Annotated in this window: 107 protein-coding genes and 1 pseudogene (2 of these 108 running past the window's edge); 72 read left to right on the top strand and 36 right to left on the bottom strand. The window is 62.5% G+C overall.

All coding sequences use genetic code 11. The annotated features are described in order from the left end of the window. On the top strand, positions 1-853 hold the 3' portion of the coding sequence (locus N008_RS04850) for a M12 family metallopeptidase (protein ID WP_081910615.1). 8 nt of this gene lie to the left of the window's left edge; only the last 853 of its 861 coding nucleotides appear in the window; its start codon lies beyond the left edge, outside the window; the stop codon is at positions 851-853. Positions 854-923: 70 nt separating this feature from the next. On the opposite strand, the gene N008_RS04855 is transcribed toward N008_RS04850, so the two are convergent. Further along, positions 924-1451, bottom strand: coding sequence for a DinB family protein (locus tag N008_RS04855; RefSeq protein WP_044014174.1), 528 nt, complete (start codon positions 1449-1451; stop codon positions 924-926). A gap of 120 nt (positions 1452-1571) precedes the next feature. Here N008_RS04855 and N008_RS04860 point away from each other — a divergent pair, with 120 nt between their 5' ends. The 5 genes from N008_RS04860 to N008_RS04880 all read left to right on the top strand — a co-directional run bounded on the left by N008_RS04860 (position 1572) and on the right by N008_RS04880 (position 6365). Continuing rightward, the gene (locus N008_RS04860) at positions 1572-2279 is read left to right on the top strand and encodes a hypothetical protein (RefSeq protein ID WP_156109021.1); all 708 of its coding nucleotides are present in this window, start codon (positions 1572-1574) and stop codon (positions 2277-2279) included. A gap of 54 nt (positions 2280-2333) precedes the next feature. Then, positions 2334-2879 (top strand): hypothetical protein, encoded by a 546-nt coding sequence (locus N008_RS04865; RefSeq protein WP_044014177.1) that lies wholly within the window; start codon positions 2334-2336, stop codon positions 2877-2879. Between the two features lie 42 nt (positions 2880-2921). Then, entirely contained in the window at positions 2922-4121 is a 1200-nt protein-coding gene (locus tag N008_RS04870) for a pyridoxal phosphate-dependent aminotransferase (RefSeq protein WP_044014179.1), read from the top strand. Between the two features lie 168 nt (positions 4122-4289). Next, the gene (locus N008_RS04875) at positions 4290-4778 is read left to right on the top strand and encodes a hypothetical protein (protein ID WP_044014181.1); all 489 of its coding nucleotides are present in this window, start codon (positions 4290-4292) and stop codon (positions 4776-4778) included. A gap of 48 nt (positions 4779-4826) precedes the next feature. Beyond that, positions 4827-6365 carry a serine hydrolase gene (locus N008_RS04880; RefSeq protein WP_052381201.1) on the top strand — a complete coding sequence of 513 codons (1539 nt, stop codon included), beginning with the start codon at positions 4827-4829 and terminating at the stop codon, positions 6363-6365. 193 nt (positions 6366-6558) lie between these two features. On the opposite strand, the gene N008_RS04885 is transcribed toward N008_RS04880, so the two are convergent. Further along, positions 6559-7599, bottom strand: coding sequence for an NAD(P)-dependent alcohol dehydrogenase (locus N008_RS04885; RefSeq protein WP_044014183.1), 1041 nt, complete (start codon positions 7597-7599; stop codon positions 6559-6561). 204 nt (positions 7600-7803) lie between these two features. Here N008_RS04885 and N008_RS21315 point away from each other — a divergent pair, with 204 nt between their 5' ends. Next, positions 7804-8460, top strand: coding sequence for a cytochrome b/b6 domain-containing protein (locus N008_RS21315; protein ID WP_052381202.1), 657 nt, complete (start codon positions 7804-7806; stop codon positions 8458-8460). A 130-nt stretch (positions 8461-8590) separates the two neighbouring features. On the opposite strand, the gene N008_RS04895 is transcribed toward N008_RS21315, so the two are convergent. Together N008_RS04895 and N008_RS04900 are read right to left on the bottom strand one after the other, a co-directional pair. Beyond that, the gene (locus tag N008_RS04895) at positions 8591-9316 is read right to left on the bottom strand and encodes a DUF1990 domain-containing protein (RefSeq protein WP_044014185.1); all 726 of its coding nucleotides are present in this window, start codon (positions 9314-9316) and stop codon (positions 8591-8593) included. Beyond that, entirely contained in the window at positions 9309-9878 is a 570-nt protein-coding gene (locus tag N008_RS04900) for a hypothetical protein (RefSeq protein WP_044014187.1), read from the bottom strand. Before N008_RS04900 ends, N008_RS04895 begins: the two co-directional genes overlap by 8 nt. Before the next feature lie 403 nt (positions 9879-10281). Here N008_RS04900 and N008_RS04905 point away from each other — a divergent pair, with 403 nt between their 5' ends. Both N008_RS04905 and nfi read left to right on the top strand, forming a co-directional pair. Beyond that, the gene (locus N008_RS04905; RefSeq protein WP_052381203.1) at positions 10282-11448 is read left to right on the top strand and encodes a glycosyltransferase family 87 protein; all 1167 of its coding nucleotides are present in this window, start codon (positions 10282-10284) and stop codon (positions 11446-11448) included. Positions 11449-11625: 177 nt separating this feature from the next. Continuing rightward, positions 11626-12312: a deoxyribonuclease V gene (nfi, locus tag N008_RS04910; RefSeq protein ID WP_044014189.1), complete on the top strand. Its 687-nt coding sequence runs from the start codon at positions 11626-11628 to the stop codon at positions 12310-12312. 122 nt (positions 12313-12434) lie between these two features. Here nfi and N008_RS04915 read toward each other — a convergent pair whose 3' ends face one another. Continuing rightward, positions 12435-13310, bottom strand: a complete 876-nt coding sequence (locus tag N008_RS04915; RefSeq protein WP_044014191.1) for a glutamate--tRNA ligase family protein — start codon at positions 13308-13310, stop codon at positions 12435-12437. A gap of 73 nt (positions 13311-13383) precedes the next feature. Here N008_RS04915 and N008_RS04920 point away from each other — a divergent pair, with 73 nt between their 5' ends. From N008_RS04920 to N008_RS04955, 8 genes are all read left to right on the top strand, one after another. Continuing rightward, positions 13384-13926 carry a hypothetical protein gene (locus tag N008_RS04920; protein ID WP_156109022.1) on the top strand — a complete coding sequence of 181 codons (543 nt, stop codon included), beginning with the start codon at positions 13384-13386 and terminating at the stop codon, positions 13924-13926. A 170-nt stretch (positions 13927-14096) separates the two neighbouring features. Further along, entirely contained in the window at positions 14097-14495 is a 399-nt protein-coding gene (locus tag N008_RS04925) for a hypothetical protein (RefSeq protein WP_044014195.1), read from the top strand. Positions 14496-14561: 66 nt separating this feature from the next. Further along, complete coding sequence (locus N008_RS04930) at positions 14562-15887, top strand: serine hydrolase (protein WP_052381204.1); 1326 nt, start codon at positions 14562-14564, stop codon at positions 15885-15887. Positions 15888-16379: 492 nt separating this feature from the next. Beyond that, positions 16380-17093, top strand: a complete 714-nt coding sequence (locus N008_RS04935) for a pirin family protein (protein WP_044014197.1) — start codon at positions 16380-16382, stop codon at positions 17091-17093. Between the two features lie 114 nt (positions 17094-17207). After that, the gene (locus N008_RS04940; RefSeq protein ID WP_052381205.1) at positions 17208-17786 is read left to right on the top strand and encodes a nitroreductase family protein; all 579 of its coding nucleotides are present in this window, start codon (positions 17208-17210) and stop codon (positions 17784-17786) included. A 4-nt stretch (positions 17787-17790) separates the two neighbouring features. Beyond that, a complete protein-coding gene (locus N008_RS04945) occupies positions 17791-18501 on the top strand; it encodes a pirin family protein (protein WP_044014201.1) in 711 nt (236 codons plus the stop codon). A gap of 284 nt (positions 18502-18785) precedes the next feature. Then, positions 18786-21239, top strand: coding sequence for a prolyl oligopeptidase family serine peptidase (locus N008_RS04950; RefSeq protein ID WP_044014202.1), 2454 nt, complete (start codon positions 18786-18788; stop codon positions 21237-21239). Between the two features lie 176 nt (positions 21240-21415). Further along, positions 21416-21709 (top strand): glycine zipper domain-containing protein, encoded by a 294-nt coding sequence (locus N008_RS04955; protein WP_052381206.1) that lies wholly within the window; start codon positions 21416-21418, stop codon positions 21707-21709. A 146-nt stretch (positions 21710-21855) separates the two neighbouring features. On the opposite strand, the gene N008_RS04960 is transcribed toward N008_RS04955, so the two are convergent. After that, on the bottom strand, positions 21856-22905 hold the full coding sequence (locus tag N008_RS04960) for a methyltransferase domain-containing protein (RefSeq protein WP_044014204.1): 1050 nt from the start codon (positions 22903-22905) through the stop codon (positions 21856-21858). A 158-nt stretch (positions 22906-23063) separates the two neighbouring features. Between N008_RS04960 and N008_RS04965 the strand changes: the two genes are divergently transcribed. Further along, positions 23064-23999 (top strand): NAD(P)-dependent oxidoreductase, encoded by a 936-nt coding sequence (locus N008_RS04965; RefSeq protein ID WP_044014206.1) that lies wholly within the window; start codon positions 23064-23066, stop codon positions 23997-23999. Positions 24000-24143: 144 nt separating this feature from the next. Here N008_RS04965 and N008_RS04970 read toward each other — a convergent pair whose 3' ends face one another. Continuing rightward, entirely contained in the window at positions 24144-25301 is a 1158-nt protein-coding gene (locus N008_RS04970) for a PHB depolymerase family esterase (protein ID WP_081910617.1), read from the bottom strand. 105 nt (positions 25302-25406) lie between these two features. Then, entirely contained in the window at positions 25407-25946 is a 540-nt protein-coding gene (locus N008_RS04975) for a GreA/GreB family elongation factor (protein WP_044014208.1), read from the bottom strand. 446 nt (positions 25947-26392) lie between these two features. Here N008_RS04975 and N008_RS22275 point away from each other — a divergent pair. The 5 genes and pseudogenes from N008_RS22275 to clpB all read left to right on the top strand — a co-directional run. After that, positions 26393-27211, top strand: a pseudogene (locus N008_RS22275) (1-phosphofructokinase family hexose kinase); the annotation flags it as partial. Positions 27212-27374: 163 nt separating this feature from the next. After that, complete coding sequence (locus N008_RS04985; RefSeq protein WP_044014212.1) at positions 27375-27776, top strand: NUDIX hydrolase; 402 nt, start codon at positions 27375-27377, stop codon at positions 27774-27776. Positions 27777-27917: 141 nt separating this feature from the next. After that, the gene (locus N008_RS22995) at positions 27918-28082 is read left to right on the top strand and encodes a hypothetical protein (RefSeq protein ID WP_156109023.1); all 165 of its coding nucleotides are present in this window, start codon (positions 27918-27920) and stop codon (positions 28080-28082) included. 151 nt (positions 28083-28233) lie between these two features. Continuing rightward, a complete protein-coding gene (locus tag N008_RS04990; RefSeq protein WP_156109024.1) occupies positions 28234-28647 on the top strand; it encodes a hypothetical protein in 414 nt (137 codons plus the stop codon). A 135-nt stretch (positions 28648-28782) separates the two neighbouring features. Continuing rightward, positions 28783-31401 (top strand): ATP-dependent chaperone ClpB, encoded by a 2619-nt coding sequence (clpB, locus tag N008_RS04995; protein WP_044014216.1) that lies wholly within the window; start codon positions 28783-28785, stop codon positions 31399-31401. 64 nt (positions 31402-31465) lie between these two features. Here the strand turns inward: clpB and N008_RS23000 are convergent, their stop codons facing one another. The 3 genes from N008_RS23000 to N008_RS05005 all read right to left on the bottom strand — a co-directional run bounded on the left by N008_RS23000 (position 31466) and on the right by N008_RS05005 (position 33064). Further along, positions 31466-31846: a hypothetical protein gene (locus N008_RS23000; protein ID WP_156109025.1), complete on the bottom strand. Its 381-nt coding sequence runs from the start codon at positions 31844-31846 to the stop codon at positions 31466-31468. A 128-nt stretch (positions 31847-31974) separates the two neighbouring features. Further along, positions 31975-32568, bottom strand: coding sequence for a hypothetical protein (locus N008_RS05000; RefSeq protein ID WP_044014218.1), 594 nt, complete (start codon positions 32566-32568; stop codon positions 31975-31977). A 4-nt stretch (positions 32569-32572) separates the two neighbouring features. Then, positions 32573-33064 carry a hypothetical protein gene (locus N008_RS05005; protein WP_156109026.1) on the bottom strand — a complete coding sequence of 164 codons (492 nt, stop codon included), beginning with the start codon at positions 33062-33064 and terminating at the stop codon, positions 32573-32575. A 549-nt stretch (positions 33065-33613) separates the two neighbouring features. Between N008_RS05005 and N008_RS05010 the strand changes: the two genes are divergently transcribed. From N008_RS05010 to N008_RS05045, 8 genes are all read left to right on the top strand, one after another. Next, positions 33614-34216 carry a HupE/UreJ family protein gene (locus N008_RS05010; RefSeq protein ID WP_044014222.1) on the top strand — a complete coding sequence of 201 codons (603 nt, stop codon included), beginning with the start codon at positions 33614-33616 and terminating at the stop codon, positions 34214-34216. A gap of 132 nt (positions 34217-34348) precedes the next feature. Continuing rightward, positions 34349-36745, top strand: coding sequence for an outer membrane beta-barrel protein (locus tag N008_RS05015; protein ID WP_044014224.1), 2397 nt, complete (start codon positions 34349-34351; stop codon positions 36743-36745). A 233-nt stretch (positions 36746-36978) separates the two neighbouring features. Beyond that, positions 36979-38082, top strand: coding sequence for a sensor histidine kinase (locus N008_RS05020; RefSeq protein WP_044014226.1), 1104 nt, complete (start codon positions 36979-36981; stop codon positions 38080-38082). 49 nt (positions 38083-38131) lie between these two features. After that, positions 38132-38881 carry a LytR/AlgR family response regulator transcription factor gene (locus tag N008_RS05025; RefSeq protein ID WP_044014228.1) on the top strand — a complete coding sequence of 250 codons (750 nt, stop codon included), beginning with the start codon at positions 38132-38134 and terminating at the stop codon, positions 38879-38881. Between the two features lie 137 nt (positions 38882-39018). Further along, a complete protein-coding gene (locus N008_RS05030) occupies positions 39019-41373 on the top strand; it encodes a M1 family metallopeptidase (RefSeq protein ID WP_044014229.1) in 2355 nt (784 codons plus the stop codon). A 94-nt stretch (positions 41374-41467) separates the two neighbouring features. Then, entirely contained in the window at positions 41468-42022 is a 555-nt protein-coding gene (locus N008_RS05035; RefSeq protein ID WP_156109027.1) for a hypothetical protein, read from the top strand. Positions 42023-42065: 43 nt separating this feature from the next. Next, positions 42066-42440: a PH domain-containing protein gene (locus N008_RS05040; protein WP_044014233.1), complete on the top strand. Its 375-nt coding sequence runs from the start codon at positions 42066-42068 to the stop codon at positions 42438-42440. Positions 42441-42608: 168 nt separating this feature from the next. After that, positions 42609-43259: a ketohydroxyglutarate aldolase gene (locus N008_RS05045; protein WP_044014235.1), complete on the top strand. Its 651-nt coding sequence runs from the start codon at positions 42609-42611 to the stop codon at positions 43257-43259. A gap of 113 nt (positions 43260-43372) precedes the next feature. Here the strand turns inward: N008_RS05045 and N008_RS05050 are convergent, their stop codons facing one another. Together N008_RS05050 and N008_RS05055 are read right to left on the bottom strand one after the other, a co-directional pair. Further along, positions 43373-44755, bottom strand: coding sequence for an NAD(P)/FAD-dependent oxidoreductase (locus N008_RS05050; protein ID WP_044014237.1), 1383 nt, complete (start codon positions 44753-44755; stop codon positions 43373-43375). 230 nt (positions 44756-44985) lie between these two features. Continuing rightward, a complete protein-coding gene (locus N008_RS05055; RefSeq protein ID WP_081910618.1) occupies positions 44986-45672 on the bottom strand; it encodes a carboxypeptidase-like regulatory domain-containing protein in 687 nt (228 codons plus the stop codon). A 111-nt stretch (positions 45673-45783) separates the two neighbouring features. Between N008_RS05055 and N008_RS05060 the strand changes: the two genes are divergently transcribed. The 8 genes from N008_RS05060 to pruA all read left to right on the top strand — a co-directional run bounded on the left by N008_RS05060 (position 45784) and on the right by pruA (position 51795). Then, positions 45784-46173, top strand: coding sequence for an ArsR/SmtB family transcription factor (locus tag N008_RS05060; protein WP_044014240.1), 390 nt, complete (start codon positions 45784-45786; stop codon positions 46171-46173). Between the two features lie 19 nt (positions 46174-46192). After that, on the top strand, positions 46193-46519 hold the full coding sequence (locus N008_RS05065; RefSeq protein WP_052381208.1) for a (2Fe-2S) ferredoxin domain-containing protein: 327 nt from the start codon (positions 46193-46195) through the stop codon (positions 46517-46519). A 1-nt stretch (position 46520) separates the two neighbouring features. Beyond that, positions 46521-47207: a hypothetical protein gene (locus N008_RS05070; RefSeq protein WP_044014242.1), complete on the top strand. Its 687-nt coding sequence runs from the start codon at positions 46521-46523 to the stop codon at positions 47205-47207. 11 nt (positions 47208-47218) lie between these two features. Next, positions 47219-47914, top strand: coding sequence for a YjjG family noncanonical pyrimidine nucleotidase (locus tag N008_RS05075; protein ID WP_044014244.1), 696 nt, complete (start codon positions 47219-47221; stop codon positions 47912-47914). A gap of 82 nt (positions 47915-47996) precedes the next feature. Then, positions 47997-48896, top strand: a complete 900-nt coding sequence (locus N008_RS05080) for a DUF3592 domain-containing protein (protein WP_156109028.1) — start codon at positions 47997-47999, stop codon at positions 48894-48896. A 119-nt stretch (positions 48897-49015) separates the two neighbouring features. Then, positions 49016-49564, top strand: coding sequence for a hypothetical protein (locus N008_RS21320; protein ID WP_052381209.1), 549 nt, complete (start codon positions 49016-49018; stop codon positions 49562-49564). A gap of 75 nt (positions 49565-49639) precedes the next feature. Further along, on the top strand, positions 49640-50032 hold the full coding sequence (locus tag N008_RS05090) for a DUF3592 domain-containing protein (RefSeq protein WP_410471202.1): 393 nt from the start codon (positions 49640-49642) through the stop codon (positions 50030-50032). A gap of 98 nt (positions 50033-50130) precedes the next feature. Next, positions 50131-51795, top strand: a complete 1665-nt coding sequence (gene pruA / locus N008_RS05095; protein ID WP_044014250.1) for an L-glutamate gamma-semialdehyde dehydrogenase — start codon at positions 50131-50133, stop codon at positions 51793-51795. Between the two features lie 61 nt (positions 51796-51856). On the opposite strand, the gene N008_RS05100 is transcribed toward pruA, so the two are convergent. Together N008_RS05100 and N008_RS22280 are read right to left on the bottom strand one after the other, a co-directional pair. After that, the gene (locus N008_RS05100; RefSeq protein ID WP_044014252.1) at positions 51857-52462 is read right to left on the bottom strand and encodes a Uma2 family endonuclease; all 606 of its coding nucleotides are present in this window, start codon (positions 52460-52462) and stop codon (positions 51857-51859) included. Positions 52463-52475: 13 nt separating this feature from the next. After that, positions 52476-53075, bottom strand: coding sequence for a Uma2 family endonuclease (locus tag N008_RS22280; RefSeq protein ID WP_044014254.1), 600 nt, complete (start codon positions 53073-53075; stop codon positions 52476-52478). 132 nt (positions 53076-53207) lie between these two features. Here N008_RS22280 and N008_RS05110 point away from each other — a divergent pair, with 132 nt between their 5' ends. The 13 genes from N008_RS05110 to N008_RS23005 all read left to right on the top strand — a co-directional run bounded on the left by N008_RS05110 (position 53208) and on the right by N008_RS23005 (position 63034). Further along, positions 53208-53600 (top strand): NADH-quinone oxidoreductase subunit A, encoded by a 393-nt coding sequence (locus tag N008_RS05110; RefSeq protein WP_044014256.1) that lies wholly within the window; start codon positions 53208-53210, stop codon positions 53598-53600. 81 nt (positions 53601-53681) lie between these two features. After that, complete coding sequence (locus tag N008_RS05115) at positions 53682-54236, top strand: NADH-quinone oxidoreductase subunit B (protein ID WP_044000931.1); 555 nt, start codon at positions 53682-53684, stop codon at positions 54234-54236. A gap of 89 nt (positions 54237-54325) precedes the next feature. Further along, entirely contained in the window at positions 54326-54889 is a 564-nt protein-coding gene (locus N008_RS05120; RefSeq protein WP_231569784.1) for an NADH-quinone oxidoreductase subunit C, read from the top strand. A gap of 95 nt (positions 54890-54984) precedes the next feature. Beyond that, complete coding sequence (locus N008_RS05125) at positions 54985-56253, top strand: NADH-quinone oxidoreductase subunit D (protein ID WP_044014258.1); 1269 nt, start codon at positions 54985-54987, stop codon at positions 56251-56253. A gap of 12 nt (positions 56254-56265) precedes the next feature. Next, on the top strand, positions 56266-56583 hold the full coding sequence (locus N008_RS22285) for a nucleotidyltransferase family protein (RefSeq protein ID WP_071884487.1): 318 nt from the start codon (positions 56266-56268) through the stop codon (positions 56581-56583). Then, positions 56549-56899 carry a DUF86 domain-containing protein gene (locus tag N008_RS22290; RefSeq protein WP_071884488.1) on the top strand — a complete coding sequence of 117 codons (351 nt, stop codon included), beginning with the start codon at positions 56549-56551 and terminating at the stop codon, positions 56897-56899. Before N008_RS22285 ends, N008_RS22290 begins: the two co-directional genes overlap by 35 nt. Next, positions 56899-57474 carry a complex I 24 kDa subunit family protein gene (gene nuoE, locus N008_RS05135; RefSeq protein ID WP_044014262.1) on the top strand — a complete coding sequence of 192 codons (576 nt, stop codon included), beginning with the start codon at positions 56899-56901 and terminating at the stop codon, positions 57472-57474. The genes N008_RS22290 and nuoE overlap by 1 nt, the downstream gene beginning before the upstream one ends. Positions 57475-57494: 20 nt before the next feature. After that, a complete protein-coding gene (gene nuoF, locus N008_RS05140; RefSeq protein WP_044000928.1) occupies positions 57495-58835 on the top strand; it encodes an NADH-quinone oxidoreductase subunit NuoF in 1341 nt (446 codons plus the stop codon). A gap of 132 nt (positions 58836-58967) precedes the next feature. Continuing rightward, positions 58968-59969: a 2Fe-2S iron-sulfur cluster-binding protein gene (locus N008_RS05145; protein WP_044014264.1), complete on the top strand. Its 1002-nt coding sequence runs from the start codon at positions 58968-58970 to the stop codon at positions 59967-59969. A 101-nt stretch (positions 59970-60070) separates the two neighbouring features. Beyond that, the gene (gene nuoH / locus N008_RS05150) at positions 60071-61150 is read left to right on the top strand and encodes an NADH-quinone oxidoreductase subunit NuoH (RefSeq protein ID WP_052381211.1); all 1080 of its coding nucleotides are present in this window, start codon (positions 60071-60073) and stop codon (positions 61148-61150) included. 149 nt (positions 61151-61299) lie between these two features. Then, entirely contained in the window at positions 61300-61863 is a 564-nt protein-coding gene (locus N008_RS05155) for a NuoI/complex I 23 kDa subunit family protein (protein ID WP_044014266.1), read from the top strand. Positions 61864-61964: 101 nt separating this feature from the next. After that, positions 61965-62477, top strand: a complete 513-nt coding sequence (locus N008_RS05160; protein ID WP_044000925.1) for an NADH-quinone oxidoreductase subunit J — start codon at positions 61965-61967, stop codon at positions 62475-62477. A 65-nt stretch (positions 62478-62542) separates the two neighbouring features. Next, entirely contained in the window at positions 62543-63034 is a 492-nt protein-coding gene (locus tag N008_RS23005) for a hypothetical protein (protein ID WP_156109029.1), read from the top strand. Positions 63035-63095: 61 nt separating this feature from the next. Here N008_RS23005 and N008_RS05165 read toward each other — a convergent pair whose 3' ends face one another. The 3 genes from N008_RS05165 to N008_RS05175 form a co-directional block, all read right to left on the bottom strand. After that, positions 63096-63461 carry a hypothetical protein gene (locus N008_RS05165; RefSeq protein ID WP_044014270.1) on the bottom strand — a complete coding sequence of 122 codons (366 nt, stop codon included), beginning with the start codon at positions 63459-63461 and terminating at the stop codon, positions 63096-63098. 122 nt (positions 63462-63583) lie between these two features. After that, positions 63584-64189: an RNA polymerase sigma factor gene (locus N008_RS05170; RefSeq protein ID WP_231569785.1), complete on the bottom strand. Its 606-nt coding sequence runs from the start codon at positions 64187-64189 to the stop codon at positions 63584-63586. Between the two features lie 178 nt (positions 64190-64367). Next, positions 64368-64829 carry a MaoC family dehydratase gene (locus tag N008_RS05175; RefSeq protein WP_044014274.1) on the bottom strand — a complete coding sequence of 154 codons (462 nt, stop codon included), beginning with the start codon at positions 64827-64829 and terminating at the stop codon, positions 64368-64370. A 245-nt stretch (positions 64830-65074) separates the two neighbouring features. Between N008_RS05175 and nuoK the strand changes: the two genes are divergently transcribed. From nuoK to N008_RS05200, 5 genes are all read left to right on the top strand, one after another. Continuing rightward, positions 65075-65407, top strand: a complete 333-nt coding sequence (gene nuoK / locus N008_RS05180) for an NADH-quinone oxidoreductase subunit NuoK (RefSeq protein ID WP_044004096.1) — start codon at positions 65075-65077, stop codon at positions 65405-65407. 88 nt (positions 65408-65495) lie between these two features. Further along, positions 65496-67451, top strand: coding sequence for an NADH-quinone oxidoreductase subunit L (gene nuoL / locus N008_RS05185; protein WP_052381212.1), 1956 nt, complete (start codon positions 65496-65498; stop codon positions 67449-67451). Positions 67452-67508: 57 nt separating this feature from the next. Further along, a complete protein-coding gene (locus N008_RS05190) occupies positions 67509-68978 on the top strand; it encodes a NuoM family protein (RefSeq protein WP_044014278.1) in 1470 nt (489 codons plus the stop codon). A 48-nt stretch (positions 68979-69026) separates the two neighbouring features. Next, positions 69027-70439 (top strand): NADH-quinone oxidoreductase subunit N, encoded by a 1413-nt coding sequence (locus N008_RS05195; RefSeq protein WP_044014280.1) that lies wholly within the window; start codon positions 69027-69029, stop codon positions 70437-70439. A 288-nt stretch (positions 70440-70727) separates the two neighbouring features. Continuing rightward, the gene (locus tag N008_RS05200) at positions 70728-71852 is read left to right on the top strand and encodes a S41 family peptidase (protein ID WP_044014282.1); all 1125 of its coding nucleotides are present in this window, start codon (positions 70728-70730) and stop codon (positions 71850-71852) included. A gap of 81 nt (positions 71853-71933) precedes the next feature. On the opposite strand, the gene N008_RS21330 is transcribed toward N008_RS05200, so the two are convergent. The 6 genes from N008_RS21330 to N008_RS21335 form a co-directional block, all read right to left on the bottom strand. Next, positions 71934-73220, bottom strand: a complete 1287-nt coding sequence (locus N008_RS21330; RefSeq protein ID WP_052381213.1) for an OmpA family protein — start codon at positions 73218-73220, stop codon at positions 71934-71936. Between the two features lie 175 nt (positions 73221-73395). Further along, the gene (locus N008_RS05210) at positions 73396-74187 is read right to left on the bottom strand and encodes a 3'-5' exonuclease (RefSeq protein ID WP_156109030.1); all 792 of its coding nucleotides are present in this window, start codon (positions 74185-74187) and stop codon (positions 73396-73398) included. A 430-nt stretch (positions 74188-74617) separates the two neighbouring features. Continuing rightward, a complete protein-coding gene (locus N008_RS05215; protein WP_044014284.1) occupies positions 74618-75268 on the bottom strand; it encodes a response regulator in 651 nt (216 codons plus the stop codon). Between the two features lie 314 nt (positions 75269-75582). After that, positions 75583-78666: a sensor histidine kinase gene (locus tag N008_RS05220; RefSeq protein ID WP_081910620.1), complete on the bottom strand. Its 3084-nt coding sequence runs from the start codon at positions 78664-78666 to the stop codon at positions 75583-75585. A gap of 133 nt (positions 78667-78799) precedes the next feature. Next, positions 78800-79549 (bottom strand): LytR/AlgR family response regulator transcription factor, encoded by a 750-nt coding sequence (locus N008_RS05225; protein WP_044014286.1) that lies wholly within the window; start codon positions 79547-79549, stop codon positions 78800-78802. 201 nt (positions 79550-79750) lie between these two features. Further along, the gene (locus N008_RS21335; protein ID WP_052381215.1) at positions 79751-80767 is read right to left on the bottom strand and encodes a sensor histidine kinase; all 1017 of its coding nucleotides are present in this window, start codon (positions 80765-80767) and stop codon (positions 79751-79753) included. 271 nt (positions 80768-81038) lie between these two features. Between N008_RS21335 and N008_RS05235 the strand changes: the two genes are divergently transcribed. Together N008_RS05235 and N008_RS05240 are read left to right on the top strand one after the other, a co-directional pair. Next, positions 81039-81941, top strand: a complete 903-nt coding sequence (locus tag N008_RS05235; protein ID WP_044014288.1) for an ABC transporter ATP-binding protein — start codon at positions 81039-81041, stop codon at positions 81939-81941. A 104-nt stretch (positions 81942-82045) separates the two neighbouring features. Next, a complete protein-coding gene (locus N008_RS05240; protein WP_044014290.1) occupies positions 82046-85702 on the top strand; it encodes an ABC transporter permease/M1 family aminopeptidase in 3657 nt (1218 codons plus the stop codon). A gap of 86 nt (positions 85703-85788) precedes the next feature. Here the strand turns inward: N008_RS05240 and aspS are convergent, their stop codons facing one another. Continuing rightward, positions 85789-87552 (bottom strand): aspartate--tRNA ligase, encoded by a 1764-nt coding sequence (gene aspS / locus N008_RS05245; protein ID WP_044014292.1) that lies wholly within the window; start codon positions 87550-87552, stop codon positions 85789-85791. Between the two features lie 207 nt (positions 87553-87759). Further along, a complete protein-coding gene (locus N008_RS05250) occupies positions 87760-88650 on the bottom strand; it encodes a DUF5694 domain-containing protein (RefSeq protein WP_052381216.1) in 891 nt (296 codons plus the stop codon). Between the two features lie 180 nt (positions 88651-88830). On the opposite strand from N008_RS05250, the gene N008_RS05255 reads away from it, so the two are divergent. The 6 genes from N008_RS05255 (at position 88831) to N008_RS05280 (ending at position 94231) form a co-directional block, all read left to right on the top strand. Then, positions 88831-89286, top strand: coding sequence for a hypothetical protein (locus tag N008_RS05255; protein ID WP_044014294.1), 456 nt, complete (start codon positions 88831-88833; stop codon positions 89284-89286). A 189-nt stretch (positions 89287-89475) separates the two neighbouring features. Then, positions 89476-90042, top strand: a complete 567-nt coding sequence (locus N008_RS05260) for a hypothetical protein (RefSeq protein ID WP_052381217.1) — start codon at positions 89476-89478, stop codon at positions 90040-90042. Positions 90043-90212: 170 nt separating this feature from the next. Next, positions 90213-90659 carry a nucleoside deaminase gene (locus tag N008_RS05265; RefSeq protein WP_044014296.1) on the top strand — a complete coding sequence of 149 codons (447 nt, stop codon included), beginning with the start codon at positions 90213-90215 and terminating at the stop codon, positions 90657-90659. Between the two features lie 216 nt (positions 90660-90875). Then, positions 90876-91484, top strand: coding sequence for a superoxide dismutase (locus N008_RS05270; protein ID WP_044014298.1), 609 nt, complete (start codon positions 90876-90878; stop codon positions 91482-91484). A 168-nt stretch (positions 91485-91652) separates the two neighbouring features. After that, positions 91653-92738 carry an alkene reductase gene (locus N008_RS05275; protein ID WP_044014300.1) on the top strand — a complete coding sequence of 362 codons (1086 nt, stop codon included), beginning with the start codon at positions 91653-91655 and terminating at the stop codon, positions 92736-92738. Between the two features lie 203 nt (positions 92739-92941). Next, the gene (locus tag N008_RS05280; protein WP_044014302.1) at positions 92942-94231 is read left to right on the top strand and encodes a nucleoside permease; all 1290 of its coding nucleotides are present in this window, start codon (positions 92942-92944) and stop codon (positions 94229-94231) included. 169 nt (positions 94232-94400) lie between these two features. Here N008_RS05280 and N008_RS05285 read toward each other — a convergent pair whose 3' ends face one another. Next, positions 94401-94820 carry a nucleoside-diphosphate kinase gene (locus N008_RS05285; RefSeq protein WP_044014304.1) on the bottom strand — a complete coding sequence of 140 codons (420 nt, stop codon included), beginning with the start codon at positions 94818-94820 and terminating at the stop codon, positions 94401-94403. A gap of 375 nt (positions 94821-95195) precedes the next feature. On the opposite strand from N008_RS05285, the gene N008_RS05290 reads away from it, so the two are divergent. The 5 genes from N008_RS05290 (at position 95196) to N008_RS05310 (ending at position 99454) form a co-directional block, all read left to right on the top strand. Beyond that, positions 95196-96239, top strand: coding sequence for a DHH family phosphoesterase (locus N008_RS05290; protein WP_044014306.1), 1044 nt, complete (start codon positions 95196-95198; stop codon positions 96237-96239). Between the two features lie 37 nt (positions 96240-96276). Then, positions 96277-97263: an FKBP-type peptidyl-prolyl cis-trans isomerase gene (locus N008_RS21340; RefSeq protein ID WP_081910621.1), complete on the top strand. Its 987-nt coding sequence runs from the start codon at positions 96277-96279 to the stop codon at positions 97261-97263. Positions 97264-97324: 61 nt separating this feature from the next. Continuing rightward, positions 97325-97906: an FKBP-type peptidyl-prolyl cis-trans isomerase gene (locus N008_RS21345; RefSeq protein WP_052381219.1), complete on the top strand. Its 582-nt coding sequence runs from the start codon at positions 97325-97327 to the stop codon at positions 97904-97906. 16 nt (positions 97907-97922) lie between these two features. Next, positions 97923-98393: an FKBP-type peptidyl-prolyl cis-trans isomerase gene (locus N008_RS05305; RefSeq protein WP_052381220.1), complete on the top strand. Its 471-nt coding sequence runs from the start codon at positions 97923-97925 to the stop codon at positions 98391-98393. Between the two features lie 101 nt (positions 98394-98494). Next, positions 98495-99454: an FKBP-type peptidyl-prolyl cis-trans isomerase gene (locus tag N008_RS05310; RefSeq protein WP_081910623.1), complete on the top strand. Its 960-nt coding sequence runs from the start codon at positions 98495-98497 to the stop codon at positions 99452-99454. 188 nt (positions 99455-99642) lie between these two features. Here the strand turns inward: N008_RS05310 and recO are convergent, their stop codons facing one another. From recO to N008_RS05330, 4 genes are all read right to left on the bottom strand, one after another. Next, positions 99643-100359: a DNA repair protein RecO gene (gene recO, locus N008_RS05315; protein WP_044014308.1), complete on the bottom strand. Its 717-nt coding sequence runs from the start codon at positions 100357-100359 to the stop codon at positions 99643-99645. A 141-nt stretch (positions 100360-100500) separates the two neighbouring features. Further along, a complete protein-coding gene (locus N008_RS05320; protein WP_197062952.1) occupies positions 100501-102813 on the bottom strand; it encodes a two-component regulator propeller domain-containing protein in 2313 nt (770 codons plus the stop codon). 57 nt (positions 102814-102870) lie between these two features. Continuing rightward, positions 102871-103494 (bottom strand): thymidine kinase, encoded by a 624-nt coding sequence (locus tag N008_RS05325; RefSeq protein ID WP_044014312.1) that lies wholly within the window; start codon positions 103492-103494, stop codon positions 102871-102873. A gap of 178 nt (positions 103495-103672) precedes the next feature. After that, on the bottom strand, positions 103673-104002 hold the full coding sequence (locus N008_RS05330) for a 2Fe-2S iron-sulfur cluster-binding protein (RefSeq protein WP_044014314.1): 330 nt from the start codon (positions 104000-104002) through the stop codon (positions 103673-103675). Between the two features lie 36 nt (positions 104003-104038). Between N008_RS05330 and N008_RS05335 the strand changes: the two genes are divergently transcribed. Next, positions 104039-105256, top strand: a complete 1218-nt coding sequence (locus N008_RS05335) for a hypothetical protein (protein WP_044014316.1) — start codon at positions 104039-104041, stop codon at positions 105254-105256. Positions 105257-105395: 139 nt separating this feature from the next. Then, on the top strand, positions 105396-106451 hold the full coding sequence (locus tag N008_RS05340) for a hypothetical protein (protein WP_156109032.1): 1056 nt from the start codon (positions 105396-105398) through the stop codon (positions 106449-106451). A 62-nt stretch (positions 106452-106513) separates the two neighbouring features. Here the strand turns inward: N008_RS05340 and N008_RS05345 are convergent, their stop codons facing one another. The 5 genes from N008_RS05345 to mreC all read right to left on the bottom strand — a co-directional run. Continuing rightward, positions 106514-108157, bottom strand: coding sequence for a hypothetical protein (locus tag N008_RS05345; protein WP_044014320.1), 1644 nt, complete (start codon positions 108155-108157; stop codon positions 106514-106516). Positions 108158-108460: 303 nt separating this feature from the next. Beyond that, positions 108461-109765, bottom strand: coding sequence for a rod shape-determining protein RodA (gene rodA, locus N008_RS05350; RefSeq protein WP_044014322.1), 1305 nt, complete (start codon positions 109763-109765; stop codon positions 108461-108463). A gap of 161 nt (positions 109766-109926) precedes the next feature. After that, a complete protein-coding gene (gene mrdA, locus N008_RS05355) occupies positions 109927-111765 on the bottom strand; it encodes a penicillin-binding protein 2 (RefSeq protein WP_044014324.1) in 1839 nt (612 codons plus the stop codon). 253 nt (positions 111766-112018) lie between these two features. Next, positions 112019-112546 carry a hypothetical protein gene (locus N008_RS05360; protein ID WP_044014326.1) on the bottom strand — a complete coding sequence of 176 codons (528 nt, stop codon included), beginning with the start codon at positions 112544-112546 and terminating at the stop codon, positions 112019-112021. Then, positions 112543-113449 carry the 3' portion of a rod shape-determining protein MreC gene (mreC, locus tag N008_RS05365; protein ID WP_044014327.1) on the bottom strand. 20 nt of this gene lie beyond the right edge of the window, so only the last 907 of its 927 coding nucleotides appear in the window; the start codon falls outside the window, past its right edge; it ends in the stop codon at positions 112543-112545. The genes N008_RS05360 and mreC overlap by 4 nt, the downstream gene beginning before the upstream one ends.

Genomic DNA, 113449 nt, shown 5'->3' on the forward strand with positions numbered 1-113449 from the left:
ACATTCTTTTTCCGGACTAACCGCCGCAGTAGTACTTAGCACTATTTCGCTAATCGGTTGCAACAAGGACCAAGACAATGCCGCCCAGCCCGCCCAGCTGGAGCAGGCGCAGGATGCCAAAGCTGAAGAAGCCTACCCCGGCCAGACCGGCGCGGCCAAAGCAGGCGAATGGGGCGGCCAGCCCATCAGCTACCAGGAAATAAACGGCGAGAAAGTATACGAGGGCGACATTCTACTCACGCAGGAGCAGGTAGAAGCCAGCCAGAGCCAAGACCCCGGCCGCCCCGGCAGCGCCGGCCGTACCACGGGCCGCTGGCCGTCGGGTGTGGTGTACTACACCATTGATGCCGCCCTTCCCAACCAGGCCCGCGTGACAGACGCCATTGCCCATTGGCAGGCTAACTCGCCAGTGCGCTTCGTGCCTCGCACCACCCAAACCAACTACGTGACGTTTCGGGTGGGCTCGGGCTGCTCCTCCAACATCGGCATGATCGGCCGGCGCCAGTATATCAACCTCGCCTCGGGCTGCTCGACCGGCAACACCATCCACGAAATCGGGCACGCGCTGGGCTTGTTCCACGAGCAGACCCGCACCGACCGGGACAGCTACGTGAACATCCTGACCCAGAACATTCAGGCCGGCTACGAAGGCAACTTCACCAAGTACACGGGCCTGGGCTACGGCGGCACCGACTACGGCGTGCTCGACTTCGGCTCCATCATGATGTATGGCTCGTTCTCGTTCTCCTCAAACGGCCAGCCCACCATCACCCGCAAAGATGGCTCTACCTTCAACATCCAGCGCTCTGGCCTGTCGGCCGGCGACAAAACCGGCATCGACGCCATGTACTAGCACCTGCAGCCGGGCGGCACTGCTGCCGCCCGCACGAAAAAGGGCCCCGCATCGGGGCCTTTTTTTTTATTTATGGCTGGCTGGCGGTGGCCTGCACCACGCGGGCCGTTACCAGCAGCTGGCCGGTGTGGCGCGTGGTATGCTCGGCGGCGTGGGTGAGCAGGCCTATCACGGTGCTGGGCAAAGCCTGCCGCCCCACCGGCCGAAACTCCGGCAGCGTAGCTTCATCAGTGGCACGCAGTGTAGTCAGCATCTGCTCCACGGCTTCCTCAAACTGCTGCACCAGCGCGGCGGTGGTAGCGGCGGCATCGTCCGTGGTTTCGGCGGCGAGGTAGCGGAACTGGGCTTCGCTCAGGGGCTGATGGGCGGCGTAGGCCTGCATGCGGCTGAGCACCCCGGCCAGATGGCGCAGATGAAACCCCACCGAGGCCACGCCGGCCGGTCGCACTCCCAGCAGGTGGTCGGGGAAGTCGCGGAGAGCCGCGGCTACTTCGTCGCGGGCCTGCAGCAGGGCGTGGGCCAGGGGCTGAAGCAGCGGGGAGAAGCCCGACAGCGGGCCGCGTAGCCAATGTTCCGGGAGAGAAGCAGGAGAGTTCATACTGGCTGTAACTGCGGAGCCGGCCCGCAGGTTGGGCCGGCAGCCGGGCCCAAGAGCATATTGCTGAAAATCTATATCTTCCGGTAGCTGCTAGTGGTACTCACCTTCTTCCCTACCCGTATGGCCCTCGATCTACTTTCCGATGCGGTAGTTGATACTGTGTCGTTGCCTATTACCAATGCCCGCATCAGCCGCCAGCCCCGGAGCATCGGCACCTCCAGCACCGTTACGGGCCTGGAAGTACGTTTGTCGCGGGTGTTTATCCAGGATAACCGCACGCCCAAGGTGTGGCCGTTTCCAGGCTTCGCCGACGTGTACCTGCTGTTGGTGGTCTTTGATGACCTCACGCCGGAGCCGCGCACGCTCACGCTGTCGGGGTTTGCCCGTATTGATGATGGCGAGGATTTGCCCGTAGACAAAACCGCGTATTTCTGGAAGCAGGCGCCAGAAAACCCCGGGGCGGCTCCGGCCCAGGTGCATGTGCTGCTGTCCGTGATAAAGAGCAAAAAAGGCCTCCGCGACACGGCCGCCATCTTGGCCCAGGCCCGCGACTCCGCCGACTACCGCACCCTCGTGGGGGAAGTAGTTGGGGCCATTGCCAACGCCCCGGCCCGCACCGCCGAAGTGATTCTGCAACTGGCGGCCGTGGTGGGCGGGTTGCTCCAGAACGTGGAAGACAAGCCGCTGTTTACGCAGGTGGTCAGCTTCACCGACATCAACGGCGACTTCGACAACCTGGGCAAAACGCCCATCGTGAAGGGCAACAACAACGTGCAGACGACTCTCACGCTCATCGTGCGCGACCCGGCCCGCGAGCCGGTGGCGTAGCAGGCTGGCCGACTGGCGGTATTCTCCGTCGGGCGGCACTTCCCCTACTTTCCTATGAGCACCTTCTCGCAAGCGTTGCTGGCCGCTCTGGTCAGCGACGCCGTGGTGGCCCTGTTGCTGGGGCTGCTCCTGAAACGGTATTCCGAACAAGTCAGCAATGACGTGCGGACGCAGTATGAGCAGCTGAGTACCGCGTTTCGGGCGCGCTACAGCTGGAAGGAAAAGGCCCTGGCCGAGCTGCTGGCCCCGCTACACATGCAGTTCAACCGCACCGAGCGGGCCTTCCGCCGCTACGCCGCCGGCAACCTATACCTAGAGGCCCGCATCCTGAAGGAAGGCAACGAAGCCATTCGCAACCTGCTGATCGAGAAAGGCTATCTGATACCGCTTGAACTGCTGCCCGACGCCGATGCGCTGATTGAGCATTACGACATCTGGCTGGAGGAATTCGCCCGTATCCGCGACGCTACTCAGCCCGATCTGCGCACCCCTTTTGTGTTTGTGGGGCCGCAGGGCTACCCGTTTCCGCGACCTTCCGCTGACCGGTTCCAAGAAATATACCGCCGGCTTTGGCGCGAAGTGTACGGCGGCGGTGCCTGATTTTTTAGTTGTTTCTGTTGGCCGTGGCCTATCTTTAAGGCCATGCTCCAGCTTTCTCAGCGCGGCGTGGCTCTGCCCGCTTCTCCGTACCGCAAACTCACGCCCTACGCCGATGCCGCCCGCCAGCGCGGCCTAGTGGTGCACCCCCTCAACATCGGCCAGCCCGACATCGAAACCCCGCCGGCCATGCTGGCGGCGGTGCAGCAGGCCAGCATCGGGGTGCTGGAATACAGCCCCACAGCCGGCTACCTCAGCTACCGCCACAAGCTGGCCGACTACTACCAGCGCCTGGGCTTGCCCGTGGTGGCCGACGACGTACTGGTGACGACCGGCGGCAGCGAGGCCATTTCGTTTGCGCTGCTGGGCTGCCTCAACCCCGGCGACGAGTTCATTGTGCCGGAGCCGTTCTACGGGCCTTACACGGCGTTTGCGGTGGCCACTGGCACCCACGTGGTGGCCGTTACGGCCCTCCTGGAAGACAATTTCGCCCTGCCGCCCATTGCGGAATTCGAGCGCAAGATTACGCCCCGCACCAAGGCCATCCTGATCTGTAGCCCCAACAACCCTACCGGCTACGTGTACAGCCGCGCCGAGATGGAGCAGCTCAAGGACCTCTGTTTGCGCCACAACCTCTATCTGCTCTCCGACGAGGCCTACCGCGAGTTCTGCTACGACGGCGAGTACACTAGCGCGCTGCACCTGCAGGGCGCCGACGACCACATCGTACTGCTCGACACCATCTCGAAACGCTACAGCGCCTGCGGGGCGCGCATTGGGGCCATTGTCACGAAGAACCGCGCCCTGCGCGACGTGTTCTTCAAGCTGGCCCAACTGCGGGTGAGCCCGCCGGGCCTGGGCCAGCTGCTGGCCGAAGCCGCCGCCGACCTGCCCGATACCTACTTCGACCATACCAAAGCCGAGTATCTGGCCCGCCGTGACCTGATGCTGCGCCGCCTCCGCCAGATGCCCGGCGTGCAGGTGCCCACGCCCAGCGGCGCCTTCTACGTCATTGCCCACCTGCCTGTAGATGATGCTGACCAGTTTGCGCAGTGGCTGCTCGAAAGCTTCAGCCACCACGGCCAGACGCTGATGATTTCGCCGGCTGCGGGCTTCTACGCTACCCCTGGCCTGGGCCGGCAGCAGGTGCGCATGGCCTACGTGGTTAATCAACAGGCTATCGGCCAGGCCATGGACTGCCTGGCGGCCGCGTTGGAGCAGTACCCCGGCCGCACGCTGGCGTAAGCGCTGTCATTCTACCAGCACGTCATTCCGAGCGGAGCGAGGAATCTCGCGTGCTGACGCCTGAGCAACATTGGAACGTCAGCACGCGAGATTCCTCGCTCCGCTCGGAATGACGTGCTGTTAGTGCTATTGCGTATCTTCTGGGCTGATTATTGCCCTGCCCCGCCCATGAACCGCCTGCTTCCACTTCTGCTGCTGCCCCTGCTCAGTCTGGCCTCGAAACGACCAGATGCCTCGCCCAGCTCCGCCCGCCAGCTCACGCTGCGCATCAACGGCGAGGCCGTGAAGGCCGATACCATCAGCTCCCGGTTTTTCCTGAGCGAAGACCGCGCCCTGCGCCTGAACGTGGTGCGCGCCGACGACCCCGACGGCGAGGGCCTAACCATCATCATCGACCGGTTTCCCATTCAGGCGGGCACCTACAGCTTCCAGGAAATCCTGAGCGGCCGCAACCGCGACGCTTCGTACCGCTTCGGGAAGGTGGCGGCCTACTCGAAATCCTGTGCCCAGAATACCGGCACCGTGGTTATCACCGGCGTGGATGCCGCCCGGCACTGGCTGCGCGGCACTTACCGCTGCCAGGTGTGCGAGGCCGGCCGGGGTGGCCGCCGCTTCGTGCTGGAAGGTGAGTTTCAGTACCCAGTGGAGAAGGAGTAGCCGCATTCTGGCATATTGCAGGCCCAATCCTGCTTTTCTATTCCCTCAATGACACATACTCTCCTCCGCCCCTGCCTGCTGGCCGCCGGCCTGACTTTCGCCACCGCCGCCCAGGCTCAGACGCCCGCCCCTAACCGCTTCATCACCGACAGCCTCGACAGCTACATCCGGCGCGGGATGCAGAAGTGGGACGTACCGGGGCTGGCCGTGGTGGTAGTGAAGGATGGGCAGGTAGTGGTGCAAAAAGGCTACGGCGTGCGGCAGGTGGGCAAGCCCGAGCCCGTGGACGCCAACACGCTGTTCATGATTGCCTCCAACACCAAGCTGTTCACCGGTACGGCCCTGGCCAAGCTCGATGGGGAGAAGAAAATCAACCTCGACGAGCGAGTAACCAAATACCTGCCCGACTTCCGCCTCTACGATTCTACCGCCTCGCGCCTGGTCACGGTGCGCGACCTGATGAGCCACCACTTGGGCTTCAAGACGTTTCAGGGCGACTTCACCTTCTTCAAGTCCAACCTGGAGCGGGCCGAAATTGTGCGCCGCATGCGCCTGATGCAGCCTACCCGCCAGTTCCGCAAAGACTACGGCTACTCCAACTCGGCCTTTGTGGCGGCGGGCGAGGTGATACCGGCCGCCACCGGCGGCACCAGCTGGGAAACCTACGTGCAGCAGAATCTGCTGCAGCCGCTGGGCATGACCAGTACCTTCGTGTCGTCGGCCGGGTTTGGGCAGCGGCCCAACATTGCCTACGCCTACTCCAACACCTTCGGGCCGCTGGCGCGGGTACCGTTTGATAACTGGGACAACATGGCCCCCTGCGCCAGCATGGTTTCCAACGTCACGGACCTGGGCAAGTGGCTCCGCTTCCAGCTGGACAGTGGCCGCTACGAGGGCCGGCAGGTGCTGCCCTGGGCCGCGCTGCGCAAAACCCGCGACGCCAACACCATCATCAGCAGCCGCAAATCGGCCGTGTACCCCATGCACTTCGTCACCTACGGGCTGGGCGTGGAGGCCGCCGACTACAACGGCCGGCAGGTGTTCTGGCACACCGGCGGGGCCTCGGGCGAGGTCAGCAACGTGTGCTTCGTGCCGGAAGCTGGCCTGGGCATTGCCGTACTCACCAACAACGACAACCAAAGCTTCTTCGAGGCCCTGCGCTACCAGCTGCTCGACAGCTACCTGGGCATGCCCTACGTAGACCGCAGCGCCCAGGCCCTAGCCCGCCGCAAGGCCAGCCAAAGCACCGCCCCCGACCCCACGGCCGCCCTGGCCGCCCGCGTGAGCAAAAAGAACAAAGCCCCGCTGCAACTCAGCGCCTACACGGGCGAGTACGAAAACCCGCTGTTCGGCCGCATCCAGATCAGCCAGAAAGGCAAGCAGCTACTCATCACGCTCCCCAACCACCCCGGCCTCACCGCCACTCTCGACTACATGGACGGCCAAGAATTCCGTGCCACCTACTCCGACCTGGTATTTGGCGTGATGCCCGCCAAATTCGTGGTGGCCGATGGCAAGGTGCAAACCGTGGAGCTGCGCGTGAACGACTACGTAGAGGAAGACCCGTACGTGTTTGCGCGCAAGTAAAGCCCTTGTCATTGCGAGCAGAGCGAAGCACCCGAAGGACAGCGCAGCTAATCCTTCCTCTCTGAGAGCGAAACAACCCTAAGCGAAAAGCCCTCCGGCAGTAGAGTAGTACTCTAACGCCGGAGGGCTTTTTACTTAATTCAACGTGTCTGGCACGAGAGGAAGGATTGCTTCGCTCTGCTCGCAACGACAGTTAAATCGTGGACAGGTCCAGTACGAAGCGGTACTTCACGTCGGACTTCATCATCCGCTCGTAGGCTTCGTTGATGTAGTCCATACGAATCACTTCCACGTCGCTCATCACGTTGTGCTCGGCGCAGAAATCCAGCATTTCCTGGGTTTCCTGGATGCCGCCAATCAGCGAGCCGGCAATGCGGCGGCGCTTGGCAATGAGGTTGAAGGCGTGCAGCTGCGGCGCTTCCGGCGGCACACCCAGCAACACCATTGTGCCATCGAGGCGCAGGCTGCCCACGTAGGGCGTCAGGTCCATTGGGGCCGACACGGTGTTGATGATCAGGTCGAAGTAGTTGCGGATACCTTTCATAGCTTCGGCATCCTTGGTAACCACGAATTTGTGAGCACCCAGAGCTTTAGCATCTTCTTCCTTGGAAGGCGAGGTGCTGAGCACGGTTACTTCGCAACCCATGGCGGCGGCGAATTTCACGGCCATGTGACCCAGGCCGCCCAGGCCCATCACGGCTACCCGGTCGCCGGCCTTGGCGTTCCACTGGCGCAGCGGCGACCAGGTGGTGATGCCGGCACACAGCAGCGGCGCCACACGGGCCAGATCCAGCTTCTCGGATACGTGCAGTACGAATTTTTCTGTTACTACAATGCTGTTGGAGTAGCCGCCGTAGGTAGGCTGACCATCTTTGCCCTTGGCATTGTAGGTACCCACGAAGCCATTGTCGCAGTACTGCTCTAGGCCGTCGTTGCACTCGGCGCAGTGCTGGCAGGAGTCCACCATGCAGCCCACACCGGCCAGGTCGCCGGCTTTGAAGCCTTTTACGTGGGCACCCACCTCGGTCACGCGGCCCACGATTTCGTGGCCAGGCACCATGGGGAAGATGGAGCCGCCCCACTCGTCGCGCACCTGGTGCACGTCGGAGTGGCACACGCCACAGAACAGAATTTCAATGCGCACATCGTGCGGGCCGACGTCGCGGCGCTCAAAATCGAAGGGAGCGAGGGGCGCGTTTACCGTGTGAGCGGCGTAGCCTTTGGCTGCAGTCATGGTTTGGTAGGTAAGGAGGTAAGCAGAAAAGTGCGAGAGGATATAACTCTGCGGCGTCGGAAAGGTTTTGCGGCTGGAGCCGCCAACTGGGCCGGGCCTGGACGTCTGTGTGCGGAAAGCCTGCAGAAAAGCTACCTGGAATATGGGGTTGCAGGCATAAGCATGTACATTACGGGCATCTTTGTTCGCTCCCTACCCCACACGATGGCTTCTACTACTCCTTCCTCGTCTATCACTACGGGCCCTAAGCGCAATTCGCTGGGCTTGCGCATCTGGCACTGGGCCAACTCCGGCCTTGTGCTGGCCCAGCTGATGACGATTCTGTTTCTGTTTGTCATCGTGAAGGTGAAAACGCTGGCCCCGGAGTTCAGCAAGGTACTGGCCGAAAAGGGCGTAGACATGGCTCCCGACCAGCTGCGCGGCCTCACGCGCATTGTGGCGCACCGTATCTGGGACTGGCATATCTGGATTGGCATCACCATCTCGGTGCTGCTGGCGTTTCGGGTGCTGGTGAGTTTCCGGCAGCGGGGCGGGCAGCGCACCGCCGCCAAGCTGGCCCGCCTCAAAAGCCGCGTCGCGGCCGGTGAGCCGGGCTCGACCAAAGCCGTGTGGGTGCGCTACAGCTACCGCGCCTTTTATGTGGTGCTGGCCGTGATGGTGGTGACGGGCATGATTCTGGTGTTCGAGGACAACTTCCGCAGCATCGAGCACACAATGAAGGAAATCCACGAATTCTCGATGTACGTGGTGCTGGCTTTCGTGGTGGCGCACATCGTGGGCGTGTTCCGCGCCGAAGTCACCGACGAGCCCGGCATTACGTCGGACATGATACACGGCGGTGAGCCGGTAGAGGAAGCGTAATAGCAGAAAATCTTATCAGAACGTCATGCAGAGGCGCAGCCGAAGCATCTCGCCAGTGGAGTAAACTCATTTACCACACTGGCGAGATGCTTCAGCTGCGCCTCTGCATGACGTGCCAGTTAGGCCTGCCTCACGTGGCTTCATCCAGCTGCTCCTGTGCGCTGGCGTTGGTGGCAGCGGCCTGCACGGGCGGCGCTTCCGAAGCGTCGGGCGAGGTCCAGCCCTTGCGCAGCATCTCCTCCACCTGCTCCTTCAGCCGCCGCACCGACTGCTGCGAGAAGCGCACCTGTAGCATCCGGCCGAACAGTTTGAACCCAACCCAATAAAATGGGTTGCGGATGCGGCCCGTCTGCGACACGGCGTGAATGTGAAAATGCACCCGGCCGGTGGTCAGGTGCTTGTGCACCGTGAAATCAATCTGGCCGCGCTCGAAATGGCCTTCCAGCGTGCGGTAGTTGTAGCCCCACACCTGCTCCCGGCTGCCGTCGGGCAGGGTGCGCGTTTCATCGGTGACGCCGCCGATGCGCACACCAAACCAGAAGCTGAAGAACAGAAACTGCCCCCGCAGCACCATCACGCGCTGCTCCAGCGGCTGGTCGGGCAAGAAGATGCCGGTGATGAGGCCAGGCGGCGGAAATGTGTAGTTGCGCAGCACTTCGCGGGCGGCGGCCCAGGAGCCGTGCGCCTCGGCCGGGCCCGGCGCCTCGGCGGGCAGCTCGGTTTCGTAGTCGTCCACATTCCAGCCGTTGGCGCGGGTGTACTCGCTTAGGCGGGCGTAGTCGAAGTTGTAGCCGGCGGTGGCGTAGGATTCCAGCCGCGCCTTTTGCAGCTCGTAGAGAGGGGCAGGTTTAGGCATCGTGCGTGATTTCAGTGCCGGATTCGTCCTGCCGGATGGTTTCTACTTGCACCGGCCCTAACAGCAGGCCGCCGCTGTAGTCGGCCACACGCTGGCAGAAGGTTTCCCAGGTTTGCTGCTGCACCTTCTTGCCAAAGCCCAGCGTGTCGTAGGTGAAGGCCACCAGCCCGTCGCGGGAGCGGGCTTTGGAGTGGATTTCAAAGCGCAACGTGTCGGGCAGCGTGGCGTGCGGCTTCAGCGAAAAGCAGATGCGGCCAGCCTCGGGGTGGCTTTCCAGGGTGGCCAGCTCGAAGTAATCGGCCCCAATGTCGGTGACGCGCACGTCGCCGTTCCAGGGGCCCAGGATTTTCACCCCAAACTCGTCACCGACACTGAGGCAGTGGGCGGCACCTTTGGACTTCTCGAACTCGGCCAGCAGATCGGGGGAGAAATCGGGCAGGTGGCACTTGATATGGTCAAGCAGCTCGGCGGCCGGCTGGCGGGCGTGCTGCACGTCAACCCAGTAGCGCCGCTCGAAGAAAGCGCCGCTGCCGGTGTGGGCAGGTTGTTCGGGTTTGGACATAAGGATCAGACAGGATAAACGGTCTGTGCTGCTAACGCGGGAGGCCGGGCAGGGGTTGGAAGTGCGCCGTTTCTCCGCTGGGCCGAGGTTGGAGTTGAGAGAAACCTTTTGCTTTACTGCGCGCGAACGTCCTTACACAGCAAAACCATTTGTTTTTGGGCAGGTAGGCATCCTCAGGGCACCAAACCATTTGTTTTCCTCCTCTGAGGCGTCCTCCCGGCCCTAAACCATTTGTTTTGCTGCCCTGAGGTTTCCTCCCGGCCCAAAAACGATTGTTTCATTACTCTGAGGTTTCCTCCCGGCACCAAACCAATTGGTTTGGTGCCGGGAGGTGGTGGCCATCTTTGAGGCGCGGCGGAGGCGCGAATCGGTGTACTTTTGCCGCTCCTATTCCCTTCTGCCTATGCTGCCTGCCCGCTACTCCCGCGTGTTGCTGAATCCTCGTTTTGTGGCTGTGGTCTACACGGTGCTTATTGTCATCGTCACGGCCCAGCACTACCTCAAGGGCAGCATCAACAACTATTACATTTTCGCGAAGCCGTTTTTCAACCTGCTGGAGGGTAAAAACCTCTACCTCGAATATCCGCAGTACTACTACGACACCTACAAGTACAGCCCCACGTTTGCGCTGTTTATGGGCGTGTTTGCGGTGCTGCCCGACTGGCTGGGGCTGCTGGGCTGGAACCTGCTCAACGGCGTGGTGCTCTACACGGCCGGCCGGCGCCTGTTTCCCGACACCAACCGCGGCATGCTGTTTCTGCTGCTGCTGCTGATTGATTCCATGACGGCCTTCCACAACAGCCAGGCCAACTGCCTGCTGGTGGGCCTTATGCTGTGGGTGTATATCAACCTCGAAAACCAGAAAACGGCCTGGGCGGCGCTGTGTCTGATGCTGGCGCTGTTCATTAAAATCTACGGCATCGGTATCGGGCTGCTGTTTCTGTTCTACCCCACGCAGCTGGTGCGCGGCGTGCTGTGGTCGGCGCTGTTTGGGCTGGCGCTGGCGTTTTCGCCGCTGCTGGTCACATCGTGGGCTGACTTTCTGATGATTTATCAGGGCTGGTTTGACATCGTGCGGGCCTCGGCCACGGCGGTGCAGCTCTCGTTGATGGGGCTGCTCGATGCGTGGTTCAACCTGAATGTGCCCAAAGGCCCGGTGCAAGCGGCCGGGCTGCTGCTGCTGCTGCTGCCACTGGTGCACTGGCGCTTCTGGCGCCACCCCGACTACCGCCGCCTCTACGTGTCGGCCATCCTGATTTTCGTGGTGGTGTTCAACCAGATGGCCGAGTCGCCGACGTTTATCATTCCAGTAGCGGGCTTTGTGCTCTGGTGGATGTACTACCGCCGCAGCACGCCGCTGGCGCTGCCGCTGCTGGTGCTGGTGGCGGTGCTCACTACCCTCTCGGCCACCGACCTGTTCCCTTCCTCGGTGCGCGACAACTTCTTCGACCCCTACAAGCTGAAAGTGCTGCCCATGATTCTGGCCTGGGTTCTCATCCAGACCCAACTGCTCTTTTTCCCCCAGTGGCGCGAGCGGCTGGAGGGCGTAGCTGGTGGGTTGATGGAGTAGTGGAATGGCGGATTGAGGAAGTTGGGCGAGAAACTGTCATCCCAAACTCGCGCAGAACCTTGGCCGGTTGCGTACATAGTCCCGTACGACGATTGACAACCGTTACAGCCAGGCACCGTTCTGCGTAAGCGGTTTCCGCTACTACCCCACCATTCCGCCCATCCGCCACCCCACCATATGGCCTACTACCGCCCGCCCGGCCCGCCCGCCGATCCGCTTATCGTCAGGGAGCTGACGCAGCTGCAGGACACGATGCGCGCCGAAGTGCGACAGGAGCCGCTGCTGCGCGAACCCGCCTTCATTGCCGGCTGCGACTCGTCGTTTCCCACGCCCGATACCATCCTGTCGGTATTTGTGGTGTTGCGCTTTCCGTCGTTGGAACTGGTGGAGAAAGTGTACCACACCAGCGCCGTGACGCTGCCTTACATTCCGGGGCTGCTGTCGTTTCGGGAGGCCCCCAACGTGCTGCTGGCCTACGAAAAGCTGCGCCAGAAGCCCGACATCATCATGGTCGACGGCCACGGCATTGCGCACCCGCGTCGCATGGGCATTGCGGCCCACATCGGCGTCATGCTGGATATGCCCACGTTCGGGGTGGCCAAGCAGAAGCTGACCGGTACATTTCAGGAGCCAGCCCCCACCAAAGGCAGCATCAGCCCGCTCACAGACCGGAGCGGCGAGCTGCTGGGCGAAGTCATCCGCAGCAAAGACAAAGTGCTGCCGCTGTTCGTGAGCCCCGGCCACCGCTGCGACCAAGCCACCGCCACCCGCCTCACGCTGGCCTGTCTGCGCGGCTACAAGCTCCCCGAACCTACCCGCCTGGCCGACCATTGGGCCGAGGAGTTCAAGAAGGAGCTGCGGTAGATGGGTTGCGTGAACGGTGTAGAGGCGCAATAGTTGGAGTCTCGTCGTTGCTGATGTTATTCGGGTAGCGCGGCTCCGGGCCGTTCAACGACGAGACGCAAAATATTGCGTCTCTACGCCGTTCAACCAGCCGCCTCCCGCCACCTGTCCGCCAGCTCCGGCAGCGAACCAACCGGGCCGGGCGGCAAGCCAAGCAGACGGGCCACGGCTTCGTACACCACCTGCGGGCCTGCGGCCTCGTGCACAATCCCGCCGTAGCCACCCGCCTGCGTGGATTTTGAGAGCTTCTGGCCATCGGGCGAAAGCAGCAGGTTGTGGTGATGGAACCGGATGCGGGCGGCGTTGAACGGCGCAGTTTCGGGCAACTGCCGGGCCAGCCAGAGCTGGGCGGCGGTGCTGGCCTGCAGGTCGAGGCCGCGCACTAGCAGGTTGGTACCCAGCCGCAGATCATCCACCACCGACGCCAACTGGTAGGCGGCGGCGCCGTCTTTCTTGCGCACCACAAAATCGGGCATCAGGGCGCCCAGCGGCACCGTGGTGGGGCCCTGGGCCGTATCCGGGAAGCTGATTTCGGTGTCGGGCGGCACCTGGGCGCGCCAGGCGGCGGCGGGTGTGTGCAGCGGCACGGTGACGGCGGGCGTGGCGCCGGTGCGGGAGCGGGTGCTAGCTTCCAGCAGGCCGGACACCTGCGCCAGTTGCTGCAGCACGGCCTCGTAGGCGGGCAGCTGGTGGCGCTGCGAGTAGTACTGCTCGAAGTCGGCGGGGCCGCTGGGGCCGGCGTCGTAGTCGACACCCAGCCACTCAATTGTCTGGAAGATGTTGTCGAGGTAGACGGGCCGGAACCGGGCGCGGTCCAGATCGTCGATGCGCAGGTGCAGCGTGCCGCCGGCGTGCCGCGTGAGCAGCCAGGTCAGGGTGAAGTTGACGGCGTTGCCGAGGTGCAAAAAGCCGCTGGGCGTAGGCGCTAGGCGCGATACTATCGGTTCTGAAGGCAGCATAAGTATATTGCAGGGCCGGCAAATTACGGTGCTGTATGCAACTGCGCGGTATTCATTCCTCTCTTCCTATTCTATGATCTTCTCTCTACCCTTCCGCCTACTACCCTTTCGCCTATTGGCCGCTGGCCTGCTGAGCGCCGCCTTGGCTGGCTGCGGCTGCGGTACCGTCGACTGCGACGCCTGCGACCCATTTGCCGACGAGCTGGTGCTGTTCCGCCTTGACGCCGACACGCTGCGCAACGGCTTCCGGCAGGCCGAGGTGGCCTCTGCCTACGTGGTGCGCTACGCCAACCCCGATTTCACCCAGCCCCGCGACACCATCCGGCAGAAGTTCCAGAACATCTACCAGGGCTTCGGCTACTCCAACCGCGACGTGGTGCTCAACCTGCTGTTTGCCGGTAAAATCAGCACGGCGGCGCAGTTTCTGGGCTCCAGCTACCGCATTGTGGTGCCGCTGGCCAACCGCGAGTTCGATGTCAGCAACCTGGAAATCAGCACCGAGGAAGGCACCGGCTGCTGCCCCTGCTCCTACAACACCCGTCGCCGCTACTTCCTCAACAGCCGCCCCGTCACCGCCGACGGCACTTCCTACTCGGGCACGGTGCTGAGCCGGTAGAAGCCGGTCGGACGGCGGCTCTGGTAGCGCGGCTTTTACACAAGCTTGAAGCATACTTAACCCTGATTGTCTATGCTATTTCGCTTCCTGACTGCCGGGTTGCTGACCGCCATTCTGGCCGGTTGCTGCGGCACCAAAAACTGCGACACGTGCCTGGCTGAGGGCTTTTTTTGCGTTTTGACACCGACAGCCTGAACGGCGGATTCCGGTGGGCGGAAGTGCGCTCGGCGTATGTGGTGCGCTATACCCTGAACAACTACCAACAACCTCTCGACACGATGCGTCGGCAGCGCGATTCTTCTTTTAATTTTTATTCGCGTGATTTTGACTTGCCTTTAAGTGGGTTTCTGCCTCGGCCTGGCGGTAGCCTCCGCTTCGAACAATACAGCTACCGGGTGCTGGTTCCGGCGGCGCAGCGCCAGTACGATGTCACGAATATCGAGCTGGCTTTCGAGGAAGGCAAAGGCTGCTGTGCTTGCTCCCAGCTTACACGCCGCCGCTTCCAGCTTAACTCTGTGCCAGTAACTGCCGACCCGCCCGACTCCCAAGGGCTGGTGCTGCGCCGCTGAGCTTCACATTAAACCCGGCCGCCGTTTCGCTATCCATCTGGCAACCGCTATACTTGTAGTTGCCCTATGAAACACGTTCTACGCTTCCTGCTGATTCTGTTGCTGCTGCCGGTGCTGCCGGGCCGGGCGCAGCAAACGCCCCTGTACTTTCCGCCCGCCAGCGGCACCTGGGCCACTACCACACCCCAGAGCCTGGGCTGGTGCCAGCCCCAGCTCGATTCGCTGGTGGCGTTTCTGGGCCGCAAGGGCACCAAGTCATTTGTGGTGCTGAAAGACGGACGGCTGGTGGTGGAGCGCTACTACGGCACGTTCACACAGGATTCTGTCTGGTACTGGGCGTCGGCGGGCAAGTCGCTGACGGCGACGCTGGTGGGCGTGGCCCAGCAGGATGGCCTGTTGCAGCTCCAGGACAGCACCTCCCGCTACCTCGGCCGCAGCTGGACGTCGGCGCCGGCCGCCAAGGAAGGCCGCATTACGGTGCGCCACCAGCTCACGATGAGCACCGGCCTCAACGACGCCCTGCCCCCACCCTGCGACAACGAAAGCACCAGCCCCGGCTGCCTGCTCTACCGCGCCGACGCCGGCACGCGCTGGGCCTACCACACCGGCCCCTACCGCCTGCTGCAGAACGTGCTGGCCCAGGCCAGCGGCCTCACCATCAACCAGTACACCAACCAGAAGCTGGCTGGCCGCATCGGCATGAGCGGGCTGTGGGTGAACGACGTGTATTACAGCCGGGCCCGCGACATGGCCCGCTTCGGGCTGCTCACGCTGGCCCGCGGCACCTGGAACGGCACCGCCATCCTGCGCGATACCGCCTATTTCCGCCGCATGACCACGCCCTCGCAGAGCTTCAACCGCAGCTACGGCTACCTCTGGTGGTTGAACGGCCAGCCCTCCTACATGCTGCCGGGCCTGCAGCTCGTTTTCAACGGCCCGCTCATCCCCACGGCCCCCGCCGACCTGGTTGCGGCGCTCGGCAAAAACGACCAGAAAATCTACGTGGTGCCCAGCCTGGGGCTGGTGGTGGTGCGCCAGGGCAAGTCGGCCGGCGACTCACGGCTGGCGGTGTCGTCGTTTGATACCGAGCTGTGGCGCTACCTGACAGCCACCATGCAATGCCGGCCGCTGGCGGCCAACTCCGCCGTAGCCGCCACCCTCCCGCTCTACCCCAACCCCGCCACCACCACCCTCACGCTGGGCGCCCCGGCCGGCAGCCGCACCGTGCGCCTGCTCGATAGCCGCGGCCAGGTGGCCCGGCAATGGCCCGCCCCCACTGCCCCCACCGAAACGGAAGTATCGGTGGCTGGCGTGGCGCCTGGGCTGTACCTGGTACAATGGCTGGACGCCCAGGGCCGCGTGCTGGCCTCGCGCAAGCTGCAGAAGCAGTAGGAAACTGCTCCGTAGCCCAGGATTTAGACACTGTACTGTGGCTGAACGTCATGCTGAGCTTGCCGAAGCATCTCTACCGCTTTAGTGGGATATTACTGCAACGAAGCAGTAGAGATGCTTCGGCAAGCTCAATATGACGTTCGGATAGTTTCAACCGGCTTTACAGACACAACCTGATAAATCTGCCGCCGCTATGCGGCTGTTTCACTTCTCTCAGACACCACAAGGTTTATGCGCCAGCCGACGTCGCCTGGCACCCCCTCTCCTTTTTCGGAGAGGGGGCCGGGGGGTGAGGCGTCCCGAGCGCGCCGTTTGTGCGACGACTGGCCCGGCGACTTCAACAGCCGCCGAACTAAGGCTCATCAACCTCCCCCTTCAAAACAGAACATCGGAAATGAAGTAAACTTTTAGGAAGCAATTGATGTATGTACACATATTGCATCACAAACCGCACCCCGCGGCTTCCTTCAGACCTGTTTCAACTTCCCGATCATGCAAACGCTCTTGCACGCCGCCGGCTCCCGCGGCCACGCCAGCCACGGCTGGCTCAATTCCTACCACACGTTCAGCTTTGCCGGCTACCAGAACCCGGAGCGGATGCACTTTGGTGTGCTGCGCGTGCTCAACGATGACACCGTAGCCGCCGGCATGGGCTTCGGCGCCCACCCGCACGACAACATGGAAATCATCAGCATTCCGCTGGCCGGCACGCTGGAGCACAAGGACAACGCCGGCAACCACGGCATCATCCAGAGCGGCGACGTGCAGGTGATGAGCGCCGGCACGGGCATCGCACACAGCGAGAAAAACCACAGCCGCACCGAGGAAGTGAAGTTTCTGCAGATCTGGGTGTTTCCGAACAAGCGCGGCGTGCAGCCCCGCTACGACCAGCAGAGCTTCCGGGCCGCCGACCGCCACAACCAGTTTCAGCAGGTTCTCTCGCCCAACCCCGATGACGCCGGCGTCTGGATTCATCAGGATGCCTGGTTTCACCTGGCCGATTTCGACGCCGGTTTCAGCGCCGACTACCAAGTGAAGCGTTCCGGCAACGGCGTCTACGTGTTCGTGCTGGAAGGCGACGCCACCATCAACGGCCAGGCCCTGCACGCCCGCGACGGTTTCGGCATCTGGGACACCACGTCCTTCACGGTGCAGGCCGACAGCAACACCCGCCTGCTGCTGATGGACGTACCCATGAGCCTGTAACGCGAAGTTCCACTTCGCGCCCCGCGCCAACCACACCCAGCCGCACTTGGCGTTTTCGCCTGATTCCGCGAAGTAAAACTTCGCGTTACATCTGCAATTTCCTCTTCCGTAATTATGCGTCACGCCCCCACCACCTATCCTGTCCACGAGCTGATTCGGAAGCGTTGGAGCCCGCGCTCCTTCACCAGCCAGCCCGTAGCGCCCGACGCCCTGAACCAGGTGTTTGAGGCCGCCGCCTGGGCGGCCAGCGCCATGAACGAGCAGCCCTGGCGCTATATCTACGCCCATAAATCCGACCAGGACACGTTTCAGAAGCTGGTAGACTGCCTGCTGCCCGGCAACCAGCCTTGGGCCAAAAACGCCCCGGTGCTCATCCTGTCCTTGGTGAAAACGCACTACGACAACGGCAACCCCAACAGCGCCGCCCTCCACGACCTGGGCATGGCCAATGCCAACCTGATCCTGGAAGCCACGGCCCTGGGCCTGCACGGCCACTTCATGGCGGGTTTCGATGCGAATAAGGCCCGTGAAGCCTTCCGGATTCCGGAGTCATTGCAGCCGGTGGCCATGCTGGCGCTGGGCTACGTCGGCGAGGCCGACCAGTTGGAAGAGCCGTTTCTGAGCCGTGAGAAAGCGCCCCGCCAGCGCAAGCCTGTGAGCGAAATTGCCTTTCACGGTCAACTACCAGCCTAGTATTATGCCACACATTCTCATTTCCGCCGCCGACCGCGGCCTGAAGGACATCGGCTGGCTGCAGAGCAATTTCTCGCTCAGCTTTGGGCCCTACGCCAACCCGGCCCGCAGCGGCTTCGGGTTGCTACGCGTCTTCAACGACGACTTTGTGCAGCCGGGCGGTGGCTTCGGGCTGCATGCCCACGCCAACATGGAAATCATTTCGGTGATGCTGGCCGGGCGTATGAACCACAAGGATTCGCTGGGCTACTCCGAGGAGGTGGCCACCGACTGGGTGCAGATTATGAGCGCCGGCACCGGCCTGCGCCACGAGGAGCACAACATCGGCGACGACGAGGTGAACTTCCTGCAGATCTGGATTGAGCCCAAGCTGCAAAACGTGACGCCCCGCTACCAGCGCCGCCACTTCCCGGCCGAGAAGCGCCGCAACCGCCTCACCACCATCGTCAGCAACGAAGAAGGCACGGCCCACTGCTGGATCAACCAGAACGCGAAACTCTCGCTGGGCTTCTTCGACGCCGGCCAGACCGTAGACTACACGCTGAACCCGCTCAACAAGGGCGTGTTCATCTTTTTGCTCGGAGGCCAGCTGACCGTGAACGGCCAGGCCGTGGCGCCGCGCGAAAGCCTGGGTTTGTGGGAAACCGCCGACGTGCACATCAGCTGCGAGGCGGAAAGCAAGTTTATCGTCATCGAAGCGCCTATCAATCACTAGGCGCTTGCGGGCGGCTTTGGCCGTTTCCATACTCACCGGCCCGGCAACCACAGCGTTGCCGGGCCGGTGGCGTTTGCGGCCTGCCAGATTGGTCGTCAGCAGGCTTGCAGAAGGGGCAGATAAAGCTCTGATGGCGTTTTTGGAGCGGCGTGCCGGCCGAAACTCACTATTGCCAGCAGCCCGCGCCCTCACAACCAACAGATTATGATACGCCTATGCTATTCAGCCGGGATTAAATACCGACTTTTGCCGACGAATCCGTTGGTCTGCGTCTGCTTACTCATATGAAACAAACTCTTCTCTTTGTTGCGCTGGCGCTGGCCAGCTTGGCCGCCCGGGCGCAGGATCTGCCCTACCAGCTGCCGCCCAAAGCCATTGCCACCCTGGCCGAAACGCCGCCCACGCCGCGCGTGAGCATCTCGCCCGATGGCCAGTGGATGCTGCAGCTCGACGTGCAGGACATGCCCACCATCGCCGACCTGTCGCAGCCGGAGTTGCGCCTGGCGGGCTTGCGCATCAACCCGCGCACCAACGGGCCCAGCCGCGTGACCTACGCCACCATGCTCCGCCTCAAGCGCCTGCCCGACGGCAAGGAACTGCTGATCCAGGGCCTGCCGGCTAACGCCCGCATCAGCGAAGTCACCTGGTCGCCGGACAACACCAAGATTGCCTTCACTCACACCACCAACAACCACATCGAGCTGTGGCTGGCGGATGTGGCGTCGGCCTCAGCCCGGCTGGTGCCGAACATCTTTCTGAACGGCGTATTTGGCTCCAGCTACGAGTGGGTGTCCGATAGCAAAGCCGTAATTGCCCGCGCCATTGTGGGCGGCCGCGGCGAGGTGCCGTCGGCCACGGTGGCCCCCACCGGCCCCACCATTCAGGAAAACAACGGCCGCACCGCCGCCGCCCGCACCTACCAGGATCTGCTGAAAAACCCCGCCGACGAGCGGCAATTCCAGTATTTCGCCTTGTCGCAGGCCGTGCGTGTGACTACGGATGGGCGGATGCAGCCGCTCGGCGAGCCGGGCATCATTCAGCAGGCTTCGCCGTCGCCGAACGGCCGCTACGTGCTGGTGAAGACGCGCCACCGGCCGTTTTCCTACACCCTGCCCGTGAGCAGCTTCCCGGTGCGGGTAGACATTCTGAGCATCGACGGGCCCGTAGTGAAGGCGCTGGAAGACCTGCCGCTGGCCGATAACGTGCCTACCAGCTTCGACGCGGCCCCTACCGGCCCGCGGGCCCACGGCTGGCGCGAAGATGCCCCGGCCACCGTGTTCTGGGTGGAAGCCCAGGACGGCGGCGACCCCAAAACGGCGGCCCCTATTCGCGACAAAGTATTTGCGCTGGCCGCCCCGTTTGAGGGCGCGCCGCTGGAGCTGGCCGCGCTGCCCATGCGCTACGCCGGCATCTACTGGGGCACCGACAAGCTGGCGCTGGTGCAGGGCTACCGCTGGGCCGACCGCCACGAAACCACCTGGACGCTGGACCTGGCCACCAAAACCTCGCTCACCGTCCTGTTCGACCGCTCGTCGCAGGACACCTACACCGACCCCGGCACGCCCTACCTGAAGCGCAACGCCCTGGGCCGCCAGGTGCTGGCCACCGACCCTACCAGCAGCACCATTTACCTGCTGAGCAACGGTGCCTCGCCGGAAGGCGACCGGCCGTTTGTGGACGAGATGAACGTGCGTACCAAGAAGATTCTGCGCTGGTGGCGCTCGGAGGCGCCGTTCTACGAGCAGCCCATTACCATCCTCGACGAAAGCAAGCGCCAACTCATCACCCGCCGCGAGTCGGTGACGGACGCGCCCAACTACTTCCTGCGCGACGCCCGCAGCAACCGCCTCACGCCGCTCACCAAGTTTGCCAACCCCTACGCCAGCCTCGGCGGCCTGAAAAAGCAGGTACTCAAGTATAAGCGCGCCGACGGCGTCGACCTGACCGCCAACCTCTACCTGCCGCCCACCTACAAAAAGGAAGACGGCCCGCTGCCCACGCTGCTGGAGGCTTACCCCGTGGAATTCAAGGACAAGAAGGACGCCAGCCAGGTGAAAGGCTCGCCCTACACCTTCACGCGCCTCTCGTGGGGCTCGCCGGTGTATTGGGTGACGCAGGGCTACGCCGTGCTGCAGGGCACCAGCATTCCGATTGTGGGGGAAGGCACCAAAGAGCCCAACGACACCTACACCGAGCAGCTGGTGGCCTCGGCCAAAGCCGCCATCGACGAAGGCCAGCGCCTGGGCGTGGTGGACCCCAAGCGCGTGGCCGTGATGGGCCACAGCTACGGCGCCTTCATGACGGCCAACCTGCTGGCCCACTCCAACCTGTTCCGGGCCGGCATTGCGCGCAGCGGCGCCTACAACCGCACGCTCACGCCGTTTGGCTTCCAGGGCGAGGAGCGCACCTACTGGCAGGCCCCGGAGGTCTACAACGCCATGTCGCCGTTCAACTACGCCAACAAAATCAAGACGCCCATCCTGCTGATTCATGGTGAGGCCGACAACAACTCCGGCACTTTCCCCATCCAGAGTGAGCGGTTCTACAACGCCCTGAAAGGCCACGGCGCCACCGTGCGTTACGTGGTGCTGCCCGCCGAAAGCCACGGCTACGCCGCCCGTGAGTCCATCATGCACATGCTGTGGGAGATGAACTCCTGGCTGAATAAGTACGTGAAAACGCCGGCCACCGTAGGCTCGGCGCCGGTACCGGCCGGTGCGCAGGCGCCCGGCAACTAGCTAGCTCCGCCAACGCATTTCCCAACACCCCGGGCCATCTGGTTCGGGGTGTTTTTTTGTTACCGGCAGGCTGGCATATTCCTGATGTGCAATATTATGCCCTGCTTACAACCCAACCATTCCACCGGCCGTTTTAGGGGCATATATCAGTTTTCCAACTGCTAAATTCCACTGACATGAAGACCATCAAACTATATGCGGCCATGCTGTCGGCCGTCTTGCTGCTGGGCAGCACGGTTTCCGCTTCCGACGCCGCCGCCCAGTCGGGCATGAGCCGGAAAGGCAAAGGCGCCATCATCGGGGGTGGCACGGGTGCCGCGGCCGGCGCCGTCATTGCCGGTAAAGGCGACCGGGGCAAAGGCGCCATCATTGGCGGCGCGGCTGGGGCCGTAGGCGGGGCCATCATCGGCCGCAAAAAAGACAAGAAAAAGGACCCGGTCCGCTACCGCCAGTACTCCAAGAAAGACTAGTTTCCTGACATTCGACGTCAGCAAAAAGGCCCCGTACCAATTGGTACGGGGCCTTTTTAGCAATCAGACAGGAGTATTGAGCACTCAGCCTATCGTTACAGGACTACTTACTTAGTGAAGCCAAGCTGGCACCTTGGCTGGCGCCGTTAGCAGCCGCAGGACGCCACCGCGGCATCGGTGCCGGCGGGCGCGGCGGCCGTGGGGCCGCACGGAAACAGGCCGAAGTGCTGCTCCTTGCTGCCGAGCACGCGGAAGTGCGCGCCGTAGCGGGTCTGGCCCACCATATCGGCGGTATTGCCGCACACCAGCATGGGGCGGCCGGTTTCAAAGCGGTGGTGGTCGTCGAGGACGAAGGCGTGCGGGTGGCCGGGGATAGTACCGAGGTAGGTGGCCACTTGGCCGTAGTCTTCGCACCGGTCTTCAAGAGCCAGCTTGAAGGCCCGCACCGTGAGCGAGTAGAAGCCGATGTTGCCCACTTTGGCCTCAATTTCGGGGTTGCCGATGGTGAGGCGGCGGCTGGCCGTGAGGCGGTAGTCATCGACGCCCAGCTTTTGCAGCAGGCGCCGGAAATCGTCGATGTAGAGCGCGCCGCTCAGGCACTCGCCGTACAGCACGGGGTCTTGGCGCAGCACTTCGGGCACGCGGCGGTCCGAGAAGACGTCGGCAATGTGCAGCTCGCCGCCGGGCTTCAGCACCCGGAAAATCTCGCGGTAGGTGGCTTCCTTATCGGTGCTAAGGTTGAGCACGCAGTTGCTGACCACCACGTCCACGCTATTGTCGGGCAGGCCGGCCGAGTGCAGGTCTTCGATGTAGCCGTGGCGGAACTCCACGTTGGGCCGCGAGTAGCCGAAGCGCGCCGTGTGCGTGTTGATGTGGCGGCGGGCCACGTCCAGCTGCTCCTCGGTCATGTCCACCCCGATTACGTGGCCCTCCTGCCCTACCAGCTTGGACAGCAGATAGGCGTCGCGGCCGCTGCCGCTGCCCAGGTCGAGCACGGTGCAGCCTTCCACCAGCGGCGGCACGGCCACGCCGCAGCCGTAGTATTTTTCCAGCACTTCCGACTCCAGCTGAGCCAGAATCCGCTTGTGCTCGTCGGGTATATCGTCGGTGCAGCAGGCATTGGTTTGCAGGTCATCCTGCGTGCGCAGCTGCTGGCCGTAGTAGTCCTGAACCTGGTTGTGCGTGAGGTCTTGCATGTAAAGCTAGCGTGATACGTGTGAGAGGATTCTGACTTACGAAGCTATCAGGTTTTTCAGATTGATTGGCCGGCGCGCTCCGACCAGCGCCTGATACAATGCGGGCATTTCCAACCTCGACTGCAACCCGCAGGCAGGATTTCAAGAACAAGCACGCTATGCAACTCTTCGTGTACGCAACGCTCAACGACCCGGCCCGCCAGCTGCTGCTTCAGCAGCTGCCCGCCGGCATCCACCCCACTTTCCGGCAGGACCTACCGGAAAGCCAGCAGCAGGCGGCTTTTCAACAGGCCGAAGTAGTATTTGGCAACCCGCCGCCGGAGTGGTTTGCGGCCGGGGCGCCGGCCGCGCTGCAGTTCTGGCAGATTGACTCGGCCGGCATCGACCGGTATCAGGAGCTGCGGGTGGCGTTTCCGGTGGCCAACGTGGGCGACTATTTCGCGTGGCCCTGCGCCGAAACTATTGTGGCGGGCATTCTGGGCTGGTACCGCGCCATTCCGGAGCTGGCCGTGCTGCAGAGCCGGCGGCAGTGGGTGGGCGGCCCCATCCGGGGCCGCGTGGGCCTGCTGCGCGACAAACGGGTGGTGATTCTGGGCAGTGGCGCCATCGGGCAGGCCGTGGCCGAGCAGCTGGCGGGGTTCCGCTGCCACGTGCAGCTGCTGGCTCGCATCGATGCCCGTGCCCAGCTCCACTCCCGCGAAGACCTGCTGGCCGCGCTACCCGAAACCGATTTGGTAATCAACTGCCTGCCCGGCAGCGCCGACCAGTTTTTCTCGGCCGACATGGTGCAGGCCCTGCCCGCCCACGCGCTCTACGCCAGCGTCGGGCGCGGCAACACCACCGACGAGGCCGCGCTGCTGGCCGCCCTGCAAGCCGGGCGCCTGGCCGGCGCCGTCCTCGACGTAACGGCCCAGGAGCCGCTGCCCGCCGACCATCCGCTGTGGAGCCTACCCAATGTGCTGCTCACCCAGCACAGCGGCGGCGGCCAGCCCCGCGAAGACGAAGGCAAAGTGGAAATCCTGCTCGACAACCTGCACCGCCTGCGCCACCAGCAGCCGCTGCAAAACCTGGTACAGCTGGCCCGCGGGTATTGAGAAGCGTTAGTTGAACATCATGCTGAGCTTGCCGAAGCATCTCTACCGCTTCGTTGAATAAACGTTGCAGTAGAGTTGCTTTGGCAAACTCAGCATGACGCTCTGAATAAAATTCCTGCGCCTCCAAAAAAGCAGCCCGTCTGTCTACTCCTTCACCAGCTTGCGCACCACCGGCTGCCCGGCTACTTCGGCCTGCACCCAGTAGATGCCGGGCGCCCAACCGGATATAGACAGTTGCAGGCTACCGTCGGAAGTGCGGCGCGGGGTGGCCGGCACCACGCGGCCCAGCGCATCCGTCACGCGCAGCCGGGTTAGCGGCTGGCCGGCTTCGGCGCGCAGCGTGACCAGCTCCTGCGCCGGGTTGGGCGCCAGCTGCAACAGCCGGCCGGAGGTTTCGGGCTTGGTAGATGTCACCAGCCCAGTCAGGCGGTAGGGCCGCAGGAAGCGCCAGATTTCCCGGCTGGCGTTGATGTCGCGGTTGGTGACGCCGATGTTCACCGGCGCGCCCGGCCAGGTGTGGCCGCCCCCGATGATGCGGTAGTGCTCTACCACGCTGCCATTGCGGCCGCCCGTGTATAGCTGCCGCTCCACGGTGCTGCCGTCGGCGGTGTTGATGTCGGGCACTTGGGTGATGATTGGCGTGGGGTTGCAGCCGTTGCGCTGCACCCAGCTGGCCAGCAGCGTCGGGATAGGCAAGAACAGGATGTTGCCGTTGTAGGGCACGGTGCCGTCGGCGGTGCCGTGGATTTCGAGGATGGGCACCGCCCGCCCCGGCATGCACACCGCCTGACGGCTGGCCACCATGCTGCCCGTAACCGACGCAATGGCGGCAATGCGGCCGCTCAGCTGGCAGGCCAGCTCGTAGCTCATAAAGCCGCCGTTGCTCATGCCGGTGCTGTACACCCGGTTGGCGTCAATGCGGTAGCGGGCGCTGAGCGTGTCAATCAGGGCAGCCAGAAATGCTACGTCGTTGGGGCCGCCGCTGCCGGGGGGCGTAAACGTGTTCCAGTAGCGGCTGCCGGTGCCGTCGAGGGTGCCGTTGGGATGCACCACCAGGAAATTAGCGGTGTCGGCAATGGCCCGGAAGTCGCCATACTGCTCCTGCTCCAGGTTGTTGGAACCGTAGCCGTGCAGGTTGAGCAGCAGCGGCACCGCTTGGTTTCCGGTGTAGGCCCGCGGCACGTAGAGGCGGTAGTCGCGCACGGCGCCCCCGAAACGGATGGTGCCGGTGATGGTGGACTGGGCCCGCAGGCCGGACGCGACCAGCAACAGGCCGCAGCAGAGTAGAAATCGAAGGCGCATAGGACAGGGGCTTAAAACGAAGTGTAAAAGGAATGAAGCCAGCCGGGAGGGCCCAAAGGGCTTATCCGAAAGCAGCTGAGTTATGACCGGCGGCCCGCGCTGCAGCTAGGCGGCCGGCAGCGCCAGGTCGTCGTAGGAAATGCCGATTACTTCCACCACTTCCTCCTGGCCGCCCAGCTGCAGCGTTACGAGCTGGCCCAACTGCGCGCCCTGCACCGCCCGGGCAATGGGCGCTACAAAGGCCAGCCGGCCTTCGGCCACGTCGGCTTCGTCTACGCCCACAATGGTGAAGCGCCGCTCGGTACCGGGCCGGCCGCCGGTGCGGGTGCGCAGCGTCACGGTGGCACCAAACCGCACTTCCTGGGGCGGCTGGGCCCGCGGGTCTATCAGCCGGGCACTGCCGAGCCGGGCGTTGAGGGCCGCGAGCTGGGCGTTGTAAAGAGACAGCAGGCGGGTACGGTCGGCGTCGTTTTCGCGGTTGGCTTCGGCGCGGGTGCGGGCCGCATCCAGCGTGGTCAGCTCGGCCCGCAGCAAAGCCAGCCCCCGGGGCGTGACGTAGTTGGCCATGCCGGGCGGCAGGGGAGCGCGGGGCGGCACAATGGGCGCCTCCAGCGAATCGTCTTCTTTGGTGAATGCACGGCTCATGCCTGTGCTAACGCAGGCCGGCCCCGCAGGTTGGGGCCGCGGCGGGCCCGGCCGGCTGGGCCCCAACCTGCGGGGCCCGGCTTCGGCCGCCTACAGCCGCCCACAGCAGCGACAGCCGACGCAACCGCCCAAACCAGACCACCGCGCCGGCTGATACGCGACGAAAATCCGGCCGCTGCGGCTTGTCCATGGGCGGCCGGCCACGGCCCAGCACCGGCACCGCACAACCCGGCAGGTCCCGCACCGGTACACCGTCGTACCTGCAGCTTCTGCCGGCCCGCTGCCATGCCTCCTGCTTTCCCAGCTGCCGCCGTTAGCCGGCGCCCGGGCAGTAGTGCCGCGCCGGCCGGCAGATTTCCTGCAATTTTCAGTTCTTGTTGCTCCCGGATTTCCCGTTTTCCTGCGGCGCTGCCAGTGTCAGCGCCGCCCTCACTCTACCCCCGCTTATGGCCCGCATCGTCACGCTTACCCTGAACCCGACCGTCGATAAAAGCACCACTGCCGACCACATCATCCCCGACCAGAAGCTGCGCTGCGCCGCGCCCAAGTTCGAGCCCGGCGGCGGCGGCATCAACGTGAGCCGGGCGCTGCGCCGGCTGGGGGCCGACTCGGTGGCGGTGTTTCCGGCCGGTGGGCCCACCGGCCAGCTGCTGCAGGAGCTGCTGGCGCAGGAGCAGGTGCAGCAGCTGGCCGTGGAAACAGCCAGCCGCACCCGCGAAAATTTCATTGTGGTAGATGCCTCCAGCAGTCAGCAGTACCGCTTCGGTATGCCCGGCACCGAGCTGACCGCGGCCGAGCAGCAGCAAGTGCTGGCGGCCCTGCGCGACCTGCCCGAAGTGCCCGAGTTTCTGGTCATCAGCGGCAGCCTGCCCCCCGGCGTGGAACCGGAGTTTCTGGCCGAAATAGCCCGCTGGGCCAAACAGGCCGGTACCCGCATCATTGCCGACACCTCCGGCCCGGCTTTGCAGCGCATCCTGCAGGAAGGCGTGTACCTGATCAAGCCCAACGTGGGCGAGCTGAGCAAGATGACCGGCGTGGAAGAGCTAGACGACGAGGCCGTAGCTGCCGCCGCCCAGCAGCTGGTGCGCGAGGGCCAGGCCGAAATAGTGGTGGTGTCGCTGGGGCCGCAGGGCGCCTGCGTGGTCACGAAAGATGCCGTGGACCACGTGCCGGCTCCCGCCGTGAAAAAGCGCAGCACCGTGGGCGCCGGCGACAGTATGGTGGCCGGCTTGGTGTACGGCCTCAGCACCGGCCTAAGCCTGCCCGAAACGGCCCGCCTGGGCGTGGCCTGCGGCTCGGCGGCCACCATGAACCCCCGGCACCGAGCTGTTCCGCAAGCAGGACGTAGACCGCCTTTACCAGGGCCTGCTGCAGCGCCTGCCACAGCGCGCATAGCCACGGCACGCCTCCTGCCCTACCCTCGGCCCCATGCCTCTCATCGACAAAATTGCCTGGCTGCACCTGCACGACGGCCGCATCCTCAGCACCCGCAGCCGGGGCAAAGACCGGTACTACCTGCCCGGCGGCAAGCGCGAGCTAGGCGAAACCGACGCCGATACGCTGCTGCGCGAAATCCGGGAGGAGCTGACCGTGACGCTGGACCCGGCCAGCCTACAGTTGCGCGGCGTGTTCACGGCCCCCGCCCACGGCCACGCCCCCGACGTACTGGTGCAAATGACGCTCTACGCCGCCACCTACACCGGCCAGCTGCAGCCCGCCGCCGAAATTGAGGAGGTAGTCTGGCTCACCTACCGCCACCGCCCCCAGGTTTCGGCCGTAGACCAGCTGATTTTCGACTGGCTGCGGGAATTGGGGGAGTTGGGGGAATAGCCAACCAAGTTGCAGAAAAGCAGTTGGGCTCCACCCTGGAATCCGGTAGTTTTGGAGGCTCCGGAGTGAGTCATACAGCGCCGCCAGCTGAACCTTTTGCCGTATCTTCGCAGTATTACAGCTACTTAACCCTGCTGCATTATGGGAACCACCGATAACAAGCCAACACCCACAGAACCAACCAAGCTCACCAAAGAGCAGCGGCTGGCCCAGGCCCGCGAATATGCCAAGCAATTCAAGTTTGACACGCTCAGTGAAGAGGATTTGATTCGGTTGCGCCGTAATGCTTACAAGTATGCCATTTGAGCGCGAGCTAGGTGAAGGCTACCCGTTTCATTACCGCAAAGGGCCATCCCATAAAGATGGCCCTTTGGTTTGCACGCACTATTACACGTTTCGTACCCGTAAAAACCGGCGGTATGTCGTGGAGGCCGAGCAGTATCAACATCACGTGTATGTGCTCAAATACTATCCGCTGGCACTGAAGGCCTCCCCCAACCGGTTTAAGCTGCTGGTAAATGATGGAGATGCCTTCCGCATTCTGACCACCTGTACACGGGTTTTTCTGGATATCTGTCGCCGCGACCCATTTGCTTCGGCGGGCTTTGTGGGCGAAGCCCTGCTGGGCGAGGGCCGGGCTACTACCAAGCGGTTTCGGGTATATCTGAACACGGTTACGGCGTTTGTGGGGCCTACCCGATTCATTCACCACCCGTTGCCCGTTATAAGTGCTTATTTTCTGGAGTGTCGCGCCAATCCGGAGCCGGGCCTGAAGCAACAGGTGGAGCAGATGTTTCAGGAGCTGTACATCGTGCCCGAGGCCATGGAGGCCGCGAAGCCTAATCAGCCGGATGATAGCGGCCTAAGCTGAAATTTTGACACAATAAAATCAGCCCATAATTCAAATACAAGCCAAAAAGTCAGCAAAAACATCCTTGCACCCCGTTTGCTAGTCCCCTCGTAGAACCTTCCACTGCGAAGTCTCACCCTACGACGAAAGCAAACCATGAACTTTAATAACTATACCATCAAGGCGCAGGAGGCCGTGCAGAAGGCTACTGAAATTGCCGGCGCCAACCAACAGCAAGCCATTGAAACCGGCCACCTGCTGAAGGGCCTGTTCCAGAGCGACGAGAACGTGCTGTCGTTTGTGGCCAAGAAGCTGGGGGCCAACCTCAACATCCTCACGCCCCGCCTCGATGCCCTGGTGGCCGCCTACCCCAAGGTGAGCGGCGGCTCGCCCTACCTCGCCAACGAAACCGCCGCCGCACTGCAGCGCGCCACCGGATACCTCAAGGAGTTCCAGGACGAATACGTGTCGGTGGAACACCTGCTGCTGGGGCTGCTCAGCGGCAAGGACGCCGTGGCCACCCTGATGAAGGACGCCGGCTTCAACGAAAAAGACCTGAAAGCGGCCATTCTGGAGCTGCGCGGGGGCCGCAAGGTCACGTCGCAGTCGGCCGAGGACCAGTACCAGAGCCTCAACCGCTACGCCCGCAACCTCAACGAGCAGGTGCGCACCGGCAAAATGGACCCGGTGATTGGCCGCGACGAGGAAATCCGCCGGGTGCTCCAGATTCTGAGCCGGCGCACCAAGAACAACCCCGTGCTGCTGGGTGAGCCGGGCGTGGGCAAAACCGCCATTGTGGAGGGCCTGGCCCAGCGCATCGTGGCCGGCGACGTGCCCGAAAACCTGCGCGACAAGGTGATTATGAGCCTCGACATGGGCCTGCTCATTGCCGGGGCCAAGTACAAGGGCGAGTTTGAGGAGCGCCTCAAGGCCGTCATCAAGGAAGTAACTGACTCAGATGGGCAGATTATCCTGTTCATTGACGAGATGCACACGCTCATCGGGGCCGGCGCGGGCGGCGACGGGGCCATGGATGCGGCCAACCTGCTCAAGCCGGCTTTGGCCCGCGGCGAGTTGCACGCCATCGGGGCCACCACGCTCAAGGAGTACCAGAAGTACATTGAGAAGGACAAGGCTTTGGAGCGCCGCTTCCAGGCCGTGATGGTGGACGAGCCCACCGTGGAGGACGCCATCAGCATCATGCGCGGCATCAAGGAGAAGTACGAGCTGCACCACGGCGTGCGGATTACCGACGATGCCGTTATTGCCGCCGTGGAGCTTAGCTCGCGTTACATCACCGACCGGTTCCTACCTGACAAAGCCATCGACCTGATGGACGAGGCCGCCGCCAAGCTGCGCATCGAGCTGAACTCCATGCCCGTGGAGCTCGACGAGGTGCAGCGCCGCATCATGCAGCTGGAAATTGAGCGCGAGGCCATCCGCCGCGAGGAAAACCACGACCGGGAAGCCGTGCTTAACAAGGACATTGCCGACCTCTCGGCCCGTCGCGACGACCTGAAGGCGCAGTGGGAAAACGAGAAATCGGCCCTCACCAGCATTCAGACCGAGAAGGAGAACATTGAGCGCTACAAGCTGGAAGCCGACCAGGCCGAGCGCCAGGGCGACTACGGCCGCGTGGCCGAGCTGCGCTACGGCAAGATTCAGGAAGCCGAAGCCAAGCTAAAGGAGCTGCAGGCCCAGGCCGAAGCCGACAAAAGCAAGGAAGGCGGCTCGATGCTGCAGGAAGTGGTGACTTCCGAGGACATTGCCGAGGTGGTAGCCAAGTGGACCGGCATTCCGGTGAGCAAGATGCTGCAGTCGGACCGCGAGAAGCTGCTGAACCTGGAGGCCGAGCTGGGCAAGCGCGTGGCCGGCCAATCGGAGGCCATTGCGGCTATCAGCGACGCCGTGCGCCGCTCCCGGGCCGGTTTACAGGACCCCAAGCGGCCCATCGGCTCGTTCATCTTCCTGGGCACGACCGGCGTGGGTAAAACCGAGTTGGCCAAGGCGCTGGCCGAGTACCTGTTCAACGATGAAAACGCCATGGTGCGCATCGACATGAGCGAGTTTCAGGAGCGCCACGCCGTGTCGCGCCTGATTGGGGCGCCTCCCGGCTACGTGGGCTACGACGAAGGCGGCCAGCTGACCGAGGCCGTGCGCCGCAAGCCCTACTCGGTGGTGCTGCTCGACGAAATCGAAAAGGCCCACCCCGACGTGTTCAACATTCTGCTGCAGGTGCTGGATGATGGCCGCCTCACCGACAACAAGGGCCGGGTGGCGAACTTCAAGAACACCATCATCATCATGACCTCGAACACGGGGGCCGACATCATTCAGCAGAATTTCAAGGAGCTCAGCGAGTACAACCACGACGAAGTGGTGGACCGCACCCGCGAGGAAGTGGTGGACCGCCTCAAGCAGCACATGCGCCCCGAGTTCCTGAACCGCATCGACGAGATTGTGATGTTCCAGCCCCTCAAGCGCAAGGAAATCCGCAAGATCGTGGACATCCAGTTCCGCCAGATTCAGCAGCGCCTGGAAGAAGCCGGCATCCGCCTGGAAGCCACCGACGAGGTGCTCGACTTCCTGGGTGAACAGGGCTTCGACCCCACCTTCGGGGCCCGGCCGCTCAAGCGCGTACTGCAGCGCCTGGTGCTCAACGAGTTGTCGAAGGACATTCTCTCGGGCCGCGTGAGCAAGGATGCGGTGGTGGAAGCCGTGCTCGAAGACGGCGGCATCCGCTTCAACAACGTGGAGATGCCCGCTGTATCGTAAGCCGATTAGCGTAAGTGAAAAGCCCCGCTGGCGTTGTGCCGGCGGGGCTTTTTATGTGATAAGGCTAGGCGTTAAAGTGTTTCTTCTTCAGACGGCGTCGGATATTCTTCGGAATAGGCTTGCCTTGTTGATAAGCACTCAGGATGGCTTCTTCCTTTGCTTTGCTGAACCGCGCGTTTTTCGCAATGGCAACGGCCGACAGTACTACACCTAATCCCAGCGTAGTTGGGGCGCCGTCAATTCCTCGGGCAGTAGCCACGGCGCCGTAGCCAAAAAAGTAACCACTTGGCAATGCCAGAATGGTACTGCCGGTGCGCCGTTTGGCAAATAAGCGTTGTACGGCTTTAGATGAATCTGCTGGTTGAGTAGTTTGGGCAAACGATGAAAAAGCGCTGAGTGCTAATAAGCCAGTGAAAGCGCAGGTTCGAGATAAATATGCAATCATATGGAAAAGGGTGAATAGGAGAATGAATTCTTTATCGGCGCGGCTTTTTGTTTTGATACTGAAGCGCGCCTGACGCCGCACAAACAGGTTCTTGGTTATGCGAAGTGAAGACCAAGGCTGCCTCAACGTTATTTAGCAGCTTCCGCAGCCTGACGCTGCAGCTGCTCGCGCTCCATCTGTTGGCGCAGGGCTTCGCGCAGGTAGGCGGCTTCCTGAAAATGGCTGGCGTTGAGCTGGCTGCGGTACTTGGCCGGAATGGGCTGGCCGGCGGCATAAGATTTGTCCACGGCTACCAAGTGGGCTTTGTTGAACTTGCTGGCGTGCGTGATGAAGCCTACTACGGTGCCCGCCAGCAGGGCCACGCCCAGCGGCGGCGAAACGGCCTCGTCAGCGACGGTGGTCTGGCCGTAGCGGTCGGTGGAGGAAATGGGCAGGGCCAGCGTCATGCCCGCAATGAAGGGCAGCGTATAGAGCCAGCCGGCGTAGCGGCGCTTCCGAAATAGGCTCAGCAGCGCCCCGGTGGTGTCGGCCTCAGTGGTTTTGGGGGCGAAGCGGGGCAGGTACCAACCATTGAACAGCAGCACCGCACCGGAATCGGCAGGTGCGGCCGTGGCGGGCGCTATGGCAACGGGCGCAACGCCGGATACTGCGGCGGGTGCTTGCTGGGCATAGCCTGCCACGCTCGTCAGCAGCAGAATCAGCAGAAGTAAAAAAGCGCGCATAGCGTTACTTGGCAGGCGTAGCCGGTACCGGCGTGTATTGAATGATGGGCGTGCTGAAGAAGCGCGGCTTGAGCTTGCGGCGCAGGCTGCGCGGCAGCGGCTGCCCGGCCCCGTAGGCCGTGAGTTGGGCGGCCAGGTTGGCGTTGCCGTAGTGCAGCAGCTTGCCCAAGCCGTAGCCCACAAACGGCAGCGTCGCCAGCAGCACTACACCGGCCGAAGGGGCGTCTTGAGAAACCGAGTAGCCGGGGCCGCTTGCTACCTCGCGGCCGCCGCTGGTAGCCAGCCGCAGCCCGGCCAGCGCGCCGCCCACCATCCAGCTCACTCCGCCCGCCTGGCGCTTGCTGTACAGGCTAATGATGGCCTGGGCGGTATCGTTGCGCATGTACTGGTTGCGCAGCTGCTGCTTGAAGGTTTCTGAAGGCAGGTTGATGGGTGCCTGCGCTTTGGCCAGCCCCGGCAACAGCAGTGCGCTGATGCACAATACTCGAAATAACATAAACCTAGGGGTAATAAAACCGAATCTACGGCGCAATATACCATTCGGGCCGAACCGAAGTCCTATTTGGCCTGAGAAACTACCGCCCCACCGTAAACCATTGCCTCCCTGACCTGGGCACCACGTAAGCATCCTGAAAAAAGACGCGCGAGCGGTATTGATCGGTGGCGGTGGGGCCCCCTGCCATCTGCATTTGCGCGGCTATTATGGTTAGTTGCAGGTGTCAGAAGCCAGTTGATAAAATTTTAGCACCCAGCTATTGCACACTCAATAAGTTCTTATATATTTACAAATAATTATTGAATATATTACAGTTTAAACGCATTTGGGTTTCCCCTACCCGTTGTCTGACACCTCCATTTCCGGATTCCCCCGCTGCTGGGAATGGAGGTGTCCGACCAAGCTATTGTACTAGCTCCCGTTCCCTTTTCCTAACCACACTTACCGGCCTGCCACCGTCGCTACGTCGCCACCAGACGGTAGCAGCGGTGGCAGCGCTGCGTTCTGCCCCAACTACCCTATATTCAGCTACCCGTGTAGCTTTGCGACATGGCGTCTTTGTTTCAGACTTACCTGCAGCTTGGGTTTTTCCACATCTTCAACCTGCAGGCCTACGACCACCTAGTGTTTCTGCTGGCTCTGTGTGCCCCCTACGTGCTGGCCGACTGGCGCCGCGTAGTGGCCTTGGTTACGAGCTTCACACTGGGCCATTCCCTGACGCTGGCCCTGGCCACTCTGCAGGTGGTAGGCTACAGCCCTGGCCTGATTGAAAAGCTGATTCCGATAACCATCTTGCTGACCTGCACTGTAAATCTGGTGCGGGCGCGCCGCGCAGAGCCTCGCTTGGGACGTGTGAGCCGGCCCGAGCCGGTGGTGCTGGCCCTCCCCAACCTGCTGGCCATGGGGTTCGGCCTGATTCACGGGCTGGGCTTTTCCAGCTACCTGCGCGAGCTGCTGGGCCAGCAGAGCCGGCCGGTGCTGGAGCTGCTGGCTTTCAACGTGGGCGTGGAGCTGGGCCAGCTGCTGATTGTGAGTTTGATTCTGCTGCTGGGGCTGCTGCTGCTGCGCGGCTTCGGCGTGCACCGCCGCGACTGGCTGCTGGTGGTCAGTGGGGCGGCCATGGGTATTGCGCTGGTGCTGCTGGTGGGCTGAGTGGTGAGGTAACTACTCGCACGGGTTTTTCCCCGGCTCGCACGGTTTTTTCCGGAGTTGCCACGTTTTCGGCTGCTTTCGGCGGGGCTAAACGACAGTTTTGGGCACGTTCAACGCCTTTCTCTGTTCGTTATGCCAACTGCCTGCTACCTCCGCTCTTTAGGTTTCCTGTTTGCCACCAGCCTGCTGCCCGCCGGGGCGCTGGCCCAAACGCCCGTGCGCGGCGCCGTGCTCGACGGCAGCCGCCAGCCGGTGCCCGGCGCCACCGTGCTGCTCTTTGCCCCCGCCGACTCGGCCCACGCCCTGGGCACCGCCACGGGCCCCGATGGTAGCTACCAGCTCATTGCCCCCACTCCCGGCCGCTACGTGCTGCGGGTATCCATGGTGGGGTTTCAGCCCCAGCGCCGCCTGCTGACGGTGGCCGCCGAAGCCCTGCAGCTGCCTGCCCTCACGCTGGGCGAGGCTGCCACTCAGCTGCGCGAAGTGACGGTGCAGGCCGAGCGGCCGGTGGTGCAGGAGGGGCTAGACAAGAAGGTGATTGAGGTGAGCAAGGACCTGACCAGCGCGGGTGGCACCGTGGCCGATGTGCTGCGCAACGTGCCCGCCGTAACCGTGGCCGACGGGGGCGGGGTGAGTTTGCGCGGCCAAGCGGCCACCGTGCTTATCGACGGCAAAAACACCACCCTGCGCCTCGACCAGATACCCGCCGGCACCGTGGCCCGCGTGGAGGTCATCACCAGCCCCTCGGCCCGCTACGACGCCCAGGGCGCGGGCGGCATCATCAACCTGGTGCTGAAAAAGGAGCAGAAGTCCGGTTGGAACCAGAACGGCAGCCTGCTGGCCGGCACCGGCGGCAAGTACAACCTGAGCGTGGGCGGCAACCGCCGAACCGGCCGCCTGAATGTGGCGGTGCAGTACAACGGGTTCAACAGCCGCTTCGCGCAGGTCTCGGACCAGACGGTGCAGTACCACCAGCCAGGTACCGTGCTGCGCCAGACCGGCCAGGGCAGCCAGCACAACTACCTGCACAACCTGCCCGTGAGCCTGAGCTACCGTCTCTCGCCCACCCGCGAGCTGAGCCTCTCGGTGGTGCCCTACCTGAACCGCTACAGCCGCACCCTCGAACAAATAGGCGACTTCCGGGCCGCCGATGGCACCAGCCTGCAGCGGACAGCTTCGCGCAACACCTACGCCGAGGGCGGGCGGGTGCTGCAAACCTCCCTCGACTACCGCCGGCAATGGGCCGACCAGCCCGGCCGCCGCCTGCAGGCCAGCCTGAGCTACTACGGCGGCCCCGGCGACGTACGCAACCGCCAGCAGCTGACGGCCGGCCCCGAGCAGCTGCCCCAGCTGGAAAGCACCCTGCTGCTCACGCTCCGCAACGTAGCCGGCCAGCTCGACGTGGTGCGCCCCCTCAACCCCAGAACGGTGCTGGAAGCCGGCCTGAAGACGCAGTACCAGCATATTGAAACCGACCTGCAGTTCCGCCAGCAGGCCGCCGCCGGCCAGCCCTGGCAGCCGGTAGCCGCCCGCAACCAGGCGGGCACCTACCGCGAGGCCGTGCAGGCCGCCTACGCCACCACCCGCTACACCGGCCCCACCTGGAGCGGCCAGGCCGGCCTGCGCGCCGAGTACACCGCGGCCCAGGGCAGCGCCACCACCACCGAGGCCCCCTTCCGGTTTCGGTACCTGAACCTGTTTCCGTCGGCTACGGTGGGGCGGCAGGTGGGCAAGCAGCAGCGGCTCCAGCTCAGCTACCAGCGTCGCCTCGACCGGCCCACGTTTCAGCAGCTGCTGCCCACGCCTTTCTTCACCGATTTGCGCACCTACACCAGCGGCAACCCGCAGCTGCGGCCCCAGTACCTCAACCGCCTGGAGCTGGGCCACGAGCTGACCACCGAGCGCCTCAGCCTCAACACGGCCCTCTACGCCCAGCACCTGAGCCAGGCCCTGCAGCCCTACCAACTGCTTGATTCGGCCGCCACCCGCTACAACGAGCAGCTGGGCGTGGCGGGCCCCGTGCTGGGCACCACCCCCCGCAACCTGGGCAGCGTGCGGGCCTATGGTCTGGAAGTAGCCCTCACCCAAACGCTGGCTACCTGGTGGAAGCTGACGGCCAGCGGCTCGGTGCAGCGGCAGCAGGTACGCGGCGACATTGATACCGACGCGCGCCGCCTCACCACCGGCTCATTACGCCTGCTCAGCAGCTTCACGCCCACGGCCGGCCTCGATGTGCAGCTGGCCGCCACCTACCGCGCCGCCCAGCTCACGCCCCAAACCCGCCAGGCCCCCGTGGGCTACCTCGATGTGGCCGTGCGCCAGCAGGTGCTGCAGGGCCGCGGCGCCCTCATCCTGCGCGTGAGCGACCTGCTGAACACCCGCCGCACCCTCACCGAAACCACCACGCCCGAGCTGCTGGCCCGCAACACCCTGAAACGCGAAAGCCGCATTGGCTACCTCGGCTTCAGCTGGTACATTGGGGCCAGCAAAGCGCCCAAGCGCATCGAGCAGGCGCAGGATAACAACTAGGCTGTGTCTGAAAAATCGTTTGCAACTCGCTGAACGTCATGCTGAGCTTGCCCAAGCATCTTTACCGCTTCGGATGAACCGTCTGACGAAGCGGTAGAGATGCTTCGGCAAGCTCAGCATGAATATTTTGAAATTTTTAGACACAGCCTAGATTTTCGCTGTGGCTCCCCACCCTGCCGCTGGCCCGCCGGGCGCAGGGTGGAGAGGTGGGGGCTTCTTTCGTTTACTTGACTATGACGTCGTTTTCCGGACTGCTTTCCTCCGCCAGCCTGCTCCGACGCGGAGCGTTTATCCTGGGCTACACCCTGCTGGCTTCGGTGCTCACGGTGGTGCTGCTGCGGCTGCTGCTCTCGCCCACCGCCAGCAGCTACCGGGTGCATTGGGAAGCTCACCTGATGGTGTGGGTATACGCTCTGGTAGTGGTGGGGCTGCTGCAGCTGCTGGAGTGGTGGCAGCGACGCCGGGGCCGGTGGATGCACTCGGCCGCGGCCTACGGGCGGCTGATGGGCTGGGGCGCGCTGCTCTGCGGACCGGTGCTGCTGGCGCTGGAGTTCGGCACCGAGGCCCTTATCTGGCACAAGTACCGTTTTCTGACGGCCGAAGGCAGCCTGCGCGGCTACGAGATTACGCGAGAAGCCATGCTCACGATGCTCACCTACCTGCTGATTGGCAACCCCTACCTGCTGCTGCGCTATCTGCGGGAAGAAAGCCTGGTGCAGCAGCAGCTCCGCGAAACCGAGAAGCGCCGCCGCGAAGCCGAGCTGCGCGCCCTGCAGCAGCACGTGAACCCGCATTTCCTGTTCAACAGCCTGCACGTGCTGGGAGCCCTCATCGGCCCCGACAACGACCCCGCCCAGCAGTACCTGGCCCGGCTGGCCCACCTCTACCGGCAGCGCCTGCGCCAGGCCCGGCAGGACGTGGTGCTGCTGGAAGACGAGCTGACCGACCTCAACGACCTGCTGTACCTGCTCACCATCCGCTTCGGCTCGGCCTACGAGTTCCGGCAGGATATCCGCTGCCCCCAGCGCCTCACCGACAGCCTGGTGCCGCCCGCCGCCGTGCAGGAGCTGCTGCACAACGCCGTGAAGCACAACGACGCCAGCCCCACCCAGCCGCTGGTCATCACCCTCACGGTGCTACCCGATTCGCTGGAAGTCAGCAATGCCCGCCGGGCGGCCCCGCCCCACGCGGCCGGCACCGGCGGCGGCCTCGAAAACCTGCGCGCCCGCCTGCACCTGCTCACCGAGCGGCCGTTGGTGGTGGAGGCCACGCCCACGCTGTTTCGCGTGGAGCTGCCCCTGATTCCGCTGATTGCGCACCACGAACCCACCCCCTGATGCCGACCTTGGCCCCGGCTGCTATCCTATACTTCTCCCTTTCCGCCTTATGCGTGTTCTGATTCTGGAAGACGAGCTGCCTTCCGCCGAAACCCTGCGCGAGTACCTGCTGCGCTACTACCCCCACGCCACGGTGGCCGCCCAGCTGCGCCATGTGGCCGAAGCCCGCGACTGGCTGCGCACCCACCCCCAGCCCGATTTGGTGGTATCGGACATCGAGCTGCTGGGCGGGCGGGTGTTTGAGCTGCTGCGCGAAGGGCTGGTGCACTGCCCCATCATCTTCACCACGGCCTACGACACGTTTTTCGTGGAAGCCTTCGAGCAGAATGGCATCGGCTATTTGCTCAAGCCCTTCCGCTACGAGCAGTTCTGCGCGGCCCTGCGCAAGTACGACCAGCTGCGCACCACCTTTCAGCTGCCTATTCTGCAGCAGCTCTCGGCCGGGCCACCCGCCCGCACCTACCGGCAGCGCCTCACGGTGCGCGTGAAGCAGGGCATTGTGCTGCTCGAAACCGCCGACGTGGCGTATTTTCAGATGCGCAACGGGCTGGTGCACGCCCTCACGCCGGCCGGCACCAGCTTTGTACTGTCGGAGAACCTGAACGAGCTGGAAGACACCCTCGACCCGGCCCGCTTTTTCCGGCTCAACCGCTCCGAGCTGGTGCAGCTCTCGGCCATTGAGCGGCTGGAGCCGCACTTCAACGGGGCCCTGGCCGTGCGCCTGCGCCACCCCGCCGATACTACGCTGGTAGCCAGCGCCGCCCGCACCCCCGAGCTGCGCCGCTGGGTGGCCGGCTAAGCGCGCCAGCGCGGCGGGTGGGGAGGCCATGCAACCCGGCCGGCGGGCCGGCGTCTTTCGCCGCAAGCGGCGAGACGCCGGTTTTTCCGGTACCTTGCCGCTTGCTTGCTTCGTCTTTCTTCTCCCCTTTTCTCCCTATGCTGAAACCTACTCTGCTGGCCGCCGGGCTGGCGGCGCTGCTGGCCCTGCCGGCCGCGGCCCAAACCACCAACTCCGGCACCGACAAATTTGCGCAGCTCGAAACGCTGCTGCCCACGCCCAACTCCTATCGCACCGCCTCCGGCGCCCCCGGCACCGACTACTGGCAGCAGCGCGCCGACTACAACATCCGCGTGAAGCTGGATGATGAAAAGCAGGCCATTACGGGCTCCGAGGACATCACCTACACCAACCTCTCGCCCGACGTGCTGACCTACCTCTGGGTGCAGCTCGACCAGAACATCCTCGACAAAAACTCCATCACCACGGCCACGCAGGTGGGCCAGATTCAGGACCGGATGCCGTTCCAGACGCTGGATTATCTGCAGCGCAGCGAGTTTGACGGTGGCTTCAAGATTTCGGAGGTGAAGATGAAAGGCGGCAAGGCGCTGCCCTACGTCATCAACCACACCATGATGCGCGTGGATTTGCCCACGCCGCTGCGGCCCAAGCAGGCCGTGACGTTCAGCATCTCGTGGAGCTACAACATCAACGACCAGACAAAAATCAATCAGCGCAGCGGCTACGAGTATTTCGCCGAGGACAAAAACTACCTCTACGAAATTGCGCAGTTCTACCCGCGCATGGCCGTGTACTCCGATAACCAGGGCTGGCAGCACAAGCAGTTCCTCGGCAACGGCGAATTCGCCCTGCCCTTCGGCGACTACCGCGTGAGCATCACCGCCCCCGCCGACCACGTGGTGGGCGCTACCGGCGTGCTGCAAAACCCAAATGAGGTGCTGACCAGCGCCCAGCGCCAGCGCCTCGAAAAAGCCAAAACGGCCAAAACGCCGGTGCTCATCGTGAGCCAGCAGGAAGCCGAAAAGGCCGAAACCGGCCGCGCCAAAGGCACCAAAACCTGGACCTACGCCGCCAAAGACGTACGCGACTTTGCCTGGGCCAGCTCGCGCAAGTTCATCTGGGATGCCATGGGCATCATGCAGAAGGGCAAGCCGGTGATGTGCATGAGCTACTACCCCAAGGAGGGCAACCCGCTGTGGGGCAAGTACTCGACGGAAGTGGTGGCGCACACCATCAAGGTGTATTCCAAGTACACCATCGACTACGAATACCCGGTGGCTATTTCGGTGCACGGTCCGGTGGGCGGCATGGAATACCCGATGCTGTGCTTCAACGGCGGCCGCCCCGAGAAGGACGGCACCTACTCGGCCGACCGGAAATACGGGATGATTTCGGTGATTATCCACGAAGTGGGCCACAACTTCTTCCCGATGATTATCAACTCCGATGAGCGGCAGTGGAGCTGGATGGACGAGGGCCTGAACACGTTCACGCAGTACCTCACGGAGCAGGAATGGGAGCGGAACTACCCGTCGCGCCGCGGCGAGCCCAAGAACATTGTGGACTACATGCGCACCGGCAAAAACCTGCAGACCCCGATTATGACCAACTCGGAGTCGGTGCTGCAGTTTGGGCCGAACGCCTACGCCAAGCCCGCTACCGGCCTCAACATCCTGCGCGAGACCATTCTGGGCCGCGAGCTGTTCGACTACGCCTTCAAGGAATACGCCCGCCGCTGGGCCTACAAGCACCCCACACCCGCCGACTTCTTCCGCACCATGGAAGACGCCTCCGGCACCGACCTCGACTGGTTCTGGCGCGGCTGGTTCTACACCACCGACGCCTCCGACCTGGCCATTACGGGCGTGAAGTGGTACTCGGTGGACTCCAAGAACCCGGAAATCGAAAACGCCCGCAAGCGTGAGCTGATTAACAAAGCGCCCCAGACTCTGTCGCAGCAGCGCAACCTGCAGGACATCAAGCGCACCCTCGTGGACGAGAAGCCCGAGCTGAAGGACTTCTACAACACCTACGACCCGCTGGCCACCACCGACGCCGACAAGCAGCGCTACCAGCAGATGGCCAAGGGCCTGAGTGCCGAGCAGCAGCAGCGCCTGAACGCCGGCCTGAACTTCTACGAGGTGAGCCTCAAGAACCTGGGCGGCCTCACGATGCCGGTTATCGTGCAGATGACTTACCAGGATGGCAAGCAGGAGAAAGTGACGATTCCGGCCGAAATCTGGCGCAAAAACAACGCCGAGGTCACCAAGGTGTTCGTCACCGAAAAGCCCGTGGTGAGCTTCGTGCTGGACCCCAACCTGGAAACCGCCGACATCGACCTGAGCAACAACGCCTGGCCGCAGCAGGCGGCTCCTTCCCGCTTCGAGCTGTTTGAGCAGCAGCAGCGCACGCAGCCCAACCCCATGCAGCAGCAGTCGGCGCTGCAGAAGCTGGAGCAGAAGCCGGTTAACTCGACTGGCGGCACCAACTAAGGGTTGCTGTTTTCAGCGTACATTTCAGCAGCCGACCCCGGTGGGGTCGGCTGCTTTGTATTTTCTCTTATGTCGATTTTTTATGCTACGTAATTTGTTGGTATTCCTGTTTCTATTACCGGTGCAAGCTGGTTTTGCCCAAGAAGAGGTGCGCCGTGTGAGGATTTTTACCCCAGTCAAATTGCAGCAGTTTGCCGAATTGACGCACTATCCCTCCAAGTACCTGCGCACGGCCACTTATTACGCGGATAGCTCCTTTTCTCTTTTCTACTCACATGGTGCTACTGACCGGAAGAAGTTCCGGACTGCGCATTCCTACAGTTTTTTCTCTGACGGAAAACGCAAATCACGCAGCAGGCAGCATGTACTTGGCTTCGGGCTACGATGTACCAAACGATGGAACGAAACCGGTCAGTTGGAAGAGCGGTACCGCCGCAATCAATGGCCCTCAACTTCTTACACGTACGCTTCCCGGCGCTTCACTTATGCTAATGGCCGGATGCTGCGGAAAGACGTAGAAAAGGCTGAATCTGGATGTTTCTACGGGCGGATGATTAAACGCAAGCTTATTACGTTTACCAACAACGGCCGCATAGTCACATTTTCCGAACAGTTCTCGCTAGGAAATGACAGTATTTCGACGCGGTGATGCTGCTTCCAGTTCCCTTCATCCACTAACTTACTCTACCACTATGGGACTTCTCGACGGCCTGCTGGGCAATGCTTCTGAAACTGATGCCCAGGAAATTCAGCTGGAGCTGAGCCAGCTGCTCTCGCCCGGCGAAACCGTGCGCAACTCCTACGCCGTGCTGCGCGACCTGATGGTGTTCACCACCAAGCGCCTGATCATGGTAGACAAGCAGGGCGTAACGGGCAAGAAGCGCGAATACCTGAGCCTGCCCTACCGCAGCATCGAGCGGTTTTCGATGGAAACCACCGGCCACTTCGACCTCGACGCCGAGCTGAAAATCTGGGTACGCGGCCAGACCGAGCCCATCAGCAAAACATTCCGCGGCGACAAAAACGTGTACGACGTCTACCGCGCGCTGAGCGAGTTTGCTATTTAGCTGGTGGAATAATGGGTTGGTGGAGTGGCGGATTGTCATGCTGAGCCTGCGAAGGACCTTCTTGTACCTGAACGATTACTGTACCAACGGGCCGTTCTACCGTAACAAGATCCTTCGCAAGCTCAGGATGACAATCCGCCACTCCACCAACCCATTATTCCACCATAAATGCCCCGCTTTACCGCCGCCCACGCCCTCACGCAAGCCCGCCGGCACCCACTGATTCCGGTGTTTTACCACGCGCAGGAAGACTACGCCCGCCGGGTGCTGGCAGCCTGCTACGCGGCCGGCGTGCGGCTGTTTGAGTTCACCAACCGTGGCACCCAGGCCCCGGAAATTTTTGAGCGGCTGCAGCGGTTCGTGGAAGCCGACTTCCCGGATTTGCTGCTGGGCGCGGGCACCATCTTCACGGCCGAGGAAGCCGGCCGCTTCATCGGGGCCGGGGCCGACTTCATCATCCAGCCCGTGTGCAGCCCCGACGTGGCCGCCGTGTGCCGCAGCTACGACCTGGCCTGGCTGCCCGGCGCCCAGACCCTGAACGAGGTGTACGAGGCGCACCGCCTGGGCGCCACGCTGGTGAAGCTGTTCCCGTCGGCCTACCTCACGCCGGAGTACCTCGGCATTCTGCGCGGCCCGCTGCCCCAGGTGCCTATCATGGTCACGGGCGGCATCCAGCCCACCGTCGAAAGCCTCACGGAGTGGAAAGCTGCCGGCGCCACCTGCGTCGGCCTTGATGCCCGCCTGCTCGACACCGACGAGCCCGCCCACCTCACCACTCAGGTGCGGGAGCTGCTGGCGGTGCTGCAGCCAGCAGGATAACGCAAAAATCCGTATTGCGCCGAGTGAAGCAAGTAGCCGGGACGGCACCAATTGGCGCGGACCTGGCTACTCGCTTCGCTCGGCGCGATACGGATTTTTGCGTTGCGTTTTCTTTAGCCGCCCACTACCGGGGCGTTGGGGGCTGGCACGGAGGGGTTGTACTCGGGCGTAGCGGCGTTGTGGATGGCGGTGGCCAGGCCTTTGTCGGCTTTGAAATCGTTGCGCTTGTAGGGGCGGATGATAAGGCGCAGGGCCTTGTCGGAGCTGAAGTAGCTGATGGCCCAGCCCACCAACGTCACGACTTTGTTGCGGAAGCCCACCAGCGTCATCAGGTGCACAAACAGCCAGGTGAGCCACCCGAAGAAGCCGCCGAAGTGCTTGTCGCCGGGCAGGTCTACCACGGCGCGGTTGCGGCCCACAATGGCCATGCTGCCCTTGTTGGTGTACTTGAACGGCCGGAGGGTTTCGCCGCGCAGCAGGCGCTTGAAGTTGTCGGCCAGCTGCTCGGCCTGCTGGATGGCTACGGGCGCCAGCATGGGGTAGCCGCGCGGCATCTCGTCGGTGACCAGGTTGGCCACGTCGCCGATGGCGTACACGTTCTGGAAGCCCAGCACCCGGTTCACCGTGTCTACGTTCACGCGCTTGTTGCGGGCTACGGCGGCTTCGGGCAGGCCTTCCAGCGCCGCGCCGTTAACGCCGGCCGCCCAGATCAAGTTTTCGGTGCGGATGAACTCGGTGTCGGAGTAGTATAGTTTGCCGTCCTCGAAGTGCTTGGCCTGGGTGTTGAGGCGCACGTGGATGCCCATTTCCTCCAGGTAGCGCTTGGCCTGCACCTGCGAGTCCTTGCTCATGGGCCCCAGCACCTCCCCGCCCGATTCCACGAGATAGATTTCCATCTGCTTGAGGTCGAGCTCGGGGTAGTCCTTGGGCAGCACGTCCTTGCGCATCTCGGCCAGGGACCCGCAGATTTCTACGCCGGTGGGGCCGCCGCCCACCACCACCACGTTCATCAGGGCCTGCCGACGAGCAGGGTCTTCGGTGAGAATGGCCTTTTCGAAGTTCTGAAACAGGTAGCTGCGCAGGTTCAGGGCGTTGGGCACGCTCTTGATCTGCATGGCATTCTGCTCGATGCTGGTGAGGCCGAAGAAGTTGGTGAGCGAGCCGGTAGCCACCACCAGATGGTCGTAGCGGATGTCGCCGATGTTGGTGGTGAGCGTGTTGGTGGCCGGATCTACTCGCTGCACGTCGGCCATGCGGTAGAAGAAGTTCTGCTGGCCGGCGAAGATTTTACGGATGGGATACGCAATGCTGTCGGCCTCCAGCGCTCCGGTAGCTACCTGGTAGAGCAGCGGCTGGAAGTTGTGGTAGTTGTTGCGGTCAATCACCACCACCTGCACGGGCGCGTCGGCCAGATCTTTGGCCAGCCGCAGCCCGGCAAAGCCGCAGCCGATAATCACGATGCGGGGCTGAGAAGTACGCGGCAGATTGGTATCCATAGAGCGAAGTCGAAGGTCAAACAGTGGCTGTACTGAATATCAGGGCGCAGGGTTGATCAATAGCTGTCATTGCGAGCAGCGAGAAACAATCCTTCTCCACCAAGATACCATGCTTCGAACAAGCACAAAGCCCCTGACGTCCGCGCGGGCGTCAGGGGCTTTGTACTTTTTCGAGGGTATGCACTACGTGAAAAAAGAACTGCTCTGTCCTTTATCCGAGCAATAAGCGGTTAGTAATCCACGCCTTCCTTCTTCTTGAACTCACCGTCTTTCACCTGCTTGATTAGCTGCAGCCAGCTGAAAGGATTGAGCAGCGGGTTGTTGGAGTATTGCGAAGGGCCCATGCCCATCCGGCGCTGCTGCTCCAACTGCTGCATCTGCATGGTCTGGCGGTAGTTGCCCATGCTGGTGACGGGCGCGTTGTTGAAAATACGGCGCAGGATGTCCTGGTTGAGGTTTTCGGCGGAGCTGGAACCCCGCTCCTTGGGCAAGCGAAGGGCCAGGAAGGCCTCCTTGAAGGCCTTTTCGGTGGCGTAAGGGAAGATGCGCACTTCCGGCAGCACGGTCACGTCTTCGCGCAGCTGCACAATCACGGAGTAGCTCTGGCGCGGGTAGTCGGGCGGAATCACCACGTACTGGTTGCGGTAGCCCAGGCTGCGGATGATGATACTGTCGCCGGCCAGCACGGGCAGCGAGAAGTAACCGTAGGCGTTGGTGGCGGTGCCGCGGCCGGCCTTGGGCACAAACACGGTGGCGCCGGGCACGCCCAGCAGCGAGTCGCCGGTGGCCACGATGCCCGTGAACTGCACCACGCGCTGCTGGCCCTGGGCCCGGGCGGCAGTCGGCAGCAGCCAGCAAGCCAGCACTACCAGCATACAAGCGGCCAGCCGCAAAGAAAATCGAACTACTACAGACATACAGGGTATTACAGACTACAAGTATACGGCACTTTTGGGGGCCGCTACCGGGTTTGAGGTAAATTCGCGCCGGCCGGTTCCGGTTCACTTTTGCTACTTCTTCGTCTAAAGATGCGCCTCAAACACTTCAGCGTTGCATTCGGCCAGCAACTATTCAAAGCTTTCGGCGACGAAAGCCGCGTGCGAATTCTGCATCTGCTCTGGCGCAACCAGGAAATGTGCATCTCCGACCTAGAACAGGTGCTGGACTTCACTCAGACCAAAACGTCCAGGCAATTAGCGTTCCTCAAAAATGCGGGCTTGGTCAGCTTCCGCCGCCTCGACAACTGGGTGTTCTACTATCTGAAGGACGAGGCCCTGGACTTTGTGCAGCAACTGCTGGGCTACATGGAGCGCGACGCCCAGTTGCAACACGACCAGAAGATTTACCAGACGCTCTGGTCGAACCGGGAGCTGGCCGCGTATAAGCTGCAAAACCGGCATTGGACCGGCCAGCCTTAACCCTTGCGCCTAGTTTTCTGTGAAGTCTGCTGATTCTGTTATCCGCCTGTTTGTATGCACTGCCCAGAAAGATGAAGTGGGCAAGGACGTCGTGAAAGCCCTGAAAACCGAGCTTAAGAAGCAGGGCCTGAAAAAGCTGCTGACTGGCGGCGAGAAGCGCAAGGTGCGGGTGCAGACCTGCAACTGCCTCGACCTCTGCAAGCAATGCAAGAAAGGCCCCGGCGCGGCCCTCATCGTGCATCCCGAAGGCACCGTGTACGGCAACGTCCGCCCCAAAGACGCCGCCGACATCGTGCACGAACACCTGGGAGAAGGCCGGGTTATTGAACGACTGCGGGTTGACTGATATGTATTATGCAGCAGGCTACTATCTGGTTATTCCCAAACACGAATGGGGGACTGTCAACGGCCACCGCTTTCGGGCCCGCACTTGGTCGGTGAGCACGTACATTAGCCATGTTTACCCAGGAACATGGGGATTCGACTGGGAGTATAGCAGACGTCAGTTGCCTGAAAATTTCACCCCTACTGACCAAGAGCTGACAGCCTTGCATGCCTGGATTGGGGAAGCCTTTGCGCAGGGGCAGTATGCTTGGCCGGGTTTCTTCTCGACCCACGAAAAAGCTGTAGAATTTAAAAGCAGATTCCTGCACGCGCTTCCACAGGCAAAGCTGTTAGGCATTTTTTTACACGAATCTCATTGCGCAACTGCTGTTGCCGCCGTTGAACCACACACTGGCCCTGACTGGCCGAATCTGGCGACGCTCCTGCAACTGCGGGCTCCCGAGCCTGAAACCGGGCTTACTATTGGCTTTGACTTATTGGGCCTCTTCGATTTTGGTGGCTATGAGCCATTTTCTTACCACGTAGTAGAGCAGGAATATCAGAAGACATTTGGTGTAGTGCTGAATGAATACGGATTGTTTGCCACCGCATCAGACTGCCAACGGGTAGCTGCCTATACTGACACCATCGCCAACGAGCCAGCCGTTTGGCTACCATTCAAAACCAAGCTTTTCGGTCCTGAATTTTGACCAACACTTGCATGAAAAACTACCGTCACCTCTTCTTCGACCTCGACCATACGCTGTGGGACTTTGAAACCAACGCCGATGAAACCCTGCGCTACCTGTTCGCGCAGCACAACATCGGCCGGCACGGGGTGTCGGTAGAAAAGTTTATCAAGGAGTATTCTGATATCAACCACGGTTTGTGGCGGCTGTACCAGGGCGGCAAAATCAACCAGCAGCAGCTGCGCGCCACCCGCTTCCCGCGCACCTTCGTGCAAATGGGGCTGCGGGAGGAGGATTCGCCGGCGGGCATCTCGGAGCAGTTCACCGACCTGCTGCCCCTGAAAAAGGCCGTGTTTCCGTACACCTACGAGGTGCTCGACTACCTGCGCGACAAAGGCTACCGCCTGCACCTCATCACCAACGGCTTCCGCGACATCCAGTACCTCAAGCTCGATGCGTCTCAGCTCACGGAGTATTTCGAGGAAATCGTGACGTCGGAGTGCTGCGGCCACCTCAAGCCCGATACCCGCATTTTCGAGCACGCGCTGGAGCGCGCCGGTGCCAACGCCCCGGAAAGCCTCATGATTGGCGACAATCTGGAGTGCGACGTGCTGGGGGCCTACAACGCCGGCCTCGACCAGGTTTACTTTAACCCCGCCAAGCGCCGCCACTTTAACCAGATTACCTACGAAATCAGCTGCCTGAGCGAGCTGAAGGAGATTTTGTAGTTCAGGTGGCCTGTCCGGCCGTAAACCACGGCGTGCTATGAGCAGCAACGAGAAGGAAAGCCCCAGAAGTGCATTCTTCACCTTGTCCGTCTTATTCTGTTTCGCGACTTGGGCCGTCTGGCTTCATTACCAGACCGTTACCGGGCCGGTCGCGCTGGCCACGGTAGTCAGCAAGGAAGCCCGTCGGCACAAAGGCTCTTACGACTATTACCTCACCGTCCGTTTTGTGCACAAGGGCCTGCAGGTAGCTACCAGCCAGCTGGAAGTGACAAAAGGCCACTACCCGGATTTCAGGCCCGGTGATATTTTCCCCATCACCTACGCCCGGACTTCGCCGGAAGACACCGCCTTTGCTGGCGCCCCGTTTTTTGTCCGGTCTGTGGCCATAGGCTACGGCCTGATGGCCCTGCTGCTGGTGTTCCTCTTCCGCGCCATGCGCCAGGAAAACCAGCCGGCCGGACGGTACCGGCACCCACCGAAACGCCGTACTTCGGGCCGCCACGCGGCGGCAGCCGCGCTGGCATGGGCGGGGGTGGGGGCCATTGCGTTCAGTGGCGGAATCATCAGCTGCCGCCACAGTGCGTTGGCAACGAAGGCGGCCCCCGTGGCTTACGAATACCAGGATGCCACGCTGCTACGCGTGGAGTATTCGGGCAGCACCCGCTACGCCTCCGCGCTGCTGCAGCTGCCCGCGCCGGCCAGCCAAGCTCCGGTCCGGCTCTCCCTGTCGCCCGAGCAGCACGCGCTGCTACAGGCCCGTCTGTCGCGGCCCCATACCGGCAGCCTGCAGGTGCCGGTTGCCTACCTGCCCGCCACACCCCACCAGGTGTTGCTGGCAGATACCAGCCTGGGCCCGCCCGCCGCTGACACCGATTCTCCCCTCGGCATCAGCTACAATATGCTGGGATGTATGCTGATTGCCGGCGGGCTGGTGCTCATTGTAGTGCATCTGATGCGCTACTCTCGCCGCGCAGAAGACTAGTAGCTTGGTTCTGCGGCCTTGTCCCCCGCCACTTTAAGCGGCAGGCCATTGCCGCAACCGGCTAACGTGGCCTGTTACCTGCACCTCCGAGACTACGTGCGCTCCTACCTTTGCCTCCGATGATACAGTTACTTGGTTTTTCAGGCCGCCGCGGCAGTGGCAAAGACACGGTGGCCCGCCTGCTTCAGCAGCTCCAGCCCGAACGGCAGTGGCATATTCGCTCCGTAGGTGAGCCCATCAAGGCCGTGTGCGCGGCACTGGCCGGCGAGGACACGGCCCCCTATTTCTCCCAACACGGCAAAACTGAGCTGCTGCCGACGTTCGGGCGCACCCGCGGCGAAATGCTCCAGCAGGTAGGCCTGGCTCTGCGCCTCTGGGAGCCCGATATCTGGGTGCAGGCGTTCTTTTCGCAGCTGCCGGCCGAGCAGCACACCCTGATTCCGGACGTGCGCTTTCCCAATGAAGCCGACCTCATCCGCAGCCGCGGCGGCCTGATGATACGCGTGGAAGGCGACCCGCTGCACCAGCGCGGCGACGGCACCCGCGACGACGACCACCCCTCCGAAACCGCCCTCGACCACTACCCCCACTTCGACTTCATCCTCCACAACTCCGGCTCCGTCGCCGACCTGGAATGGCAGGTGCGGGCGCTGCTGCAGCGGCTGTAGACAGGTCAAGTTATGCGTAGTTATTCTCGTTTTAATGCGTGGGTTCGGGCCTGGCTGCTGCTGCCCTTGGCCATCGTGCTGCTGCTGTCGGTACTGGGGAAAGCGTGGCAGCGCTGGCAAATCCTGCATGGTACCCAGGCAGCGGCCCGCGTCCATCTGAAGCTTGGCAAGGAGGGCTCCGGCAGCAGCGGCACCTACCATCTCATTGTAAAATACCGGCACCCGCAAGGCCAGGAGCAATACGCTCGGGTAGCGACGGACAGAAGTACCCACAACGCGCTGCCGCTGGGTGCCCCGGTTCAGGTAAGCTACCATCTTGACCATCAGAATGCACTGCTGGCTGATGAGTGGGCATTCAGTGGTCAGCTGCTCGTATTACTGGGAGTTGGCCTGGTACTGCTGTCTGCCGGCTGGGGCGCCAACCACCGCTGGCGGCATCGGCGGCGGAATGGCTATTTGCCGCACTAGCACCCGACCACGTAAGTAGCCCGGCGGCCGGGCCAAACCGCCTTTCCTTCTACCTTTGCCCTTCCCCACCACCCATCACGCCAAACCAGCACTTCACTATGGCCAACGGCTTTTTCAACGTCCCGACCCCGATCAACGAGCCCGTAAAAGGCTACGCGCCCAACTCGCCGGAGCGTATTGAGTTGCTCAAGACTCTCAAGGAGCTCAAGCAGCAGCAGCGCGACATTCCAATGCACATCGGCGGCCAGGAAATCCGTACCGGCAGGAAGCAGAACATCACCCCACCCCACGACCACCAGCACGTGCTGGGCCAGTTCCACGAAGGCGACGCCTCGCACGTAGCGCAGGCCATCGACGCCGCTCTGGCCGCCCGCCCGCTGTGGGCCGAAATGCCCTGGGAGCACCGCGCCGCCATCTTCCTGAAGGCCGCCGACCTGCTGGCCGGCCCCTACCGGGCGCGCATCAACGCGGCCACCATGCTGGGCCAGAGCAAAAACGCCTTCCAGGCCGAAATCGACGCGGCCTGCGAGCTGATCGACTTCTTCCGGTTCAACGTGCACTTCATGCAGCAGATCTACCAGCAGCAGCCCGAGAGCCTGCCCGGTATGTGGAACCGCCTGGAGCATCGCCCGCTGGAAGGCTTCGTGTTTGCCCTCACGCCCTTCAATTTCACCTCCATTGCCGCCAACCTGCCCGCCTCGGTGGCCATAATGGGCAACGTGGTGGTGTGGAAGCCCGCCAACACCCAGATCTACTCGGCCCAGGTGCTGATGGAGCTGTTCAAGGAAGCCGGCGTGCCCGACGGCGTTATCAACCTGGTGTACGTGGACGGCCCCACCGCTGGCGAGGTCATCTTCAAGCACCGCGACTTTGCCGGCATCCACTTTACCGGCTCCACCGGCGTGTTCCAGAACATCTGGAAAACCATCGGCGAGAACATCAGCAGCTACAAGAGCTACCCGCGCATCGTGGGCGAAACCGGCGGCAAGGATTTTATCCTGGCCCACCCCTCGGCGCACGCCAAGGCCGTGGCCGTGGGCATCAGCCGGGGCGCGTTTGAGTACCAGGGCCAGAAGTGCTCGGCCGCCTCGCGGGTGTACCTGCCCAGCAACCTGGCCGACGAAATTCTGGGCTACGTGAAGGAAGACCTGGCCTCGTTCCGGATGGGCGACGTGGAGGACTTCTCCAACTTCATCAACGCCGTTATCGACGAGAAATCCTTCGATAAGCTGGCCAAGTACATCGACGGCGCCAAGGCCGACCCGAACGCCGAAATCGTGGCCGGTGGCGGTTACGACAAGTCGAAAGGCTACTTCATCGAGCCCACCGTCATCGTAACCAAGGACCCCAAGTACGTGACGATGTGCGAGGAGCTGTTCGGCCCCGTGGTGACAGTGCACATCTACGACGCCGACAAGTTCGACGAAGTATTGGAGCTGGTGGATACGACCTCGCCCTACGCCCTCACCGGCGCCATCTTCTCGCAGGACCGCTACGCCATCGACCACGCCTCGAAGAAGCTGGTGCACGCCGCCGGCAACTTCTACATTAACGACAAGCCCACCGGCGCGGTAGTCGGCCAGCAGCCCTTCGGCGGCGCCCGCGCCTCCGGCACCAACGACAAGGCCGGCTCCATGCTGAACCTGCTCCGCTGGGTGTCGCCGCGCGCCATCAAGGAAACCTTCGTGCCCGTCACGGATTACCGCTACCCCTTCCTGGGCTCCGAGCCCAAGGAGGACCTGAACCGCGACAAGGGGTTGTAGGCCGTTTGGTTTTGAATGCAAAAGGCCGCTCTGGAATTCTAGGGCGGCCTTCTTATTGGTGCTATCGGAGTCGTATCTGGGGCGGCTGTTCCAGCTTCACGCGGGTGTACAGCTCGGTCAACGGCACCCGGATAGACAAGGCTGAAAGATGGAGTTCGTCGCTGAGCTTATCGTACACTTGTAACGTCCACTCATTTTCCGCTCCCACCGCTTCGGATTGCCGCGTGAGACATTCCACCCAGCAATAATCCTGACGCACCAGCACGTAATGGCGGAGGCTGGGGAGTTGCTGGTACAGCCGCAGCTTACTCGTGCGGTCGTAATCGGCGCTGCTGGGGGAAAGCACTTCGAAAACCACGCTGGGGTGCGCCAGAATCCGGTCGGCCGTGAGGTCGTCCGGATGGCAGGAAACAGTAAGGTCAGGATACAGAAAGCACGCCTCTTCCACCTTTAGTTGAGCTCCGTCGAGAAACACTTCGCATTGCTCCGGATTCAGCCGGTCACCCAACGCCCGGTAACCATTCCCAATGATGCGGTTATGCGGCAACGAAGCCCCCGACATGGCGAATATCTCGCCGCGGTAAAATTCGTGGCGGATTTCTGAGCTTTCTTCCAGCTTCAGGTATTCTTCTACAGTGTACTGAGTGGGTATTGCGGCCTGTTCCATGTGCGGTTGTCGGTTAGTTACTGCGTGGCTTATCCCACTCCGGCTGAATGTCCAGTTCTGTATACAGCTCAGCCAGTGGCAGCGTAATGCCCAGCTCCGAAATCGTCACCGCCTCGTCCTGGCTGGCCAACGGCGTGAACGACCACACGCCCGACGGCTCCCGCCGGTACCACTCCACCAGCCACTTATCGGCCGATACCAGCAGGTAGTGCTGCAACGAGGCCAGCTGCGTGTAGCGGCTGAACTTCCAGATTCGGTCGTGGCTTTCCGTTCCCGGCGACAATACTTCAATAATAAGCACCGGGTGGTGCATCATTATTTTATCTGGTGAGTCGTCGGGGTGGCAGGTCACCATCACGTCCGGGTACGTGTACAATTCCCCCTCACGCACAGCCAACCGAACGTTTTCGTCATACACCCGGCAGCCTTTACCCCGGAGCGCGAGCCGCAGACTAATCACACAGTTTTGCTTCACAATGTTGTGAAACCCGAGACCACCCGACATAGCGAAGATTTCACCCCGGTAATACAGGTGTCGTACTTCCGATACTTCCTCCAGAGCGAAGTATTCTTCTACAGTATAAAGGTGTGGGGTAGCTAGAGCGGGTTCCACAGGCAGTAGGGCTTGGTGTTCACCAAATATACGCCTTTCTCCTACCCTCCTATTTCACCTTTGTTCCCAACCGGCTAGGTCCTACCTTTGCCTCCCATGCCGTTTCTACGCGGCGTTTATTTGTCGCAGCCTATGCTTCTCGCCGTTCCGACCCAATATCAGCCCCAGGATTTTCTGCCCATCGTGGTGCAGTTTGTGCTGGCCGTGGCCTTCGTGGCCTTCGCCATGATTACATCTCACCTGCTGGGCCCGCGCCGCAAGAGCGTGGTGAAGGATGAAGCCTTCGAGTGCGGCATCGAGTCGGTGGGCAACGCCCGCACCCCGATTTCGGTGAAATACTTCCTCACGGCCATCCTGTTCGTGCTTTTCGACGTGGAAGTTATCTTCATGTACCCCTGGGCCGTGAACTTCCGCCAGCTGGGCACCACCGGCTTCTACCAGATGCTGGTGTTCCTGGCTTTGCTGATGGCTGGCTTCGCCTACGTTATCAAAAAAGGCGTTTTGCGCTGGAACGAAGCCCGTTAAGGCCTACTGGCGGCAACCTTTGGCCCCGGCCACGTGTTGCCTTTCTGAAGCGTCGCCGCTTCCCCAATCTGACTTGCTCTCATGGATACCCGAGTTCCTGAAATCAAAACGGTAGACGCGCCCGACGGCCTCGAAGGCGCCGGCTTCTTTGCTACCTCCCTGGAGAAAGTGGTGGGCATTGCCCGCGCCAACTCGCTCTGGCCATTGCCCTTCGCCACCTCCTGCTGCGGCATCGAGTTCATGGCTACCATGGGCTCCCGCTACGACATCTCCCGCTTCGGCTCGGAGCGCCCCAGCTTCTCACCCCGGCAGGCCGACCTGCTGATGGTGATGGGCACCATCGCCAAGAAGATGGCCCCCATCGTGAAGCAGGTGTACGAGCAGATGGCCGAGCCACGCTGGGTGCTGGCCATGGGCGCTTGCGCCTCCTCGGGCGGTATTTTCGATACCTACTCCGTGCTCCAGGGCATCGACCGGATCATTCCGGTAGATGTGTACGTGCCCGGCTGCCCACCCCGCCCCGAGCAGGTGCTCGACGGCCTGATGCGCATCCAGGACCTGGCCAAAAACGAATCCTTCCGCCGCCGCAACTCGCCCGAGTATCAGGCCCTGCTGGCGTCGTACAACATCAAGTAAGTAGTGAGTATTGGGTATTGAGTAGGTAGACTTTTCATCGTCGGCAGCTCAATACTCAATACCAAATACTCAATACTAAGTACTCAGAAATGGCTGACCAGAACGAATCCATCCCGGCTCAGGAACAGGCTGCCGCCCAGGACCCGGCCGCGCAGAAAAACGCGCAGCTGCTGGCTCTGCTGCACCGCCTGTTCGGGGCCGACGCCTTCACCGACGTGGAGGAGCCCTACGGCCTGCTGACCGCCACCACCACCCGGGAGCGGATTCACGACATCATTGAAGGCCTGCAGAAGGACGAGGAGCTCCAGCTCAACTTCCTGACCACAATGTGCGGCATGCACTTCCCCGACCGGCCCGGTCAGGAACTCGGCATGGTGTACCACCTGCACAGCCTCACCCAGAACATCCGGTTGCGCCTGAAGATCTTCTTCCCGATTGCCGACCCGGTTGCCCCGACCCTGACCGACCTCTACGCCACCGCCAACTGGATGGAGCGCGAGGCCTTCGACTTCTACGGCATCATCTTCCCCGGCCACCCCAACCTCATGCGCATCCTCAATGTGGAGGACATGGACTACCACCCGATGCGCAAGGAGTACGCCCTGGAAGACGGTACCCGCGAAGACAAAACCGACCTGTTCTTCGGACGATAGTTTTTTAGTGCTTAGTGCCTTGTGCTTGGTGCATAGGCAACAAAATCAGACCTGATTACTAAGCACGAAGCACTGAGCACTAAGCACCAAACCAGATGGCAGTAAACGACACGCTGGAAGGCACCCATAAAATCATTGAGTCGGCCCGGGAGCAGGAGCCGCGGCTGAACCCGCTGGCCCCTACCGTCAACGACTTCAACCAGGAGCTCACCACGCTGAACCTGGGCCCCACGCACCCCGCTACCCACGGCATCTTCCAGAACATTCTGCAGATGGACGGCGAGCGGATTGTGGCGGGTGTGCCCACCATCGGCTACATCCACCGCGCCTTCGAGAAGATTGCCGAGCGCCGGCCCTTCTACCAGATTACGCCCCTGACGGACCGCATGAACTACTGTTCGTCGCCCATCAACAACATGGGCTGGCACATGACGGTGGAGAAGCTGCTGGGCGTGGAAGTTCCAAAGCGCGCCCAGTACATCCGGGTTATCCTGATGGAGTTGGCCCGCATCACCGACCACCTGATCTGCAACGGCATTCTGGGCGTGGATACGGGCGCTTTCACCGGCTTCCTCTACCTCATGGATGAGCGGGAGAAGGTGTACGAGATTTACGAGGAAGTAAGCGGCGCCCGCCTCACCACCAACATGGGCCGCGTGGGCGGCATGGAGCGCGACTTCTCCGACGTGGCCATTGCCAAGCTGCGCGCTTGGCTGAAGACCTTCCCGGCCGTGATGGCGGAGTTCGAGAAGATGTTCAACCGCAACCGCATCTTCATGGACCGCGTGGTGGACGTGGGCGGCATTTCGGCCGAACGCGCCCTCAACTACGGCTTCACCGGCCCCAACCTGCGCGCCGCCGGCGTCGATTACGATGTGCGGGTGATGAACCCCTACTCCAGCTACCAGGACTTCGAGTTCGAAATTCCGGTGGGCACCAAGGGCGACACCTACGACCGATTCATGGTGCGCAACGAGGAAATCTGGCAGAGCCTGCGCATCATCACGCAGGCCCTGGAAAACCTGCCCCAAGGCCCCTACCACGCCGACGCGCCGCATTTCTACCTGCCGCCCAAACAGGCCGTGTACCAGAACATGGAGGCCCTCATCTATCACTTCAAGATTGTGATGGGCGAGATTGACGCTCCCGTGGGCGAGGTTTACCACTCGGTGGAAGGCGGCAACGGCGAGCTGGGTTTCTACCTGGTATCCGACGGCGGCCGCACGCCCTACCGCCTGCACTTCCGCCGGCCCTGCTTCATCTACTACCAAGCCTACACCGAAATGGTGGTGGGCCAGACCCTCTCCGACGCCATCGTGACGCTGTCGTCGATGAACGTAATTGCCGGGGAGCTCGACGCGTAAACCATTTTTGCCGTGTATCTCTCGCCTCAGCAGTTGCGCATCATTCAGGACTTCTTTCGGACCAAACCGGTGCGAAAGGTGTATCTGTTTGGTTCGTATGCGCGGGGCGAGGCTACCGCCGAAAGCGACATCGACTTACTCGCTGAGCTGGACCATACGGAGCCTATCGGCTGGAATTTTTTCGGCTGGCATGAGGAATTGGCCACTCTACTGGGAAATCCGGTGGACCTGAGTACGCCACAAGGTCTGGCACCCATGTACCGGCCGTTTATTGAAGCCGACCGAACCCTTATCTATGAAAGGTCAGATTGGCGACAAACAGCGGCTTGAGCACATGCTTTTGGCAATAGCCGAAGTGGAAGGATTTGTGGCCGGCCTCACCCGCCCGGAATTCGATCAGGACCACAAAACGCTTTTTGCCAGTGTGCGTGGCCTCGAAATTCTGGGGGAAGCAGCCCGTCACGTTTCTGATGAAACGAAGACCCGCTTCCCGGAGGTACCGTGGCAAAAGGCTACGCATCTTCGCAACTTTGTCATCCATCAGTACTTTGCCGTCGATAATGAAATTCTGTGGGAAGTGATACAGCACCAGTTGCCCCCTCTCCGTCCACAACTTGAACAAGTGCTCCGCGCACTTTCTACCTAATGGAAGCATCAACTACAACCGCGAAGCCGCAATTCTCCGAAGCCGCTCAGGCTGAAATTGCGCGCATCTGCAAGCAATACCCGGAGGAGCGCCGCAAATCGGCCATGCTGCCGGTGCTGCACATTGCCCAGGCCGAATTTGGCGGCTGGGTAAGCCCCGAAGTGCAGGATCTGGTGGCCGAAGTGCTGGGCGTGGCCCCGATTGAGGTGTACGAGGTGTCGTCGTTCTACACCATGTTCAACCTTAAGCCAGTCGGCAAGCACGTGCTGGAAATCTGCCGCACGGGCCCCTGCATGCTGCGCGGCTCCGACGAGCTGACGGCCCACTTGGAGCGCATCACGGGCGCCAAAGTAGGCGGTCCGGCTTCGGAAGACGGCCTGTTCACGCTCAAGGAAGTGGAGTGCCTGGCCGCCTGCGGCTTCGCCCCCATCGTGCAGGTACGCGAGAAATACTACGAGCAGCTTGATACCCCGGAAGCCGTGGACGCCATGCTTACGGAGCTGCGCAACCAGGTGCACCGCCCGGCCCTGCCCTGGGAAGAAACCGGCCTCCCGAACGCAGTGGCCAACAACTAACGTCTTTCAGCTCTGAACCTATGGGACGCAAACTGCTGACCGAACATATTAACGTTGAAGGCATCGACACCCTGGAGGTGTACCGCAAGCATGGCGGCTACCGCTCGGTGGAGAAGGCTCTGAAAACGATGACGCCCGATGAGGTGGTGGAAGAAGTGAAGAAGTCGGGCCTGCGGGGCCGCGGCGGCGCGGGCTTCCCCACGGGTATGAAGTGGAGCTTCCTGGCTAAGCCCGAGGGCGTGCCGCGCTACCTCGTCTGCAACGCCGACGAATCGGAGCCGGGCACCTTCAAGGACCGCCAGCTGATGTCGAAGCTGCCCCACCTGCTCATCGAGGGCATGATTACGAGCTCGTACGCGCTGGGCGCCAACACCTCGTATATCTACATCCGCGGCGAGTTGTTGTACGTGCTGCGCATCCTCGAAAAAGCTATTGCTGAAGCCTACGCGGCCGGTTTCCTGGGTAAGAACATCCTGGGCTCGGGCTACGACCTGGACCTGCACGTGCACCCCGGCGGCGGCGCTTACATCTGCGGTGAGGAAACTGCGCTGCTGGAAAGCCTGGAAGGCAAGCGCGGCAACCCGCGCAACAAGCCTCCATTCCCGGCTGTGCAGGGCCTCTACGCCCGCCCCACGGTGGTAAACAACGTGGAATCCATTGCCGCCGTGCCGGTGATTGTGAACGAGGGCGGCGACGAGTACGCCAAAATCGGGGTGGGCCGAAGCACCGGCACCAAGCTGATTTCGGCCTGCGGACACCTCAACAAGCCCGGCATCTACGAAATTGAGCTGGGTCTGCCCGTCGAGGAATTCATCTACTCAGATGAGTACTGCGGCGGCATCTGGAAGGGCCGCGACCTGAAGGCGGTAGTAGCCGGCGGTTCGTCGGTGCCGATTCTGCCCAAGGAGCTGATCCTGAAGACCGCCGCCGGCGAAAACCGCCTGATGACCTACGAGTCGCTCAGCGACGGGGGTTTCGTGACGGGTACCATGCTGGGCTCGGGTGGCTTCATTGCCATGGACGAGACGACCTGCATCGTGCGCAACACCTGGAACTTCTCGCGCTTCTACCACCACGAGTCGTGCGGGCAATGCTCTCCCTGCCGTGAGGGTACGGGCTGGATGGAAAAGGTGCTGCACCGCCTCGAGCACGGCCACGGCCACATGGAGGACATCGACCTGCTGGTAAGCGTGGCCAAGCAAATCGAGGGCAACACCATCTGCCCCCTCGGTGAAGCCGCCGCCTGGCCCGTAGCCGCCGCCGTGCGCCACTTCCGCCACGAGTTTGAGTGGCACGTGACCCACGCCAAGGAAGCCGCACAACCCGGCGCGGTGTACCGGGCCGGGGCCGTGCTGGCGTAACTGAACGTCATGCTGAGCTTGCCGAAGCATCTCTACCGCTTCGTTGAGTTATTTGAATTACCACTGCGGTAGAGATGCTTCGACTTCGCTGCGCTACGCTCAGCATGACGACCTAAAGACGACATAACTTCAATGGCTAAAATTACTTTCGACGGCATCGAGGTGGAAGTTCCGGACGGAACCACCATCCTGAATGCGGCCCGCCAGATTGGCGGCAGCATCGTGCCCCCGGCCATGTGCTACTACACCCCGCTGAAAGGCTCGGGCGGTAAGTGCCGCGCCTGCCTCGTTCGCGTGGCGGCCGGTTCGGCCAAAGACCCGCGCCCTATGCCCAAGCTCGTGGCCTCGTGCGTGACGCCGGTGCAGGATGGCATGGTGGTGGAAAACACCACCAACTCGCAGGTGCTGGACGTGCGCAAGGGCATCGTGGAGATGCTGCTCATCAACCATCCCCTGGATTGCCCCGTGTGCGACCAGGCCGGCGAGTGTGACCTGCAAAACTTCGCCTTCGAGCACGGTGTGAGCACCACCCGCTACCAGGAAGAGCGCCGCACCTTCGAGAAAATCGACATTGGCCCGCTGATTCAGCTGCACATGACGCGCTGCATCTTGTGCTACCGCTGCGTGTACACGGCCAACCAGATTACTGACAACCGCGTGCACGGCGTACTGGGCCGCGGCGACGCCGCCGAAATCGGCACCTACATCGAGAACATCATCGACAACGACTTCTCCGGCAACGTCATCGACGTGTGCCCGGTAGGCGCGCTGACCGATAAGACGTTCCGCTTCAAGTCGCGCGTGTGGTTCACGAAGCCCGTGAATGCGCACCGTGACTGCCCCAAGTGCTCCGGCAACGTGGTGCTCTGGTACAAAGGCAACGACGTGCTACGCACCACGGCCCGCAAGGACCAGTACGGCGAGGTGAAAGAGTGGATCTGCAACGAGTGCCGCTTCGAGAAGAAGGAAACTTCCGACTGGACCATCGAGGGCCCCGCCCACATCGACCGGTCTTCGGTTATTTCGGCCAACCACTACGAGCTGCCGGTCCTCAACCAGTCGGTAGTAGCCGACCTGCCCGAAAGCACCCAGCGCGACCTGCAGAAGAACCCACCGCTGAAATTAGGTAACTGATTTTCGGCTGTTAGCTGATGGCTGCTGGCTGTTAGCTTTCTTTGCTACTTCCCCGAACATAAAGCTAATGGCTAACAGCTATTAGCCAACAGCTCAAAAACATGATTGAACTACCCGCACTAGGCTGGCAATCCATTGTCATCTTCGTCGTTTTCGCGCTTTCGCTGCTGATTGCGACGTATTGCACCTACGCGGAACGCGTAATTGCCGCATTCCTGCAGGACCGTGTGGGCCCCGACCGCGCCGGCCCCTATGGCCTAGCGCAGCCGCTGGCCGATGCCGTGAAGATGTTCACGAAGGAAGAATTCTTCCCCGGTGGTGCCAACAAGGCGCTGTTCGTGTTCGGCCCTTGCCTGGCCATGATTACGGCCCTGATGTCGTCGGCGGTTATTCCGTTCGGCAACATCATGAACTTCGGCAACAACCTGTTCTTCTTGCAAGGCATTGAGGTGAACATCGGCATGCTGTGGGTGTTCGGTGTGGTGTCGTTGGGCGTGTACGGCGTGATGATTGGTGGCTGGGCCTCCAACAACAAGTTCTCTCTGCTGGGTGCCATCCGCGCCGCTTCGCAGAACATCAGCTACGAGCTGGCCATGGGCATGGCCCTGATTGCCGTGCTGATGATTTCGGGCACGCTGAGCTTGCGCGAAATCACGCTGCAGCAGTCGGCAGCCGGTGAGTGGCACGTCTGGAACATCGTGAAACAGCCGCTGGGCTTTATCATCTTCTTGGTGTGCGCCTTCGCTGAAACCAACCGCACTCCTTTCGACCTTCCCGAGTGCGAAACCGAGCTGGTAGGCGGCTACCACACCGAGTATTCGTCGATGAAGCTGGGCTTGTACCTATTCTCGGAGTACGTGAACATCTTCGTGGTGTCGGCCGTGATGAGCGTGCTGTACTTCGGCGGCTTCAACTTCCCCTTCCAGTACGAGCTGCGCGACTGGTTCGTGAGCAGCCAGGGCTGGGAGCTGGCTTCGGCCCAGAACCTGATTACGCTGCTGGGCACCGTGGGCCTGTTCCTGAAGATCTTCGCCTTCATCTTCTTCTTCATGTGGATCCGCTGGACTTTGCCGCGCTTCCGCTATGACCAGCTGATGCGCCTGGGCTGGACCATCCTCATCCCGCTGGCCGTTTTCAACATCGTCCTCACCGGTGGCCTCATTTTGGCTGGCGTGATTTAAGTACCTTTAAACTGCCCGCGTCTGTCATGCAGAGCGCAGCGAAGCATCTCGCGTGCTGACGTTGTGCTACCAGCTAACGGCGCATGCGAGATGCTTCGCTGCGCTCTGCATGACGGCCCATCATTCCGACAGTTTTCGTAACTGATTATATGCAACTCACCAACCGAGCCAAGAAGCTAGAAAAGAAGCCGATGACGCTGGCCGAGCGGGCGTACCTGCCGGCCATCTTCCAGGGTTTGAGCATCACGATGCGCCACTTCTTCATGAAGAAGGCCACCGTGCGCTACCCCGAGGAAGTGCGGCCCTTCTCCAACACGTTCCGCGGCCTGCACGTGCTCAAGCGCGACGAGCAGGGCCGGGAGCGGTGCACCGCCTGCGGCCTCTGCGCCGTGGCCTGCCCCGCCGAAGCCATTACAATGGTGGCCGGTGAGCGGAAAAAGGGCGAAGAAGGCCTCTACCGCGAGGAGAAGTACGCCATCAGCTATGAAATCAACATGCTGCGGTGCATCTTCTGCGGCCTCTGTGAGGAAGCCTGCCCCAAAGCCGCCGTCTATCTCCAGCCCGACAAGATGGCCCCGCCGCGCTACGAGCGGGACGAGTTCATCTACGGCAAGGACCGCCTGGTGGAGCCCGTGTCGCCGGACGAGCGTTCCGTGCGCGGCATCCAGCTCACCGCCGACCAGGCTACCACGCTGCGGGCCCGCATTGGCTAGTTGTCAGTTGCTGGTAGTCAGTTGTCAGGGCTCTTGCGCTGCATAACTTACTACCGCCTTTCAAACTGACCACTGACAACCAACAACTGACAACTCACTCCATGTCTCCAATCTTCCTCTTTCTGACCTTCGTGGCGCTGCTGAGCGCGCTGGGGGTGGTGTTTGCCAAAAACCCGGTGCACAGCGTGCTGTTCCTGATTCTGACGTTCTTCTCGCTGTCGGGACACTACCTACTGCTGAACGCGCAGTTTCTGGCAGCCGTGAACATCATCGTGTACGCCGGCGCCATCATGGTGCTGTTCCTGTTCGTGATTATGTTCCTGAACCTGAACGTGGATACCGAGCCGCACAAGCCAGCCCTGGCCAAGATTGCGGCGGCCGTAGCCGGTGGCTCCCTCCTGCTCATCCTCGTAGCCGCCCTGAAAGACGTAACGCCCACCGGCGTACCAGCTGGCACCGCCTTCAACTCGCAGATTGGTATGGTAGACCAGCTGGGTATGAAGCTCTACACCGATTACCTGCTGCCCTTCGAGCTGGCCTCGGTACTGTTCCTGGTAGCCATGGTCGGTGCCGTAATGCTCGGCAAGCGCGAAGTAGGCGAGCGGAATTTCTAATATTATCCGCTGGCTTCAGTGGAAACCAAGCGCGGCGGCTGATGTATCAGCCGCCGCGCTTTTTTATGACCAACAAGCAAGAAAATACTATGTATACCATAGCTAACAATTTGGGCCGAATCAGTTTTCACGATTCATCCATCGAGGCTATAACTCGCGCCAATAATCTACTGACTCTGTCCTTCGATTGGGCAAAAGTTCAAGACTACGGGGATGGCTCTGACTGCTTTGATATAGTTGTCGGCAAGTGCTGTTTGACCCTTGATGGAGTAATGTCAGAGGCATTTTTGAATCACGGAAATGCCGTTGACACAGTACAGACGCCAACCCTTCCACAAGTTCATCTGCCCATTGATGTAGATCAGTCATTCCCTCTAATTTCCGTAAATACATTCAGCATCACGGCATCTGGCCAATGTTTATCATTGGGCGGCGTTTACGAAGGAGCAGAAGGGGCTTACTGGCTGGAATACCGGATTCAATTCCAAAGTGGCTGCTTGAACTGGAATAACCACGTTACGGCAATAGGCTGGCGGAAGGGCTATATCCCGCAGTAAAGCAGCAGCGGCACCTGAAGAATCAGGTGCCGCTGCTGCTTTACTGCGGGATATAAACCGCCTACTCCGTTTCCGGACTGCGGCGGCGCATCCAGGCGGGGCCGGTGCAGGCGCCCTCCATTTTCTGGCGGAATTTCTCTTTTTCCTCGGGCGTGAGGCACTCCAGGCGGGTTTCCATCTGCTGCTTCCATTGGCGGCGCTTACGGGCCCAGCCGGCGCGGTGGCCGCGGCCGCCCCAGCCCCCGAACAGGATGCGCGAGAGAACCAGCAGCCCCAGCGCCTGCCAGATGCTGATGAGGGGCAGGTTGAACAGGTCGGGCAGCAGCCAGTTCCAAAGGCGCATGGTCACGTAGCCGGCCACGGCCAGGAACAGCGTAATCAGGAGCAGTATTTTGAGGCCGTGTAACAGGCGAAAGGAGCGGTTCATTTCGGGTAGTTTTTAGAAGAACGTCATGCTGAGCTTGCCGAAGCATCTCGCGTGCTGATGTCTGAATGATATGGCAACGTCAGCACGCGAGATGCTTCGGCAAGCTCAGCATGACGTTCTGGTTAATCAGTAAACAGCTCGGTGTAGAGCGTGCGGAGGCGTTTGCGCAGGTGCTGCACGGCGTAGTGCTTGCGCGAAATCAGGGTTTTGAGCGGGACGCCGGTTTCCTCCTCCATTTCGCGGAAGGTTTTGTCTTCCAGCTCGTGCCAGATGAAGACCTGACGCTGGGCGGCTGGCAGCTCAGCCAAGGCGTCGCTGAGGGCTTCCATGAGGGTTTCGCGCAGCAGCCGGTTTTCGGGCGCGTCGTCTACGGCGGGCAGGATGTCGGCCAGCAACAGGGTGTTTTCGTCGCCGTCGGCAGCAAAGGCGGCCATTTCGTTTTCCAGCGAAACGGGCTTTTTGCGGCGGTACAGGTCGGTTATTTTGTTGCGGGCCACCCGGAACAGCCAGGCGGCGGCCTGCTCCACGGGCTTCATCAGCCGGTAGCTTTCCACCAGCTCGGCAAACACGTCCTGCAGCACGTCTTCGGCCTCGGCCTCGTTGGGAATGCGGCGTCGGATAAACGCCAGCAGCCGCTTCCGTTGGGTGCGCACGGCTTCCTGTATCTGCAGGTCCTGGTGGCCGGCCGTCATGCGTGCAGCGTCGAGAGGTAGAGCTAGGGGTTCCATTCTGCTGACACAGACGTGGAGGGCCGGAAGATACTTTACCGGGGAGCGGAAATTTTATTGGGCTGGTCTAAACGTGTCATTCCGAGCGGAGCGAGGAATCTGGATAACTCGCCACAACGGTCTGTACCCAGATTCCTCGCTCCGCTCGGAATGACACGTGTATACTGAAAAATCACTCCTACAAAAAGTGGTACAGGAACGTAATAACGCCGGTATACGCGGGCTTTTTCTGGCCCTCGATTTCCATCGTTACGCCAATATTGGCTTTGGCAATGCCACGCAGGTCTTTTACGGCCAGCAGCTTGGCGTGCAGGCGCACGGCGCTGCCCACTACCACCGCCTGGTTGAAGCGGAACTCGCTGATTTCGTAGTTCACCTGCATCTTCAGGTTTTCTACCTGCACGAGCTGGTTCCAAAAGTAGGGAAGCAACGACAGCGTGAGGTAGCCGTGGGCAATGGTGCCGCCAAACGGCGACTCAGCGGCGGCGCGCTCGGGGTCGGTGTGGATCCACTGGAAATCCAGGGTGGCGGCGGCAAACTGGTTGATTTGCTCTTGGGTGATGGTGTGCCAGGGCGTCGTGCCGAGGTCCTGGCCCTCGTACTGTTGCAGCTCGGCTAAGCTGCCAATCGTGATACTCATGCGAAATAGGTTGCGGTGGCGGAAGTACTAAAGTACGGTTTGCCTACGGGAGCGGCTGCACCTGCCGCGAAAAAGGTAAGGCCGGGTTTCTGGTAGCGGGTTCTCCAGCGAATCTTCGCCTCGAAAACGCCCGAATCAGGCCAATTTAAAGGGTGGCGTTTTCCGATTTTCAGGATACCTTTGCCAGCTAATTGCCCCGTCGTGCCCCGGCCGATGGGGCTTCGTTCCGCCGCCAACGCTACCGCATGGACCAGAACATACCGCAGGTTATCCAAACGGTTCCTCTTCAGTACTACGTCTTCTTCGCCGCCGCCCTATTTTCCATCGGGGTGCTGGGCGTACTCACGCGGCGCAACGCCATCATCATCTTCATGTGCGTGGAGCTGATGCTGAACGCCGTAAACGTGCTGCTGACGGCCTTCTCGGCCTACCGCGCCGACCCCAACGGGCAGGTATTCGTGTTCTTCATCATGGCCGTGGCCGCCGCCGAAGTGGCGGTCGGGCTGGCTATCATCGTGATGATCTACCGCAACCTGCAGAATACCGACGTTAATCTGCTCAACCGCCTGAAATTCTAGGTAAGGGCCTTAGGGACTCAGGGACTTGGGGACTTGGCATCGACCAGTCCAAGTCCTCAAGTCCCTGAGTCCTCAAGTCCCTGACTATATGCAAGAAACTGTAATCCCTGCTGCCGGCGCGCCGTACTCCACGTTTTTGTACGTGCTTATTCCGCTGCTGCCGTTTTTGGGCTTTCTGATCAACGGGCTGCTCAACCGGAAGCTCTCGGGCACGGTGGCCGGTGCCATCAGCAGCCTGGCGGTGCTGGGCTCGTTCGCCATTTCGGTGTTCCTGTTCCTGAACTTCCAGTACCAGTACACCGTCACGCTGTTCGACTGGATTTCAGTCGGCTCGATGCAGATTCCCTTCAGCTACCAGATCGACCAGCTCAGCCTGATTATGCTGCTGCTGGTGACGGGCGTGGGTTTCCTGATTCACGTGTACAGCATCGGCTACATGCACCACGACGAGAACGTGGGCAAGTTTTTCAGCTTCCTGAACCTGTTCGTGTTCAGCATGCTGGTGCTGGTGCTGGGGGCCAACTTCGTGATTCTGTTCATTGGCTGGGAAGGCGTGGGACTCTGCTCCTACCTGCTCATCGGCTTCTGGAACAAAAACACCGCCTACAACAACGCCGCCAAGAAAGCCTTCATCATCAACCGCGTCGGTGACCTGGGCTTCCTGCTCGGCATCTTCCTGATTTACCTGACCTTCGACTCGGTGCAGTACGCCGAGGTGTTCCAGAAGGCTTTCAACAACGATTTTGGCCCGTACACGGTAGCCATCGTCGTACCCATTACGCTGCTGCTGTTCGTGGGCGCTACCGGTAAATCGGCCCAGCTGCCGCTCTACACCTGGCTGCCCGACGCCATGGCCGGCCCCACCCCGGTTTCGGCCCTGATTCACGCCGCGACCATGGTAACGGCCGGTATCTACATGATTCTGCGCGCCAACGTGCTGTTCACGCTGGCCCCCGATACGCTCGAAGTCATTGCCATCATCGGCGCGGCTACGGCCCTGTTTGCCGCCACCATCGGCCTAGCCCAGAACGACATCAAGAAGGTGCTGGCCTACTCCACCGTTTCGCAGCTGGGCTACATGTTCCTTGCCCTAGGCGTGATGGGCTACAGCACTTCCCTGTTCCACGTGCTCACCCACGCCTTCTTCAAGGCCCTGATGTTCTTGGGCGCGGGCTCCGTGATTCACGCCATGAGCAACGAGCAGGATATGCGCCGCATGGGCGGCCTGCGCAAGGCGCTGCCCATTACGTTCATTACGTTCTTCGTAGGCTGCCTGGCCATTGCCGGCATCCCGCCCTTCTCGGGCTTCTTCTCGAAAGATGAAATCCTGCTGCACGCCTTCGAGCACAGCAAGGTGCTGTACGCGGTGGGTCTGTTCACGGCCTTCCTGACGGCCTTCTACATGTTCCGTCTGCTGTTCCTCACTTTCTTCGGCGAGTTCCGCGGCACCGAGGAGCAGAAGCACCACCTGCACGAGTCGCCGGCTTCCATGACGCTGCCGCTTGTCGTGCTGGCTGTTCTGGCCGCCGTGGGTGGTTTCATGAACGCGCCCTTCTTCCTGGGTGAGGAAAACGCCTATCTGGCCAACTACCTCGCGCCGCTGTTCACCTACTCCAAGCAGCTGAACCCGGCCGCCTTCGGCGTACACGCCGACCACGCCACCGAGCTCATGCTCATCGGCCTCTCAGTGGGCGCGGGCGTGCTGGGCATCATCCTGGCTTACGTGCAGTATGTGAGCCGCGGGGTGCGCCCGGTGGAAGACGGCGAGTCGCGCGGCTTCCTCGAAAATCTAATTCACCACAAGTACTACATCGACGAGTTGTACAATGCCCTGTTCGTGCGCCCCATCATGTGGCTCTCGCGCGGCCTGTTCCGCTACGTGGAAAACGGCATCATCGACCCCATCGTGAACGGCTTCGGCCGCCTGACCATGGGCGGAGGCCAGCTCCTGCGCTACGTGCAAACCGGCTCCGTGGAAACCTACCTCATTCTGATGGTGGTGGGCATCGTGCTGGTGATGGCGCTGAACTTCGGGAAATTCTAATTCTACTGACGGCCGGACCGGACTTTTTCACCGGCTTCATCCGCATCCAGATAACGCATGCTGACTGTCCTTCTTCTACTCTGGCCCGTGGCGGCCGCCCTGCTGCTGCACTTCTTCAAAGGCCGTGCGGCCCGGGTTCCGGCGCTGGGCGCGGCCCTGGTTGAATTTGCGCTGACGGCCTACGCGGCCCTCACGTTCAACACCAACAACAGTGGCCAATTCAGCTTCAATCTGAACTGGATTCCCTCAGCCGGTATCCACTTCGCGGTGGGCATGGACGGGCTGAGTTTGCTGCTGGTGCTGCTGACGGCCGTGCTGGTGCCCGTGATTCTGCTGAGCGCCTTCCGCCGCAACTTCGAGAACGAGTCGGTGTTTTACGCGCTGGTACTGTTCATGCAAACGGGCTTGGTGGGCGTGTTCACGGCCCAGGATGCCTTCCTGTTCTACTTCATGTGGGAAGTGGCCCTGATTCCGATTTACTTCCTGGCTGGCGTGTGGGGCGGCGTGAACCGGGCCCGCGTCACGTTCAAGTTCTTCCTGTACACCATCATCGGCTCGCTGTTCATGCTGGCCGGCTTCGTGTACCTCTACTTCCAGACCGGCCCCTCGGCCGACGGCCTCTCGGCCCACAACTCGGCCCTGGCCTCGTTCTATGCCCTGAACCTGCCCGCCGCAACGCAGGTATGGCTGTTCTGGCTGATTTTCGCGGCCTTCGCCGTGAAGATGCCCATCTTCCCCTTCCACACCTGGCAGCCCGATACCTACACCGAGGCCCCGGCCCCGGCCACTATGCTGCTCTCGGGCATCATGCTGAAAATGGGTATCTACGGCTGCATGCGCTGGCTGCTGCCCGTGGTGCCCATGGGCGTTGATTACTGGCAGAACCTGATCCTGATTCTGGCCATCATCGGCATCATCTACGGCGCCATCATCGCCATTCGCCAGCAGGACGTGAAGCGCCTGATTGCCTACTCGTCTCTGTCGCACGTGGGCCTGATGATTGCCGGCGTGTTCTCGCTCACCCAGATGGGTCTGCAGGGCGCCGGCATTCAGATGCTGGCTCACGGTGTAAACGTGGTGGGCATGTTCTTCATTGCCGACGCCATTGAGCGCCGCACCGGCACCCGCAACATCGCCGACCTGGGTGGCCTCACCCGCAAAGCGCCCGTCCTGACGGTGTGCTTCCTGGTGCTGCTGCTGGGCACGGTGGCCCTGCCGCTCACCAACGGCTTCGTGGGTGAGTTCCTGCTGCTGGCCGGCGTGTACCAGTTCAACCACTGGATGGGTGCCGTTGCCGGCGTGACCATCATTCTGGGGGCGGTATACCTGCTGCGCATGTTCCAGCGCGTGATGCTCGGCCCCGATTCCTCGTTCACCGAAACCTTCACCGACCTCACCGGCTCGGAGCTGGCCCTGCTGGTGCCGCTCATCGTGCTGGTATTCTGGATTGGCCTGTTCCCCAACACGTTCCTGCACCTGTCGGAAGGCAGCGTGATGAACATTCTGAACGAGGTAGTTAAACGCTAAACGGCTAGTGGTCTGCGGCCGAGCCCGTGGCAACTACATTCTCTGCTAATGAATTCCATCATTCTACTTTCCGTTCTGGGCCTAGGTAACCTCTTCCTGGGGTTCCGTCGCTCCAACCGGCTGTTGCTGCCCGTGATGATGCTCATCCTGGGCGCGGTGCTGACGGTGAACTTCCTCGACTGGGGTAGCACGCAGTCGTTCTTCAACGGCATGCTCACCATCGACAACTTCTCGGTGGCCTTCACGGGCATCGCGCTGTTCACGGCGCTGGTGCTGATTCCCTTCTCCCAGAAGTACGTGCTCGACGGCGAGGCCAACCTGGCCGAGTACTACTCGCTGCTGCTGTTCTCGCTGGTGGGCGCCATCATGCTGGTGAGCTACAACCACCTGCTGATGCTGTTTCTGGGCATCGAAATCCTGAGCGTGGCCATGTACGTGCTGGCTGGCTCCGATAAGCGCAACCTGCGTTCCAACGAGGCCGCCCTCAAGTACTTCCTGATGGGTGCCTTCTTCACTGGCATCCTGCTGTTCGGCATGGCGCTGCTGTACGGCGCTACCGGCACGTTTGTGCTCAGCGAAATCAGCTTCGCGGTGCAGAACCCGGCTCCCGGCTTCGAGTCGCTGAAGCCCATGCTCTACATTGGCATGTTGCTGATGCTGATTGGCATTGGCTTTAAAGTATCGGCCGCGCCGTTTCACTTCTGGACGCCCGACGTGTACGAGGGCACGCCCACGTTCTTCGCCGCTTTCATGAGCACGATTGTGAAGACGGCCGGTTTCGCCGCCTTCCTAAAGCTGCTGGTGCAGGCCTTCCCGGCCGCCAACGCCCAGGGCATCTGGCTGCCCACCCTCACCGCCATGTGCGTGCTCACGCTGCTCATCGGCAACGTGGGCGCCGTAGCTCAAACCAGCATCAAGCGCATGCTGGCCTATTCCAGCATCTCCCACGCCGGCTACCTGCTGATTGCGCTGGTAGCCTACAACGGCCAGTTGGAAGGCGCTTCGGCCAATGGCATCCTGTTCTACTCGCTGGCCTACTCGGTAGCCACCGTCGCCGCCTTCGGGGTGGTGAAGCTGGTGGCCGATGCCCGCATGCGCGAGGACTACAACGGCCTGAACGGGCTGGCCAAAACAAACCCGCTGCTGGCCTTCTCGCTCACGGTATCCATGCTGAGCCTGGCCGGCATTCCGCTCACGGGTGGCTTCTTCGGTAAGTTCTTCGTGTTCTCGGCGGCCGTAGAGAATGGCTACATCGGCCTCGTGGTATTTGCCGTGGTGATGTCGATGGTAAGCATCTACTACTACCTGCGCCCCATCATTGCCATGTACATGCGCGACACCGACGCCGAAACCGCCGAAGCCGTGCCCGTGACTACGTTCCAGGCTGGCGCGCTACTGCTGCTGGCGGCCCTCACGGTGCTGCTGGGCGTGCTGCCCGGTCTGGTGGCCGGCGTGCTGTAAGCACCACGCTTCCACAAGCTTCAGAAGCGTCTCTGCCTCTCCGGCGGAGACGTTTTTTTGTTGCCAACCTTTGCCGCAATGCGGGTGAATATTCCGTCGTGAGTTGTAGAGACGCAATATTTTGCGTCTCATCATTGCTGATGTTGTTGCGTCCGTGCACTCCCCATCGTTCAATGACGAGACGCAAAATATTGCGTCTCGTCATCGTTTCCGCACTGTACTGCGCACCGAACCGTTACCGGCAACTTGCTTTACTTGCGCTGGTATTCACCGTTCCTTATCTGTGCTATGAAACGCGTCGGCTTTCTGTTTTGTCTGCTCTTCCCATTTGCTGCTCCTGCTCAGACGCCGGCCGCCTCCAGCCTGCCCGAGCAAAGCTTCGAGCAATTCTGGCAGGCCTTCCGCGACCATTACGCCTTCTTCCCGCTCAAACAGGTCGACTGGGACGCCACCTACCGCGCCTACCGCCCCCGCATCACGGCCCAGACGCCGCAGGATTCGTTGGTGCAGGTACTTAGCCGCATGGTGGCACCGCTGCACGATGGGCACATCACTATTAGCCAGGGCGAAACCATCCTGTTCAAGGGCGAAAGCCGCCGCAACTCGTTCAAGCAAACCTTCAAGGCCGTGCAACCCGAGTTCTGGCGGGTAGCCGGGCAGCAGTTGCAGGCAGCCGGCTTCGGCCCACTAAAAGGGCTCGGCCCTGATTTCAAAGGCAAGCAGCCGCTCTACGTGAGCCGCAGCGGCGGCATCGGCTACCTGCACCTCACCCGTAACTTCGCCGATATCAGCGGCGCCATCGGCACCGACGCGCAGGAGAAGAAGGATCAACAGCGGCTGGAGAAGCTGTTTTCGCAGGCCTTGAAGCAGCTGAGCGGTTGCCAGGTGCTGCTGCTGGACGTCCGCGACGACGGCGGCGGCCACAGTGGTGTGGAGCTGGCCGGGCACTTCGCAACCGAGCGGGTCCTGACCAGCTACAAAGCCCTGCGCCAGCCCGGCGGTTACGACCGGTTTACGGAACCACAGCCCGTGTACGTAACGCCCGCCGCTGGTCCGCGCTTCGCCGGCCCGGTCATCCTACTCACCTCCGACCAGACCGCCAGCGCCGCCGAGGACCTAACCATTGCCCTCACTCAGCTGCCCCAGGTGACGCATATAGGCACCGCCACTAAGGGCATGCTCTCCGATATGTACAGCGTGCACCTGCCCAACGGCCTCGACGTGACCCTCTCCCACCAGCGCTACACCACCCCCGCCGGCCAACTCCTTGAAGACGTAGGCGTGCAGCCCGACGTGCTGATAGAAAACACCCTGCCCGCCCTGCAGCAGCAGCGCGACCCGGTATTGGAAAAAGCGTTGGAACTGGCCCGGACAGAAGCCGCCAAGCGCACCACGCCTGGCACTATTAAGTAGTAAGATTTGAGTACTTGGTATTGAGTAGTAAGAACCTAATCAGCACTTCACCCTAAGTGCTTAATACCCAATGCTCAATACTCACTTCTTAATCACCCGGATGCTGATGCGGCGGTTAAGGGCGCGGCCTTCGGGCGTGGTGTTGGGCGTGATGAAGTACTTGCCACCGTATCCCTTGGCCTGAATCCGGTTCATATCGATGCCCATACCGGCCATGGCCAACATGGCCGTTTTGGCCCGCTCCTCGCTAAGCTGGAAGTTTTTGAGCGGGTTGCCGGTACTGTCGGTGTAGCCACCCAGCTTCACGACCGAAGTCGGGAAGGTTTTGAGGATGCTGGCCACGTTGCGCAGTTGCATAAACGACTCATCGGTGAGCGTGGTAGCGCCGGGCTCGAAGTACACCCGGTCGAAGTTGATCCAGCCCTTGGTGCGGTTCACTGAATCCACCTGAATGGCAGGGTCGGCGAGGAAGGTGAACAGGCGGTTTTCGGTGGAATTGGCCCCTACTTTCTGGGTGGTGCCGTCGGCCAGGCGCAGAATGATGGGCTGGCCGGTGTCGTAGATGTAGTTGCCGCTGGCGTCGTCATAGCGGCCGGGCTGCCTGGTTTCGGCAGAGGGCGCGAGCCGTGTTGATGTTACCGCTGCGGCCGGAGCCACAAGTGACGTGGTAGGCGCGCCCAGCCGGTCATGTCCGAACAAATAGCCCAGTAACACCGCCAGCAGCAGCAGCAGGCTCCACTGCCAGCGCGCGGTTGGCGTTTCGGCTACTAGAGCGGCCGGCGCTGTAGCCCAGGCAGCTACCGAGGAACTGGGAGGCATATCAGGGACCAAAGCAGGGACCTGGTCGTGGTTGCCGATTGTAGCGGCCTGCGGTACTGAGAGCAGCGCCCGACGTAGCGGGTCTTTCTCCTGCCGCAGCCATAAAGCCAGCGCCACCGGATCGAGGCTATGCTCGCGGGCATGCTCGCCGGCCACGCCCAAGACTGCCACCGTACTGCAGCCCAGAAGCTGGGCCGCTACGCCGGGCGCTAGGTTGGTGGCAGCGGACTGTTCTTGTAAAACGCTGGTATAAGAGTCGCCCAGCAAGTCGTGTAGCAGGTCTTCGCCCCGCTTCTGCCACCCAGTCTGGTCGAGGGCCGGCAAGTGTTCCGTTACGTGGGCATCGTAGGCCTCGCGGCTGAGCTGCCAGAACATTTCCGGGCCGTAAGGGCCTTCCACACGGTTGAGCAGCGTGTAGAGTGAGAACGGCACCGTATGGCTAAGGCCGTTACGAATGGCTGCCCCCGCCACTTGATTGCGGCTGCCGAGGTCATCGGTTACCTGGTCGGTAAAAGCATCCAGTACCGACTGATTGAGTGTGTTTTCCATCTTATCCTACCCGCTAAAGCCTTCTTCACCCAAAAGATAAATTTTAATTATAATATTTCAATTATTTATTTAATTTATTTTACACCAAGAGTTATATTGAGCATGCCACAGCCAGCCAGCTTCATTTCAGGAAGCTTCATCATTTGACTAATGGCTCCGGTTGTTTTCGAGCGAATCAGGCGCGACGCAGGGCGGTGGCAGGGTCTTCGGCGTACTGCACGGCCTCGTCCGGAAAGGGCTCGTCGCCGCGGAAGCGGAGCAGCAGGCGGGCCGTGGTGATGATGTCTTTCTGGCAATAGCGCGCAATGCGCGGCAGGTCGTTGTCTTCGTAGTACACGCGGGCCACATCTTTGCCCTGGATGTCGTCTTTGGGCGTGGGAATCCCGAACATGGCAGCCAGCAGACTCAGCGACGTAAACGACTTCCGGTCGCCGAACTTCCACAGCTCCATGGTGTCGAGGTGCGGCACTTCCCAGGGCTTTTTGCCGGCCGTATCGAGGTGGGGCGGCAGCGCCAAGCCGTTGATGAGCATGCGGCGCGACAGGTACGGGAAGTCGAACTCCTTGCCATTGTGCCCGCACAGCCGAAAATGCGGCCGGTGGCTGATAACGTCGCTGAACTCCCGAAGCAGCTCTTTCTCGTCGTGGCCATAGAAGGACTTCACGCTGAAGCGCAGCTCGCCGTCGGGGGTGTAGCGGAAGCGACCCACCGAAATGCACACCACCCGCCCAAACTCGGCGTAGATGCCGGCCTGCTCGAACAGCGTGGCGGCGTGCAGCGTGTCGGGCAGCGGGGCAATATGGTCGTGGTGCGAAATCCAGCCTTTCTCGCGGCGAAGGGCGTGGCATTTGTGCTCCCACAGTTCCTTGAGCATGTCGTGCAGATCGTCGTGGCAGCCGACGCAGGGCACGGTTTCGATGTCGAGCACAAATACCTCATCGAGCTTCAGGTCGCGGAGCAGACGCATACACAAGGCGGATAACACAGTAGACGGATGCCGAATATAGGCTTTTCCGCCGCGTATGCACCATTTTTGCGGTATTCCGGAGCCGTCGTCGGCAGGGCGCCAGCAAGCGGCGCACCTGTCGGCGACGGGAACCTGCCGGCCTGCAACGGCCGCAGCACACCGGGCGGCAGCAGTGCTGGCCGGTGAGGTATAGGATCGGCTATGGCTCGAAGTTAGGCCAGGGCCGGACGCTGCTGGATCCAGAGACCCAGCAGGCAAATAAGCAGCTGCGGACGCGTATGTGGCATATTGGTAGGCATTTGGACACCCAACCAACCCCGAATGCCCGCAGTGGAAATGCCGGGGCCGGGGTTGTTGGTCGAGTTGAAATTGCGCTTTTCTGCCGCCGTTGTCAATCGCACAATCATGTAGCCACCCGTTGGCACAGGTTTCAGGTCAGGCCCTGGCGCAGGGCTTTGCTCACGGCTTCGGTCATGGAGCGCACGTGCAGCTTCTCGTAGATTTTCTTGATGTGCGAGCGGACAGTATCGATGCTGATACCCCGGTCGGCGGCAATCATCTTGTAGCTGTAGCCTTCCACCAGCAGCCCCAGAATCTCCTGCTCGCGGGCGCTCAGGTTGGCCGGCGACTCGTCGGAAACGGGGCGGGGTGGCGTTTTCGGAAACAGGCGCAGCACCTGCCGGGCAATGGCGGGCGTCATGGGGGCGCCCCCGGCCCGCACCTCGCTAATGGCATCGATGATGCGCGCCGGCGGGGTTTTCTTGAGCAGGTAGCCGTCGGCACCGGCGCAGATGGCGGCAAACACCCGGTCGTTTTCCTCAAACACCGTCAGCATCACCACATTGATGGTCGGGGCCACGGCTTTGATGCGGCGCAGGCCTTCGATGCCGGTGCAGCCGGGCATGTCGATATCCATGAGCACCACGTCGGGGCGAAGGCGCTCCATGTCGGCTTCGGCCTGGGTGCAGTTGCTGAGCGCGCCGGCCAGCGTCAGGCCCGGCGAGCCGGCCAGTAATTGGCCCAGGCTGGTGCGTAGGTCAGCATTGTCTTCGTAAATCAGAACGCGGATGCTGTTTTCCATGGCGCAAAGCCGGCAGGTGGTAAGAATTCGGTTAATATACGCGTTGCGGCCACCAGATGCGCCTACATGATGATGTGAATGGGGTTGGGTGATGAGGTGATGAAGCCAGAACGTCATTCCGAGCCTGCGAGGAATCTCGCGTGCTGACGTTCGCCTCACCCCCGGCCCCCTCTCCCGTGGAGAGGGGGAGCCAGACGAGTTTTTTTGGTGAGCCTGTTTGCTGGTGAGTACTATACTGGCGAGATTCCTCGCTCCGCTCGGAATGACGTTCTGGCTTCATCACCCCATCACCTCATACCCCCATCACCAAAAAATCAATCATTCAGCGGCACTTTCAAGTGCAGGGTGGTGCCTTTGCCGGGGGCGGTTTCGATGGTGAGGTGGCCGGCGAGGGCGGCAGCTCGGCTGCGCATGTTGGTGAGGCCGTTGCCGCTGCCCTGAGCGGGGCTGGTGGGGTCGAAGCCCACGCCATCGTCCTGTACGGTGAGGTGGAGCAGGCCCTGCTGGTAGGCCAGCCGGATGCGGGCGTGCTGGCACTGCGCGTACTTGGCCAGGTTGTTTATGGCTTCCTTGAAAAGCAGAAAGAACTCGCGGCGGGCCCGCATATCCAGCTTCAGGCCCTGCACCGAGGGCTCGGCCCGAAACGTGAATTCAATGCCGCGGGCCTCCAGCACATCCGAGGCGAAGCTGCGCATGCGCGCCGTCACGTCGTCGAGGCCGTCGTGGGCGGGGTTAATAGCCCACACGATGTCGTCCATGGCGTCGAGCATGCGGCGCGACGAGTCGCCGATTTGCTCCAGCAGGACCGCGGCCTGCTCGGGGCGCTGCTGGCGCTGGTGGTTGCGCGCAATCTGGCTCAGGATGGAAATGCTGCTGAGCGTGGAGCCCATATCGTCGTGCAGGTCGCGGGCGATGCTGTGGCGCACCCGCTCCAGCGTGAGCAGGTGCCCCACCCGCAGCCGGTACGCCACAAATAGCAGCATCCCTCCCATTAAGCCCAGTGCAATCCGAAACCACCACGTCTGGTACCAGGGTGGCGTGACGATGATGCGGAGTGCGGCCCCGCGCGGGCTCCAGACGCCGTCGTTGTTGGTGGCGCGCACCCGGAAGGTGTAGGTGCCGGGGTCGAGGTTGGTGTAGTTGGCCTCGCGGCGGCGGCCGGCCTCAATCCAGTCCTGGTCGAAGCCTTCCAGCAGATAGGCGTAGCGGTTTTTGTCGGGCTGGCGGAAGTTGAGGGCTGCAAATTCCAGCGAGAAAAAGTAGTCCTGCGGGGCCAGGCGCAGCACGCGCCGCTCGGTGATGGAGGTATCGGGCAGCTCCACCGGGCGGTTGAACTTGCGCAGCTCGGTGAGCACCACGGCCGGCGGCACGGGGTTGGTGCGCACGGCGGCGGGCAGAAATGCCACCAAGCCGTTGGCTCCGCCGAAATACAGCTGCCCATCGGTTCCGCGGTGGCTGGCACCGGCGTTGAACTCGTCCTGGGGCAGGCCGTCGCGCTCGTCGAACGTGAAAAACCGGCCGGTTTTGGGGTCGAAACGCGCAATGCCCTTGTTGGTCGACAGCCACAGGTGTCCCTGGCTGTCGTGTTGCATGCCATACACCACGTCGTTGGGCAGGCCGCTGGCTTCGCGGAAGGTGGTGAAATTGCCCTGCTCGGCATCATCGAGGCGGCAGAAGCCTCCGCCTTCGGTGCCCACCCACAGCGTGCCGGCCCCATCGAGCAGCAGGCAGCGCACGAAGTTGCTGCTCAGGCTGCGGGGGTTGCGGCCATCGGCCCGGAAGGTGCGGAAGCGGCCGGTGACGGGGTCGAAGCAGCTGAGGCCGCCGCCGCCGGTGCCCACCCACAGGCGGCCGCGGCCATCCTGCAGCGTCACGCGCACGAAGTTGTTGGGCAGGCTGGCGGTGCGGGCGGGGTCGTAGCGGAAGGTGGTGAAACGGCCGGTAGCGGCGCTGAGGCGGTTGAGGCCGCCCTCGGTGCCCACCCACAGCTGCCCGGCAGGGTCCTGGTACACGGAGCGCACGAAATCGTCGGAGAGGCTGGCGGGGTTGGCGGGGTCGTGGCGGTAGTGGCGGAACGCGGTGCCGCCCGGCTCCAGGCAGTCGAGGCCCTGGCTCTGGGTGCCCACCCACAGGCGGCCGGCGGCATCAAAACTCAGTGCCCGCACGAAGTCCTGGGCCAGGCTGCCGGGCTGGGCGGGGTTGTGGAGGAAGCTGCGGTAGCGGCCGGTGGCGGGCTCGTAGCACAGAAGGCCCTGGTCTTCGGTGCCAATCCAGAGCCGTCCCGCCGCATCCGACGTGACGGCCCACACCGGCGCGGGCGCAGCAGGCGCAGGTACCCGCCGAAAGTCGCGGGCGCGCAGGTCGGTTTGGCTGAGGCCGGCTTCGGTGCCCACCCATAGCAGCCCGGCGCGGTCCTGCAGCAGAGTCTGCACGGTATTTTCAGGCAGACTGAACGGGTTGAGCGGCTCGTGCGCGGCGCGCCGAAAGGTGCCGGTGGCGGGTTCGTAGCGGCATAGACCTTCGTTGGTGCCCACCCACAGCGTGTTCTGCTGATCGGTGAGCAGGCTACGGATGCCGCCGGCCGGCAAGTTGCTCGCTCCTGGGCCCGGCCGGAAAAAGCGGGCAGCCCCACCGGCCGGGGGCAAGTAGGCCAACGTCCCGGACTCGGCGCCCACCCACAGCCCGCCGCGGCGGTCGGGGCAGAGGCTGGTGATGGCGCCGGCGGCCGGCAGGCGAGGGTCGGGCAGCAGCAGGCGGCCAGCCATATCGAGGCGGCTGACGACGCCTTCGCCGGTACCCACCCACAGCTGGCCGGCCTGGTCCTGGGTGAGGGCCCGCACGGAGTTGCGCCGGAGGCTGCTGCCGGGCCCGGCCGCGTGCCGGAACACGGCGAAGCGGCGCGCGGCGGGGTTCATCTGGTGCAGGCCGTCCTCAGAGCCGGCCCACACCCGCCCCTGCCGGTCGCAGTACACCACCCGGATGAAATTGCTGGTCAGGCCGCTGGAGTCGCCGGGCTCGGCGCGGTAGGTGCGGAACTGCCCGGTGCGCGGGCTGTAGCGCGACAGGCCGCCGCCGGTGCCCACCCACACCTGCCCCTGCGGATCGAGGCACAGCGAAAGCACGAAGTTGCTGGCCAAGCTGGTGGGGCGGCGGGCATCGGCCCGAAACGTGCGAAACCCCACACCGTCGTAGCGGCAGAGGCCATCCTGAGTGCCCACCCACAGAAAGCCGCGCTGGTCCTGCACGAGGCTGTAGACGCTGTTTTCGGCCAGCCCGTCGGCGGCGGTGAAGGTGCGGAACCGCAGGGGCGCGGGCTGGGCCCGGCTGCCGAAACCGGCCAGCAGGAGCACGCCGAGCAGGCCAAACAGCAAAAGCCAGAAGTCAGCGGGGCGTTTCATAAGTCGGGACGAGCCAGGTGGGCTGAATGTACCGAATTACCCGGAACCGGCGCCAGTACTTTTCCGCATTTGATCTACCACTCAGCATAGTAGCGCGAACTAAAAGTTCGCGCTACTGCCGCTTCACTTTCCCTCAGCGTAGCTGCAGTCGACGCAGCACGTCGGTGCGGAACGTGCTGCCTACGGGCACCTCGCGGCCGCCTACGTGCAGGCAGTTGCCGCTCAGACGCTCCACGCACGTCATGTTCACCAGATACGACTTGTGCACGCGCAGAAACTGGGCGACGGGCAAAGTGCTTTCCATCTGCTTCATGGTTTCGGCCGTGAGCAGCGTGCGGCCCGCGGCTGTGTGGCACTTCACGAAGTTGCCGTAGCCTTCCACGTAGAGCAGCTCCGAGAACCGCACCCGCTCGGTGCCGGCGTCGGTTTTCAGGAAAAACGAGTCGGGAGCCGGGGAGGGCGCAGCGGACGGGGGTGCCGGAGCTGCCAGGGCTGTCACCGGGCTGCGTTCGGCCAGCAGTGTGTGTAGCCGCGTCACGGTCTTCACGAACCGCTCGAAGCGGATGGGCTTCAGCAGGTAGTCCACCACGCCCAGGTCGAAGGCTTCCAGCGCGTGGGTGGCGTGGGCCGTGCACAGCACCACCTGCGGCGGTTGCGGCAGGGCGCGTAGCAGCTCCAGGCCGGTCAGCTCGGGCATGTCCACGTCCAGAAACAGCACATCGACGGGCGTGTTGCGCAGCAGCGTCAGGGCCTCCACGGCGCCATAGCAGCTGCCGGCCCAGGTGGCCAGCCCAGGCAGCCGGTCGAGGTAGGCGTGCAGCACGGTGTGGGCCAAAGGCTCATCATCGACGAGCAGGCAACGCAGCGGGGCAGCAGCATTCATAGGTTAGGCGGGATGGTAAGAACAATGGCGAAAGAACGTCATGCAGAGCGCAGCCGGAGGCGGAGCGAAGCATCTCGCGTGCAATGGTAGCTCAATCGTTCGATGGTTTTGGTTTCACCACACTGGCGAGATGCTTCGCTTCGCCTTCGGCTGCGCTCTGCATGACGTTCTCCGTGCTCTGCATGACGCTCTTTTTCAACCTCACAGCTGCAGCAACAGCTCGGCGGTGTAGTGGGTGGCGGTGGCGTTGAGGGTGAGCTGGTGGCGCGGGCCGGGGTAGAACTGCTCCAGCCGGGCCCGCAGGTTGGGCAGCCCCAGGCCCGAGGGCGTGGGCTTGAAGTGGGGCGGAATGCTGTTCTCGGTGCGCAGGGTGAGGCCGGTGGGCGTCTGGCTAAGCGTGATGCGGATGGTGTTGTCGCCGCTGGGGCCGATGGCGTGCTTGAAGCAGTTTTCTACGAGCGGCAGCAGCAGCAGCGGGGCCAATGGCTGGTCGGGGTGCGGCAGGTCTGCCGTGAAGTCAACGTGCGAGTTGGCCCGCAGGCGCAGCTTTTCCAGCCCGATGTAGTTGGCCAGGTACTCGGCTTCGGTGCCCACCGTCACGAGGTGCTGGCGGGAGCTGTCGAGCTGGTAGCGCATGAGGCCGGCCAGCTGCAGCAGGGCCTCCGGCATCTGGTCGGGGGCGGCCAGGCTGAGGCCGTAGAGGTTGTTGAGGGTGTTGAACAGGAAGTGCTGGTTGACCTGGGCTTTCAGCAAGCTCAGCTCGGTTTCCAGCTGCCGGGCGTGCAGCTCCTGCATCTGGTAGTGGCTCAGCACGCCGCGCCGCACATAGTGCGGCAGCGTGCCCAGCACCAGAGCCAGCAGCAGATTGCCGGCCGCCAGCCCCAGCAGATACGCAAACGTGGTGGGGCCGCCGGGCCGGGTCTGCACCACGTGCGCCAGCTGGTTGAGCAGTACCAGCAGCCAGGCCCCGCTCAGCAGAATCCCGGCGGTAGTAGCTGCATAGGAGGCGTAGTGGCGCTGCTCCAGCATGGTGCGCAACGCCCAGAAGTGCACATAAATCGCCAGAGCCGCTACGGGCAGCAGCACGGCCGTGCGGCGTAGCTTTTCGGGGGCGCCGGCCGGCTCCAGCACGGCCAGCAGCCCAATCAGCGCCAGCACCAGCACCCAGACCAGCCCGTGCCGCAGGGCCCGCGAGCGGACAAAAACAGAAAGTGTCATGGGACAAAACTACGGCCCCTCCCCCACCGGCCCGCATAAACATGACCAACGGCGTTGGCCAGCAAAAACCGGGCGTTGGTCACGAAGAAAACGTGGTCGTCATAAAAAGCAGGACTGAGAATAGGGGATTATGGATATTTGAGCCAGAAGCCCTCCACAGCGGGCAACCGTTGCCGTGGTTTCGGCATCCGGTTAGCGGCCGGCTGTAATGCCGGCGCCCTTTCTTCGATTCATCTGCCCGAACTCTCCACTCTTCCTTTCTTATTCCACCATGGCGCTTACCATCAGCAACCTCACCAAAACCTACCCCAACGGCACGCAGGCGCTCAAGGGCGTAACGCTCACCATCCCCAACGGCATGTTTGGGCTGCTAGGCCCGAACGGCGCCGGCAAATCCAGCCTGATGCGCACCATTGCCACGCTGCAGGACGCCGACACGGGCAGCATCTGGCTCGACGACATCGACGTGCTGCGCGACAAAGAGGCCGTGCGCCGCGTGCTGGGCTATCTGCCGCAAGAATTCGGGGTGTACCCGCGCGTGTCGGCCGAGGAGCTGCTCGACCATTTCGCGGTGCTCAAGGGCATCGGCAACAGCAAGGAGCGCAAGGAAACGGTGGCGGCGCTGCTGCAGCAAACCAACCTCTACGAGGTGCGCAAAAAGCACGTGGGCGGCTACTCCGGCGGCATGAAGCAGCGCTTCGGCATTGCGCAGGCCCTTCTCGGCAACCCGCGCCTGATCATCGTGGATGAGCCTACGGCCGGCCTCGACCCAGCCGAGCGCAACCGCTTCCACAACCTGCTGTCGGAAATTGGCGAAAACCGCGTCGTGATTCTGAGCACGCACATCGTGTCAGACGTGAGCGACCTGTGCCGCAGCATGGCCATCATCAACAAGGGTGAAGTGCTGCTCACCGGCGACCCGCTCTCGGTGATGAACGAGCTAAAAGGCAAGGTCTGGAAGAAGCTGGTGGAGAAAACCGAGCTGCCCGCCCTGCAGGCCGCCCACACCGTCATCAGCTCGCGCCTGTTCGCGGGCAAAACCGTGGTACACGTGCTGGCCGACTCGGCCCCCGACAGCGGATTCGAGGCCGTGCAGCCCGACCTGGAAGACGTGTATTTCGCGGAAATCAAGAATTCAGAATTGAAAGTAAAAGGTGGCTTTGCAGAGGCGTAGGACGAGTTTCTCGCAGGGTTTCGCAGTGGAAGGCGCAGTGTTTCGCAGTGTGCTGATGCCAGTCATTTTTAATTTTTAATTCTCAATTTTTAATTGAAACGCTCATGTTTCTTCCCATACTTCTTTTTGAGCTGAAATACCGGCTGCGGCGTCCCGCAACCTGGATTTACTTTGGGCTGCTGGCTTTGATGGCGGGGCTGCTGGTGGCAGCTTCGGGCGGCGCGTTTGGCGGCGGCGTCAGCATCGCGCTTGGCGGCGACGGGCAGGTGGTGAAAATCAACTCGCCCTACTCGCTGACCCTTATCATCAGCGTGCTGAGTGTGTTCGGGATTATCATTGCCTCGTCGCTGATGGGCAACCCCGTGTACCGCGACTTCGAGTACCAGGCGCACCCGCTGTTCTACACCAAGCCCATCAGCAAGTGGGGCTACCTGGGCGGGCGCTTCCTGGGCTCCTACCTGATTGCGGTGCTGGTGTTCAGCGGCATTCTGGTGGGCGCGGCCGTGGGTAGCATACTGCCCGGCGTGGAGCCCGACCGGTTTCTGGCGTCGGCGCCGGCCGGCAGCTACGTGTGGCCCTTTGTGCTGATTGTGCTGCCCAACCTGCTGTTTACGGGGGCCATCTTCTTTACCATGGCCACGCTCACGCGCAACATTCTGAGCACCTACATCGGGGCCGTGGCGCTGCTCATCGGCTACCTGATTTCCAGCGCCTACACCTCCGACCTCAAAAACGAATACCTGGCCGCCGCCCTCGACGCCTTCGGGCTGGGCGCGCAGTTCTTCACGACCCGCTACTGGACGGCCGCCGAGAAAAACACCCAGCTGCTGCCGCTCGGCTCGTTTATGCTGCTCAACCGCGCCGTGTGGCTGGCCATTGGGTTTGGGCTGCTGGCTTTCTGCTACGTGCGGTTCCGGTTTGCCAGCCTGGCCTCCGAGAAGGTATCGAAGAAAACCCGCAAAGCCACCGCGGCGGCCGCGCCCGAAGCGGCGCTGGCCCCGGCCGGCGCCACGCTGCGCCTGCCCGCCGTGCACCAGGATTTCAGCGGCGCGATGCACCTGCGCCAGTGGTGGAGCCTCACCAAGCTGGAGTTTCGGGGCATCGTGCGCAACCGCTACTTCGCGGCGCTGGTAGGCGCGGGCGTGATTTTCCTGCTGGCCATGGTGTCGCAGGTGGGCAAAACGTTCGACACCACTACCTACCCCGTCACACACGAAGTGCTGACGCTGGCCAGCGGCTCGTTTTTCCTGTTCTTTCTGGCCATCATCATCTTCTACTCGGGTGAGCTGGTGTGGCGCGAGCGGGAAGCCCGCGTGGCCCAGATTGCCGACGCCGTGCCGGTGCCCTCGTGGGTGCCGTTTCTGAGCAAGCTGGCCGCCCTGGGGCTGGTGCAGGTGGTGCTGCTGCTGATGGTGATGGTAGTGGGTTTGCTGATTCAGACCTTCAAAGGCTATTTCCGCTACGAAATTGGGCTCTACCTCCAGGCGCTGTTCTTGTACCAGCTGCCGTTTTTGCTGCTGATGTGCGTGCTGGCCATGCTCACGCAGGTGGTGGTCAACAACAAGTACCTGGGCTTTTTCGTGGTGGTGCTCTACTACGTGGCCAACATCTTCCGCTCCGACATCGGCCTTGGCCACCGCCTGCTGGCCTACGGCGGCGGCCCCGGCCCCGGCCCCTACTCCGACATGAACGGCTACGGCCACTTCCTGCCGGCCTTCTGGTGGAGCAAGCTGCTGTGGGCCGGCGTGGCGTTGCTGTTTGTGCTGCTCGGCAACCTGCTGTGGGTGCGCGGCACCGACGCCGGCAACCGCCTGCGGGAGGCCCGCCGCCGCTGGGGCGCGGGCAGCACCGCCACCCTGGCCGCCGGCCTGCTCATCAGCCTCGGGGCCGGCGCCTACATCTTCTACAACACCAACGTGCTCAACAAATACCGCACGGCCAAGCAGAACGAGCAGTTGCAGCTGCGCTACGAGCAGCTTTACCGCCGCCTCAAAGACGTGCGCCAGCCGCGCATCGTGGCCGTGCGCGTGAACACCGATATCTTCCCCGGCACCCGCGCCGTGCACTTCGAAGGCCGCTATATGCTGGTGAACAAGCACAGCCAGCCTCTCGATACGGTGCTGGTGAGCTTGCCGGCCGAGCTGAACCCGCGCGTGCAGGCCATCAGCCTGGGCGCCCCCGGCCAGGCCACGCTGGCCCTGCAGGATACCACGTTCCAGCTGCGCCTCTACCGCCTGGCCCGGCCCCTGGCCCCCGGCGACTCGCTGCCGCTCACGTTCCGCCTCGCGTACCAGGAGCGCGGCTTCCCCAACTCGGATTCCAACACCGACATCGTCTACAACGGCACGTTCATCAGCAGCCGCTACCTGCCCGGCCTGGGCTACCGCGAAGAAGCCGAGCTGAGCAGCGACAAAGACCGCAAAACCTACGGCCTGCAGCCCAAGCCCCGCATGGCCCGCGTCGACGACCTGAAGGCCCGCCAGAACACCTACATCAGCAACGACGCCGACTGGATCCGGTTTGAAACCACCGTCAGCACCGACGCCGACCAGACGGCCATGGCCCCCGGCTACCTGCAGAAGGAATGGACCAAAGACGGCCGCCGCTACTTCCACTACAAGATGGACCGGCCCATGCTCAACTTCTACACCTTCCTGTCGGCGCGCTACCAGAAGTACACCGATAAGTGGGTGGACACGGCCGGCGGGCGCACCCTGCCCATCGAAATCTACTACCAGCCCGGCCACGAGTACAACCTGAAGCGCATGGCCGCCGGCGCCAAAGAGGCCCTGAGCTACTGCTCGGCCAACTTCTCGCCCTACCAGCACCGGCAGCTGCGCATTCTGGAGTTTCCGCGCTACCAGAGCTTCGCGCAGAGCTTCGCCAACACGGTGCCGTTTTCGGAAAGCATCGGCTTCATTGCCAAGGTGGATGAAAACGACCCCGAAAGCCTCGACTACCCGTTCTACGTGACGGCCCACGAGGTGGCGCACCAGTGGTGGGCCCACCAGGTTATCGGGGGCAACGTGCAGGGCAGCACCCTCATGGCCGAAGCCATGGCCGAGTATAGCGCCCTGATGGTGGCCCGCAAGCGCTACGGCTTGTCTACCATGGAGCGCTGGATGAAAATCGACATGAACCGCTACCTGGGCGGCCGGGCCGTTGAGCGCAAGAAGGAAGTGCCGCTGGCGCTGGTCGAAAACCAGACCTACATCCACTACGGCAAGGGCTCCGTGACCATGTACGCCCTGCAGGACTACCTCGGCGAAGCCAAGCTGAACGGCGCCCTGAAGCAGTACGTGCAGGCCGTGGCCTACCAGCCGCCGCCCTACACCAACTCGCCGGAGTTCGTGGGCTACCTGCGCCGCGCCGCCCCCGACTCGCTGCAGAACCTGCTCACCGACCTGTTCGACCGCATCACGCTCTACGACAACCGCGTGACCGACGCCACCGCCAAAAAGCTCCCCGACGGCCGCTACCAGGTGAACCTGACGGTGCAAAGCGCCAAGCTCTACGCCGACAGCCTCGGCAACCAGCGCCCCGCCCCCCTACGCGACTACCTGCCCGTGGCCGTCTTCCCCGAGCCCGGAAAAGACAAAAAGCCCGCCGCGCCGCTGGTACTGGAAAAGCGCCGCTTCGTGGCCGGCAAAAACCAGCTGCAGTTCATCGTGAACAAGAAGCCCGCCTCCGTCGCCCTCGACCCCTACCACGAGCTGGTAGACCGGGACTTGGAGGACAACAAGAAAGACGTGAAGCTGTAGGCTTTCTGCGACCTTGCTACTTCAAGCAAAAAGCGCCACTCCAAGCCGGAGTGGCGCTTTTTCGTAGGCGGATTACCTCTTTTCTACTACTTTCCTACCACATCAGTTTTGATGCTCAGTTCCTTGAGCTGCGCGCCCGAAATCTGCGAGGGCGAGTCAATCATCACGTCGCGGCCGGAGTTGTTTTTGGGGAAGGCAATGAAGTCGCGGATGGAGTCGGCGCCGCCGAAGAGGCTGCAGAGACGGTCGAAGCCGAAGGCAATGCCGCCGTGGGGCGGCGCGCCGTACTCAAAGGCGTCGAGCAGGAAGCCGAACTGCGCTTTGGCTTCGTCGTCGGAAAAGCCCAGCAGGCTGAACATGCGGGCCTGTACCGCGCGGTCGTGGATACGGATGGAGCCGCCGCCCACTTCTACGCCGTTAATCACCATATCGTAGGCGTTAGCGCGGACTTCGCCGATGGTGTCGGGCGAGTCGAGCAGGGCCACGTCCTCGGGCTTGGGCGAGGTGAAGGGGTGGTGCATGGCGAAGTAGCGTCCCTCCTCCTCGATGTACTCGAGCAGCGGGAAATCCACCACCCACAGGGCAGAGAAGGTGTCCTTATCGCGCAGGCCGAGGCGCTGGCCCATTTCCAGGCGCAGCTCCGAGAGGGCCTTGCGGGTCTTGTTCGGCTCGCCGGCCAGAATGAGCAGCAGGTCGCCAGGCTGGGCGTTGAAGGCGGCTTTCCACTGCTGCAGCTGCTCCTGGCCGTAGAACTTATCCACCGACGATTTTACGGAGCCATCGGCTTCCACGCGGGCGTACACCAGGCCGGTGGCGCCAATCTGGGGGCGTTTCACGTACTCGGTCAGCTCGTCGAGCTGCTTGCGGGTGTAGCTGGCCGCGCCGGTGGCGCAGATGCCCACCACCAGACCGGCGGCCTCAAACACCGGGAAGCCGTGGCCCTTGGCCACGTCGTTCAGCTCCACAAACTTCATCTCGAAGCGCGTGTCGGGCTTGTCGTTGCCGTAATAGCGCATGGCGTCCTGGTAGGTCATGCGGGGCAGCTGGCCGATTTCCAGGTTCTTCACCTCGCGGAACAGGTACTGCACCAGCCCCTCGAAGGTGTTGAGGATGTCCTCCTGCTCCACAAACGACATTTCGCAGTCAATCTGCGTGAATTCGGGCTGACGGTCGGCGCGCAGGTCCTCGTCGCGGAAGCACTTCACAATCTGGAAATACCGGTCGAAGCCCGATACCATCAGCAGCTGCTTGAAGGTTTGGGGGCTCTGGGGCAGGGCGTAGAACTCGCCGGGGTTCATGCGGGAAGGCACCACAAAGTCGCGGGCGCCTTCGGGCGTGCTTTTGATGAGCACCGGGGTTTCCACTTCGATGAAGTACTGGCCGTCGAGGTAGCGGCGGGTGGCCTGGGCCACGCGGTGACGCAGCATCAGGTTCTGGCGCACGGGGGCGCGGCGCAGGTCCAGGTAGCGGTACTTCATCCGCAGGTCGTCGCCGCCGTCGGTGTCGTCCTCAATCAGGAAGGGCGGCAGCTTGGCGGGGTTGAGCACCTCGATGCTTTCCACCCGGATTTCGATGCTGCCGGTGGGCATTTTGTCGTTTTTGGAGTGGCGCTCGGCTACTTTGCCGGTCACCGAAAGCACAAACTCGCGGCCCAGCTGGCGGGCCTGCTCGCGCACTTCGGCGGTTTCCACGCCTTCTTCCAGGGCCAGCTGCGTGAGGCCATACCGGTCGCGCAGGTCCACCCACAGAATGCCGCCTTTGTCGCGGGTGCGCTGCACCCAGCCGCAGAGCGTGACGGTTTGGCCAATGTGTTCGGGGCGAAGTTCGCCGCAGGTGTGCGTCCGGAGCATGTTGTCTTAGTGCTTAGTGCATGGTGCTTAGTGCTTAGGCTTGCTGGTGCAGGCCCGTACTCGACACGTAACCTAAGCACCAGGCACCAGGCACTAAGCACTAACTGCTGCGAAGGTAACCAGTAAAATCAGGAGAAGGTGAGAAATCCAGTGGACCGACGTTGCCGGGGTTGGGTGTCAGCGTTGCAATTGCGGGCAGCTGCCGGGTTACTTCGCGGGGCTTTTGGGCAGATAGGCCGCGGGCCTTACCAGCTCGTACTGAGGGCTCAGCAGCAGCAACTCGTTGAGCAATCCAATATGGCCGGCCCCCATAACAAGTAGTAGCCGGGTGCCGGGCGTACGGGGAATGCGGCGCACGTTGCGCAAAATTCGCAGGTTGCGGCTGTACCAGCGCCCCACTTCAAAATCGGCGCCGGTGTAGTCGCCGCTGGCTTCCTCGTAATCGAAAGCCCCCAACAGGTATGGTCCCTGCCCGCTGCGCAGCGCGGCGGGTTGGTTGAGCGCTGCCAGAGCGGCCCCAATACCGTAGCGAGCGGCCAACTGGTCCTGGTGCACATACAGGCGCTTGTACTGGCGCAGCAGGCTAGAATCGGGGTTGTGCTCATAGTAGCGCATGAATGCTCGCAGGCGGGCAGTATCGCGCAGGCGTTGCTGCCAGGCCGATGAGAAGTCGCCATCCGTATCCACGGCCCACACCCGCGGCAGGCCCAGGCGGCGGGCCAGGCGGAAGCCCAGCTGGTAGGTTTCGTTGGGGCCCGGCTGGTAGCGCCCGGCGCAGTAGGCCTTATAAAGCGAGTCGAGGCGGGCCTGGTGGGCAGGTTCTTCCTCAACCAGAATATGCGTGGGACGAAACTGCTGCAACCGGGCCGTTAGCTCCTCCAGCTCCTGCTGGTAGCGGGGCTGCAGCACGTCAATCTGCTCTGAGGTAGATGTTTTGTGCGAATCGCGGCCGGGATAGCTGAAATGAAAGACGCCCAGCGTCAGGATGGGCGTGCGCGGGGCCGTGGGCAGCGGGGCCTGTGCCCGTACGGACACCATCAGGCCAATTTCTGCCACCAGCAGAAACAGCCATTTGCGGATAAGGGAGTTGCGTATCATATCCGGCCAGATGCCGTTACGGGCAGTGGCGTTGCCCCGGCTTCCCCACGAAAAGGTGCCAGCTGCCGGGCAACCCCTATTTTTACTTTTTCGACTGTTTGCGCAAAAATTGGTACGGAGTATGCAACCAGCTTTCCCCGAACTAACAGTGCCTCGCCACAACCACTTTTACCTCCTCCCATGAAACGCCCTGTACTGCTCGCGCTGGCCGCCACGCTCCTCTCCTTCTCGGCCGCCCAGGCCCAGACCAAGGTAAAAACCAAATCCGAAGCCAACGGGACTGAGATTAAAACCAAGTCCAAGACCGACGCCGAGCCCGTCGTGCTCAGCGGCCCCATCAAGCGCGTGGAAACGCTGTCGGGCATCGACGTGTTTCCGGCTTCCAGTGGCCAGACCATCATGCTCAGCTTCACGCAGCAGTTCACCAAGCCCGGCACGCTGGTGATGACCAACTACAAAAAGCAGCCCGTGTACACCATGGCACTTGACCCGCAAAACAACACCGGCGAGCCGGTAGACCTGGGCCGAATTCCGGCCGGCACCTACCTCATCGAGGCCAAAACCGGCAACTACGTGTACTGGAAGAGCGTCCGCATCAAGTACCCATCGGCCCCGGTATCCAAGAAGCGCCGCTAGCAGGTGCTGTCATTCCGACGCAGGAGGAATCTGGGTCAGCTCCGTCTCAACGACGTTAACTCAGATTCCTCCTGCGTCGGAATGACAAGTGCTTAGCCCCCTTTTTCTGGCTCCGGAGTCGTTGTGGCTTCGGAGCCTTTTGGTATCCTGCCGGCCGTCGGCGGGGGTTCCGTCGTACCTTTGCGCCCTATGAAAATCCCTGCTCGTTTCCTGCGCCTGGCGCCGCTGCTGCTGGCGGTGCTGCTGCTGGCCGCCTTTGCCGCGCCTAAACTCAAGAAGACTGCCCTCACCAAAAACCTCACGGTGGGCGTGCCCGAAGGCTTTTCGGCCCTGCCCGACGACGGCATTGCGGTGAAGTACCCCTCGCCGCGCAAGCCGCTGGCCGTGTTCAGCAACAGCAGCGGCCGCGTCGATTTCAGCGTGGCCCAGAAGCCCAGCACCTTCACCAGCCGCGACTACGCCCTGCTGCTCAAAATCTACAAAGCCAGCATCCAGAACATGTACTCGAAGGTGGAATTCCTGTCCGAGGACATCCGCACCATCAACAAGCGCGACTTCGTGGCCCTGGAGTTCGTCTCGACGGTGGCCGACACCCGCCGCACCAGCAACCTGGCCCCCATCCGCCGCTACCAGATGGTGCAGTACACCATCACCGGCGACCAGCTCACGGTGTTCACCTTCGTGGCCCCCGCCGAAGAGCAGCCCCAGTGGCAGCCCACCGCCCGCGCCGTGATGAACAGCATTGTCATGAAGTAACCCAGACCGTCATGCAGAGGCGCAGCCGAAGCATCTCGCCTGCGTGGTAATCCAGTCATTCCGAGCGGAGCGAGGAATCTCGCGTGCTGACGTTGAGTTACTATCACAACGTCAGCACGCGAGATGCTTCGGCTGCGCCTCTGCATGACGTTCTTTCTCATTTCCACCGAATGCCCCTTTCCATCTACTCCGACGACCACTACATGCGCGAGGCGCTGAAGCAGGCGCGCTATGCGTTTGACGAGGAGGAAATTCCGATTGGGGCCGTGGTGGTGCTGGAGGGGCAGATTATTGCGCGGGCCTACAACCAGACCGAGAAGCTGCGCGACGTGACGGCCCACGCCGAAATGCTGGCCCTGACGGCCGCCGCCAACCACCTCGGCAACAAATACCTCACCGACTGCACCCTCTACGTGACCGTGGAGCCCTGCGTGATGTGCGCCGGCGCCACCGCCTGGGCCCAGCTGCGCCGCGTGGTGTACGGCGCCGAGGAGCCCAAATTCGGCTACCGCCGCCACGGCCAGCTGCTGCACCCAAAAGCCGAGGTGGTACCCGGCGTGCTGGCCGAGGAGTGCGGCAGTGTCATGCGCGAGTTCTTCGCCCGAAAGCGGAAATAGGCTACTTTTGGCCACCGCCGTAACCCTACGCGGGCTGCGGCGGTTTTAGTGCCGTACGCGTACCTAAAGAACGTCATGCTGAACGCAGCCGAAGCATCTCTGCCGCTTCGTTCTCACGATTGAGTTAGCCAGCGGTAGAGATGCTTCGGCTGCGCTCAGCATGACGGCCTGATTTCCAACTCTCTCCTTTTCACCCCCAATCAAACCCCTACTACTATGGCTTTCGAACTGCCCAAACTGCCCTACGACTACGCCGCCCTGGAGCCGCACATTGATGCGCAGACCATGGAAATCCACCATAGCAAGCACCATCAGGCTTATGTTACCAACCTCAACAATGCCGTAGCCGGCACCGAGCTGGAAGGCAAAAGCCTCGAAGATTTGATGCAGAACATTGCCTCGGCTCCAGCCGCGGTGCGCAACAACGGCGGTGGCCACTGGAACCACTCCTTCTTCTGGCAGATCCTCGGCCCGAACGGTGGCGGTGAGCCAACCGGTGCCGTAGGCGAAGCCATCAACAAGGCCTTCGGCAGCTACGAGAAGTTCAAGGAAGAATTCACGAAGGCCGCCACTACGCGCTTCGGCTCGGGCTGGGCGTGGCTGTGCAAGCAGGCCGACGGCTCCGTGAAAATCTGCTCGACGCCCAACCAGGACAACCCGCTGATGCCCGACGCCGGCTGCCAGGGCACGCCCGTCCTGGGCCTCGACGTGTGGGAGCACGCCTACTACCTCAAGTACCAGAACCGCCGCCCCGACTACGTGGCCGCCTTCTACAATGCCATCAACTGGGACGAAGTGAACAAGCGCTTCGCCGAAGCCGCTTAGTTTCCCTCTGGCTTCTGTTAGCCTCTGAAGAAGCCTCTGCCCGCCCGGGCAGGGGCTTTTTTGTGCGCCGGCCGGTTTGCTTCCCTAATTCTTTTGCTCCTGGCAAAACCTTTTCGGCTGGCTAACGCTTTAGGAGCAGTTCATGTACCTACATTGATTTCTCGCCTTATGGCTTCCAAACTTCTTTCCTCGGCCCAGCTGGGCCCGCTCACGCTTGAAAACCACCTCGCCATGGCGCCCATGACGCGCGCCCGCTCGCTGGCCAACGTGCCTGGCCCGCTGGTGGCTGAGTACTACGCCCAGCGCGCCACGGCTGGCCTCATCATCACGGAAGGTACCTCGCCCTCGGCCAACGGCCTGGGCTATGCCCGCATTCCCGGCCTGTTCAGCCAGGAGCAGGTAGCCGGCTGGAAGCTGACCACCGACGCCGTGCACGCCAAAGGCGGCAAGATTTTCGTGCAGTTTATGCACACCGGCCGGGTATCGCACCCCCTGAACATGCCCGAAGGCACCGAAATGGTGGCCCCCTCGGCCATCGCCGCCGCCGGCGACATGTGGACCGACCAGCAGCAGATGCAGCCCCAGCCCACGCCCCGCGCCCTAACTACCGAAGAAGTAAAAGGGCTGGTGCAGGACTTCGTGCAGGCTGCCAAGTTGGCTATTGAGGCCGGTTTCGATGGTGTGGAGCTACACGCTGCCAACGGCTACCTGCTCGAGCAGTTCCTCAACCCCCACAGCAACCAGCGCACCGACGAATACGGTGGCAGCCTTGAAAACCGCGCCCGCTTCGTGCTGGAAGTAGCCGAAGCCACGGCCGCCGCCATCGGGGCCGAGCGCACCGGCATCCGCCTCTCGCCCTGGAGCACGTTCAACGACATGGCCCTCTATGACGACATCGACGCGCTGTATGAGTACCTGGCCACTGAGCTCCAGAAGCGCAATCTGATATACCTGCACCTGATTAACCAGGAGAACCCGAAGTGCGCCGCCACCATCGACAGCCTGCGCACCAAGTTCACCAACACCCTCATCCTGTGCGGCGGCTACAACGCTGAGCAGGCCGAAGCCGAGCTGGAAAAAGGCCGCGCCGACCTCGTAGCCTTCGGCCGCGACTACATCAGCAACCCCGACCTGGCCGAGCGCTTCGAGCAGCACGCGCCCCTCACCCCCGGCGACCAGAGCACGTTCTACGCTCCCGGCCCCGAGGGCTTCCACCAGGGCTACACCGACTACCCAACCCTGGCGCAGGCGTAGTACCTTCCTGCTTCGCGCTTATTTCCAAAGCCCCCCGGCCCCTCTGGCCGGGGGGCTTTTTGCTGGCCCGGAAGGGCGCCGTAGCTGCCTGCAGCCGCTACAGGCGGGGTGGCGCGCCCGGGCAACGGCCCATTTCACCGGATAGATTTCTCTATCTTTAGGTTTCAAATTGTGTTCCCCCCACTTTTCTCACCAGTAGTTGCATGAGTACCAAGCTGCGTCTCACTATTCTGAGCTTTTTACAGTTTTTCATCTGGGGCTCGTGGCTGATAACCATCGGGGCGTACTGGTTTCAGACCAAGCAGTGGTCGGGCGCGCAGTTTGGGGCCATCTTCTCCACGATGGGCATTGCCTCCATCTTCATGCCCTCCATCATGGGCATCATTGCCGATAAGTATGTGAATGCCGAGAAGCTCTACGGCGTCCTGCATATTCTGGGCGGCGCGGTACTGTGCACGGTGCCCCTCGTCACGGACCCCGGCACCTTCTTCTGGGTGATTCTGCTGAACATGATTTTCTATATGCCCACGCTGGCCCTCAGCATTGCCGTGTCGTACTCGGTGCTGAAGCGGCAGGGCCTGGACGTGGTGAAGGACTACCCGCCCATCCGGGTGTGGGGCACAATCGGCTTCATTGTGGCCATGTGGACGGTGAGTCTGCTGGGCTTCGAGAAGTCGGCCAACCAGTTCTACATTGCTGCTGCCGCCGCGTTTGCGCTGGGCATCTACTCGTTCACGCTGCCCGCCTGCCCGCCGCCGGCCAAAGACACGCCCAGCCGCTCGCTGGTGGATGTGCTGGGCCTGAAGTCGTTTGCCCTGCTGCGCGACACCAAGATGCTCACCTTCTTCCTGTTCGCGCTGCTGCTGGGCGCCGCCCTGCAGCTCACCAACGCCTACGGCGACACCTTCCTGCACGATTTCGACAAGGTACCGGCCTACAAAGACACGTTTGCCGTGAAGTACCCGGCCATCATTATGTCCATCTCGCAGGTGTCGGAAACGCTGTTTATTCTGGCTATTCCGTTCTTCCTGCGCCGCTTTGGCATCAAGCAGGTGATGCTGTTCAGCATGATTGCCTGGGTGCTGCGCTTTGGCCTGCTGGCCTACGGCACGCCCGACCAGCCCGGTATCTGGCTGATTGTGCTGTCGTGCATCGTGTACGGCATGGCCTTCGACTTCTTCAACATCTCCGGCTCGCTGTTCGTGGAAACCCAAACGGCTTCCAGCATTCGGGCCAGCGCCCAGGGCCTGTTCATGATGATGACCAACGGCTTTGGCGCCGTGCTGGGCAGCTCCGTCAGCGGCCTAGTCATCGAGCACTACTTCACCAACCCCGCCGACCAGACCAAGGACTGGCACGGCATCTGGCTGGCCTTTGCTGCCTACGCCCTAGTTATTGCGGTGCTGTTTGTGGTGCTGTTCAAGCACAAGCACAACCCGCAGGAAGTGCCCTCCACCGAGTACCCTGAACCGCGCCTAGCCACTGAGGTGTAGGCAGCTGCAGCCACCAGTATTAAAACAGTATAAAACCAGTCTGTTTCTGGCACAACAAAAAACCCGCCCTACAGTGCGCAGGGCGGGTTTTTATTGATTTTGGCATCAGCACGAAGCGCTATTCACAAAATCCGTGAAATCCGCTTACGTCCGTGCTAATCCGTGATCCTTAGAACTGCTCGTCGGCCGAGAAGTAGAAGTCGCCTTCGATCTGGGCGTTTTCGTCGGAGTCGGAACCGTGTACGGCGTTGGCTTCGATGCTCTTGGCGTACTTCTTCCGGATGGTGCCTTCGGCGGCCTGGGCGGGGTTGGTGGCGCCGATGAGGGTGCGGAAGTCAGCTACGGCGTTGTCCTTCTCCAGGATAGCCGCCACGATGGGGCCCGACGACATATAGCTCACCAGGTCGTTGTAGAAAGGACGCTCCTTGTGTACTTCGTAGAATTTGCCGGCGCGCTCAGGCGTCAGCTGCACTTTTTTCAGCGCAACAATGCGGAAGCCGCCCTCCTCAATCATGCTCAGGATGCCACCGATGTGGTTGTCCTGGGTGGCATCGGGCTTAATCATGGTGAACGTGCGGTTCGTAGCCATTGGGTCTTTATCGTTAAAGGGGTGAAGAAAATCGCGCTCAGCAAACCACTCAAGCGTTTGCGGCCACAAAAGTAGCGGGATTTGCTTGCAATACTGTGGCCGGGGTGCAAATGTGCCGGGCCCCGGAAAAATAAATGGGACGAGCCAAAGCCGGCGGGCCGGCCCGCGCCCGCCGGCCCAAAAACCACCCTGCCGGACGCAGCCGCGCTATTTGGCCGGCCCTGCCGCGGCCGGGGCGCGGAGTTGTGCTGATTTCCGCCGACCTTCGGCGCACTAAACCCGGAGCCATGTTGTTGGAACCCGGATTATTTCCGACTTTTGCCGCCTTTGTACGCGGCCTAAACCACCGAAATTCAGTCACCTACCCCGTAGGCAATGTCCACAATATCTGAGTTACAGGAGCTGCTGTCGCAGCCCCGGCAGGTCTTCATCACCACCCACCACAAGCCCGACGCCGATGCCCTGGGCTCGTCGCTGGGTTTGGCGGGCTACCTGCGCAAAAAAGGTCATTCCGTGACGGTTGTGACGCCTTCCGACTACCCCAACTTCCTGGCCTGGATGCCCGGCAACGAGGAGGTAGTGGTGTATGAGCGCCGCGAAAACGATGCCCAGGTGCGCGACATCATCAACGCCGCCGAGGTGCTGTTCTGCCTGGACTTCTCCTGCCTGGGCCGCATCAACGAGATGGGCGAGTACATCCGCCACGCCCCCGGCACCAAAGTGCTCATCGACCACCACCAGGAGCCCGAGGCCTTTGCCGACCTCGACTACTCCAACTCCAGCGCCGCCGCCACGGCCGAGCTGGTGTTTGAGGTGATTCGCGACCTGGGCGACCAGGCCCTTATCGACAAGGGCATCGGGGAGTGTCTGTACGCGGGCATCATGACCGATACGGGCTCGTTCCGGCACCCCAGCACCTCGCGCAACGTGCACCTGATTATTGCCGAGCTGCTCAACGCCGGCATCAACCTCTCCGACGTGCACCGCCGCATCTACGACTCGCACTCCGAGCAGCGGCTGCGCTTCCTGGGCTTCGTGCTGAAAGACAAGCTCACGGTGCTGCGCGAGTACAACACGGCCTACATTGCCATTACGCAGGCCGAGCTCAAGGAATACGACTCCAAAACCGGCGACACCGAAGGCCTCGTCAACTTCGCGCTCAGCATCGAGGGCATCGTGTTTGCCGCCGTGCTCATCGACCGCGGGCAGGCCATCAAGATTTCGTTCCGCTCGGTGGGCGACTTCTCGGTGAGCAGCTTCTCGCGCGACCATTTCCAGGGCGGCGGCCACCACAACGCCGCCGGTGGCATCAGCCACGACCGGCTGGAGCCCACCGTGCAACGTTTCCTCTCTTTATTGCCTCAATACCAAAACCAACTGGTGACGGCCCCGCTGGCAGTTGCGCCACCTTCCGCGTAACTTGCCTGAAATTTCCTTTTCACCCCTTCTCTGCTTCATGCAATTGCATCGCAACTTTCTGAGCCTGGCCCTGGCGGCCGGCATCCTGGGCCTGGCTTCCTGCAACAAGGGCGGCGGCGACTTTTCCAAAACCAAAACGGGCATCGAGTACAAGATTTTCAAAAACGACGGCGGCACGAAGTACTCGGCCCGCGAAATCGGCCCCGATGGCGACGCTACCTACAAGGACCGCCTGGGCAAAATCCTGGCCCTGGACGTGGAATACCGCTCGTATAAGGACTCGATTCTATTCAACTCGCGCAAGCAGCAGGGCATTCCGATGCGCATTGAGCTGCAGGAGCTGAAGGTGAAAGGCGGCTTGGAAGAGGCCCTGTCGATGCTGCAGCCCGGCGACTCGGGCGTGTTCCGCTTCAACGTGGATACTATCTTCGCCAAGAGCTTCCGCCAGCCGGTACCGCCGTTCATGAAGCCGGCCGCCGGCAAAGACGGCAAGCCGAGCACAGAACCGGTTTACATGACCATGTTCGTGAAGGCCCAGAAGCTGCAGACCCGCGAGGAGGCCCAGGCCGACCAGCAGAAGATGATGATGGAGCAGCAGCAGAAAATGGCGGCCCACGCCGAAGAGCAGCTGAAGAAAGACGACGTGATTCTGCAGGATTACGTGAAGAAAAACAACCTCACCATGCAGAAAGACGCTTCGGGCGTGTACTACATGGTGACCAAGCCCGGTACTGGCCCCAAGCCTAAGGCTGGCCAGACGGTTTCGGTGCTTTACAAAGGCTCGCTGCTCGACGGCAAGGTGTTTGACTCGTCGGAGAAAATGGGCAACAAGCCGATTGACTTCCCGATTGGTGTAGGCCAGGTGATTCCAGGCTGGGACAAAGCCATTCCGCTGCTGGCCAAAGGCAGCAAGGCCACGCTGCTGATTCCGTCGTCGCTGGCGTATGGCCAGCGCGGCGCCGGTGCCGACATCCCCGCCGACGCGCCCCTGCGTTTCGACGTGGAGCTGGTGGACGTGAAGTAAAGTTTCCGGCCGCGGCCGGCTTCGGCCGCGGCTCTTTTACCCTTTTTAGTTGCGTACGCATATGAAACTCGGATTCAAAAACTCGGTGCTGGTGCGCGTGGCCGCCCTGTTGCTGGCCGTAGCCGCCCCCGCCCTTTCGGGCTGCGACAATACGGATTTTGCCCAGGAGCAGGAAGACCGCCAGAACGAGTACAAGGTGAAAGATGACGCCTTGATTCAGGCGTACCTGACGCGCAAAAACATCACGGCCGGCGACGGCGTGAACCAGTACACCCGCCTCAGCGACGCCGACAACAACGGCCTGTACCTGGTGAAGCTCAGCGACGGCCCAGCTACCAACGCCCTCATCACCAACGGCAAGCAGGTTGATATCAAGTACATCGGCCGCTTCCTGCGCGAAACCAACGAGACGACAGTCTTCGACAACTCTACCGATCAGCGCGTGCCCTGCGGCTGCTTCAGCCTGACGGTGGGTGCCGGCCAGGTAATTAAGGGCTGGGACCAAGGCCTGCTGAAAATGCGTAAAGGCGACCGGAAACTGCTCCTAATTCCATCTTACCTGGCTTATGGCCAGACTGGCCGCGGCACGATTCCCGGCGACGAGCCTTTGCTCTTCGACATGGAAGTGCTGGACGTTCGGTAGTTTCTGTTCTTGCGATATGCGCCCAATTCGAAGCATTCTGCTGCTGAGTTGCTGGCTGATTTCGGCGGTAGCCTGGGCCCAGACGGGCTTGGCTACCGCCGATTCGCTTTCCAGCCTCGCCAGTCCACCTGCCAACAGCCTATCTACCACCGGCGGTGTGCGCTACGTAGTGCTGCAGCCCGGTAGCGGCGCGCCCTCAACCCGCGTGGCGGTGTACTACCAGGGCTTTCTGCCTGATGGGCGAGTGTTTGATAGCACGTTGAAACCCGCCAAACCCTTACGTCTGCGCGTGGGCCGCGGCGAGGTTATCCGTGGCTGGGACGAGCTGCTGGGGTTGCTGCCCCCCGGCAGCCGCGTGCGGGCCTGGATTCCGGCCCACCTCGCCTACGGTGCCCAGGGCGTCCGCTCGCCCGACGACGACACCCGCTACCTGATTCCGCCTGACACCGATTTACGCTTCGATATCGAACTGCTGCCGGCTCGGTAGCAGTGTGGCCCAGACTTCAGTCCGGAGCCCAAACCAGCGCCACACTTCCGCGGGGCTCCGGACTGCAGTCCGGGCCACTTTCATTTTCTTTCCTCGTGACTATGCCTCGTTTGATTTATTGCTTCCTGCTGCTGCTGCTGCTGCCGGGCCTGGCCGCCGCCACGCCCCGGCAGGGCACGCCGGCCCCGTTCGGCCGCACGCCTTCGGGCATCGAGTACCGCATCTACCGTTTGCAAAACGGCCGCTACACACTCCGCACCGACGTGGTGGCGGCCGGCGACACAGCCTACGCCCGTCGCATCGGGCAAGTGCTGTCGGCGCACATGCAGTACCGCACCGGCAAGGATTCGGTGCTGTTTAGCTCGCGCAAGCAGCTACGCACGGCCCTGCTGTTGCCCCTGCCGGAGCTGAAAATCAAAGGCGGCATCGAAGAGGCCGTAGCCCTGCTGCAGCCCGGCGACTCGGCCACGTTCCGGTTCCAAGCCGATTCGGTGTTTCAGAAGTCGTTTCGGCAGCCGGTGCCGACGCCCGTGCGCGGCGGCGGCAACGTGCTGGTGCTGCTGGTGAAAGCCAACAAGATTCTGACAGCGGAAGGCGCCCGCGCCGAGCAGGTGCGCCTAGCCGAGGAAGCCAAGAAAAAGGAAGCCGCCGAAGCTGGCCAGCGCCTGACCAAAGATATTGCCGCTATCCAGGCCTACGCCGTGCGCAACAAGCTGACGCTGCTGAAAACGCCTAGTGGCACACACTACGTCATCACGAAGCCTGGCACCGGCCCCAAGCCCCTCAAGGGCCAGACGGTTTCGGTGCTCTACAAAGGTGCCCTGCTCAGCGGCAAGGTCTTCGACTCGTCGGAGAAGAACGGCGGCCAGCCCATCCAGTTTCCGATTGGCGTCGGGCAGGTGATTCCGGGCTGGGACCAGGCCATCCCGCTGCTGCCCAAAGGCAGCAAGGCCATCCTGCTCATCCCCTCGGGTCAGGCCTATGGCTCCCGCGGTGCCGGCCCCGACATCCCACCCTACTCCATCCTGCGCTTTGATGTGGAGCTGGTAGACGTAAAGTAACTCTCTGTCATCGCGAGGACGAAGGACGAAGCAATCCTTCCTCTCGTGGCAGACACTTTCCTGACAGACAAGCCCTCCGGCGTTAGTGTACTACACTACTGCCGGAGGGCTTGTCGCTTAGGGTAGCTTCACTCTCAGAGAGGAAGGATTGCTTCGCGCTGCGCGGAATGACAGAGGAGGACAGCGCCTTACTCCGCCAGCACTTCCGAGAGGATGGCCAGGGAGCGAACCTCGCCCAGGTGCTCGACGTGGAGCTGGTAGTAGCGGATGAGCACGGCCAGCAGCTCGCGGCGGACGCGGCCGTTGGGAATGGCGGCGTGTGCGGGGTCGCGTAGCAGCTCATCGAAATAGTGGTCGAACTCCTGCAGGCGCAGCACGGCTGGGCCGCTGCTCTGGCTGGTGGGCAACGTGGCCCCAAAGGCCACCTGCGTGGTGATTTCCTCGCCCCGCTCGGCTCCGAAGCCCAGGTAGCGGGCCAGCTCCAGCAGAAACGTGAGCGTGAAGTTTTCGGTGCCGCTCTCCTGCTGGTCGAAGGCCAGCAGGCTGTCGTGCAGAAACGCAAACAGGGGCTCGTTTTCCTCTTCTTCCTTCACCGTGTGGCTCAGGATTTCGGACAGCACCAGCGCCACGCTGCTTTTCTGCACGTCGTACGGAATGTGGGCGTAGGGCTCGGCGCAGCGGAACTCGGAGAGGCGCGTGAGGCCGCCGGTGCGCGAGGTGTAGGCCACCAGCTCCAGCTGCGTCAGGGGCTGAAACAGGGCAATCCGGCCGGGCGGCTTGGCTTTGCGCACCCCGTTCACCACGTAGCTCTGCACCCCCAGCCGCTCGGTGTACACCCGCGCAATAATGCTGGTTTCGCGGTACTTGATGTAGCTCAGAACGATGCCGCGGGTTTTGATGAGCATGGCCAGATGGGTTGATGATGTACGTATTAACCGTCATGCAGAGCGGAGCGAAGCATCTCGCCAGTGTGGTAAATGAGTCTACTACACTGGCGAGATGCTTCGCTCCGCTCTGCATGACGGCCTTCTCAATTTTTACTTGTCCTACTGCTCCACTACGGCGATTTTGCTCACGCAGCCGTTCTTGCCGTCGGCATCCGACGACAGCACCAGGTACACGCCCGACTGCACCTTGCGGCCGTTGTAGTCGGCCAGGTTCCAGATGACGGTGCCGCCGGTGGCGGTGGTCTGGTAGACGAGCTTGCCCGTCACGTCCGTGATTTTGACGATGCCGTTGTTAGCCAGCCCCGACACGCCTACCTGGCCCGTGAAGTTGGTGCGCACCGGGTTCGGCGACACCTGGGCGCAGTCCTTGGGCGCGCCTTCCGTGATGGTGGCCGAGCCACGGTAGGATACCACGCCGCCCGGCGTGGCCACGAATACCTCGCCGGTTTTGTCGTTCACGGCCACGTCCGTTATCTGGTTGCTGGGTAGCGGGCTGTTGTCGGTGGTGAAGTGCAGCAGCATCTTGGTGGCGTTTTCATCAAACAACCACAGGCCGCGGTCAGTGCCGAACCACTTGCGGTTGGCTCCATCAATGGCAATGGAGCGCACCACTTCCTCAATCAGGGTCGGGAAACCGTTCAGGAACGGCGTGGTGAAGACCGGATTGGTGGTGGAAAACGCCGAACTGGGGTCGTCGATGAGGGCCACGCCTTTGTCGGTGGTAGCCCAGATAGCGCCGCGGCGGTCTTTGGCCAGCGCAAACACGGTGTTCGACGGCAGGCCATTGCCCTGCGTGAAGTACACGGGTACGCCCTTGTTCACGTCGTCGTAGGCCATCAGGCCAGTACCGCTTTTGCGGGCCTGCGTCACCCACACCGCCCCAAAATCATCGAGGGCCAGCCGGTCGAGGTTGTCGAAGCCAGGGTAGAACGGCACGGTGCGCCAGGTATCGGTAGCGGGGTTGAGCACATGCAGGGCTGAGCGGCCCGGCTGCTCGGGGTGGCGCGAGGCCACCCACACATCGCCCTCGGCCGACACGGCCACGTCGGTGACGCGAGTGTAGGGCGCGCCAGGGATGGCGCTGACCAGCGGGCTGTTGGCAGGCGTGTACTGCTTGAAGTCGCCGGGGCCTTTCCAGCGCAGCAACCCGTCGCCGTAGCTGCCGATGTAGAGCGTGCCATCGGGGGTGCGGGCGCCGCGGGTCAGGTCCTTAAGGTTGGGGTATTCGGCGCGGTTGGGGTAAGCTTCCTTGGTGACGTTAGTCCAGCGGCCGTCCTTGAACTCGTAGAAGCCCTCAAACTTCTCGCTCTGCACATAGGAAGCCGTATTGAAGCCGCCCGTAAACACGTCCACGGTGTTCCGGCGCGCATCGGCCAGCAGCCCGAACGCCTCCTTGCTCTGCGGCGCATTCGGCATGAACTGCTCGAAGGTAGTGCGGTCGGTGGTGCGCAGCAGGCCGCGCTGCTCGTCGGCCACGTAGATGGCGCCGTCGCGGCTGCGCAGGGCGTTGATGGGTACCGGCACGGCGGCATTGCGCAGCACCGTGAGGGCATTAGTGGCCGTATTCAGCAACGACACCTGGCGGCCATCGGTGATGATGAGCCCGGCGCGCGACGAGGTGAGGCTCCGGTACTGGTCGGCGTAGACGGTGGCCACCGGCTCCCAGGTGGTGCCGGAGCGGTAGCGCAGCAGCCCCCCGAAGTTGCGGCCGGCCAGCACCTGCCCGTTGTGCGTGACCAACGTGCGGAACGTGCCGTCGGGCGCGGGCACGTCGAGGTTCCAGGAGCGGAAGTCGGCGAGGTTGGCGCTCAGGCTGGCGCGCAGCAGGCCCTTGTCGGTGGCCGCAAACACGAAGCCGCCCACGGTGGTGCTGGCGTACACCTTCACGGCCACGCCCAGCGGCCCGATATTGACGTAGGTATCGCGCACCTCCAGCCGGTTCATGTCCAGCACAAGCAGCCCAAAGTCGCAGGAGAGGTAGCCCCGGGTGCCGTTGAAGTGAATGTGGTTGACGGTTTTGGCGCCCGACAGCTGCTTGCGCTGGATGTCGCTGACGTTGCGCACCCGGCCACCGTCGGGGCTGAGCAGGTCGAGGTTGGCGTCGCGGTAGGCCACCAGCAGCTGCTGGCTCACCGAGTCGTAGGCCAGGGTTTGCACGCCCACGCCGTTGAGTCCGTCGCGGCGCGAAAGCACCGTGGTGGTGCTGGTTTCCTTATCGAAGTAGTAGAAAGCGTTTTCGGCGGCCACGTAGATGCGCGGGCCGGCATCGGCCAGCACCCGCGAGCTGCTGGTGGGCAGGTGCAGCTGCCAGTCGCCGTAGCCCACGCCCTGGGCCTGTCCAGCAAGTGGCGCCGCCAGCAGCCCGGCAAATAGCATCGTACCGAAACCTAACGTGCGTAGCAAACGAATCATGGGCGCAAGGATAGCGAGTAAGAAAATGACCGGCTGCATAACGCCTGCCGCGCGCAATTAGTGCTTGTGGGTGGTGCTGGTTTCGTGCAGGGCCTTGTCCTGCATACCGTCCAGAAAACAGGGGCGGCAGCGGGCCTCGTACACGTCGGTTTCGCCGAGCAGGATCTTGTCTTCGGAGGCCGCCATGCGGAACGAGTACGACGCAATTTCGCCGCAGCACACGCACACGGCGTGCACCTTGGTCACGTACTCGGCCACGGCCATCAGGGCGGGCATGGGGCCGAAGGGCTTGCCCAGAAAGTCCATGTCGAGGCCGGCCACGATGACGCGGGAGCCGCGGTTGGCCAGCTGCACGCACACGTCCACAAGGCTGTCGTCGAAAAACTGGGCTTCGTCGATGCCTACCACGTCGCAGCCGCCGGCCAGCAGCAGGATTTCCTGCGCCACCGGCACCGGCGTGGACCGGATGCTGTTGGCGTTGTGCGACACCACGTCTTCCTGGTGGTAGCGGGTATCGAGGGCGGGCTTGAAGATTTCGACGTGCTGGCGGGCAATCTTGGCCCGGTTCAGCCGCCGGATCAGCTCTTCGGTTTTGCCCGAGAACATGGAGCCGCACACCACTTCAATCCAGCCGCGGCGGGCGGCATCACGGCCATTGCCGACGCGGGGTTCAATAAACAAGTTCGTAGAAAGTAACGGGGTGACGGAGTTTCAAAGCAGGCAGCCAGGCCAGCACCGAGGGGCAACAAAGCGGCCTGATTCGACAGCCCAAATTACGACTTTAGCGCCGGAAGCCACCACGCTTCGGCGGCAGACTTTCATAGCAGATTTTGTATTCAACAGGCAGTCAAGCTCTCAGCTACTCTGCCGAATACTGCACGTGCGGTAGCTGCAATGCCACCGGCACCCGGCCCGTTATATGGCCTTCCGGCAGCCGGGCCTGGCAGGTGAGGCGCTCGGTTTCGAGCAGGCGGCCGGCGGCCCGGTAGCGCAACTCGGCGGCAGTGGGCGGCGTTAGGGCCTCGAGGCCGCTCGTGACGAGCAGGCGGCAGGTGGTGCAGCGGCCCTTGGCGCCGCAGGCGTGCATCCAGTCGTGGCCGGCGGCTTGCAGGGCCGCGAGCAGCGTGGTGCCGGCGGGCACGGGCACGGCCGAAGCCGCAGGCAGGTTTTGCACGGTGAGCGTAGGCATTTTCCTTAACTTTCTGGCCTGAATCAGGTGTTTTCGATGAACGACAAAGATAGCGCGGCCTTCCGCGAACAATACGGCCGCCGCCTGGCGGCTCAGCTCTGCGACCAGCACTTCGGCGCCCGCCCCACGGCCACCCTCGACGGCCCGGCGGTGCTGCGCTTCACGCCCATCCGGCAGGTGAACCTCTTTGTGGTGCAGCAGCTGCTGGCCCAGTGGACCCAGGAAATGGCGCGCCTGCGCAGCCCCTACTTCGATTTCGAGGCCGACGACGTGCGCCAGGCCCTCACGCAGTTCATGAACACGCTGTCCAGGCGTATCAAGCTGGCGCGGCCCGTCTTCGAGCCGCTGCTGTCCCGCGCCATCACCGATACGCTGGCCGTGCTGCCCGACCCGGCCGGCACGTTCGAGCAGAAGCTGCTGGGCACCCAGCCCGCCGCCACCCCCGAGCAGCTGCGCGACGCGCTGCGCTACCTCGACGTGGACAAGCTGTTTTACCAAGACTTTCTGGACTCGCTGCCCGCCGGCACGCCCCACGACCGGGAAACGCTGCTCAAGCGGTTTGCGCTCTACCAGGAAGCCAACTACAAGCACCACCAGCCGCTGGACAAGCTGGTGGCCGAGTTCAACGAGCTGCTGCCTCTCACCGAAGACGAGCTGCGCGGCAAGCCGGCGGCCATGCCAGCCGCCAAGCCGGTAGTGGCTCCGTCGGCAGCGCCGGCACCGGCCGCTACCCCAGCGCCGACCGTGGCTGCCCCGTCAGCTCCGGCCCCATTGGCCCCGCCCGTACCCGCGCCAGTGGCCGCACCAGCTCCCACTCCGGTTGCGGCGCCGGTACCCGCGCCCAGCCCGGCCGCGCCGGCAGCAGCTCCACGCGTAGCTCCTGCCGCGCCGGCCAGCGCCGAGCCGGCCGCCGTGCCGCTCTACGAGAAGCTGAAAGCCGGCCAGCCGGCGGCCACGTCGCTCAGCGAAACGCTGCGGCCGGAGCGCCCCGCCTCCACCCTCGCCGACCAGGCCCCGAAGGTGGAAACGCTGCGCGAGGCCATTTCCATCAATCAGCGCTTCAGCTTCATCAACGAGCTGTTCAGCGGCGAAAACATGGAATACCACGCCGCCATCCAGCACCTCGACACCCTGCCCGACGCCGACAGCGCCAAGCGCTACGTCACGCAGGACCTGGCCAGCACCCACGACTGGACCCGCAAAGACGAGCACGTCAGCAAGCTGCTCAAGCTGATTGACCGCAAGTTCGCGTAGGGCCATTTCAGACTATATGTAGGAACGTCATTCCGAGCGGAGGGAGGAATCTCGCTGGTGTGGTAACATTACTATACCAGCGAGATTCCTCCCTCCGCTCGGAATGACGTTCTTTTTACCCCGCTAACCTTTCCGTTTTATGCCCGACTTCTCCCCTCTTCTCCTACGCTGGCGGCGGCTGATACTGGTGTATCTGCTGGCGCTGGGGGTGCTGGCCGGGCCCGCGTACACAATGTACGTGCACTACGACTTCTCGCACTCCCTGGACACGCGCAGCTACCTGAGCATGGCCCGGGGGCAGTTTGAGGGGGTGAGCGTCACGCGGCGCTACCGGGTGCTGGTGCCGGCCGTGGCGGCTGCCGTGGCGTGGCCGCTGGAGCAGGCCTACGCCCGCGTGTGGCCCCAGCGCGCCACCTCCGACTGGCCGCTACGGCTGGCCTTCTACCTGGTGAACATGGCGCTGCTGGCCGCAGTGGGCGTGATTATCTTCGAAACCTGCCGGCTCTACGGCGCTACGCCGGGCGCCGCCGCGCTGGCCGTGGTGGCGGTGCTGTGCAGCCGCTGGGCCGTGTACATTGCCGGCCTGCCGCTCGTGGATAGCCTGTATATGCTGGTATTCGCGCTGGCCTTTTACGCCCCCCGGGCCCGGTCGGCGGGGGCGCTGGTGGCGGTGCTGCTGCTGGGGCCGATGGCCAAGGAGTCGTTTGTGTTTCTGGTGCCGTGGCTGCTGGTGTTCGGCCGACCGGCGCTCAGCTGGCCGAAGCAGCTGGCCGGGCTGGCCGTGGGCGGCGCCATAGCTCTGGCAGTGCGCTACTGGATTGATGCCCGCATTGGCGCGCCGCCCGCGGAAAGCGTGAGCAACGCCCTGGACCACGTGCACAACCTCGTGTACTCGCTCAAACGGCTGCTTTCGGTGAAGGGCGCGGGCGAGCTGTTCAGCGTGTTCGGCTTTTTCTGGCTGGCGCTGCTGGCGGGATGGCGCGAGCGGCAGCTCTGGCTGGCTTCGCTGGGCTGGCCGGCGGCCGGGCTGGTGGCGGTGGTGCTGGCCCACATGTTTCTGTCCGGCGACCTGGGCCGGATGGGCTACCTGGGCGCGCCGGTATTCGGGGTGGCCTTTGCGCTGGTGCTCACCCACAAGCCGTGGCTGCGCAATGGCGCGCCGCCTTCCGCCAATGCTGGCAGTGCAACGATATAAGGCCGAAGCCCCTGCTGGATTGCTGGCCGATGGCGCCAGAAGCGCACAGGCGGAAGCCTACGCTACTGCACCCGCGTCAGGTACACCCAACCAAACGACGTAGTCACCGAATCGACGCGCACCAGCCGGAAACCCTGCAACAGCTGGCGTTGGGTGGCGTCGTCGCCCTGGGTGAGGCGGGCGCGGTCGAGCAGGCGCGGGCCGTCCAGGGCGTCGGTGTACACGGGCTGGCCGGCGGCCCGGCAGCGCCGCAGCCACGCCCGCAGCCGGGCCGCCGACTGGCCGGGTCGCTGCACCAGCAGCGCCGGAGCCGGCAAGATGTTGGGCGGCCCCACCGGCCGGCCGGTGCGGTAGTGCAGCTGGTTGAGCACCAGGTTGGGGTCGGACAGCAGCCACCAGGCGGTAGGCTCCCGCTCCAGGCGGGCCAGCAGCGGCGCGGTATCGGTGAAGCGCAGCAGGTAGGCCGGCAGCAGCCCGAACGTCAGGTTCCAGAGCAGCAGGGCGCCACCAGCCAGGGCCAGCGGCCGGGCCGGCCAGGGCTGCCGCACCAGCAGCAGCGCCAGCAAGGCCGGCAACATCACCAGAAACTCGGCGTTGCCGGCCGCCCACAGCGCGCAGGCCAAGTGCAACAGTAGAATCAGTAGGTGCGTGCGGCGGAAAGCGCGGCATGGGGCCGCTTGAGTGGCTTCAGCAGCCAGCGTTGCCGGCTTGTTTTCATCCCCGAAATCAGCTGATGATAGGCTGGCAGACGCTGTGCGGCGGCGGCGCCACAGCTGCCAGCCGGCGGCCGTCATCAACCCCACACACAGCAGTGCTACGCCGGCCAGCAGCGGCCAACGCTGCAGCAGCGCCAGTGTGCTGCCGTGCAGCTGCCCGAAGGTGCGCACCACGCTCACGCCCATCAGCAGCAGCGTCCGGCCCGAAGGCGCGGCGCCGGCGTGGCCGTGGTAGAGCTCATAAAACACAAACTCCCAGAAAGCCCGCAACGTGAATGGCAGCTGCCACGACGGCAGCGCCGCCGCATACGCCACCGGCACCAGCAGCGCCGGCAGACTATACAGCACCGCCGCCACCCACCGCCCCGCCGGCCGCGCCCAGAGTAGCCCAACCAGCAGCCCCAGCCACCAGAACGCATGAATCTGGTGCAGCAGCGCCGCCCCGGCCGCCCACGCCCCGGCCGAAAGCCAGCCGCGCCAGCCGGTTTCGCCAGCGGCGGCGCGCCACCAGCTGCGGCTGGCCAGCAACGAAAGCAGTAGCGGCAGCACGTAGGTTTCGTTTTCGGTGGCGAAGCGCAGCATCCCGAACGAGCCGCCCGCCAGCAGCAGCCAGCCCGCCACCGGTGCCGCCGGCCCGCCCACCCGCCGCAGCAAGCTCCGCAGCACCAGCAGGCAGGCCCCAAACGCCAGCGCGTTCAGGGCTTTCAGGGCAGCCAGCGTATCGAGCGAGGCGGGCAGCAGCTGCCGCCAGAGCCAGCCCACCACGTTGTAGAGCAGGTGGTGCGGCAGCAGCAGCTCGTGGCCGTGGCGCACGCAGGCGGCGTAGTACCAGGCGTCGGGCGTGGAGTTGCGGGTGGGCAGCAGCAGCGCCAGCGCCGTAAGCAACAGCATCACCGCCCACTCCTGGGTGGCCGGGGCCTGCGGGCTGAAAGCTGATTGACGTAACTGCATCTGCAGGCGAAAGTAGCACGAAGCGCCTGCTTCGCGCATGGCCGGGCAGGCTCATCAGATCAGATGTACCGCGAATTTCCACTTCGCGAAGCGCGGGCCGCCGATGAGATGTACCGCGAAGTTTCACTTCGCGAAGTGCGGACCACCAACACGCCACGAAGGGATGAGAGCATGGCTGTGCGGGCGGTGCGCGCTTCGCGAAGTGAAACTTCGCGGTACATACCAAGATCCGGCGAGTGGCCCGGGCGTGGCGCGAAGTGAAACTTCGCGGTACGTACTAAGGTCCGGCGGGTGGCACGGGCGCTTCGCGAAGTGGAACTTCGCGGTACACATGTGACTCCTTTAGTACCGCTCCAAATCCTGCTTGCGGTAGGCGTCGATGCCCAGCAGGATGAAGAGCAGCACCGTGAATGACCACAGCGAGGAGCCGCCGTAGCTGAACAGCGGCAGCGGAATACCCACCACCGGCGCCAGCCCGATGGTCATGCCCACGTTGATGGCGAAGTGGAAGAAGAAGATGCTGGCCACGCAGTAGCCGTAGGTGCGCCCGAATACCGATTTCTGGCGCTCCGCCACGTACACAATGCGCCCCAGCAGGGCCATAAAGAGCACGATAACCGTAGTCGTGCCCAGCCAGCCCCATTCCTCACCGATGGTGCAGAAGATAAAGTCGGTGCTTTGCGCCGGCACAAAGTCGAACTTGGTTTGGGTGCCCTGCAGGAAGCCCTTGCCGGCCAGCCCACCCGAGCCGATGGCAATCTTGCTTTGCGTGACGTTCCAGCCCACGCCCAGCGGGTCGGCTGAGGGGTTGATGAGCACCTCGATACGCTTGCGCTGGTGGGGCTGCAGCACGTTGTTGAAGAAGAAATCCACCCCGAACACCATCCCAATCACCACCGCCCACACGCTGATCGTCACGGGCAGGTGGTGGCGCAGCACCTTGCTATTGAAGGCCAGCACCGCGCCCAGCACCACCGTAAAAAAGCCCACCAGCCACAGCTTGGGCACCAGCAGCGCCAGAATCAGGATGATGGCGGCGGCGGCCAGAATCACCAGAATCAGCGGCGACATACCCTCGCGGAAGTAGGCCAGCAGGAAGGCGGCAAACACCAGCGCCTGCCCGGTTTCGTTGGCCGCCAGAATCAGGAGCGGCGGCAGCAGCGTGAGGCCGGCCAGCACGGCTTGGTCGCGGAAGTTCTGCTGGCGCAGGTTGATACTGGCCATATACCTCGACACGGCCAGCGCCGTCACGAACTTGGCAAACTCGGCCGGCTGCAACCGCATCGGGCCCAGCTCCAGCCAAGAGCGCGACCCGCCAATGGGCCGGGCAATAAAGGGTGTGACAATGAGCAGCAGAATCATGCCGCCGTAGAGCACAAACGCAAACGTGTCGTAGGCCTTGTAGTCGATGACCACGAGCACCACAATCAGCACCACGGCCGTCCCGATCCACAGAATCTGCTTGAACCAGTCGAACACCATCAGCTGCTGAAAGCTGAGGTTGCCGAACAGGCTGCCGTCGGTAGGCGCGTCGGGCGAGTAGCTGGCCGCGTACACGCTCACCCAGCCCAGCAGCACCATCAGGGCATAAATCCCGACGGTAACCCAATCGATGCTGCGTGAATATCTGGCGGGGGAGGCGGACATGGGAGGAAACTAATTGAACGTCATGCAGAGCGGAGCGAAGCATCTCGCCCGAGTGGTACTCCTGTCATTCTGAGCTTGCCGAAGCATCTCTCCCGCTTCGTTGAATTACCGTTGCGGTAGAGATGCTTCGGCAAGCTCAGCATGACGTTCTTTTGCTTGATTTAATATTTTCGGATAAAGCTTTCAGCGGGGCGCTGCAGCCAGGTTTCCCAGCGCTTGCGCCAGGGGGCAACGTCACCGCGCAGGTATTTCTCCATCATCAGGGCGGCCATGGGGGCGGCGGAGGAGCCCCCGAAACCGGCATTTTCGATGAATACGGCAATGGCAATCTTGGGGTCTTCGGCGGGCGCGAAGGCGGCGAAGGTGGCGTGGTCGGCGCCGTGGCGGTTTTGCACGGTGCCCGTTTTGCCGGCCACCGAAATGCCCACGTCCAGTAGCGAGGCATTGTTGCCGGTGCCGCCGCGGCCGTCCACTACCTGCTGCATGCCCGGCACAATGGATTCAAAGTACTGCGGATCGACGGCCGTGACGTGCCGCTGCAGGTACTGCGGCAGCGGGCCGCCCGTACCGATGCCCTTCACAAAGTGCGGCGTGTAGTAGTAGCCGCGGTTGGCAATGATGGCCAGCATATTGGCCATCTGCAGCCCCGTAACGCCCATTTCGCCCTGCCCGATGGCGAGCGAGTAGATGGTGCGGAAGTTCCAGCGGTGGAAGCCGTAGGCTTTGTCGTAGAAGTCGGAAGTCGGGATGAGGCCCTTCTTTTCCTGCGAGATGTCCACGCCCAGCTTGTCGCCCAGCCCGAAGGTCATCACCTGCCGGCGCCACTCGCTGTAACCCAGGCGGGCATCCTCGAAGCGGTTGGTGGAGCGCCCGCGCAGCACGGCCGCCCGCATCACCTGGTAGAAATAGGGGTTGCAGCTGTTTTTGATGGCAATGCTGACGTTGTGCGGGTACTCGTGGCGGTGGGTGCAGCGCACCAGCTTCCAGTTGCAGTCAAACGGCGTATTGGGCGTCACGACGCCCATCTGCAGCGCCACCAGCTCGTTCACCATCTTAAACACCGAACCCGGCGGGTAGGTGGCCATCAGCGGGCGGTTGAACAGGGGTTTGGCCGTGTCCTGCAGCAGGGCCATGTAGCGGTTGCCCATGCCCTTGCCGGTCAGCACCGACGGCTCGAAGCCCGGTGCCGACACCATGGCCAGGATTTCGCCGGTCTTGGGGTCGAGGGCCACGATGGAGCCGCGCTTGTTCTGCATCAGCATCTCGCCGTACTTCTGCAGCTCGATGTCGATGCTGGTGTGCAGGTCCTGCCCGGCCACCGACAGCGTGTCGTACTCGCCGTCGCGGAACGAGCCTTTCTCGATGCCGCGCACGTTCACCATGCGGTACTGCACGCCGCGCCGCCCCATCAGCTGCGGCTCATAAAACGACTCCAGCCCCGAAATGCCCAGAAAGTCGCCGGGCAGGTACTTGGCGTACTTTTCCTTTTCCAGAAACGCCGGCGTGATGGCGCCCACGTAGCCCAGGGCGTGGGCCATGTTTTCGGTGCGGTAGGAGCGCGCCATGCGGGCCTTGATGCTGAAGCCCGGAAAGTCGATGAGGTTGTCCTGGATGGCGGCCAGCTCGGGCGTGCTCAGGTTCTGCACCAGCGGCGAGGCCTTCACGCGGGAGTAGGCGCGGGCCGTCTGCAAACCCAGGCGCACCTCTTCCAGCGGCAGCTGCAGCAGCTGGCAGAAGCGGGCCGTGTCCAGCTGCTTCACCTCGCGTGGCACCACCATCAGGTCGTACACAGGCATATTCTGCACCAGCAGCTGGCCCTTGCGGTCGTAGATGAGGCCGCGGTAGGGCACCTGCACGATGCGCTGCAGCGTGTTGCGGTCGGCGGCCAGCTTGTAGCTGCCATCCAGCACCTGAATGTAGAAAAGCCGCCCCCCAAACGTGAGGGCTACGGCCAGAAAAATAGCCAGCACCACAAACCGGCGCCCTTCTAGGTATTGCAAAGCGGTGTGTTCTGAGAGAAAAGCACTTACGGCCAACAGGCCGGATTCACAAAGATAACACCGATTGACCCCACCCCAACCCCTCCCCAAAAGATGCCGCGTATCAAGCGGGGTGGGCTTAGATTAGCAACCCAACGACAGTTCGAATCCTCACTCCGCCTTCGGCTCAGACAAGGTCATTCCGTTGCCAAAGTGAAATTATAGCACACCCCGCTTGATACGCGGCATCTTTTGGGGAGGGGTTGGAGAGGGATTAACGCCCGCGCCGCTTGGTAGGAAAGAAAATCAGCTGGATAATCAGCAGCGTGATGCCCGTAAACAGGGTGCTGACCACAATCTTGGCCAGCGTGAGGCCAAACGAGCGGAAGCTACCCAGCTCCAGCAGGAAAAAGGCCAGGTGGTGCAGCCCCACCAGCAGGCCCATGTACACCAGAAACCACTGCCCGCCCATCTGGTGCACGTTCACCGAGTCCTGGGCCTCGTAGCCGTCGCGCGGGGTGAGCAGGCGCAGCACCCAGGGACGCAGGTAGCACAGCAGCACCGCCGAGGCCGCGTGCACGCCGCCGGTGTCGTAGAACAGGTCCATGAGCAGGCCCGTGCCGAAGCCCAGCACCAGCTGCAGCACGATGGGCGTACCGATGGGCAGAAACAGCAGGAAGCCCAGGTAGAAAAAGCACCAGCCCAAATCAAACAGCACCAGCTTGCTCACCAGCAGCATATGCACGGCCAGGTAGAACCCAAACCGCAGCACCTGAATCAGCAGCGCACCTACTCCTTTCATGGCTGCTCCTCCCCTTCCGGCTTCATGCCCGCTTTCAGCTCCAGCGTATCCCGCTCGGCCTTGGGCCTTGGGTTCACCACGTACACGTAGGTTAAGTTGGCGAAATTGACGGCCAGCCGCACCCGCACCGTCCAGAAGTTCTTATCGGGCTCCTTCACAAACCCGTCGATGGTGCCCACCAGCACACCTTCCGGGAACACCGCGTTGTAGCCCGACGTCACAATGGTGTCGCCGCGCACCAGCTTGTTCTGGCGCGGAATGTTGTCGAGCAGCGCGTGCGTGGGGTCGTCGCCGAGCCAGCGGATGCTGCCGAACGTGTTGTCGCGCAGAATCTTGGCCGAAATGAAGGTTTTGGAGTGCAGCAGCGAGGTCACCGTAGCGTAGTTTTCACTCACCACCTTCACCCGGCCCACAATGCCGGCCGCGGCCAGCACGCCCATACCCGGCCGCAGCCCCTGCCGGGTGCCCACATTCAGGGTCAGGTAGTTATCCACGCGGCGCAAGGTGTTGTTGAGCACCCGGGCCGGAATCAGCGGGTAGTCGGGGTTGCGGGTGGGCAGCGGGCGCAGCCCCAGCAGCAGCGAGTCGGGGTAGGCGAGGCCAGCCAGGCGAGCCTGCGAGGCGCTGTCCTGCTGCACGGGCAGGCGGCGCGCCTCGCGGCGGCCCACGTCGGCCAGGTACAGCTGCTGGCGCAGCGCGGCGTTTTCCTGCACCAAGCCCTGGTTGATGCTCACCAGCCGGAAGTAATCGTAAATCTGCGTCCGGGTGTCGAGTACCTGCCCCACGTAGGCATTGGCCGAGTTGAAGAACGCCGCCCGCTGGTAGGTGCTGTTGCGAATCAGCAAGTACAAACTGGCCACCTCCAGCAACGCAAACACGAGCATCCCCCGGTAGCGAAACAGA

It is taken from the genome of Hymenobacter sp. APR13, from assembly GCF_000737515.1.
GTDB lineage: Bacteria > Bacteroidota > Bacteroidia > Cytophagales > Hymenobacteraceae > Hymenobacter.

Coding starts and splice junctions, on each gene's coding strand:
- N008_RS04855 (WP_044014174.1), bottom strand. CDS start 1,451: ATGAACTCTCCTGCTTCTCTCCCGGAACATTGGCTACGCGGCCCGCTG.
- N008_RS04860 (WP_156109021.1), top strand. CDS start 1,572: ATGGCCCTCGATCTACTTTCCGATGCGGTAGTTGATACTGTGTCGTTG.
- N008_RS04865 (WP_044014177.1), top strand. CDS start 2,334: ATGAGCACCTTCTCGCAAGCGTTGCTGGCCGCTCTGGTCAGCGACGCC.
- N008_RS04870 (WP_044014179.1), top strand. CDS start 2,922: ATGCTCCAGCTTTCTCAGCGCGGCGTGGCTCTGCCCGCTTCTCCGTAC.
- N008_RS04875 (WP_044014181.1), top strand. CDS start 4,290: ATGAACCGCCTGCTTCCACTTCTGCTGCTGCCCCTGCTCAGTCTGGCC.
- N008_RS04880 (WP_052381201.1), top strand. CDS start 4,827: ATGACACATACTCTCCTCCGCCCCTGCCTGCTGGCCGCCGGCCTGACT.
- N008_RS04885 (WP_044014183.1), bottom strand. CDS start 7,599: ATGACTGCAGCCAAAGGCTACGCCGCTCACACGGTAAACGCGCCCCTC.
- N008_RS21315 (WP_052381202.1), top strand. CDS start 7,804: ATGGCTTCTACTACTCCTTCCTCGTCTATCACTACGGGCCCTAAGCGC.
- N008_RS04895 (WP_044014185.1), bottom strand. CDS start 9,316: ATGCCTAAACCTGCCCCTCTCTACGAGCTGCAAAAGGCGCGGCTGGAA.
- N008_RS04900 (WP_044014187.1), bottom strand. CDS start 9,878: ATGTCCAAACCCGAACAACCTGCCCACACCGGCAGCGGCGCTTTCTTC.
- N008_RS04905 (WP_052381203.1), top strand. CDS start 10,282: ATGCTGCCTGCCCGCTACTCCCGCGTGTTGCTGAATCCTCGTTTTGTG.
- nfi (WP_044014189.1), top strand. CDS start 11,626: ATGGCCTACTACCGCCCGCCCGGCCCGCCCGCCGATCCGCTTATCGTC.
- N008_RS04915 (WP_044014191.1), bottom strand. CDS start 13,310: ATGCTGCCTTCAGAACCGATAGTATCGCGCCTAGCGCCTACGCCCAGC.
- N008_RS04920 (WP_156109022.1), top strand. CDS start 13,384: ATGATCTTCTCTCTACCCTTCCGCCTACTACCCTTTCGCCTATTGGCC.
- N008_RS04930 (WP_052381204.1), top strand. CDS start 14,562: ATGAAACACGTTCTACGCTTCCTGCTGATTCTGTTGCTGCTGCCGGTG.
- N008_RS04935 (WP_044014197.1), top strand. CDS start 16,380: ATGCAAACGCTCTTGCACGCCGCCGGCTCCCGCGGCCACGCCAGCCAC.
- N008_RS04940 (WP_052381205.1), top strand. CDS start 17,208: ATGCGTCACGCCCCCACCACCTATCCTGTCCACGAGCTGATTCGGAAG.
- N008_RS04945 (WP_044014201.1), top strand. CDS start 17,791: ATGCCACACATTCTCATTTCCGCCGCCGACCGCGGCCTGAAGGACATC.
- N008_RS04950 (WP_044014202.1), top strand. CDS start 18,786: ATGAAACAAACTCTTCTCTTTGTTGCGCTGGCGCTGGCCAGCTTGGCC.
- N008_RS04955 (WP_052381206.1), top strand. CDS start 21,416: ATGAAGACCATCAAACTATATGCGGCCATGCTGTCGGCCGTCTTGCTG.
- N008_RS04960 (WP_044014204.1), bottom strand. CDS start 22,905: ATGCAAGACCTCACGCACAACCAGGTTCAGGACTACTACGGCCAGCAG.
- N008_RS04965 (WP_044014206.1), top strand. CDS start 23,064: ATGCAACTCTTCGTGTACGCAACGCTCAACGACCCGGCCCGCCAGCTG.
- N008_RS04970 (WP_081910617.1), bottom strand. CDS start 25,301: ATGCGCCTTCGATTTCTACTCTGCTGCGGCCTGTTGCTGGTCGCGTCC.
- N008_RS04975 (WP_044014208.1), bottom strand. CDS start 25,946: ATGAGCCGTGCATTCACCAAAGAAGACGATTCGCTGGAGGCGCCCATT.
- N008_RS04985 (WP_044014212.1), top strand. CDS start 27,375: ATGCCTCTCATCGACAAAATTGCCTGGCTGCACCTGCACGACGGCCGC.
- N008_RS22995 (WP_156109023.1), top strand. CDS start 27,918: ATGGGAACCACCGATAACAAGCCAACACCCACAGAACCAACCAAGCTC.
- clpB (WP_044014216.1), top strand. CDS start 28,783: ATGAACTTTAATAACTATACCATCAAGGCGCAGGAGGCCGTGCAGAAG.
- N008_RS23000 (WP_156109025.1), bottom strand. CDS start 31,846: ATGATTGCATATTTATCTCGAACCTGCGCTTTCACTGGCTTATTAGCA.
- N008_RS05000 (WP_044014218.1), bottom strand. CDS start 32,568: ATGCGCGCTTTTTTACTTCTGCTGATTCTGCTGCTGACGAGCGTGGCA.
- N008_RS05005 (WP_156109026.1), bottom strand. CDS start 33,064: ATGTTATTTCGAGTATTGTGCATCAGCGCACTGCTGTTGCCGGGGCTG.
- N008_RS05010 (WP_044014222.1), top strand. CDS start 33,614: ATGGCGTCTTTGTTTCAGACTTACCTGCAGCTTGGGTTTTTCCACATC.
- N008_RS05015 (WP_044014224.1), top strand. CDS start 34,349: ATGCCAACTGCCTGCTACCTCCGCTCTTTAGGTTTCCTGTTTGCCACC.
- N008_RS05020 (WP_044014226.1), top strand. CDS start 36,979: ATGACGTCGTTTTCCGGACTGCTTTCCTCCGCCAGCCTGCTCCGACGC.
- N008_RS05025 (WP_044014228.1), top strand. CDS start 38,132: ATGCGTGTTCTGATTCTGGAAGACGAGCTGCCTTCCGCCGAAACCCTG.
- N008_RS05030 (WP_044014229.1), top strand. CDS start 39,019: ATGCTGAAACCTACTCTGCTGGCCGCCGGGCTGGCGGCGCTGCTGGCC.
- N008_RS05040 (WP_044014233.1), top strand. CDS start 42,066: ATGGGACTTCTCGACGGCCTGCTGGGCAATGCTTCTGAAACTGATGCC.
- N008_RS05045 (WP_044014235.1), top strand. CDS start 42,609: ATGCCCCGCTTTACCGCCGCCCACGCCCTCACGCAAGCCCGCCGGCAC.
- N008_RS05050 (WP_044014237.1), bottom strand. CDS start 44,755: ATGGATACCAATCTGCCGCGTACTTCTCAGCCCCGCATCGTGATTATC.
- N008_RS05055 (WP_081910618.1), bottom strand. CDS start 45,672: ATGTCTGTAGTAGTTCGATTTTCTTTGCGGCTGGCCGCTTGTATGCTG.
- N008_RS05060 (WP_044014240.1), top strand. CDS start 45,784: ATGCGCCTCAAACACTTCAGCGTTGCATTCGGCCAGCAACTATTCAAA.
- N008_RS05070 (WP_044014242.1), top strand. CDS start 46,521: ATGTATTATGCAGCAGGCTACTATCTGGTTATTCCCAAACACGAATGG.
- N008_RS05075 (WP_044014244.1), top strand. CDS start 47,219: ATGAAAAACTACCGTCACCTCTTCTTCGACCTCGACCATACGCTGTGG.
- N008_RS21320 (WP_052381209.1), top strand. CDS start 49,016: ATGATACAGTTACTTGGTTTTTCAGGCCGCCGCGGCAGTGGCAAAGAC.
- pruA (WP_044014250.1), top strand. CDS start 50,131: ATGGCCAACGGCTTTTTCAACGTCCCGACCCCGATCAACGAGCCCGTA.
- N008_RS05100 (WP_044014252.1), bottom strand. CDS start 52,462: ATGGAACAGGCCGCAATACCCACTCAGTACACTGTAGAAGAATACCTG.
- N008_RS05110 (WP_044014256.1), top strand. CDS start 53,208: ATGCTTCTCGCCGTTCCGACCCAATATCAGCCCCAGGATTTTCTGCCC.
- N008_RS05115 (WP_044000931.1), top strand. CDS start 53,682: ATGGATACCCGAGTTCCTGAAATCAAAACGGTAGACGCGCCCGACGGC.
- N008_RS05120 (WP_231569784.1), top strand. CDS start 54,326: ATGGCTGACCAGAACGAATCCATCCCGGCTCAGGAACAGGCTGCCGCC.
- N008_RS05125 (WP_044014258.1), top strand. CDS start 54,985: ATGGCAGTAAACGACACGCTGGAAGGCACCCATAAAATCATTGAGTCG.
- N008_RS22290 (WP_071884488.1), top strand. CDS start 56,549: ATGAAAGGTCAGATTGGCGACAAACAGCGGCTTGAGCACATGCTTTTG.
- nuoE (WP_044014262.1), top strand. CDS start 56,899: ATGGAAGCATCAACTACAACCGCGAAGCCGCAATTCTCCGAAGCCGCT.
- nuoF (WP_044000928.1), top strand. CDS start 57,495: ATGGGACGCAAACTGCTGACCGAACATATTAACGTTGAAGGCATCGAC.
- N008_RS05145 (WP_044014264.1), top strand. CDS start 58,968: ATGGCTAAAATTACTTTCGACGGCATCGAGGTGGAAGTTCCGGACGGA.
- nuoH (WP_052381211.1), top strand. CDS start 60,071: ATGATTGAACTACCCGCACTAGGCTGGCAATCCATTGTCATCTTCGTC.
- N008_RS05155 (WP_044014266.1), top strand. CDS start 61,300: ATGCAACTCACCAACCGAGCCAAGAAGCTAGAAAAGAAGCCGATGACG.
- N008_RS05160 (WP_044000925.1), top strand. CDS start 61,965: ATGTCTCCAATCTTCCTCTTTCTGACCTTCGTGGCGCTGCTGAGCGCG.
- N008_RS23005 (WP_156109029.1), top strand. CDS start 62,543: ATGACCAACAAGCAAGAAAATACTATGTATACCATAGCTAACAATTTG.
- N008_RS05165 (WP_044014270.1), bottom strand. CDS start 63,461: ATGAACCGCTCCTTTCGCCTGTTACACGGCCTCAAAATACTGCTCCTG.
- N008_RS05170 (WP_231569785.1), bottom strand. CDS start 64,189: ATGGAACCCCTAGCTCTACCTCTCGACGCTGCACGCATGACGGCCGGC.
- N008_RS05175 (WP_044014274.1), bottom strand. CDS start 64,829: ATGAGTATCACGATTGGCAGCTTAGCCGAGCTGCAACAGTACGAGGGC.
- nuoK (WP_044004096.1), top strand. CDS start 65,075: ATGGACCAGAACATACCGCAGGTTATCCAAACGGTTCCTCTTCAGTAC.
- nuoL (WP_052381212.1), top strand. CDS start 65,496: ATGCAAGAAACTGTAATCCCTGCTGCCGGCGCGCCGTACTCCACGTTT.
- N008_RS05190 (WP_044014278.1), top strand. CDS start 67,509: ATGCTGACTGTCCTTCTTCTACTCTGGCCCGTGGCGGCCGCCCTGCTG.
- N008_RS05195 (WP_044014280.1), top strand. CDS start 69,027: ATGAATTCCATCATTCTACTTTCCGTTCTGGGCCTAGGTAACCTCTTC.
- N008_RS05200 (WP_044014282.1), top strand. CDS start 70,728: ATGAAACGCGTCGGCTTTCTGTTTTGTCTGCTCTTCCCATTTGCTGCT.
- N008_RS21330 (WP_052381213.1), bottom strand. CDS start 73,220: ATGGAAAACACACTCAATCAGTCGGTACTGGATGCTTTTACCGACCAG.
- N008_RS05210 (WP_156109030.1), bottom strand. CDS start 74,187: ATGCGTCTGCTCCGCGACCTGAAGCTCGATGAGGTATTTGTGCTCGAC.
- N008_RS05215 (WP_044014284.1), bottom strand. CDS start 75,268: ATGGAAAACAGCATCCGCGTTCTGATTTACGAAGACAATGCTGACCTA.
- N008_RS05220 (WP_081910620.1), bottom strand. CDS start 78,666: ATGAAACGCCCCGCTGACTTCTGGCTTTTGCTGTTTGGCCTGCTCGGC.
- N008_RS05225 (WP_044014286.1), bottom strand. CDS start 79,549: ATGAATGCTGCTGCCCCGCTGCGTTGCCTGCTCGTCGATGATGAGCCT.
- N008_RS21335 (WP_052381215.1), bottom strand. CDS start 80,767: ATGACACTTTCTGTTTTTGTCCGCTCGCGGGCCCTGCGGCACGGGCTG.
- N008_RS05235 (WP_044014288.1), top strand. CDS start 81,039: ATGGCGCTTACCATCAGCAACCTCACCAAAACCTACCCCAACGGCACG.
- N008_RS05240 (WP_044014290.1), top strand. CDS start 82,046: ATGTTTCTTCCCATACTTCTTTTTGAGCTGAAATACCGGCTGCGGCGT.
- aspS (WP_044014292.1), bottom strand. CDS start 87,552: ATGCTCCGGACGCACACCTGCGGCGAACTTCGCCCCGAACACATTGGC.
- N008_RS05250 (WP_052381216.1), bottom strand. CDS start 88,650: ATGATACGCAACTCCCTTATCCGCAAATGGCTGTTTCTGCTGGTGGCA.
- N008_RS05255 (WP_044014294.1), top strand. CDS start 88,831: ATGAAACGCCCTGTACTGCTCGCGCTGGCCGCCACGCTCCTCTCCTTC.
- N008_RS05260 (WP_052381217.1), top strand. CDS start 89,476: ATGAAAATCCCTGCTCGTTTCCTGCGCCTGGCGCCGCTGCTGCTGGCG.
- N008_RS05265 (WP_044014296.1), top strand. CDS start 90,213: ATGCCCCTTTCCATCTACTCCGACGACCACTACATGCGCGAGGCGCTG.
- N008_RS05270 (WP_044014298.1), top strand. CDS start 90,876: ATGGCTTTCGAACTGCCCAAACTGCCCTACGACTACGCCGCCCTGGAG.
- N008_RS05275 (WP_044014300.1), top strand. CDS start 91,653: ATGGCTTCCAAACTTCTTTCCTCGGCCCAGCTGGGCCCGCTCACGCTT.
- N008_RS05280 (WP_044014302.1), top strand. CDS start 92,942: ATGAGTACCAAGCTGCGTCTCACTATTCTGAGCTTTTTACAGTTTTTC.
- N008_RS05285 (WP_044014304.1), bottom strand. CDS start 94,820: ATGGCTACGAACCGCACGTTCACCATGATTAAGCCCGATGCCACCCAG.
- N008_RS05290 (WP_044014306.1), top strand. CDS start 95,196: ATGTCCACAATATCTGAGTTACAGGAGCTGCTGTCGCAGCCCCGGCAG.
- N008_RS21340 (WP_081910621.1), top strand. CDS start 96,277: ATGCAATTGCATCGCAACTTTCTGAGCCTGGCCCTGGCGGCCGGCATC.
- N008_RS21345 (WP_052381219.1), top strand. CDS start 97,325: ATGAAACTCGGATTCAAAAACTCGGTGCTGGTGCGCGTGGCCGCCCTG.
- N008_RS05305 (WP_052381220.1), top strand. CDS start 97,923: ATGCGCCCAATTCGAAGCATTCTGCTGCTGAGTTGCTGGCTGATTTCG.
- N008_RS05310 (WP_081910623.1), top strand. CDS start 98,495: ATGCCTCGTTTGATTTATTGCTTCCTGCTGCTGCTGCTGCTGCCGGGC.
- recO (WP_044014308.1), bottom strand. CDS start 100,359: ATGCTCATCAAAACCCGCGGCATCGTTCTGAGCTACATCAAGTACCGC.
- N008_RS05320 (WP_197062952.1), bottom strand. CDS start 102,813: ATGATTCGTTTGCTACGCACGTTAGGTTTCGGTACGATGCTATTTGCC.
- N008_RS05330 (WP_044014314.1), bottom strand. CDS start 104,002: ATGCCTACGCTCACCGTGCAAAACCTGCCTGCGGCTTCGGCCGTGCCC.
- N008_RS05335 (WP_044014316.1), top strand. CDS start 104,039: ATGAACGACAAAGATAGCGCGGCCTTCCGCGAACAATACGGCCGCCGC.
- N008_RS05340 (WP_156109032.1), top strand. CDS start 105,396: ATGCCCGACTTCTCCCCTCTTCTCCTACGCTGGCGGCGGCTGATACTG.
- N008_RS05345 (WP_044014320.1), bottom strand. CDS start 108,157: ATGCGCGAAGCAGGCGCTTCGTGCTACTTTCGCCTGCAGATGCAGTTA.
- rodA (WP_044014322.1), bottom strand. CDS start 109,765: ATGTCCGCCTCCCCCGCCAGATATTCACGCAGCATCGATTGGGTTACC.
- N008_RS05360 (WP_044014326.1), bottom strand. CDS start 112,546: ATGAAAGGAGTAGGTGCGCTGCTGATTCAGGTGCTGCGGTTTGGGTTC.